Origin of the sequence: Streptomyces spinosus (genome assembly GCF_020400655.1) — a bacterium.
GTDB lineage: Bacteria > Actinomycetota > Actinomycetes > Streptomycetales > Streptomycetaceae > Streptomyces > Streptomyces argyrophylli.
Genome location: NZ_JAINRC010000002.1, coordinates 396,566 through 511,098 on the forward strand (window position 1 = coordinate 396,566; position 114,533 = coordinate 511,098).

A 114,533-nucleotide genomic window follows, 5' to 3' on the forward strand; every position below is an offset into this window, starting at 1 on the left:
TCGGCGCCACCCAGCTGGAGTCCATCGAGGACGGCATCCTCACCGGCGACGACGACCGGCTGTTCTTCCGCAAGACACTGGACATGATCACCGGCAAGGAGCAGCAGGGCGGCAACGTCGTCACCACGCTCAACGCCGCCGCGCAGAAGGCGGCGTACGACGGTCTGAAGCAGCGCGGGGGCAAGGGCGCCGTCGTCGCCCTCGACCCCTCCACCGGCAAGATACTGGCGCTGGCCTCCTACCCGTCGTACGACCCCTCGTCGTTCGCGGGCAACACCAACGACGACGCCGCGGCCTGGAAGAAGCTCCAGAAGAAGTACAACCCCAACGACCCGATGCTGAACCGGGCGCTGCGCGAGACCTACCCGCCGGGCTCCACCTTCAAGGTGGTCACGGCCGCCGCGGCCCTGGAGAACGGCAAGTACACCTCGGCCGACGAGAAGACCGACTCGCCGCTGCCGTGGACCATGCCGGGCACCACGACCCAGCTGAAGAACGAGGGCAACATCCCGTGCGAGAACGCGACCATGCGGGTCGCGCTCCAGTACTCCTGCAACACCGTCTTCGGCAAGATCGGTGCCGACCTCGGCAACGACAAGATGCTCGCGGAAGCGAAGAAGTTCGGTTTTGACGCCGAGCAGTTCACCCCGGTCCGCTCCAGCGCCTCGGTGTTCTCGGACGACATGAACCAGTCGCAGACCGCGCTGTCCTCCATCGGCCAGTACAACACCGCCGCGACCCCGCTCCAGATGGCCATGGTCGCCTCCGCGGTCGCCAACGACGGCAAGCTGATGAAGCCGTACATGGTCGACTCGCTCCAGTCCTCCAACCTGGACCCGGTCGCCACGACCAAGCCGGAGGAGCTGAGCCGGCCGCTGTCGCCGAAGAACGCGCAGATCCTCCAGGACATGATGCAGACGGTCGTCGAGAAGGGCACCGGTACCCGGGCGAAGATCGACGGCGTCACGGTCGGCGGCAAGACCGGTACCGCCCAGCACGGCGTCGAGAACAGCGAGAACCCGTACGCCTGGTTCATCTCCTACGCCAAGCTCAGCGACGGCAGCTCGCCGGTCGCCGTGGCCGTCGTGATCGAGGACGAGAGCGCCAACCGCGACGACATCTCCGGTGGCGGCCTGGCCGCGCCGATCGCGAAGAACGTCATGGAGGCGGTCATCGACTCCAAGAAGTGACCGCCGTCGGCCACCGGGAGTGAGGCCGCTCACAGCTCCTTCACATCGCCGCACGTTGCGATACCGGTCCTGTATCGGGTTACGGGCTTGGCCAGGTCACACGGAACGAGCCGGGTACGGTAGGCCCGGACGGCAGCCTCCGGCCGCGCACAGGAGTGTGCGGCCGAGACCGACGGAGAGGGCTGGTAGGTAGCTATGGAAGAGCCGCGTCGCCTCGGCGGCCGGTACGAGCTGGGCCAGGTGCTCGGCCGCGGTGGCATGGCGGAGGTCTACCTCGCGCATGACACCCGGCTCGGCCGCACCGTGGCGGTGAAGACGCTGCGCGCGGACCTCGCGCGCGATCCGTCCTTCCAGGCCCGGTTCCGCCGGGAGGCCCAGTCGGCCGCCTCGCTCAACCATCCCGCGATCGTCGCGGTCTACGACACGGGCGAGGACTACATCGACGGGGTCTCCATCCCGTACATCGTGATGGAGTACGTCGACGGTTCCACGCTCCGTGAGCTGCTGCACTCCGGTCGCAAGCTGCTGCCCGAGCGCGCCATGGAGATGACCATCGGCATCCTCCAGGGCCTGGAGTACGCGCACCGCAGCGGCATCGTCCACCGCGACATCAAGCCGGCCAACGTCATGCTGACCCGCAACGGCCAGGTCAAGGTGATGGACTTCGGCATCGCCCGCGCCATGGGCGACGCCGGCATGACCATGACCCAGACCGCGGCGGTCATCGGCACCGCCCAGTACCTCTCGCCGGAGCAGGCCAAGGGCGAACAGGTCGACGCCCGGTCCGACCTCTACTCGACCGGCTGCCTCCTCTACGAGCTGCTGACGGTACGGCCGCCCTTCGTGGGCGACTCCCCGGTCGCCGTGGCCTACCAGCACGTCCGGGAGGAACCCCAGCCCCCGTCGGTCTTCGACCCCGAGATCACCCCCGAGATGGACGCGATCGTCCTGAAGGCGCTGGTCAAGGACCCCAACTACCGCTACCAGTCGGCCGACGAGATGCGCGCCGACATCGAGGCGTGCCTGGACGGCCAGCCGGTCGCCGCCACGGCCGCGATGGGCGCGGTCGGCTACGGCGGCTACCCCGACGACCAGGCGACGACCGCCCTGCGCTCGGAGCCGGCGGGAGCGACCACCATGCTCCCGCCGATGAACCCCGACGACGGCGGCTACGGCTACGACGAGCGCCCGGACCGCCGCCGCCAGCAGAAGAAGTCCAACAGCTCCACGATCCTGCTGGTGGTCGCGGGCCTGCTGGTCCTGGTCGGCGCGATCCTCATCGGCATGTACGCGTTCGGCGACAAGGGCGGGGGCGACGGCAAGGTGCCCGTGCCCTCGTTCGTGGGCCAGCCCGAGAAGACGGCCCGCAAGATGGCCGAGAACGTCGACCTCAAGGTGACCGTCACCAAGGAGGCCTGCGAGGACCAGGCCACGGGCAACGTGTGCACCCAGAAGCCGGGCGAGGGCACGAAGGTCGAGAAGAACAGCACCGTCACCCTGGTGGTGTCCACGGGCGCGCCCAAGGTCACCGTGCCGAGCGTCATCGGCCTCAGCCTCGACGACGCCAAGGCGAAGCTGGAGGGGGACGACTACAAGTTCACGGTGAAGACGGAGGCCCGCGTCTCCACGGAGAGCCCGAACACCGTGCTCGACCAGAACCCGATCGGCGGCAAGCAGCGGCAGAAGGGGTCCGAGATCACCCTCGTCATCGCCAAGGCCGAGGAGAAGGTCACCGTCCCCGACGTCACCGGCAAGTCCTGCGACGAGGCGAAGGCCGAACTCCAGGCCAAGGGCCTCGCCCCGACCTGCAACGACACCCCGGTCACCGACCCGGCCCAGGACGGCAAGGTCCAGAACACCAACCCGCCGGCGGGCCAGCAGGTCTCCAAGAACACCCCGGTCGCGATCAACGTGGGCAAGGCGCAGCAGCCGCAACAGAAGCCGGTGCCCGACGTGACGAGGAAGACCGTGAAGGAGGCCCAGCAGATCCTGCAACAGCAGGGCTTCACCCAGATCCAGGTCAACGGACCCACTGACGACAAAGCGCGGGTCGTCCTTCAAACCCCGCAGCAGGGCACCCAGGCCGACCCCGGCAGCACCCAGATCGTCCTGACGACGGCGGACTTCGGCGGCGGCAACAACGGCGGCGGCGACAACGGCGGCGGCTTCTTCGGCGGCATCGGCTGACGCACCCCGCACACACGTGGGCCCCTGCCGGGACATCCCGGCAGGGGCCCACGCGCACGCTCAGCGCAGTTCCCTCGGCAGAGTGCGGTCGGCGTCCACCTTCTCCACGCGGACCAGTTCGCCCCAGACGACGTACCGGTAGCGGGAGGTGTAGACGGGGGTGCAGGTCGTCAGGGTGATGTAGTGGCCCGGCTTCTTCCTGCCGGACTCCCGGGGGACGGCGGAGAGGACCTTGACGTTGTACTTCGAGGTCTCGGGCAGGACCGAGTAGACCTTGTAGACGTACCAGTCGTCCCGCGTCTCGAAGACGATCGGGTCGCCCTTGCGCACCTTGTCGATGTTGTGGAACTTCGCGCCGTGGCCGTCCCGGTGGGCGGCGACGGCGAAGTTGCCCGCCTTGCCGGTGGTGGGCAGCGTGGCCTTGACCGGGTCCGTGTAGTAGCCGGCCACGCCGTCGTCGAGGACGTCCGTGCCCGTGCCCTTCTCGACCAGCACCTCGCCGTTGCGCATCGCCGGCACGTGCAGGAACCCGATGCCGTCCTTGGTGTCGAGCGCGCCGGGACCGGTCCGCTGCTGCTCGGCCCAGTGCTCGCGCACCTTGTCGGCCTGCCGGTCCGCCTTGCGGTCCGCTATCACGTTCGTCCACCACAGGGAGTAGACGACGAACAGGCCGAGCAGCACGCCCGCCGTGATGAGCAGTTCCCCGAAGACGCTGACCGCCAGGGCGATCCGGCCGGGGCCCCGGCGCGGAGCCGGACGCGGAACCGGTTCGGACGCGTCCGTGGTCTCTTCGGTCTCGTCGGCGGTCGCTGCCACTGTGTCCTCTGCCCTTGGTCGATGAGCGCCCTTGGTCGGTGAGCCCTACTCGATGAGCGCGTCCGGCTTGCCCTTGCTGCGCGGGCGTTCCTGGACCATCTTGCCCCAGACGATCAACCGGTACTTGCTGGTGAACTCCGGTGTGCAGGTGGTGAGGGTGATGTAGCGGCCGGGCCGGGTGAAGCCGGAGCCCGGCGGGACCGGGTTCAGCACACTGGTGTTGGACGGCGGCGTCACCGGAAGCATCGAGGTCACCTTGTACACGAAGTAGGTGTCCTGCGTCTCGACCACGACCGCGTCCCCGGCCTTGAGCCTGTTGATGTACCGGAACGGCTCCCCGTGCGTGTTGCGGTGCGCGGCGAGGCCGAAGTTGCCGGTCCTGGCATCGGGCATCGCCGTCTTCAGCGGGGCCTCGCCGTAGTGCCCCACCATGCCCTTGTCGAGGACCTTCTTGTTGCTGACGCCCTCCGCGATGGGCGCGACCACGTCCAGCTTCGGGATGTGCAGGATGGCGAAGCCCTGCCCCGGCTCGAAGACGCCCGGATTGCGCTTGCCGTTGGCCCAGTCGTCCTGGAGCTGGTGCGCCTCGCTGCCGGCCTGCGCGTGCGCGCGGACGTTGGTCCACCACAGCTGGTAGGTGACGAACAGCAGCATCAGGACGCCGGTGGTGATGAACACCTCGCCGATCGCCCGGCTCGCGACGGTCGCCGGGCTCGGCTTGCGCAGCCGGGCCTGCCGCCGGGCCTCCACCCGGCTCAGGGGCCGCTGCGGGTCCCGGCCCGTCGCGGGGGCCGCCGGCTCGCGGGTGTCCCTGGGCCCGCCGTGCCGCCCTCCACGCCGCTTGGCGGCCTTTCTCCGGGCCGCACGGCCGCCCGGCGCGGCCGAGGAGGCCGGGGCGGCCGACAGGGCTCCAGAGGCCCCTGTTCCCGCCCCTGGGGCGCCGCCGTCCGCGCCGTGCCCCGCGGGCCTTGGAATCCGCAGCGCCATCGTCTCCTCGTCGACGCGCGGCGGGGGCGCCGTGAGGTCCTGCTCCGTCAGCCGGGGCATCGGAGCCGTCGGCGGGTCCTGCCGCCGCCCGGCGTACGGCCGCGCGCCACGGGAGGACTCGTACGGCCGCGCACCGCCGGAGGACCCGTACGGTCTGTCGCCGTCGTACAAGTCCTCGCGCTCGGGGCGCAGCGCGGTCACGCCGTGGCCCTGCCCACCACCGGGGCGAGCCCCGCCGATCTCGCCACGGCACCCTGGTCGCCGCACTCCGCCAGCCAGTTGGCCAGCATCCGGTGCCCGTGCTCGGTCAGCACCGACTCGGGGTGGAACTGCACACCCTCCACCGGCAGTTCCCGGTGGCGCAGGCCCATGATGATGCCGTCGTGCGTGCGGGCGGTCACCTCCAGCTCGGCCGGGACCGTGGCCGGTTCGGCGGCCAGGGAGTGGTAGCGGGTCGCCGTGAAGGGGGAGGGCAGGCCCGCGAAGACGCCCTTGCCCTCGTGCTCGACCGGCGAGGTCTTGCCGTGCAGCAGCTCGGGCGCCCGGTCGACCACACCGCCGTACGCCACCTGCATCGACTGCATGCCGAGGCACACGCCGAAGACCGGCACCCCGGTGGCCGCGCAGTGCCGGACCATGTCCACGCACACGCCCGCCTCCTCCGGGGTCCCGGGACCGGGCGAGAGGAGCACGCCGTCGAAGCCGTCCTGCGCGTGCGAGGTCGTCACCTCGTCGTTGCGCAGGACCTCACACTCCGCGCCCAGCTGGTACAGGTACTGGACGAGGTTGAAGACGAAGCTGTCGTAGTTGTCGACGACGAGAATCCGCGCACTCACTGGTTGTCCACCGTCACATCGTTGAAGGGCAGCAGCGGCTCGGCCCACGGGAAGACGTACTGGAACAGGACGTAGACCACGGCCAGGATCAGTACGAGCGAGATCAGGGCCCTCACCCACGCGTTGCCCGGCAGATGCCGCCAGATCCAGCCGTACATGCCGTCCCCTGCCGTCCCTTCCGTATCCGCTACGGCACCAGACACACGCCGTACGTCACCAGACTAACGGCGCGGAGCCCCCGGTTCGCCTTCCTCCACAGGCTATGCGGAGTCCGGGCGTGTACCCGGATGTACGGGGACCAGCGTCGATCACCTCGACCTCGGGCGGCACTGTTTTGCAGGGGCCTTTGTCGATCCGATACGCGAACCAGATGTTTCACCCGATCGGCGCACACCCGGCGGCTCCGGGAGGGACGTCTACCCCACCGGCTTCGCGTAGTGCAGATCCACCGTGCCGGAGTAGCCGGGAAGCGTCACCGTCCCGTCGTCGGTGACCTTCCAGCCGAGGCCGTAGACGTTGACGTAGACCATGTAGGTCTGGATCGCCTTGCTCGCGGCGAGCGCCTGCTTCAGCCGGTCGGGGTCCCCGACCGCGGTGATCTTGTACGGCGGTGAGTAGACACGGCCCTGGAGGATCAGGGTGTTGCCGACGCAGCGCACCGCGCTGGTCGAGATCAGCCGCTGGTCCATGACCTTGATGCCCCGGGCTCCGCCCTGCCACAGCGCGTTCACCACGGCCTGGAGATCCTGCTGGTGGATGACCAGGTAGTCGGGCTGCGGCTCGGGATAGCCGGGGAGCTTGGCGGTGGCGCCCGGCGGGGCGTCGTTCAGGGTGACGGTGACGGCCGTGCCGGTCAGTTTCCGGGTGCCCGCGCTCTTCTCCAGCCGGCCCAGGTTCTCGTCCTCGGCCTTGGTGCTGCCGTCGTCGTTCTCGGCCAGCGACTCCACGCTGTCGCGCAGGGTCGCGTTGGACTCGTCCAGCTCCTTGTTCTTGCGGCTGCGCTGCTGGATCAGGTCGGACAGCTTCAGCAGGGAGCCGTCCTGGCGGATGTCGGTGCCCTTGGCCGTGTCGAAGCTGGTGAAGAAGATGAGCCCGGCGAGCGCGAAGACGGCGGCCGTGAGGATCCGCACGGGCCGCACACGCGGCCGGCGGACGGGGCCCTGACCCGTTGATCCCGTCCCCGGGGAGTCGGCAGAATTGCTCAACGTACCCTTATCTCCTTCGGCGCCACGGAAGCACTACGCTAACGGACGCCCGGGGGAGAACACAGAGTCGTCATGTTGGCCCCTTGTACGCTGCCCCGAGCCCGACCCAGTTACCTGCGCGGCCACGCAGCGCATCGACAGGAGAGACCCTCGTGCCGAAGTCACGTATCCGCAAGAAGGCCGACTACACGCCGCCGGCGGCGAAGCAGGCGCAGGCCATCAAGCTCACCAACCGCGCGTGGGTCGCGCCCGTGATGCTGGCCATGTTCCTGATCGGCCTGGCCTGGATCGTCGTCTTCTACGTGACCGACGGCTCGCTGCCGGTCGACAGCCTGGACAACTGGAACATCGTCGTCGGCTTCGGCTTCATCGCCGCCGGCTTCGGTGTCTCCACGCAGTGGAAATAGCTCTGCCCAGGGCTATCCGCCGAGTTATCCACAGGCCAGGGGTGCTGTCCACAATCCCCTGGGGAAAAGAAACTACGATCTGTGGATAACTCATCGGGCGTTGACGCCGGTGTGACTGGCCAACCGATCCCCATACATCTGTTCGCCCCCTGTCCGACCTGCGGAAACACATCCGAGCGACAGGGGGCGCAGCTGTGTCGGCACACGGTGCACAAGATCCGCCACAGCCTGTGGACAACGGTTCGGTATCAGGTGAGCTGAGCGGTCCTGACCAGGGCCAGCGCCACCGTCAGCACCAGGACGACGGCACACGTGCCGTACTGCACCAGCGCCCGCTTCTCGCGGGGGGCGTGGACCATCGCGTACCCGGTCACGACACCGGCGACCAGCCCGCCGATGTGCGCCTGCCAGGCGATGTTCATGCTCGGGTTGAAGGTGAAGATCAGGTTGATCGCCAGCAGCGCGATGACCGGACGCATGTCGTAGTTCAGGCGGCGCATCAGCACGGCGGTCGCGCCGAAGAGCCCGAAGATCGCGCCCGAGGCGCCGAGCGAGGCGGTCTGCGGGGAGGCGAACAGATAGGTCAGCGCGCCGCCGGCCAGCCCGGAGACGAAGTAGACCGCCAGATAGCGGGCCCGGCCTAGGGCCGCTTCCAGCGGGCCGCCGATCCACCACAGGCTCAGCATGTTGAAGCCGATGTGCCAGTACTCCTCGTGCGTGAACATCGACGTCACGAAGCGGTACCACTCGCCTCCGGCGACACCCGAGGTCGGCGCGAACGGCTTCGGCGGCCAGGCGCCGTAGAGCACCAGGTGGTCCAGGAGTGACCTGTCGGCCTGGACGGCGATGAACACCGCGAGGTTGATCCCGATCAGGATCTTGGTGAGCAGGCGGGGGTCGGCCGTGACCGTGCCCCCGGCGACCGTGCGCGGCCGGGACGCCGCCGGCGCGTGCCCCGTGCCCGAGCCCTGGCGGACGCAGTCCGGACACTGGAAGCCGACCGAGGCGCTGATCATGCACTCCGGGCAGATGGGCCGGTCACAGCGGGTGCAGCGCACGCCGGTCTCGCGGTCCGGGTGCCGGTAGCACACGGGCGCGCTCCGGGCGGCGTCCTGCGCGCTCCCTGCGGCCTGGTCCATCAGATCCCCTTGGTTCGTCGTGTCCGTCCTGACGGTACGGTCCTGCTCCGCCCATCCTTACGGACGAGCGGCGCGTTTGGTTCCCTCAGTCCGCACGCGTCTGCACCACCACCGTCTCGAGGACGACATCGGTCAGCGGGCGGTCGTTGCGGCCGGTCGGCACGTTCGCGATGGCGTCGACCACCTTCTGCGAGGCCGGGTCCGTGACCTCGCCGAAGATGGTGCGCTTGCCGTTCAGCCAGGTGCTCGGGGTGACGGTGATGAAGAACTGCGAGCCGTTGGTGCCCGGCCCGGCGTTGGCCATGGCCATCAGGTACGGGGTGTCGAACGCCAGGTCCGGCCGGCACTCGTCCTCGAAGCCGTAACCGGGCCCGCCGAGGCCGTTGCCCAGGGGATCACCGCCCTGGATCATGAACCCGCTGATGACGGAGTGGAAGACCGTGCCGTCGTAGAGCGGCTTCCTGCTCCTTACGCCGGTGCCCGGGTGTGTCCACTCGCGTTCGCCGCGGGCGAGCTCGACGAAGTTCCTGACCGTGACGGGGGCGTGGAGGGGGAAGAGCCGCACCTCGATGTCGCCGAGGGTGGTCCTCAGGGTGGCATACAGCTGCTCGGCCACGATCCGCCTTCCGTCGTCGTCCGCCGCACACCTCCGATCCTTCCACGGTCCCGTCCGCGCGTCGCCGGGCGGCCGTGACTTCCGCCGCGCGGGCGGCGCGCGCCGGTGATTCGTGGCAGTGTCGACCACGAGCCCCCCGGTGCCCCGGCTCGTCGCCTCGACCCGGGCCGGAGGGGGCCCACCGGCACCCGTATGCGCGCCCGCACGTGCCCCAGTGGCCGCGGGCAGGCATGATCCGTAAAAGGGTGGAAAGTCGAAATACCGTACGCCACCGAGGAGGAGGAACCCGTGACCCGCATCGACAGCGTGCGCGCCGCGACCGGCTCGGCGAAGGACAGCGTGCTGCACGCCGCGGAAGTGGTGGCGCCCTACGCCGACACGGCCAAGGAGCGTGCCGCGTACTACGCGCAGGAGGCACGCGTACGGCTGGCGCCCGTGGTCTCGCAGGCCGCCGAACAGGCCCGCGTGCAGTACGACGCCCGGCTCGCCCCGCGCCTGGAGCAGGCCCGCACGCATGTGCCGCCGAAGGTGGACCTGGCCGCGCAGGAAGCCGCCGAACGCACCCGTAAGGCGGCCCGGCAGGCCGCCGCCTACTCACGTCCCAAGATCGAGCAGGCCGTGGCCGCGACCGCTCCGGTCCGCGACGAGGCGGCCGCGCGCGGTGCCGCCGCGCTGGCCGCGCTGCGCGGCCAGGTCTCGGCCCGGGACATCCAGAAGCTGGCCCGGCGCAACGCGCGCCGGTCCCGCACCGGCCGGGCCCTGAAGGCCGTCGTGGTGCTGACCGCCCTGGCGGGCGGCGCCTTCGCCGCCTGGAAGTGGTGGGACAAGCAGGCCAACCCGGACTGGCTGGTCGAGCCGCCCGCGGCGACGGAGGTCCCCGACGAGGGACGCATCACCTCCGTGGACGGCAGCGACGCCCAGGCCCTGGACCCCGAGGTCCAGGCGAAGCAGGCGGAGGACGACGCCGCGGGCCGCGACGACGAGATCTGAGCGGCCTGCCCGCACATCAACGGATACACCAGCGCACACCAGGGGACCCTCCGGCCGTGATCGATCGGGCCGGAGGGTCCCCCGGTGTGCGCGCGAAAATGCCCCCTGACGCTGCGTTCGAGCAGATCAGGGGGCATTTCTCGGGGTGGAGCCTAGGGGAGTCGAACCCCTGACATCCGCCATGCAAAGACGGCGCTCTACCAACTGAGCTAAGGCCCCGGGAAGGAGCGGCCTGCCGGACGGATCACGTTCCGGCGGGCGCCGCAGACCAGAGTACCGGGTCACCCCCCGTATCCCGCAAAAAGATTGGGGGTCCCCGCGGATGACCACTCTCCGTAAGATGCTCGACGTGGTTCGCTACAGCGAACCGCGGTTTTCAGGGGAAGCGATGGGGAGACGCAATGGACGCCGCACAGCAGGAAGCCACCGCCAGAGCGCGGGAGCTGCAGCGGAACTGGTACGGGGAGCCGTTGGGGGCGCTCTTCCGTAAGCTCATCGACGATCTCGGGCTGAACCAGGCCCGGCTCGCGGCGGTCCTGGGCCTGTCCGCGCCGATGCTCTCGCAGCTGATGAGCGGCCAGCGCGCGAAGATCGGCAACCCGGCGGTGGTCCAGCGGGTGCAGCTGCTGCAGGAACTGGCGTCCCAGGTCGCGGACGGCAGCGTCAGCGCCGCCGAGGCGACCGAGCGGATGGACGAGATCAAGAAGTCGCAGGGGGGCTCCGTGCTCAGCAACACCACGCACACCACGAACAGTTCGGGTGCGCCCACGGTCAAGCGGGTGGTGCGCGAGATCCAGTCGCTGCTCCGCTCGGTGGCCGCCGCGGGTGACATCATCGACGCCGCGGACAGCCTCGCCCCGAGCCATCCCGAACTCGCGGAGTTCCTCCGCGTCTACGGCGCCGGACGCACCTCCGACGCCGTCGCGCACTACCAGTCCCACCAGAACTGACCGCGCGGCCGGTCCGGGACGGGGGGTCCGGGCCGGCCGGGCGCGGGGCACGTACGGCAGGGGCGCGGTGGCGCGGGGCTTCGTCGGACCAGGGGAGGAGCGGCGGCTGCCATGGGTGAGGTCTTCGCCGGCCGGTACGAGCTGGCCGATCCGATCGGGCGCGGTGGTGTGGGCGCCGTGTGGCGTGCCTGGGACCACCGCCGCCGGCGGTACGTGGCCGCCAAGGTCCTCCAGCAGCGCGACGCCCACTCCCTGCTCCGCTTCGTCCGCGAACAGGCGCTGCGCATCGACCACCCGCACGTCCTCGCCCCGGCGAGCTGGGCCGCCGACGACGACAAGGTGCTGTTCACCATGGACCTGGTCGGCGGTGGCTCCCTGGTCCACCTGGTCGGCGACTACGGCCCCCTGCCGCCCGCGTTCGTGTGCACGCTGCTGGACCAGTTGCTGTCCGGGCTCGCGGCCGTGCACGCCGAGGGCGTGGTCCACCGGGACGTCAAGCCCGCCAACGTGCTCCTGGAGGCCACCGGCACCGGCCGGCCCCGGCTGCGGCTGTCCGACTTCGGCATCGCGATGCGGCTCGGCGAACCCCGGCTGACGGAGACCAACCTGGTGGTGGGGACGCCCGGTTACCTCGCCCCCGAGCAGATGCTGGGCGCCGAACCCGACTTCCCGGCCGACCTGTTCGCCGTCGGCCTGGTCGCCCTGTACCTCCTGGAAGGCGCCAAGCCCGACGCCAAGGCGCTGGTGCGGTACTTCCTGGAACACGGAACGCCCGGCCCGCCCAAGGGAGTTCCGGAGCCGCTCTGGCAGGTCGTCGCCTCCCTGCTCCAGCCCGATCCCGCGAACCGTTTCCGCACCGCCACGGGGGCCCGCAAGGCGCTCGCCGCCGCCGCCGAACTCCTGCCGGAGCCGGGCCCCGACGACGAACTCGTCGAGGTCTTCGACCAACTCGGCCCGCTTCCGCCCGGGTTCGGTCCCGACGGCCCGCTCCGGCGGGCCTCCGGTGTGGCGCCGGAGGCGGTGCCGAGCGGGGTGGACGAGTCGGGCGCGACACCCGGTCCCCCCGGAGGCGGCGCAGCCGGGCGTGCCGACGGCGGGCCGGCCGGCCGCGGCCCAGGAGCGGCGGTGCGGGAGCCTTCGACGCCCGCCTCCACCGGTTCCCTCTCGGACACGGGCAGCTTCCGCCTGCCGCCGCCCCGGCAGACGCCGGCCCGCCCGTTCCCGCCCCCGGTCCCCGTGCCGGCCCCGGTTCCGGACCCGCGTATCGACACCGCCACCGCCGCCTACACCACCCGCGACCCGCAGACCCCGCCGCCGTCACCGCCGGCCCCCCGAACCGCCACCCGCGGGCGCCGGGCCCGGCGTGCCGCCCGGCGGCCCGGTCCCCCGGCCGGGGCCGCGATCCCGCTCCTGCTGCTGGCGCTCGCCTGCTACGCCGTGGGCTTCTGGGCGCTGGCCCGGGTGTGAGCCCGCCGGGCCGCCACCGTCCACCCGCCCAGGACCAGCAGCAGCGCGGTGCCCGTGCCGATCCCACCGACGGCGACCAGCCGCATCACCCGCTCGTCGGCCCCGTCCCCGGTGCCCCCGGACAGCGCGGCCCGCCGGTCCCCGTCGGTGACCGTGAGGACACCGGCCGGCTCGGGCCGGCCGGCGTACCCGGGCCCCGCCTGCTGCTGCCCGTCCACCCGGACCCGCAGGGTCACCTCGAACGGACCCTGCCCGAAGGTGCCGGCCAGGTGCGCGCTGAGGTGCAGGACCAGGTAGTACGCGCCGGCGAAGCGGACGGAGGTCACCCCGGCCGGAATGGCGTACCGGTTGGTGTACTCCACCGGCGGGAGCGGTGCGAGCGCGGCGGACCTCGGCGCGCCGGTGTAGCCGAGGGAGACGTCGTCGACGTAGCCGCGGACGGGGTTGTAGAGGGAGAGGTTCAGGGCGCCGCCGACATAGCCGTGCCCTGGTGCGCCGTCCAGGCCGGCGGAGGCGTGCAGTTGCCGGCCCCAGTCCAGCGGCACCTTGTAGAACCGGGTCTCGCCGGGGACGAGACGGGTGCGCCAGACCCCTTGGCCCACCGGGCGGGCCGTGGCGAAACCGGTGCCGCCGGAGCGGTCCCGGGGCGTGCCGGTGACGGGTTCCGGCGTGGCGGAGTCCCAGGTCCGCGGCCCGGTGGTGGGTCCCGCCGCCGCGAGACGGGGTTCCGTGGCGGGCGTGATCTCCAGGTCCCACGGCCCGGACCCGGCCGCGCCGGAGCCCTCGGCGTCGAGACGTTCGACGAGCAGGTAGTACGTCCCGGCGCCCTGGCACAGCGCCTTGCCTGCCTCGCGCTGGGCCAGGGCCGTGACCGGGCGCGGGCTGAGCCCGGCGCCGATCCGGGCGGAGGCGTAGGAGCAGGAGGAACCGTTCGCGTCCCGCAGCGAGACGCGGATGCCGTCGGTGGCGGAGACCGTGGCGTCCGCCGGTGGTACGGCGGTGACGGCGGCGTACGCCGTGTCCGTGGCGGCCAGGCGGAGGCGGTAGTAGAGCCTGCCGTCGCGGGGCAGGGAGCTGCGGTAGGTGTGGCGCGGGTCGAGCAGTCCGGCGTCCGCGGTGCCCTTCGTGCCCGTGACGGTCGGGGCGCCGGGGGCGAAGGTGTACGGCCCCGGGCGCGGGCCGGCGGCGGCCGGCAGGGCGAGGACGGGTGCCGGCGGTGCGAGAGCCGCGGACAGGGCCAGCAGCAGACTGGTCACGGCACCCCGGGCGACGGCGATCCGCCGCCGTACCCGCACCCGCGCCGGACCCCCGGCCCCCACCGCCGTACCGCCCCCTCGGCCCCGCACGCGCCACACCCCCAGTCGTCGGACGGCCGCACCGCACCGGTGGACCGCGAGGCCCATCCTGCCCCGGCCGCCGCTGCGCCATCCGGGCAACGCGTACGCCCGTCCGAAACGCCCGGCACCGTCCGGCCCCGCCGTCCCGCCCGCCTAGCGCACCGGCCGGGACCCCGCAACACGGAGCAGGGGCCCGCGCGACACGGCCGGGGAACGCGAAACCCCGACCGCGCAGGCGGCCGGGGTCGGTACAGATCGGGTATCGGGACTCACGAACCCGTGGGCACGGAGTCAGTCGCCTCCGTCCACAGATCCTGCTCGGCGCGATCCGCCTGGATCTGGCGGTACACGAGGAGCCCGCCGATGGCGGCCAGTGCGACCAGGAGCAGCTTCTTCACCGCGCGACCTCGTCTTTCCTTGACGTAGGGGACCTCTGGCGCCCGACTATACACACCGACCGATATCGATCGGTGACCTGCGTCGGGGCCCGGCTCCCGCCTCGGCCACGGCAGGAATTCCCCGCCCCCGTGCACCCGTCCGAGTGGTGTTGATCTGAACATCGACGCGCCACGGGCGTCGGTCCACCACTTCCCGGCCCACATACACATCATGAGCAAAGTACGCAAATCGCCCAACCCGAAAGTGAGGGGCCATGACCGCCCAGAACAAGGTCATGAAGCTGTGGACCGCCATCGTCACCGCCTTCCTCGCGCTGTGCACGGCGCTCGGACTCGTCTCCGCCACCACCACGACCGCCGCCGCGGCCGCACCCCGGACAGAGACCCCGAGCACCGACACCGGCACCGCGCACCGCACCACCCCGACGATCCCGGCGATGCGCCAGCGGGCCTGGTCCCATGCCAGGGCCCTGCCCCCCACGATGAAGCAGCGGATCCGGGCGGAGGCCCACGGCAAGACGCCGGGCTGCCGGCACCGCCCCCTCGACGAGACGCAGACCGAATCGCAGCCGTGGGTACCGGAGCAGACGGACGCCGGCTCCCACGACCGGCACCTCTCGGACTCCCTCGACTGCTGATCCCTCCCCCCACCGCAGTACCGCAACGTCTCGACCGCACGGCGACTTGCGTACGCACCAGTCGACACGAACAGACCCCCGGCCGGGTTCGGCCGGGGGTCTCGCGCTTTTCCCGGTGGGTCATCCTCGTACGGCAACGACCAGTACCCGACGGAAAGGTGGTGAGCGCTGCCGTGAACCGGCGCGTCACCGTAGTCACCGCTGTCCACGGCCCGTCCGCCCGGTTCCTGGCGGACGCGTACGCGTCGCTGTGCGCGCAGCGGCTGCCCGCCGGCTGGGAGTGGGAATGGGTGGTCCAGGAGGACGGCACGACGGACGCGGTCCGCCCGTACGTCCCCGACGACGCCCGCGTGAGCTTCCGCCAGGGCCGGCCCGGCGGCCCCGGGGTCGCCCGGACGATCGCGCTGGCGCGCGCCGGGGGCGCCTACGTCAAGGTCCTGGACGCCGACGACCAGCTCACGCCGGGCGCGCTCGCCCGCGACCTGGCCGTGCTGGAGGCCGACCACACCATCGGCTGGACGACGTGCCGCGTCCTGGACCTGCTGCCCGACGGCTCCACGGCCGCCTTCCCCGGCGATCCCGACGAGGGCCCGATCGAGCGCGGCACCGTCCTCGACCACTGGAAGCGGAACGACTTCCTGGCCCCGGTCCACCCGGCGGGCCTGTGCGTACGGCGGGAGCTGCTCACCGCGCTGGGCGGCTGGATGGCGCTGCCGGCCTCGGAGGACACCGGTCTGCTGCTGGCGCTGGACGCGGTGAGCCGCGGCTGGTTCTGCACGGAGCCCGGCCTGCTGTACCGCAAGTGGGAGGGGCAGGTCACGGGGCATGCCGCCCACGTCGACCCCGCCGAGCGGGCGGCCCGCACGGCCGTGGCGGAGGCCCGGGCGCGCGCCCTCGCCGCCTTCGGCTGGAGCCACCCACCGGCTCCTCCCGCCGGTCGGTGAGGGCGTCGTCCGTGCCGCCCGGTGACTACTCGGTGAGGACGATCGCCTGCGAGGGGCACTTCTCGGCGGCCTCCAGGACCGCCTCCCGCACCCGCGCGTCCTCGGCCGCGTCCGCACCGCCGGGCCGTACGACGCCGTAGCCGTCCTCGAACGCGAACACGGCCGGCGCCCGGTGCGCGCACTCGGCGGAGCCGTAGCACAGGGAGCGTTCGACGGAGACCTTCATCTGTCCTCCAGTCGGGGGCGGTGACCTCCAGGCGGTCCTCAGGACGTCACTGCCCGGCCGCGCGCCTCCTGAACCGGCCCGGCGGACCGGATCGCGGCCACCGCTGCCCGCACGCCGCCGCCGGCCGGCGGGCCGCCCGGCGAACCCTGTGCCGGCGGTTCGTCAGCAGGCCGGGTTCCCGCCCGCCCGGCACCGGTCCCTCCCCTCGTGGGGACCGGTGCCGAACGGTGCGGGGCCGTCGACCCGCGCCAAGTCGGCGGGGCGGCGCGGGTCGAAGAACGGGGACGGTTCGTCGGAGAACGGGGACGGTTTCCGGGACAGCGCGCGGACCGGCGCGGGTCGGCGCGGCGCGATGGGACGTGGCCGACTTTGACCGAGAACGTTCGGTGCCATGGGCTGTCTCTCCGAGCGCTGGGCCGGTGGCCTGTCCGGACGGTGTGTGACGGGTCCGCTACCGGGTTCGGATCCTGCCACCTGTCGCCCCCGCGGAGGAGGCACCGGTCTCCGGTCCGGCCCTTAACCGCAGGTCAGGCGTATAAGGTGAGTTTTCCGGTCCGGACGTCACTCGCGAGGGAGAGTAAGGGGTGGGACCTTGAGTTCCGACTCAGGGGCACGCACAGCCTTCGCCGAGCGCCTCGCGCTGCTGTACAAGGAGGCCGGAAACCCTCCCCTCAAGAGCGTCTCGGAAGCGGTCGTACGGCTCCAGCGGATCGACGAACGCGGCCGGCCGGTCCGGGTGTCCGCGCAGCGGATCAGCGACTGGCGCCGGGCCAGGAACGTACCGGCCCAGTTCGCCGCCCTCGCTGCGGTCCTGCAGATCCTGATCCCGGAGGCGCGGCGGCTGCGTCCCGCCCCGGTCTCGGCCGGCCTGTACGACCTCGCCCACTGGCAGCGGCTGTGGGAGCTGGCGGTGGCCGGACCGGCCGGCGACCGGCCCGCGCCGCCCTCGGAGGAGAACCGGCGGCCACCGGCCCAGGCCCCGCCCGTCGCCGGCGGCGTGTGTCCGTACCGGGGGCTGGCCCCGTACCGGCGGGAGGACGCCCGGTGGTTCTTCGGCCGGGAACGGAGCACGAAGGCCCTCGTCGCCCAGCTCCGCGCGGCCGAGCGGTCCGGCGGGCTGGTCATGCTGGTCGGTGCCTCGGGCGCCGGGAAGTCGTCCCTGCTGAACGCCGGCCTGGTGCCGGCGATCCGCGGCGGGGCCCTGGACACGGGGACGCCCGGCGGGGCGGGGAGCGCGGGTGCAGGGGTGCGGGGCGGGGCCGGGGACGCCGGTGCGGACGAGGACGCGACCGGCAGGGGGCCGGGAGCCGACGGGGCGGCCGTCCCTTCCCGGCGAGAGACGGCCCCTGTCCGGCAGGAGACGGTCGCTTCCCGGCACGAGACGGTCGCTTCCCGGCACGAGCAGGCGCCCCCCGGGGAGGCCCCCGCCCAGCCCCCCGCACCTCCGCACCCGGCCGACCGCCCCACGGGCCACCCCTTCGACCGCCCGGCCGACCACCCCACAGGCGGCGACCCCGCCGACGGCTCCGCCACCCCCGCCGCCGACCACCCCGACCATCCGGCCGACCCGCCCGGCCCCGTCCTCCAGTTCGTCCCGGGTGCCGATCCGCTGGGTGAGCTGGTCCGCCGTGTCCCCTTGCTCGCCGCCGTCGCCGACGACGCCCGCAGGGCCGAGCGGGAAGCCGCGCGGAACCCGGCGCTGCCGGGCTGCGACACCCCGCACATCGCCCGGGCCGTGCGCGAGGCGGTCGCGGCCTGGGCGGACCGCGCGACGGGCCCGGACGGCCGGCCGGTCGTCATCGTGGACCAGTTCGAGGAGGCGTTCACCCTCTGCGCCGACGAGGCCGACCGGCGCGTCTTCATCCACTTCCTGCACACCGCCTGCACCCCGCCCGCCGGCGCCGCGGGCCCCGCACCCGTCCGGGTCGTCCTCGGCGTCCGCGCCGACTTCTACGAGCAGTGCCTCGACCACCCGGAACTCGCCGACGCGCTCCAGCACCGGCACATGGTGCTCGGCCCGCTGACCGGCACCGAACTGCGCGAGGCGGTGACCGGTCCGGCCAAGGCGGTGGGGCTGGAACTTGAGCCGGGCCTCGCCGAGCTGATCGTGCGCGAGGTGAGCGCCGACGGCCCGCGCGGCGCGCACGACGCGGGCGTGCTCCCGCTGCTCTCCCACGCCCTGCTGGCCACCTGGCAGCGCCGCAAGGCCGGCCGGCTGACCCTGGCCGGCTACCGCGCGGCGGGCGGCATCCAGGGCGCGGTCGCGGCGACCGCCGAGCGCGCCTGGTCCGGTCTGGACCCGGCCGCCCGTGCCGCCGCCCGGCTGCTCCTGCTGCGGCTGGTCCGGCTCGGCGAGGACACCCAGGCCACGCGCCGGCGCGGCACCCGGCGGCAGCTGGCGGAGGAGTCGTCGGACCCCGGCAAGACGGAGGAGTCGCTGGAGGCCCTGGTGCGGGCCCGGCTGGTGACGCTGGACGCGGACACCGTGGAGATCACCCACGAGGCGCTGCTGCACGCCTGGCCCCGGCTGCGGCACTGGATCGACGAGGGCCGGGGCGACCACCTGCTGCGCCAGCGGCTGGAGGAGGACGGCCGGGCCTGGGAGGACTCGGGCCGCGACAGCTCGCTGCTGTACCGGGGGTCACGGCTGGAACAGGCCCGCGGCTGGGCCCGATCGGCCGGGGACACCTATCTGACCCGCAGCGCGGTGGAGTTCCTGGCCGCCTCGGTGCGGCTGCGCAAGCGCTCGGTGTGGCTGAGCCGGGCCGCGGTGGCGGCGCTGGTGGCGCTGGCCGTGCTCGCGGCCGGCACGGCGGTGATCGCCTGGAAGCAGCGCGACGACGCCGTGTTCGAGCAGGTGCTCGCCGAGGCCGACCGGGTCCAGCACACCGATCCGTCCCTGGCCGCCCAGCTCGACCTGGTCGCGCACCAGCTGCGTCCCGGCGACGAGGGCACGTACAGCCGCCTGATCTCGATCGTGAACGCGCCGCTGGCCACCCCGCTGTCCGGCCACACCGGCGCGGTCTACCTCACCTCCTTCAGCCCGGACGGCGACACGCTGGCGACGGCCAGCTACGACCACACGGTCCGGCTGTGGGACGTGACCGACCCGAACCGCCCCGCCCCGCTCGGCACACCCCTGACCGGCCACACCAGCTGGGTCAGCAGTGCCGTCTTCAGCCCGGACGGCCGCACCCTGGCCAGCGCCGGCGACGACGGCACGATCCGGCTGTGGGACGTCTCCGACCCCGCGCACGCCCGCCCGCTGGGCGAACCGCTCACCGGTCACCAGGGCACGGTCTACCTCGTCGCCTTCAGTCCCGACGGGCGCACCCTGGCCACGGCCGGCGAGGACCGCACCGTACGGCTGTGGGACGTCACCGACCCGCGCAGGCCCGGCGCCCTCGCCACCCTGCGCGGGCACAGCGCCGCGGTGCGCTGCGTGGCGTTCGGCCCGGACGGACGGACGCTCGCGACGGGCGGCGACGACGACACGATCCGGCTGTGGGACGTCTCCTCGCCCCGCCGGCCCGAGCCGGTCCGGACGCTGCGGGGGCACACGGACCTCGTGCACTCGGTGGCCTTCAGCCCCGACGGGCGCACCCTGGCCAGCGGCAGCGCGGACGACACCATCCGGCTGTGGAACGTCACCGACCCCGCCCGCGCCACGGCGCTCGGTGCGCCGCTGACCGGCCACACCGGCCCGGTCTGGTCGGTGGCCTTCAGCCCGGACGGCGGCCGGCTCGCCGCCGCGAGCGCGGACAGCACGGCGAGCCTGTGGAACGTCAGCGATCCCGACTCGCCGTCCCAGGTCGGCGAGCCGCTCGCGGGCAGCAGCGGCGAGATGTACGCCCTGGGTTTCCGCCCGGACGGCCGGACCCTCGCCACCGGCAGCGGGGACGGCAAGGTGCGCCTGTGGTCGGTCCCGACCTCGGACATGGTCGGCCGGAGCGGAGCGTTCCGCCCGGACGGCCGGGTGCTGGCCACGGCCGCCCGGGACGGCAGGCTGCGGCTGTGGAACGTGACGCGGCCCGGCCGGCCCGTCCTGCTCGGCGAGCCGTTCATGCGGGCCGACGGCGACCAGCGCTCCCTGGTGTTCTCCCCCGACGGCCGCACCCTCGCCGTCCTCACCGGCGTCCGGACCGTCCACCTGTGGAACGTCACCGACCCCGCCCACCCGGTCGCCGCCGGCCCGCCGCTGCACCTGCGCACCCGCTTCATGGGCCCCGACGCGCTGGCCTACAGTCCGGACGGCCGCACCCTGGCCACCGCCTACGACGACCGCACCCTCCAGCTGTGGGACGTGACCGACCCGGGCCGGCCGGCCCCGCTCGGCAGGCCGCTCACCGGCCACCGGGGCTACATCGACAGCCTCGCCTTCAGCCCGGACGGCCACACCCTGGCCAGCGGCAGCGCGGACAGCACGATCCGGCTGTGGGACGTGTCCGACCCCGCGCGCACCCGCCCCCTGGGCACGCCCCTCACCCAGCACTCCGGCCCGGTCAACGCGCTCGCCTTCGCCCCGCACGGCCACACCCTGGCCAGCGGCAGCGACGACGACACGGTCCGCCTGTGGAACACCGCCGAGCCCGCGCACGCCGCACCCCTGGGCAAGCCGCTCACCGGCCACACCGAGGCCGTCACGTCCCTGACCTTCAGCGCCGGCGGCGGCACCCTGGCCAGCGGCGGCAACGACAACACGGTCCGCCTGTGGAACGTCACCGACCCCGCCTCCGCGGCTCCCATCGGCCAGTCGATGAGCCCCAACGCCAAGACCGGCAACTTCCTCATCTTCAGCCCCGAGAGTCACGTCCTCGGCGTCTCCAGCGGCACCGACACGGTCCGGCTGTGGAGCCTGGACGCCGGCACGGCGATCCGGCACATCTGCTCGGTCACCCGGGGCGTTCTGACCCCCCGGCGCTGGCACGAGTACCTGCCGCGCCTGGGCTACGACCCCCCGTGCGGTCGATGATCGGCCAACCTGCCTGTTTCGCCGCGGACTTGGCCCCACACAACCGACAACCTTGTTACCCTTGGCCATAGCCCGATCGCTGGTGCATCCCCCGTCGCCAGCGGTCGGGCCTTTTCCTGTGCCGGCGCCCGTACCCGCCCGCCCGTGAGCCCGCCGCAGCGTGACCCCCGCTCTGCGGGGCACTCGTGCGGCACCGGAGGAGGCGGTACACATGACCGACAGTATGAGCGGCTGATACGTCCCCCGACCCGGACACCCCCCAGAACAAAAGACCCCCGATCCTGCCGGACCGGGGGTCTTCGTACTGGTGGGGCTAACAGGATTTGAACCTGTGGCCTCATCCTTATCAGGTCGATCGAGGTGGTCTCTCGACCCTGATGAACGTCCGCTGAACCCTGGTCCGGCTGTCGCTGAGGTTCGGCCTTGATCGGCGCCGTACGCCGTTGTTGGTGTCAGCCGCTGGTGTCAGACGGTCCAGGCGCCCTTGACAGTTCGGCTTTCTCAGCCCGCCAGTTCCCCGCCCGATGGGGCACGGGATGGGCAAGGTTATTCCGAACATGGACAGGCGAGGGGTCGCATACTGACGCCATGCTCTCGCCGCAGCGGTTCCGGGATGCTCGACACACGAAGTACCACTTCATTGACCATGTGCTCGTGCGCTGTCCGAAGTGCGCCGGGATTGCACACGTTGCCCCGGTGGCGGCCGATGACTCGGCCCCCTCGGTGTTCGCGCGCCGCCGCATTGTCTGTAGGGCGTGCGGTCTGTCGCGAGATGCGGCCGGGGGAGGGTTTCGACTCTTCCGGGGGCGTGGTGAAGCCAAAGATCCTTACTTCGGGCTGCCGTTGTGGTTGCAGGCGGAGACGCGGCACGGCTGGTTGTGGGCCTACAACCCGGAGCACCTGGAGCTGCTCCGCCAGTTCGTACAGGCGCCGCTGCGTGAAAGAGCCCCATGGGATGCGCAGGTCAAGAAGATGACGGTTGTCGCGCGGCTACCAAGCTGGATCAAGAGCGCAAAGAACAGAGGTGAAGTCCTGCGTGCCATCGACCGAATCCGGTCGACGCTCGCCTGACCACCTCAACCACACACCTACCCCAGCTCCCATCCCGTCCGCCGTCGACCCACACGCATGTGGAGCGGGCGTGGTTCATGGCGTCCAGGTGGAGCGCGCCACTGTACGAACGACCTGGACGCCATGGGCCGCGTCTGCTCGGCTCTGCCTGGGTCGACGGTGTACGGGATGGGAGCTCCCCGCGCACGCCACTACGGACCCGCGGTCGGCTACGGAGCCCCTCCATCCCGGTGCCGGCCGATCCCCCGCCGGAGGCATTGCCTTGACCGTTGGCCGCTCTATGCGGTGATCGACTCATGGCCTCCGGCCCTATCCATAGTGGGCGCGCGTCGGCGCAGCGCGGGCGGAGCGGGCCGAAGGCAGGAGCGTCGCCCGCAGCGGAGCCGGGAAGCGCGCCCGGCGGAGCGGAGCGCAGCCGGGGCTTGATGAGGTAGAGAAACCTGTAACAGCTCTCGTTCCGCTGGTCAGGTCGAAGATGTCGCGGCGGTTGCAAGTCGGCTCGTGTACCCGGCTTGGCGCAGGCGCTCGTACGCCTCGGCCACGTCGCTGGGTACTGGCTGGCGGATCATGAATCCCTGATCCGGGTAGATCATCAGCCGTTGCAGGGCGCCGATCAGCATGTCGATCACCAAACGGGCGTCACCGATGGATTCGACGTACTCGTCGAAGGTCATGGGCGTGGAAGCGCTGACGACATCGACCTCGGGCCAGAGCTTGCGTGCCGTGGCGTACGCGCGCCGCTCCTCGTACGGCTTGCTGATCAGCAGCACCGAGGAGACCTCCACCCCGCTCTCCTCCAACAGCTTCCGGGAGAAGCGGATGTTCTCCCCCGTGTTCCGGGCGTGCGGCTCCACCAGGATGGCCTCGCTGGGAACCCCCAGCTCCAATGCCCGCTCGCGGTAGTGGACGGCTTCGCCGCGGGGCATGCGCTCCCGGGTCGTCGGGCTGGTGGCTCCGGTGAACACGAGTAGAGGGGCCAGGCCGCGCTTGTACAGGCCCACGGCGGTGTCGGCCACTCCCAGGTCATGACTTCCGAGTCCGATGGCCACAGAGCACAGCCGGGGGGCATGGCCCATCTGGTGGTAGTCCCATACGCGCCGGGCGTCAGCCCAATCCTGCATCGAGATCACTGCTGTCCTTCTCCGTTCCTCGCCGAGTCGGGCACCTTGAAGTCGTACTCCCACGCGAAGCGTGATGCCGCGTGTACCCCGATAGCGAACTCCACGACGGTGCCGTCCGCCGTGTACGTCGTCCGGTGCAGCTCCACCACCGGTTCGCCCGGCGGCAACTGAAGCTGCTTCACCTCGTCCGGTGTGGCGGCGCGAGCGAACAGCTGCTCCTTCATGTGGTCGATCTCGTATCCCGCGTCGTACAGCACGCGGAATCCGCCGCCTCGGCCGGCGGGACCCGGAGTGGGGTCGACCAGTCGCGTCCCTTCCACGTGCTCGGGCCGGTAGTAGCTGGTCAGCGTGTGCGTCGGTCGGTCGCCCTCCTTGACCAGGCGGGCGCGTGCGTAGACCTCTGCGCCTTCCGGCAGCCCGTGTGCGGCTGCGACCTCCGGCGGAGCCACGACGCGGCTCACCGTTTGGGTCTGCTCGTTCCGGCGGTAGCTGCGGCCCGATGCCACGCGGTCAGCGATGAACGCGACCTCGTCGCCGTCTCGCCACTTGGCCTTGTCGTAGCGGGCGATGCCCAAGCGCTTGAGAGGGACTTGCTGGCGCACGACCGTGCCGTGGCCGCGCGATGAGGTGACCAGGCCCTCGGCTTCCAGGGCCTTATAGGCCGCGTGCACGGTGGCCTTGGAGCCTTCGCCCGCCTCGACAAGCGTCCTGATGTGCGGAAGCTGCTGGCCCGGGGCGTAGTCACCCCTTCTGATCTGCTCGGCCAGCTTGTCCGCCAGCTCCCGCCACTTGGGCGCCATCTCGAACCCCTCTCGACGAGGTCTAGTGAAACATAGTCCTAGGACTGTTGACAGTCCTGAGACTGCGATGCACTATCTCTCTCAGCGGCTCGCAGTCCTAGGACAGCGAGCGTCATGCAGTCCGGTTTGGGCTGCCTCGTCTTCAACACTGGGAGAACTGATGCCGTCCTTCAAGATCGACACGTCGACCGCTGTGGTGTTCGTGGCGACCGCGCCGGCGCCGAAGCTGGCCAACGCCAAGACGGGTGAGCGCGCGATGGACCGGGAGACCGGTGCTCCGCTGTCGACCGTGGGCCTGCTGGTCTCCGACGAGGGCGAGGGGAACCTGTACCAGGTGACCATCCCGGAGACGGGCTACCAGGGGGACCTGGTGCCGGGCATGCCGGTGAAGGTGATCGGGCTGAAGGCCCGTGACTGGGAGAACGAGTTCAACGGGCAGAAGCGGCACGGGATCTCGTTCCGCGCGGTCGCGATCACCCCGGTGGCCTGACCATGACCGACGTGACGATGTGGCTGGAGGCCACGGCCGGCTTAACCGCCGCCGGTGGTGTCGGCTTCGCGAAGGTGCGGGCGCCGCGCGCGTACTGGGCGCTGCTGGGCCTGCCGGCGACGCTGACCCGGTTCGGGTTCACGTACCGGTCCACGATGGACGTGTGCGGGCTGACGGTGCAGCCGTCGGGTCTGCGGGCGTTCATGACCCGCAACCTGGCTCGCCGGGAGGTGCAGCCGGTGCCGCCGAAGATTCGCTGGGTGTGGGGCACGTCGACCGGGCTGCGGGTGACCTTGCGGCTTCCGGCCGGGCTGGAGCCCGCCGACGTGGCCGCCGCCTCGGAACGGCTGCGGCATGCCTGGGGCGTGCACTCGGTGACCGTGGTGGAGACCAAGCCGGGTTTCGTTGAGCTGCGGATGACCGGGTACGACGTGCTGCGCCGGGTCCGGATGCCGCGTAAGGCCGTGCCGCACGACATGATCGTGCCGGTCGCGTTGCGGGAGGACGGGACCGCCTTCGAGCGGGACTACCGCAAGGCCCCGATGGCGCTGACCCTGGGCGCGAACCTGTCGGGGAAGTCCATGTTCCAGCGCAACCTGATCAAGGGCCTCGCTCAGCTCCCGGTCGCGCTGGTCGGGGTGGACTGCAAGCGAGGTGTCGAGCAGTCCCGCTACGCCCCGCGCCTGTCGGCCCTGGTCACCACCCCGGATGATGCCGCGTCCCTGTTCGGCATCCTGGTGGCGGAGATGGAAGACCGCTTCGACCTGCTCAGCAAGCACGGCGTTGCCGACCTCTGGGAACTGCCCGAAGAGCTGCGGCCCGTGCCCGTGGTGGTCCTGGTGGACGAGGTCGCGGAACTGTTCCTGATCTCCTCGAAGAAGGATGAGGAGCGGCGGGAGCGGATCGTCACCGGCTTGATCCGGCTGGCGCAGATGGCTCGCGCGGTCGGGATCTACCTGGAAATCTGCGGGCAGCGGTTCGGCTCCGACCTGGGCAAGGGCGCCACCATGCTCCGCGCCCAGCTCACCGGCCGTGTCGTGCACCGGGTCAACGACAAGCAGACCGCCGAAATGGGCCTGGCCGATGTCGCCCCGGACGCGGTGCCGGCCGCAAGCCTGATCCAGATGGACCGGCCCGGTACCGCCGTCGCGGCGGACACCTCCGGTGGCTGGTCCAAGATCCGCACCCCCGCCGTCACGCAGGACGAAGTGGTGGCGGTCTGCCGGGCCTACGCCCACCTGGTCCCGGACCTGCCGTTCCTCGACCCGTTCCGCCCCTACGTGCCCGCCACGGCACCGGCGGAGGGCCCGTCGCTGGTCAAACCGCGACCGGTCACCGAGTAACCCCCTCCCTGTTCCACGGTCGGCGCGACCGCTCCCGCGCCAGGTCCCTACCCCATCCATGCCCGATATCCGGGCTCAACTCCTGTGAAGGGAGGTGCCTTACATGCCTCGCTCGTCCCTCCGCCCGGACGCCGTGCTCGTACAGGCCGTGATTGCCGGTGCGCTGTCCTTCGCTCACCTGCACGACCTGGCCCAAGCGGCCGGTCAGTCCGGGTGGAAAGCGTGGGCCTATCCGGTCTCCGTCGACCTGTTGCTGGTTGCCGCGTGGCGTCGGCTGCGCAACGCCCGGCGTGACCGCTCGGCCTGGACCTGGTTCGTCATCGCCCTGGGCGCCTCGCTCGGCGCGAACATCGCCACCGCCGGACTCCTTGACCTCGGCAACGTTCCGGCCTGGCTGCGCATCCTCGTGGCCGGCTGGCCCGCCCTGGCCTTCCTCGGCGGAACCTTGCTCGTCCACTCACCCACCACCCCGGCACCGGCCCCTGCCGAGCCGGAAACCGAGGAACAGGTCGTGCCGGAAGTCGCCGTCCACCGTGCCGACGAACCGGCACCCGCGTCCGCTCCCGAACTGGTTCCCGCGCCTGCGCCGGAACCGGCCCCGGTGACGCCCGCGGCTTCCGCTCCGGTGGTCCCTGCGGCGCTGCTGGATCACGCCCGCAAGCTCGCCGAATCCCACCGGGCCTCCACCGGGTCCCCGATGCCCGCCGGCGTGCTCGCCGCCCGTCTCGGCCTGCCCGAGGACATGACCCGCACCATCGCCGATCAACTCCAACTCGCCTGACATCAAGGGGGAATCACCCGTGGCCGTTCACCGCCGCTTCCGTGACGTGGTCCGCATCGGCCCCGTCCAGGTCGCCACCTCCTACGACGGCCGTGGCCGCGACAAGCACACCGCCGCCTGCACCGCCCCGCGCTGCGGCTTCTCCGCCGACTACGACAGCCGCGCCGCCGCCGAACTCGCCGCCCGCACCCACCGCTGCAAGGCCTGAAAAGGGGAGATCCCGCCATGGACGTTCCGCTCTGGCTCGCCGTCGCCGCGATCGGCTACCTCGGCGTCAAGCACGTCCGCCCGCCGTGGTGGCTCGTGGCCCTGCTCCTCCTCGGCGGCTACCTCGTCGCCCACAGCGTCCTCGGCCCCGTCGTCGGCTCCCTCGTCAACTAACCCAACCGGAAGGAAGAACCCGCCGTGTTCACTCCGAAGTACCCGCCCCAGGACTCCGCACCGCCCCCGGCCACCGTCCAGCCGCAGACCGTCACCCCGGTCCCGGTCGCGCAGCCCCCGGCCCCGCTCGCCCCGCCGGCCCCGGTCTCGAACCGGCCCACTGTCCAGCTCACCCCCGGCAGCGCGCTCGCCCTCGCCGCCGGCGGAGGCGCCGTGGTCCTCGTCGTCGGCGCGGTCCTGGTCTCGCTGCTGCTCGCGGTCGCCATCACCGGCGTCTCGGTCGCCGTGGTCGCCGTCGTCCTGCGGCTGCTCATCAAGGACATGCACAACCACCGCTGAACGGCCCCCGGAGCGGCCTCGGTCGCCAAACTTCCGCCGCTCCGGGCGCCTGGACCTCTTCCAGATCCAACGGACCCGAAAGGGAACCCTCATCATGCCCCAGCGCGCCCAGAACACGCGCATCTGCCGCGACTGCGACGGCTTCGCCACCGCCGCCATCACCACCGGCACCCGCCACGCGGACGGCACCCGCGCCACCCTCACCATCACCTGCCCGACCTGCAAGGGCACCGGCCACGCCATCCCCGCCGCCGCGCTCACCCGGACGAGGTGAACGCTGTGGCGTTCCTCGACTGGCGCTCGCCCGAGCACTTCGACCACAGCGGCGACAAGCCCTGCGTGATCTGCACCAAGCCCACCCCGCTCCGCTCCGACACGGGCAAGCCCGTCCACAAGGTGTGCGCCGAGGAGTGGATCGACACCCACCCGCCGAAGGAGGACCAGAAGTGACCGCCGCGCACCGGCTTCGCGTCCTGGACCTCTTCTCGTGCGCCGGCGGGGCGGCCATGGGCTACCACCTCGCCGGATTCGAGGTCGACGGCTGCGACATCGCCGACCGGCCCCGCTACCCCTTCGCCTACCACCGGGGTGACGCGCTCGAATACCTCACCCACCTGATCATCACTGGAGGCATCCAGCGGTACACCCTCGTGCATGCCTCCCCGCCTTGTCAGAGCAAGTGCGGGCTGACCGTGGGCACCAACGCCTCACGGGGCTGGGGTGGCTCGCACGTGGACCTGGTGGCCCCGACGCGGGATCTGCTGGAGACCTGCGGGTTGCCGTACGTGATCGAGCAGCCCAACGGCCGTGCCGAGATCCGCAAGGACTTGTCCCTGTGCGGGGAGATGTTCGGCCTCGGCGTGCTGCGGCATCGCAACTTCGAGCTGGGCCGTTGGGGCGTCATGCGGCCGGCCCATCCCACGCACCGGGGTTACGTGCGTGGCCACCGTCACGGTGTCCGCCGCGACGGGCCCTATGTGGCCGCCTACGGCAAGGGCGGCGGCAAGGCCACCGTTCCGGAGATGCAGCACGCAATGGGCATCACCTGGACCGACGTTCACGAGGAACTGACCGAGGCCATCCCGCCCGCCTACACCCGCTGGATCGGCCGCGCCTTCCTGACCGCACGGCAGGAGGTGTTCGTGTGACCGACACCGCCACCATGGCGGGCCTGGACCCGGCCACCCTCAACGACCTGCTGAGGCTGGCCGGGTCAGACGGCTTCGACCGCATCCAAGACCAGATCCGCCGCACCGGCGGCTGCACCGACCCCATCCGCCTGCAAGGCTCCACCGTCACCCGCGACCGCGAGACCGGCCACGTCCTGCACTCCTACTCCACCGACACGGAGCCGGGCGGCGTCCTCCGTGTGGCCTGCGGCAACCGCCGGGCCTCCCGCTGCCCCGCCTGCGCCTGGACCTACGCCGGCGACACCTACCACCTCATCCGCGCCGGCCTCGTCGGCGACCCCGCCAAAGGCACCCCCGAGACCATCCGAGACCACCCCCGCGTCTTCGCCACCCTCACCGCCCCTTCCTTCGGGCCGGTCCACAACCGGCCCGGCAACCGGCCCTGCCGCTGCGGCACCCGTCACGCCGAGGACGCACCCGAACTCGGCACCCCCCTGGACCCCGACTCGTACGACTACGCGGGCGCGGTGCTGTGGAACAACCACGCCTCCGAGCTGTGGCGGTACTTCACGATCTACCTCCGCCGTGAGATCGCCCGCCGGGCCGGGCTCACCCAGAAGGCCGCCCGGGAACAGTCCCGCGTGGCGTTCGGCAAGGTCGCCGAGTACCAGAAGCGCGGAGCCGTTCACTTCCACGCTGTGATCCGCTTCGACGGCCCCGAGGGGCCCGACAGCCCGCCGCCGGCCTGGGCGACCCTCGACCTGCTCAGCGACGCCATCCGTGCCGCAGCCGCCCGCGTGGCCGTGGACGTCGATCCAGCCGGTGACCAGCCTGCCCGCACCCTCACGTGGGGCACACAGCTCGACGTACGGCCGATCCGGGCCTTCGGTGACGGTGAGGAGATCACGGAACAGGCCGTGGCCTCCTACGTGGCCAAGTACGCCACCAAGGCCGCCGAGACCACCGGCACGGTAGACCGCCGCGTCGGCAACAAAGAGGCCCTGACCCTGCTCGGCGTCCCCGACCACCCGCGTCGGCTGATCGAGGCGTGCCTCGACCTGCACGCGCTGTACCCGGACCGCAAGCTGCGCGACTGGGCCCACATGCTCGGCTTCCGCGGCCACTTCTCCACCAAGTCCCGCCGCTACTCCACCACCCTCGGCGCACTGCGCCAGACCCGCGCCGACTACCGCGCCGCCCAGCAACGCGCCGCCCTCGGCCTGCCCGACCCCGACGACGAGGAAGCCACCACGCTCACCCTCGCCCACTGGACCTACGCCGGCCACGGCCACACCCCCGGCGAATCCTGGCTCGCCGCCAACATCCGCCGCGACATCCAGCACAACCGTGAGATCGCCCGTGAAGAACTACCCGCCCTGCTTGACCTGGAAGGAGCCGCTACATGACCACCGCCGTCCCCGAGCTGCTGACCGTGCCCGAGGTCATGGCGCGGCTGAAGGTGGGCCGAACCAAGGTGTACGACCTGATCCGCACCCACCGCCTCGCGTCCATCAAGGTCGACGGATGCCGCCGCATCCCCGACCAGGCGGTGCGCGACTTCATCGCCGGCCAGATCGGGGAGGCTGCCTGATGGCGAAGCGTCGGCCCAACGGCGGCGGCACGATCACCAAGCGGTCAGATGGTCGGTACCAGGGCGCGGCCTATGTGACCGACACGGACGGCAACCGGGTACGCAAGTACGTCTACGGCCGGACGTGGGATGAAGCGAACGAGAAGCTTGGCAAGCTCCAGGATCAGGAACGCAACGGCATCCCGGTGCCGTCCCGGTCCTGGACGCTCGGAGAGTGGCTGGGCTACTGGCTAGAGCACATCGTCGCTCCGGAGCGCGAGCACAACACATACGTGAAGTACGAGTCCAAGGTGCGCCTGTACCTGCTGCCGCATCTCGGTAAGAAGCCGCTGGTCAAGCTCACTCCTGCACAGATCCGTGCCTTCATGGCCACACTGACACGGGAAAAGGTCGGGGCCTCCGCCCGCTTCGAGGTTCTGCGTGTCCTCCGCAACGCTCTCAACCGGGCCATGCGCGAGGAGCTGGTCACGCGGAATGTCGCTCTCCTGGTCGACATGCCCAAGGTGAGCAAGGACAGGGGCACAGCGTGGAACGCTCGGGAGGCGATCGCCTTCCTGCGCTCGGTGCGCGCCCACCGGCTCTACGCGGCCTGCGTCCTCGTCCTGGTCCTCGGCCTCCGTCGCAGCGAGGTACTCGGGCTGCGCTGGCAAGACATCGACTTCGAGGCCGGCCACTTCACCCCGGTCAAGCAGGTGCAGCGGGTCAAGGGCGTGGGCCTGGTCCTCAAGGACCTCAAGACGGAGTCCTCACAGGCCGTGCTGCCGCTCCCGGAGTTCTGCGCTCGCGTCCTGGAGGATCGCCGAGAGCTTCAGGAACTGGAACGGAAGATCGCCGGTGAGCACTGGTCGCAAGAGCCGGACCATGACCTGATCTTCTCCTCCGAGCACGGCGGCATGATCGACCCTGTGGGCTTCTCCCGTACCTTCGATCGGCTCGTCAAGCGGGCCGGCGTCCGCCGGATCACAGTCCGCCTCGCTCGGCACACCTGCGGGACCCTGCTCGCCTTCCTGAAGGTGCACCCCAAGGTGGCTCAGGCGATCCTCCGGCACAGCCAGATCAGCATGACCATGGACGTCTACACGCACGTGGTCGGCGACAGCGAGCGGGAAGCGGTCGGCATGCTCGCCGAGCTTCTGGAAGATCCACTCATCGGCTGATGTCAGCCATGGATGTCAAAGACCCCCAGCCGGTATCGACTGGGGGTCTTCGTGCTGGTGGGGCTAACAGGATTTGAACCTGTGGCCTCATCCTTATCAGGGATGCGCTCTAACCAACTGAGCTATAGCCCCGCCGCGCTCTGCGGTGTGTGTCCCGCGCGCTGACTCCTGAAGATTAGCGCACGACCGCGTCAGTCCCAAAATCGGTTGTCGGGGAACCGTCGGAACGCCGCTGGTCCGCGGGTCACTCGTCCTCCGCCAGCGTCAGCTCGATACCGCCCACGAAGCCGGCGGAGAGGTTGTAGATGAACGCACCGAGCGTCGCGAGCGCCGTGGCCAGGACCACGTCGATGACCGCGATGATCGCCGCGAACGTCAGGACGTGAGGGAGCGACAGGAACGCCTGGAGATCGAAGCCGTTGGCCTCGCTCGAGCCGGTGGCCTCCGAGATCGTGCCGCCGACCGTCGAGAACACGCCCATCGCGTCCATGACCATCCACAGCACCGCCGAGGCGACCACCGTGCAGATGCCGAGCGCGATGGAGAGCAGGAAGCTGACCTTCATCACCGACCACGGGTCGGCCTTGGCCACCCGCAGCCGCGCCTTGCGGGTCCTCGGGGCGGTCCGCACACCCGTACGCGGCTTGCGCGTCGCACCGGCGGGCGCCTGCGCCGGATAGGCCTGCGGCGGGTGGTAGGGCCCGTCGGCCTGCTCCTGGCGCCGCTCCCCGGGCAGCGGCGACGCCGGCCGCGCCTCACCGGACGCGGCCGGGCCTCGGGTGTCCGTCACAGTTCCCCCCTGGGATCCAGACGTACGGGAAGAGTCCGTCTCGGACACCTTCACCGGCTTCAGGTTCGTCGTCTGCGGGTCGTGCGCGCCACCGGCGGACGCACTCCCCGCCGGCAGCCCTTTCGCGGCGGAGCCACGGCCGCCGCCGTCCGTTTCCGTACCCGTGGAGGTACCGGCCGATCCGGCGCCCGTGGCTCCGCTCACGCTGACTCACTCCTCGTGCTACTCGGCCGAGGGTGCCTCACCCTCGTCCGTGCCGGTGGTCGCGGCACCCTCGGCGGTCTCGTCCACGGCCACGTCGCCGTCGACTTCCTCCGCCTCGCGCCCCGCTTCGGCGTTACGTGCGATACCGACGACGGCATCGCGCTTGCCCAGATTGATCAGTTGGACGCCCATGGTGTCACGGCCCGTCTCCCTGACCTCGCTGACTCGCGTGCGAATCACACCGCCGGACAGGGTGATCGCGAGGATCTCGTCGTGCTCCTCGACGACCAGCGCGCCGACGAGGGAACCACGGTCCTCCACGATCTTGGCGGCCTTGATGCCGAGGCCGCCGCGCCCCTGGACGCGGTACTCGTCGACGGCGGTCCGCTTCGCGTACCCACCGTCAGTGGCAGTGAACACGAACGTACCGGGTCGCACCACATTCATCGAGAGAAGCTCGTCGCCCTCCCGGAAACTCATTCCCTTGACGCCCGAGGTCGCGCGGCCCATCGGACGCAGCGACTCGTCCGAGGCCGTGAACCGGATCGACTGCGCCTTCTTGCTGATCAGCAGCAGGTCGTCGTCCGCCGAGACCAGCTCGGCGCCGATCAGCTCGTCGTCCGAACCGTCCTCGCGTTCCCGCAGGTTGATGGCGATGACACCACCGGAGCGAGGCGAATCGTAATCCTTCAGTGGCGTCTTCTTGACCAAACCGGACTTGGTGGCCAGCACCAGGTACGGCGCCGCCTCGTAGTCACGGATGGCCAGGATCTCCGCGATCGCCTCGTCCGGCTGGAAGGCGAGCAGGTTCGCCACGTGCTGGCCGCGCGCGTCCCGGCCGGCCTCGGGCAGCTCGTACGCCTTCGCCCGGTAGACCCGGCCCTTGTTGGTGAAGAACAGCAGCCAGTGGTGCGTGGTGGAGACGAAGAAGTGGTCGACGATGTCGTCTTCCTTCAGCTTCGTGCCGCGCACGCCCTTGCCGCCGCGCTTCTGCGCCCGGTAGTCGTCCGTCTTCGTCCGCTTGACGTAGCCGCCGCGCGTGACGGTGACGACGATGTCCTCCTCGGCGATCAGGTCCTCGATGGACATGTCGCCCTCGTACGGGATCAGCTTGGTCTGCCGGTCGTCGCCGTACTTCTCGACGATCGCGGCCAGCTCCTCGCTGACGATCCCGCGCTGGCGCACCGGCGAGGCGAGGATCTGGTTGTACTCGTTGATCTTCGCCTGGAGTTCGTCGTGCTCCTGGACGATCTTCTGCCGCTCCAGGGCCGCCAGCCGGCGCAGCTGCATCTCCAGGATCGCGTTCGCCTGGATCTCGTCGATCTCCAGCAGGCCCATCAGGCCGCTGCGCGCGATCTCGACGGTCTCACTGCGCCGGATCAGCGCGATGACCTCGTCGATGGCGTCCAGGGCCTTCAGCAGACCGCGCAGGATGTGCGCGCGCTCCTCGGCCTTGCGCAGCCGGAACCGGGTGCGGCGGACGATGACCTCGATCTGGTGCGTCACCCAGTGGCGGATGAACGCGTCCAGCGACAGGGTGCGCGGCACGCCGTCGACCAGCGCCAGCATGTTGGCGCCGAAGTTCGTCTGCAGGTCGGTGTGCTTGTACAGGTTGTTCAGCACGACCTTGGCGACCGCGTCCCGCTTCAGGACGATCACCAGGCGCTGGCCCGTACGGGACGACGTCTCGTCGCGGACGTCCGCGATGCCGCCGATCTTGCCGTCCTTCACCAGGTCGGCGATCTTCTGCGCCAGGTTGTCCGGGTTCACCTGGTACGGCAGCTCGGTGACCACCAGGCACTGCCGGCCCTGGATCTCCTCGACCTCGACCACGGCGCGCATCGTGATGGAGCCACGGCCGGTGCGGTACGCCTCCTCGATGCCCTTGCGGCCCACCACCAGGGCGCCGGTCGGGAAGTCGGGGCCCTTGATGCGCTCCATGAGCGCGTCCAGCAGCTCCTCGTGCGAGACGTCCGGGTTCTCCAGATACCACTGGGCGCCGGCCGCGACCTCGCGCAGGTTGTGCGGCGGGATGTTGGTCGCCATGCCGACCGCGATACCGGCCGAGCCGTTGATCAGCAGGTTCGGGAAGCGGGCCGGCAGGACGGTCGGCTCCTGGGAGCGGCCGTCGTAGTTGTCCGTGAAGTCGACGGTCTCCTCGTCGATGTCCCGGACCATCTCCATCGACAGCGGCGCCATCTTGCACTCGGTGTAGCGCATGGCCGCCGCCGGGTCGTTGCCCGGCGAGCCGAAGTTGCCGTTGGAGTCCACCAGCGGCATCCGCATCGACCACGGCTGGGCGAGGCGCACCAGGGCGTCGTAGATGGAGGAGTCGCCGTGCGGGTGGTAGTTGCCCATGACGTCGCCGACGACACGGGCGCACTTGTAGAAGCCGCGCTCGGGGCGGTAGCCGCCGTCGTACATCGCGTACAGCACACGGCGGTGGACGGGCTTGAGGCCGTCCCGGACGTCGGGCAGCGCACGGGACACGATGACGGACATCGCGTAGTCCAGGTACGAGCGCTGCATCTCCGTCTCGAGCCCGACGGGCTCGACACGCATCACGAGTTCGCCGCCCTCTTCGGGGGTGACGGGGGTGTTCTCGTCGGCCATTGCTGGTGGGGATCCTTCCTGGTGCGGTCAGCTGAGACCGACTCAGATGTCGAGGAAGCGGACGTCCTTGGCGTTGCGCTGGATGAACTGGCGGCGGGCCTCGACGTCCTCGCCCATGAGGACCGAGAACAGGTCGTCGGCCTGGGCGGCGTCGTCCAGGGTGACCTGGCCGAGGACCCGGTGCTCCTGGTCCATGGTGGTCACGCGCAGCTCCTCGGCGTTCATCTCGCCGAGGCCCTTGAAGCGCTGGATCGAGTCCTCGCGGACCCGCTTGCCACGCTGGCGGCCCATCTCGATCAGCGCGTCGCGCTCGCGGTCCGAGTAGGCGTACTCCACGTCGTCCCGGCCCCACTTGATCTTGTACAGCGGGGGGCGGGACAGGTACACGTGCCCGGCCTCGACCAGCGGCCGCATGAAGCGGAACAGGAAGGTCAGCAGCAGGGTGCTGATGTGCTGGCCGTCGACGTCGGCGTCCGCCATCAGGATGATCTTGTGGTAGCGCAGCTTCTCGATGTCGAAGTCCTCGTGCACACCCGTGCCGAAGGCCGAGATCAGCGCCTGGATCTCCTGGTTCTGCAGGATCTTGTCGATCCGCGCCTTCTCCACGTTCAGGATCTTGCCGCGGATCGGGAGGATCGCCTGGTACTGCGGGTTCCGGCCGGACTTGGCCGAGCCGCCGGCGGAGTCACCCTCGACGATGAAGATCTCGCACTTGGCCGGGTCGTTGGACTGGCAGTCGGCCAGCTTGCCCGGCAGCGACGCCGACTCCAGCAGCCCCTTGCGGCGGGTCAGGTCGCGAGCCTTGCGGGCCGCCACGCGCGCGGTGGCCGCCTGGATGCCCTTGCGGATGATGTCCGCCGCCTCGACCGGGTTGCGGTCCAGCCAGTCGTTGAGGTGCTCGTAGACCGCCTTCTGCACGAAGGTCTTCGCCTCCGTGTTGCCCAGCTTGGTCTTCGTCTGGCCCTCGAACTGCGGCTCGCTCAGCTTGACCGAGATGATCGCGGTCAGACCCTCACGGATGTCGTCACCGGTGAGGTTGTCGTCCTTCTCGCGCAGCAGTTTCTTGTCGCGCGCGTACTTGTTGATCAGGCTGGTGAGGGCCGCGCGGAAGCCCTCCTCGTGCGTGCCGCCCTCGTGGGTGTGGATGATGTTCGCGAAGGAGTACACACCCTCGGTGTAGCCGCTGTTCCACTGCATGGCGACCTCGAGGGACAGGCTCTTGTCCCTGTCCTCGGCCTCCAGCGAGACGACCGTCGGGTGCACCGCGTCGCCCTTGCGGGAGTTGAGGTACTTCACGAAGTCGACGATGCCGCCCTCGTAGTGGTACGTGACGGTCTTGACCTCGGCCTTCTCGTCCGCGCCCGCCTCGTCCGCGCCGCTCGTGGCCTTCGCCGACTCGCGCTCGTCGGTGAGCCGGATCGTCAGGCCCTTGTTGAGGAACGCCATCTCCTGGAAACGCCGGGACAGCGTCTCGAAGGAGTACTCGGTGGTCTCGAAGATCTCCGGGTCGGCCCAGAAGGTGACCGACGTACCGGTCTCCTGCGTCGCCTCGTGCTTGGCCAGCGGCGCCGTCGGGACGCCCATCTTGTAGTCCTGTGTCCAGCGGTGGCCGTCGGTCCTGACCTCGACGGCGACCTTGGTGGACAGCGCGTTCACGACGGACACACCGACACCGTGCAGACCACCGGAGACGGCGTACCCGCCGCCGCCGAACTTGCCGCCCGCGTGCAGCACGGTCAGCACGACCTCGACGGCCGGCTTGCCCTCGGAGGGCACGATGCCCACCGGAATGCCACGGCCGTTGTCGACGACGCGCACGCCGCCGTCGGCGAGGATCGTCACGTCGATGGTGTCCGCGTAACCGGCCAGCGCCTCGTCGACCGAGTTGTCGACGACCTCGTACACGAGGTGGTGCAGTCCGCGCTCGCCCGTGGAGCCGATGTACATGCCGGGCCGCTTGCGGACCGCGTCCAGCCCTTCGAGCACGGTGATGGCGCTGGCGTCGTAGGACGCGGAGGCCGCGGTGGACTCCGTGGCCTCGGCGTTCACGCCGGCGTCGGTGGACGGGATGTTCTCGTTGGGGTTGCCGGAATCGGCCACGAAGCGCCCTTTCTGGCACAGCACGAGCCGGGCTCGTCGGCAGGTTGCCGGAGCGGCTGCGGCATGTTGCGTTGGTAAGCCTTGATCAGCGTTGCTCAGCTTTTCCCGGGCGGTCCCCACGTTGGGGCGGGATTGTCTTCCAGTCTACCGGTAGCACTGACATCGATGGGGGTTTGCGGGCACCTGAGCTCCCATGTGCCGCCCTCAACCGGTCTCCGCCGGGTACCGATATACGGAAGGGGGCTCCAAGGGGCTCACGGCGGCGCTCAGCGCTTCGGGCCGTCAACCCATGGCTACTGGCGGGTCAGATGGCACTCCGAGGCCCGCCGACGGGAGTTCCCGGGCGCCCCACAGCGGTGATCCACACCTGTGGACGGGGTACGACGGCACGCCGGACCAGGCGTCCGACGTGAGGTACATCACCCGTAGGTGTCACCGGGTCCGGTGCTCCCCGGAGCCCGCAGCGGGCCGTAGCGGCGAGCCTGGCCGCCCGGATTGAGCACCTTGATCATCCGTACGCTGCCGTGCCCGAGGTCCTCGTTGATCCGCGCCACCAGCGCCGGGGCGAGTACCCGCAGCTGGGTCGCCCAGGCCGTCGAGTCGCACTGGACGGTCAGCACCCGCTCGTCCTCGTCGTACCGCTGCGGCACACAGTGCCTGGCCAGGTCCTCCCCGACGATCTGCGGCCAGCGGCCCATCACCCCGCCCACCGCGGCCGGCTTCTCCCAGCCGCGCTCGGTGATCAGCCGGTTGATCGCCGCGCCCAGCGCCATGGGGTCGCGTCCGTCGGCACGCGCGCCGGAGCGCAGCCCGCCGCCCCGCCGCGCCTGCTTCTTCTGCCGCGCCGCGTCCCCCCGCGCGCGTGCCTGCTCCTTCGCCGCGCGCAACGCCACGCGCGCGAGGTCGACGCCGGACGGCTCGTCACCGCCCCGGGCGGCCTTCTTCCGGGGATCGGGGGTGTCCGGCCCGTCGGCGCTCATACGCGCTCCACCGTCCCGCCGGCCACCGTGTACCGCGCACCGGCCAGCACATGGGGTACGTCGTCGTCCACGGCGGCGGTGACCAGCACCTGCTCGCCCGGCGCGACCAGCTCCGCCAGCCGCTCCCGGCGGCGGGCGTCCAGCTCCGCGAAGACGTCGTCCAGGATCAGCACCGGCTCGTTGCCCTCGGCGCGCAGCAGGTCGTAGGAGGCCAGCCGCAGCGCGAGGGCGTAGGACCAGGACTCGCCGTGCGAGGCGTAGCCCTTGGCCGGCAGCTGGCCGAGCTTGAGGAGCAGGTCGTCGCGGTGCGGCCCCACCAGGGTCACGCCCCGCTCGATCTCCTGCTTGCGCGCCTCCGCGAGGGCCGCCGTCAGCTGGGCGTAGAGGTCCTCGCGCGTGTGCGCCTCGCCGGGCGCCGACGGCTTGTACTCCAGCGTGACCGGACCGCCCCCGGGAGCCAGCTGCTCGTACGCCTTGTCCGCGAGCGGCCGCAGCGAGGCGATGAGGTCCAGCCGCTGGGCCAGCAACTCGGCGCCCGCGCGCGCGAGGTGCTGGTCCCACACGTCGAGCGTGGACAGGTCCGCCCCCCTCTGCCCACCGTGCCGACGGGCCAGCGCGGCCGACTTCAACAGCGTGTTGCGCTGCTTGAGCACCCGCTCGTAGTCCGAGCGCACACCCGCCATCCGCGGGGACCGCGCGGTGATCAGCTCGTCGAGGAACCGCCGCCGCTCACCCGGGTCACCCTTGACGAGCGCGAGGTCCTCGGGCGCGAACAGCACGGTCCGTACGATCCCCAGCACGTCCCGCGGCCTGACCTGCGAGGAGCGGTTGATACGGGCACGGTTGGCCCTGCCCGGGTTCAGCTCCAGCTCGATGAGCTGCTGCCGGTCGCCCTGCCGGACCTGCGCCCGCACGACCGCCCGCTCGGCGCCCATGCGGACCAGGGGGGCGTCGGAGGCCACCCGGTGGCTGCCGAGGGTCGCCAGATAGCCGACCGCCTCCACGAGGTTGGTCTTGCCCTGCCCGTTGGGGCCGACGAAGGCGGTGACGCCCGGGTCGAGCGGGACCTCGGCCCGGGCGTACGAGCGGAAGTCGGCGAGCGACAGATGCGTGACGTGCATGGCGGGACCGCCGGCCTCCCTCGTGCTTGTGGATCGCGGAGCGACCCTGTGGATTACTTCTTCTCCACCGCGTGACCGCCGAACTGGTTGCGCAGCGCGGCGATCATCTTCATCTGCGGCGAGTCCTCCTGGCGGGAGGCGAACCGTGCGAACAGCGACGCGGTGATCGCCGGCAGCGGCACCGCGTTGTCGATCGCGGCCTCCACCGTCCAGCGTCCCTCGCCCGAGTCCTGCGCGTACCCGCGCAGACCCTCCAGGTGCTCGTCCTCGTCGAGGGCGTTCACCGCGAGGTCCAGCAGCCAGGAGCGGATGACCGTGCCCTCCTGCCAGGAGCGGAAGACCTCACGGACGTCCGTGACGGAGTCGACCTTCTCCAGCAGCTCCCAGCCCTCGGCGTAGGCCTGCATCATGGCGTACTCGATGCCGTTGTGGACCATCTTCGCGAAGTGGCCCGCGCCGACCTTGCCCGCGTGCACCGAACCGAAGTCGCCCTCCGGCTTCAGCGCGTCGAAGACCGGCTGCACCTTGGCGACGTTCTCGGCGTCGCCGCCGTACATCAGCGCGTACCCGTTCTCCAGGCCCCAGACGCCACCGGAGACACCGCAGTCGACGAAGCCTATGCCCTTGGCGGCCAGCTCCTCGGCGTGCCTCTCGTCGTCCGTCCAGCGGGAGTTGCCGCCGTCCACGACCACGTCACCGGGCTCCAGCAGCTCCGCCAGCTGGTCGATGGTCGACTGGGTGGGCTCACCGGCCGGGACCATCACCCAGACCACGCGCGGGCCCTTGAGCTTGCCCACAAGCTCTTCCAGGCTGTGGACATCCGCGAGGTCCGCGTTGCGGTCGTATCCGAGGACGGTGTGGCCCGCGCGGCGGATCCGCTCGCGCATGTTGCCGCCCATCTTGCCGAGGCCGACGAGACCGAGCTCCATCAGTTGTGTCCTTAGGTCGCTGTGTGGCGTAGGAGGCACCGAAGTGCCGTGCCGAGCCTAAACCCGGACGCTCATGCACAGCTGTGGGCATAGCCGCTCACCTGCGGGAACGACCCCGCCCACGGACTCGTGCCGCCCTGGCCGCGCGGCCGGCGCCCCCGCCCCGGCCGATCACGGTGCCGGGCGCCCCTGCGGCACCCGGCACCGTGCACAGCTGTGGACGACGATCAGCCGCTGAGCCGCACCGGCATGATCAGGTACTTGTACGCCTCGTCGGCCTCCGCGTCCACCGCCGGCTTGCCGCTCAGCAGCGCCGGCTTCGTGGACGTCGTGAACGACAACTGCGCCACCGGCGAGTCGATCGCGCTCAGACCGTCCAGCAGGAACGTCGGGTTGAACGCGATGGAGATGTCATCGCCGTCCAGCTGGGCGTCCACCCTTTCCACAGCCTGTGCGTCGTCGCTCGACCCCGCCTCCAGGATCAGCACGCCCTGCTCGAAGCTCAGCCGCACCGGGGTGTTCCGCTCGGCGACCAGCGCCACACGCTTGACGGCCTCCACGAAGGGCGCGGTCTCGATCACGGCGATGGAGTTGAACTCGGTCGGGAACAGCGTGCGGTACTTCGGCAGGTCGCCCTCGAGCAGGCGCGTGGTCGTACGCCGCCCGGCGCCCTCGAAACCGATCAGGCCCTCACCGGCACCGGACCCGGACAGCGCCAGCGTGACGCTGTCGCCGGCGCCCAGCGACTTCGCGGTGTCCAGCAGCGTCTTGGCCGGGACCAGGGCGACCGCGGACGCGTCCGGGTTCTCCGGCTTCCACAGGAACTCGCGGACCGCGAAGCGGTAGCGGTCGGTGGAGGCCAGGGTGACCGTGTCGCCCTCGATCTCGATGCGCACACCGGTGAGCACCGGGAGCGTGTCGTCCCGGCCGGCCGCGATGGCCACCTGGGAGACGGCCGCGGCGAAGACCTCGCCGGGGACGGTGCCGGTCGCGTTCGGCATCTGCGGCAGCGCCGGGTACTCCTCCACAGGCAGGGTGTGGAGGGTGAACCGGGAGGAGCCGCACGTCACCGTGGCTCGTACACCGTCTGTGGAAATCTCCACCGGCCGGTTGGGCAGGGCGCGGGAGATGTCGGCGAGCAGCCGGCCGGAGACGAGGACCGTGCCCTCCTCCTCGACCTCCGCCTCGACGTTCACCCGCGCGGAGACCTCGTAGTCGAAGCTGGACAGGCTGAGCTGGCCGTCCTCCGCCTTCAGCAGCAGGCCGGCGAGGACAGGCGCCGGCGGACGGGCCGGGAGGCTGCGTGCGGCCCACGCCACTGCCTCCGCGAGTACGTCGCGTTCCACCCGGATCTTCACCGTAAGCCGCCTCCTGATGCTGCCGTTGCTGCTGAGTCCTCCGACTCGGTGTCACCGCCCTCTGCGACGGGAAGGACACCGGAACCAGTCTGACGCACGGCACTGACAGTAGGTGCCCGTTGGGGTCAAGTCCGCCCGAGGGGCAGCCGGGCGCGAGACAGCGAGTTGTGCACAGGCCCCGCTTCGAAACGATTGCCGAGCTCTCTCTAGTCGGGAGTAGTAGTAGGGCCTGTGGATACCGTGGATAACCACGTTTGCCCAGCTCAGCGCGGGAATTTTGTCCACCGGGCCTGTGGGTGGAGGCAGTGGACAACCGGGGCTGTCTGTGGAGAACGGAAAGTTCTGCACACACCGCCCACAGGCTGAGGGCAGTTCTCCCCAGCTGTGTCCCCAGGAATACCCAGGTTTCCCACACCCCAATCCGGCAGCTTCCTGTGACGGCTTTCACTCGACGCGGTGAGCGGGCCCGCCGGGTTGCCGAACAGTGGACAGCACTGTGGAGAAGCTGGGGATCGCTGGGGACAACCGCCCCCAGCCTGTGGGTCGTCGGTGGACAACTCCGTGCACAGGCTGTGGATCCCGGTGTTGTCCACAGTCTGTGGAGATCGTTCGTCCACGATTCCACAGGCCTCTGAGCTGGGCGGAAGCCGGGGACAAGGTTTCCCTGTGGACACGGTTCGGGACAACTCCACAGTCCCCAGGATGTGGACGGAAGAAAGTCACCGAATCTGTGGAGAGTGGCCGTAACCAGGCAAGTAATCGAACACCGGGTGGCGTGCGGGGTCGTCACGGGAGCGGTGCCGCCGGCGTCTGACGGGGCGTCCCGGCTCCACTCGGCCCCTCATCCCGGCTCGCTCGGCCCTGATCCCGCCTCGCTCGGCCCGGTCCGGTTCCGCTCAGCCTGTGTGCGGGCAGGAGGCGGCCGGCGGGCATGCGAAAGGCGCCCCCGGGATCTCCTCCCCGAAGGCGCCTCGGTGCGGCCGCAGGACCGTCGCCGGCCGCGGGTCAGCCGTTCTTGATGCGGTTGGTCAGCTCGGTCACCTGGTTGTAGATCGACCGCCGCTCGGCCATCAGCGCCCGGATCTTGCGATCGGCGTGCATGACGGTCGTGTGGTCCCGCCCGCCGAACTGCGCCCCGATCTTCGGCAACGACAGGTCCGTCAGCTCCCGGCACAGGTACATCGCGATCTGCCGTGCGGTGACCAGCTGACGGCCGCGCGAGCTGCCGCACAGGTCCTCGACCGTGAGCCCGAAGTAGTCCGCGGTCGCCGCCATGATGGCCGTCGCGGTGATCTCCGGTGTCGAGTCCTCGCCCCCGGGGATCAGGTCCTTCAGGACGATCTCCGTCAGGCCCAGGTCCACCGGCTGCCGGTTGAGCGAGGCGAACGCCGTCACCCGGATCAGCGCGCCCTCCAGCTCACGGATGTTCCGCGAGATCCGGGAGGCGATGAACTCCAGCACCTCCGGCGGTGCGTTGAGCTGCTCCTGCACCGCCTTCTTCCGCAGGATCGCGATGCGCGTCTCCAGCTCGGGCGGCTGGACGTCGGTGATCAGGCCCCACTCGAAGCGGTTGCGCAGCCGGTCCTCCAGCGTGACCAGCTGCTTGGGCGGCCGGTCGCTGGAGAGCACGATCTGCTTGTTCGCGTTGTGGAGCGTGTTGAAGGTGTGGAAGAACTCCTCCTGCGTCGACTCCTTGTCCGCGAGGAACTGGATGTCGTCGACGAGCAGGATGTCCATCTCCCGGTAGCGCTTGCGGAAGCTGTCGCCCTTGCCGTCGCGGATGGAGTTGATGAACTCGTTGGTGAACTCCTCCGAGCTGACGTACCGCACCCGCGTGCCCGGGTACAGGCTGCGCGCGTAGTGCCCGATCGCGTGCAGCAGGTGCGTCTTGCCGAGCCCCGACTCCCCGTAGATGAACAGGGGGTTGTAGGCCTTCGCCGGAGCCTCGGCGACCGCGACCGCCGCGGCGTGCGCGAACCGGTTGGAGGCGCCGATGACGAACGTGTCGAACAGGTACTTCGGGTTCAGCCGCGCGGTCGGCTCACCGGGGCCGCTCGCCGGCACCGGCTGCGCGGCCGACGGCCCGGAGGCGCCCGCCGGGGGCATGTCCGGGCGGCCGGGACCACCGCGGTGCACCGGCGGCTCGGGCAGCTCACGGCGGACCGGTTCGCGCTGGTCGTACTCGGTCCGCGACGGGTCGTAGTCCCCGCGCGGGGCGTCGTAGTCCGGGCGGGACGGCTCGTACTCCGCGCGCGGGCCGTCGTAGTCGCCGCGCTGCTGCTCGTACGGCGACCGGTCCCTGCCCTGCGGGCGGTAGTCCTGGGACGGCGAGCCGTACGCGTCCCCGGAGCCGTAGCCGTCCTGGGACGACGGCGAGGCGTACGGATCGCGCTCGGGGAAGCCGAGCCGGGGCTGCTGCCAGCCGTACTCGTCCTGCCCGGGGCGCGGCCAGGCGCCGGGCTCGGGGCGCTGGTACTCCGACGGGTAGGCCGGGCGGGCGGTGGGGAGCTGGTCCGGGCGGGCGGGCGGCAGCTGCTCGGCGCGCGGGTCGCCGGCCGGACGGTCGCCGCGGTGACGGCCGTAGCCCTCGTAGGGCCCCGCGGGGAGTTCCGGCTCCTCGTAGCGCTGCTTCGGCGTCTGCGGCGCGGGGGGTGCCGCGGGCGCGGGCGGCTCGCCCGCCGAGTCGTCCACGGTGATCGCGATCCGGATGGGGCGGCCGCACTCCCGGCTCAGCGTCTCGCTGACGATCGGTGCCAGGCGGCCTTCCAGCACACCCTTCGCGAATTCGTTCGGTACGGCCAGCAGGGCCGTGTCCGCGACCAGCGCGAGCGGCTGGCAGCGCCGGATCCAGTGCTCGTCCTTCGCCTCCACACCCTGTCCGCGGCCCTCTCCGAGGAGCTGCTCCAGTACTCGTGGCCACACTGCGGCAAGATCGGCAGGTACGTCAGCCACAGGGCACGCTCTCTCACAGGTCCCACGAACGTGTGGTTCGCGGACGGGTCGGGATGGGATCCGGGTGGTGGGCGGGGGCAATCCCGCTCGGGTGGGGACAAGGGAACGAATCGGAGTCCAGCCACGGTAGTCAGCGCGGCGGGTACGGTTCAAGTTGTTGTCCCCAGCCTGTGGACAGTGTCCCCCGGCGCCCCTCGGTTTGACCGGATGGCGCAGCCCCGCGTACCGTAACCAGGTCGAGTTGTCGATGGCTGCTGCCGCCTGCCTCCGATGGGCACAGATCACGTCAGGTGATCGGGAAGCGGTGCACTCGGGCGTGACGCGAGCTACTCGTGGGCGCACGGTGACAGCCAGGACGGCACCCCGCCACTACCGATTCTTTTCTGGAGCCCCCGAGTGAGCAAGCGCACCTTCCAGCCGAACAACCGTCGTCGCGCGAAGACCCACGGCTTCCGGCTGCGTATGCGCACCCGTGCCGGCCGCGCGATCCTCGCGTCCCGCCGTAGCAAGGGTCGCGCCCGCCTGTCCGCCTGATCCCGATCAGGTCATGACGTCGTGCTGCCCACCGAGAACCGGCTGAGGCGGCGCGAGGACTTCGCGACCGCGGTACGACGAGGTCGTCGGGCCGGACGCCCGACCCTCGTCGTCCACCTTCGAAGCGGTGCCACGGACCCGCACGCGCCTGGGGAGAGCGCTCCCCCGACGCGTGCGGGTTTCGTCGTGAGCAAGGCCGTGGGTGGCGCGGTCGTGCGCAACACAGTGAAGCGCAGACTGCGTCATCTGATGCGTGACCGAGTCGCCCTGTTCCCCCCCGGTAGCCTGGTAGTCGTACGAGCGCTGCCCGGAGCGGGCGACGCAGACCACGCACAGCTGGCCCGAGACCTGGATGCCGCCCTACAGCGGCTGCTGGGAGGGGGCGCGCGATGAAGTACCCGCTGCTGGCTCTGATCAAGCTGTACCAGTGGACGATCAGTCCATTGCTGGGGCCGGTGTGCAAGTACTACCCGTCGTGCTCCCACTACGGCTACACGGCCATCGACCGGCACGGTGCGATCAAGGGAACGGCACTCACCGCCTGGCGCATCCTCCGGTGCAATCCGTGGTCGCTGGGCGGTGTGGACCATGTTCCGCCGCGTAAGCGCCCGCGGTGGCACGAAATGCTGCGCAATGCGTGGCGCGCACGCAGGGGCGGACCCTCCGCCGCCGAACCGGCCACCGAAGCGAAGCCCGAGAAGCCTGCTTCCGAGCTTCCTCCGAGCCCGGCCGCAGAGACCTCGTCCCATGCCCAAGGAGCATGATTAGTGGACACGATTGCCAGCCTCTTCAGTTTCATCACCTGGCCCGTCTCCTGGGTCATCGTCCAGTTCCACAAGGTGTACGGGGCGCTCTTCGGCCCTGACACCGGATGGGCCTGGGGCCTGTCCATCGTGTCCCTGGTGATCCTGATCCGCATCTGCCTGATCCCGCTCTTCGTGAAGCAGATCAAGTCGACGCGCGCGATGCAGACGCTCCAGCCGGAGATGAAGAAGATCCAGGAGCGCTACAAGAACGACCGGCAGCGTCAGTCCGAAGAGATGATGAAGCTGTACAAGGAGACGGGCACCAACCCGCTCTCCTCGTGCCTTCCCATCCTGGCGCAGTCCCCCTTCTTCTTCGCCCTGTACCACGTGCTCAACGGCATCGCGACGGGCAAGACCATCGGTGTCATCAACGAGCCGCTGCTCGCCAGCGCCCGTCACGCGCACATCTTCGGCGCTCCGCTGGCCGCCAAGTTCTTCAGCAGCGAGAGCCAGATCACCGCTCTCGGCGCCTCGCTGACCGACGTCCGTGTCGTCACCGCGATCATGATCGTGCTGATGTCGGCGTCGCAGTTCTACACGCAGCGCCAGCTGATGACGAAGAACGTCGACACCACGGTGAAGACGCCGTTCATGCAGCAGCAGAAGATGCTGATGTACGTCTTCCCGGTCATGTTCGCCGTCTTCGGTGTGAACTTCCCGGTCGGTGTCCTCGTCTACTGGCTGACCACCAACGTGTGGACCATGGGCCAGCAGATGTACGTCATCCACAACAACCCGACCCCGGGTTCCAAGGCCCAGGCCGCCTACCTGGAGCGCCTGACCAAGCACGTCACGGAGCACGGCAAGATCCGCCGGCGCAGCGAGAAGGTCATCATCAAGGCGATCGTCGCCAAGGGCCGCGACCGGAACGAGTTCGAGCGCAAGTTCATCAACGCGCTGAACAAGGCGGGTCTCGCCGCCCAGGCCGACGGCACCGTGACGAAGAGCACGGTCCAGGCCGCGGCGCAGACCGAGGAAGGCGCGGTCACCGGCACCGGCACCGGCACCACCACGGCCGCCGCCGCCCGGCGCCAGCAGCCCAAGCGTCAGACCAAGGCCCAGCGCCAGTCCGCGCCCAAGCAGGCGGGTGAGCCCACCTCGCTGGAGAAGTCCGACGAGCCGCAGGACGCCAAGCCCGCTGCTGCCAAGCAGCCCCAGAAGCCCGGCTCCGGCACCCGCAGCAAGGCCCAGTCCGGCCAGCGCAAGGGTGGCCCGCAGCGGCCCAAGTCCCCGTCCAAGAAGTAAGAAGGAGCCCATCCCGTGACGGAAGGCACCACCTCCGCCGCTGCCGAGGGTGCAGACACCCTCACCCGCCTGGAGCAGGAGGGTGAGATCGCGGCGGACTACCTGGAGGGTCTGCTGGACATCGCCGACCTCGACGGCGACATCGACATGGACGTCGAGGCCGACCGCGCCTCCGTGTCGATCATCAGCGACACCGGCAGCCGCGACCTGCAGAAGCTGGTCGGCCGGGACGGCGAGGTGCTGGAGGCGCTGCAGGAGCTGACGCGCCTGGCGGTGCACCGGGAGACCGGCGACCGCAGCCGGCTGATGCTGGACATCGCGGGGTACCGGGCCAAGAAGCGGTCCGAGCTGTCCGAGCTGGGTGCCAAGGCCGCCGCCGAGGTCAAGAGCAGCGGTGAGCCCGTGCAGCTCAAGCCGATGACCCCGTTCGAGCGCAAGGTCGTGCACGACGCGGTCAAGGCCGCGGGGCTGCGCAGCGAGTCCGAGGGCGAGGAGCCGCAGCGGTTCGTCGTCGTGCTGCCCGCCTGATCGGCTCTCCCGTTCCACCGGCCCCGTCTGTTGAGCAGGCGGGGCCGAACTTTGTCAGCCTGGTAGTTCTGGTGGCCGGTGCGCGAAGCGCCGGCGCTGTACGGAAGGACGGTCCCCGTGACGGAGGCAGCGGAGCTTCCCCCCGCGCCCGAGCAGGCGCGCGAAGTGTTCGGTGACCGCTTCGCCGATGCGGTCCGCTATGCGGAACTGCTCGCCGAGGCGGGTGTCCAGCGCGGCCTGATCGGCCCGCGGGAAGTGCCCCGTCTGTGGGAGCGGCACATCCTGAACTGCGCGGTGCTCTCCGAGGCCGTCCCCGAAGGAGTGACGGTCTGCGATGTCGGTTCCGGCGCCGGGTTGCCGGGCATTCCGCTGGCCCTGGTCCGCGACGACCTGAACATCACGCTGCTGGAGCCCCTGCTGCGGCGGACCAACTTCCTCACGGAGGTCGTCGAGCTCCTCGGCCTGGACCACGTCACCGTGGTGCGCGGCCGTGCCGAGGAGGTCCTGGGCAAGCTCCCTCCGGTCCATGTGGTGACCGCGCGGGCCGTGGCCCCGCTCGACCGCCTGGCCACCTGGGGCATCCCGCTGCTGCGGCCGTACGGCGAGATGCTCGCACTCAAGGGTGACACCGCCGAGGAGGAGCTGAAGGCCTCCGCTGCCGCGCTCAGCAAGCTGGGTGCGGTGGAGACGTCGATCCTCCACGTGGGTGAGGGCATTGTGGATCCGCTGTCGACGGTGGTGCGGGTCGAGGTCGGTGAGAGCCCTGGCGGCGTGCGCTTCGCCGCCAAGCGGGCGAAGGCGGCCCGGACGGGACGGACTCGCCGACGCCGCTGATCCGTCCTGACGACGGGACGTACTCCACACAAGCTGCCAAACTTGCGCAAGCCGGAGTGTCGCAACGGTCCGGTCGCTGCCGCTGTGCATCGTGTTTCACGTGAAACGTCGCTCACTGCTGCACGGCATCATCAGTCGTGGCCGCGCCGCGGCCGAACCTCGCGACCGGAAGCCTCTCGGTTCCCTGGGAGAGGTCGCCGCCCCGGACACTCCGGCCCCTTACCCGGCACCTCCGTCCCCCTCCAGGGGCTCGGAGTTGTCCACCGAGGTGGATTTCTCCACAGAAGACCAGGCCTCACTGGTTCACGACCCCGAAGACATGGGAGGCTCTGTTCATTGCGAGCCTGAAGTCGAGGAGAGTGAATCCTTGCGGTCCGACGCCAACATCGCGGGACCGATGACCGATCCGGTCCCCGGTCCCCGTACCGAGTCGATGGGGGCGGATGTTTCACGTGAAACACCGCCTCCGATGGACGACACTCCCATCGGTCGTGCGGCCCAACTGGCGGTGGAGGCTCTCGGCCGCGCCGGCGAAGGCCTGCCTCGACCGGAGCAGACCAGAGTCATCGTGGTCGCCAACCAGAAGGGGGGCGTGGGCAAGACGACGACGACCGTCAACCTTGCCGCTTCGCTGGCTCTGCACGGTGCCCGTGTCCTGGTGATCGACCTCGACCCCCAGGGCAACGCGTCCACGGCTCTCGGGATCGACCACCACGCCGACGTTCCGTCCATCTACGACGTGTTGGTTGAAAGCAAGCCCCTCGCCGAGGTCGTCCAGCCGGTCGTCGATGTCGAAGGCCTCTTCTGCGCCCCCGCCACCATCGATCTCGCCGGTGCGGAGATCGAGCTGGTGTCCCTGGTAGCCCGCGAGAGCCGGCTCCAGCGGGCCATCCAGGCGTATGAGCAGCCGTTGGACTACATCCTCATCGACTGCCCGCCCTCGCTCGGCCTGTTGACGGTCAACGCGCTTGTCGCGGGCGCCGAGGTGCTCATTCCGATCCAGTGCGAGTACTACGCCCTGGAAGGCCTCGGCCAACTCCTGCGCAACGTCGACCTGGTGCGGGGGCACCTCAACCCCGCCCTGCATGTGTCGACCATCCTGCTCACCATGTACGACGGCCGGACGCGCCTTGCCTCCCAGGTCGCGGAAGAGGTGCGCAACCACTTCGGTGACGAGGTACTGCGGACGAGCATTCCCCGCTCCGTCCGTATCTCCGAGGCACCGAGTTACGGGCAGACGGTGCTGACTTACGATCCAGGATCGAGCGGCGCCCTCTCGTACCTTGAGGCGGCCCGAGAAATCGCGCTGAAGGGCATCGGCGTCAGCTACGACGCGAGCCAGGCCCATATCGGCGCCCAGAAAGACCAGAGCATGGTGGAGGGGATCCAGTGAGCGAGCGACGGAGGGGTCTGGGCCGTGGCCTCGGCGCATTGATCCCTGCTGCCCCGGCGGAGAAGGCGCCGGCTCCGACGGCGATGGGGGGCGGAGGCTCCAGCACCTCCGGAACCGCTCCGGTGCTGACGACCGACCGCGGGGTGGCCGCGGCGAAGGTGGCCACACTGCCGCCGGTTGCACAGGAGACAGAGGTGCCCCCGGCCGGCCCGGCCGTGGAGGTGCCCGCATCGCCGATGGGCGCCCACTTCGCCGAGATCCCCCTGGACGCCATCACCCCGAACCCGCGCCAGCCGCGTGAGATCTTCGACGAGGACGCGCTCCAGGAACTGATCACCTCCATCAAGGAGGTCGGTCTCCTGCAGCCCGTCGTGGTGCGGCAGCTGGGTCCCGGCCGCTATGAGCTGATCATGGGTGAGCGGCGCTGGCGTGCGTGCCGCGAGGCCGGCCTGGAAGCCATCCCGGCCATCGTCCGGGCCACGGACGACGAGAAGCTCCTCCTGGACGCGCTGCTGGAGAACCTGCACCGTGCGCAGCTGAACCCGATCGAAGAGGCCGCCGCCTACGACCAGCTGCTCAAGGACTTCAACTGCACGCACGACCAGCTGGCCGACCGGATCGGCCGGTCCCGTCCGCAGGTCTCCAACACACTGCGTCTGCTGAAGCTGTCGCCGACCGTGCAGAAGCGGGTGGCGGCCGGAGTCCTGTCGGCCGGCCACGCCCGGGCGTTGCTGGCCGTCGAGGACTCCGAGGAGCAGGACCGGCTGGCGCACCGGATCGTGGCCGAGGGGCTGTCGGTGCGCTCCGTGGAAGAGATCGTGACGCTGATGGGCTCGCGGCCTCAGAAGGCGTCGCGCTCCCGGGGCCCCCGGGCCGGGTCGCTGCCCTCGCCGGCGCTGAGCGAGCTGGCCACCCGGCTCTCGGACCGCTTCGAGACACGGGTGAAGGTGGAGCTGGGCCAGAAGAAGGGCAAGATCACCGTCGAGTTCGCCTCCGCGGACGATCTGGAGAGGATTCTCAGCACGCTCGCCCCCGGTGAGAAGCTGGCCCTTCAGAAGAGCCTTCAGGAGAGCGACGGCGAGGAGACGCACGACTGATCCTCGGGCGGCACCGCCCCGTGAGCAGGGGAGCGGACCGTGTCCGGTGTGTACCGGAACACGGTCCGCTCTTTGCTTTGAGGCGGTATCGAGTGAATCCGATCGTGGATACGATGCGATCAGATAGGGCACATCCACCGGACAGCGTCTGCATCTGTGAGTGGAAAGACGGGGGCAGCCGCTCGCGATGCGGCGGGCGAAGGAAGCGAGGATCAGCCTTCATGGGGCGTCGGCTCGTGCCGCTCACACTGGACAACCTTCAGGACGTTCCCCACCGTTGTCGTTCGTGTGTCTTCTGGGAGCTCGACCCTGTCAGCGGTGAAGCGGCGGTGAAGGGGGGCACGGCCGCGCTGGAGAAGGAATCCTGGATCTCCGCCGTTCTGCTGGACTGGGGGTCGTGCGGCCGGGTGGTGTACGTCGACGACGTACCGGCGGGCTTCGTCCTCTACGCCCCGCCGGCCTATGTCCCTCGCTCGACGGCCTTCCCCACGAGTCCGGTGTCGCCGGACGCCGTTCAGCTGATGACCGGCTTCGTCATGCCGGGATACCAGGGACAGGGTTTGGGCCGGGTGCTGGTGCAGACGGTCGCCAAGGATCTGCTGCGCCGGGGCTTCAGGGCGATCGAGGCCTTCGGTGACTCCCACTGGAAGGAGCCCGCCTGTCTGCTGCCCGCCGAGCATCTGCTGGCCGTGGGCTTCAAGACGGTGCGACAGCACCCTACGCATCCCCGGCTGCGGCTGGAGTTGCGATCCACGCTCTCCTGGAAGGAAGACGTGGAGATGGCGCTCGACCGGCTCCTGGGAGCGGTCCAGAAGGAGCCCGCGCTGAGGCCGCTGTAGCGGAGAAGGCTCAATACGAAGGGGCCGACCCTTGCGGGTCGGCCCCTTCATGTTTCACGTGAAACGTCACTTGGTGATGAACTCTTCGAGGTCACGGAGAAGCGCGGCCTTGGGCTTGGCGCCGACGATGGTCTTGGCAACCTCGCCGCCCTGGTAGACGTTCAGGGTCGGGATGGACATGACGCCATACTTGGCGGCCGTGCCCGGGTTCTCGTCGATGTTGAGCTTGACGATCTCGATCTTGTCGCCGTGCTCGGCGGCGATCGCCTCCAGGGACGGGGCGATCTGACGGCACGGGCCGCACCACGCCGCCCAGAAGTCCACGAGGACAGGCTTGTCGCTCTTGAGGACCTCCTGATCGAAGGAGTCGTCGGTCACAGTCTTCAGGTTGCCGGCCACGGTGGGCTCCTTACCTTGGTCGTGCGGTGGGGTGAGGGAGAGGGAAGGTCAGACGGCGGTCTTCTCGGGCTCCGCCTTCTCCTCGTCCGCGAGGGCGGCGAGGAAGCGCTCGGCGTCCAGGGCGGCGGAGCAGCCGGTGCCGGCCGCAGTGATCGCCTGGCGGTAGGTGTGGTCCACCACGTCACCGGCGGCGAAGACACCGGACAGGTTGGTGCGGGTGGACGGGGAGTCGACCTTCAGGTAGCCCTCCTCGTCCAGGTCCAGCTGGCCCTTGAACAGCTCGGTGCGCGGGTCGTGGCCGATCGCGATGAACAGGCCCGTCGCGGGCAGCTCGGACAGCTCGCCGGTCTTGACGTTGCGCAGCGTAAGACTGGAGAGCTTCTGGTCTCCGTGGATCTCGGCGACCTCGCTGTCCCAGACGAACTTGATCTTCGGGTCACCGAAAGCACGCTCCTGCATCGCCTTGGAGGCGCGCAGGGTGTCCCGGCGGTGGACGATCGTCACGGACTTGGCGAACCGCGAGAGGAAGGTGGCCTCCTCCATCGCGGTGTCGCCGCCACCGATCACGGCGATGTCGTGGTCCTTGAAGAAGAACCCGTCACAGGTGGCGCACCAGGAGACGCCACGGCCGGAGAGCGCGTCCTCGTTCGGCAGGCCCAGCTTGCGGTGCTGGGAGCCGGTGGTGACGATGACGGCCTTCGCCCGGTGGACCGTGCCCGCGGTGTCGGTGACGGTCTTGATCTCACCGGTGAGGTCGACGGAGACGACGTCGTCCGGGATCAGCTCGGCGCCGAATCGTTCGGCCTGGGCGCGCATGTTGTCCATGAGCTCGGGGCCCATGATGCCGTCGCGGAAGCCCGGGAAGTTCTCCACCTCGGTGGTGTTCATCAGCGCACCACCCGAGGTGACAGCTCCTTCGAACACCAGGGGCTTCAGCGACGCACGGGCGGTGTAGAGCGCCGCCGTGTAGCCTGCGGGCCCGGAGCCGATGATGATCACGTTACGGACGTCGCTCACGGCTTGATTCCTCGTCTCTGGTCTGCGTCAGTCGACCGGTGGGAGCTCCTTTCGGAGCTCTCACCCCACCCAACGGATCCTACGGGCCCTGCATTCCCGGTGTGCCCCGGCACACGCGCGCTCAGGAACGACCGAAGGAGTGTTCCAGCCGGCTCAGTGACGAGCGACGGACTGTTTCAGCAGAACCGTGCCGGCAGAAGCCGTCTGCTGGTGCACACAGACGGCGTCGACCACATAGGCGGTGACCCGCTTGCTGTCGTGTGCGTCGGCCAGGACGACGAGGTAGGCGGCCTTCCCCGCGTACGTTCCCGTCTTGGCGGCCAGGACGTCAGTGCTCGCGTTGAGCGCTCGCCGGACGCAGTCGGGGACCGGAACCGTGGTCTGAAGCAGGGTGTTGGGGCCCTGGGTGGACCCGGGTGTGTCCGACCCGTCGTGACCGCCCAGCCGAGGCTTCACGCTGTCCGGCGGCAGACCCTCCTTGGTGCTGAGGAGGGTCTGCACCTGGTTCTGCACGCTGTCACCGGAGAAGGTGTCAGTGGAGACGGTCGGTGTCCCGTGGGCGGTCGTGTGGTCGGTCGTGTCCCCGAGCGACTTCACGACCAGCCCTCCGGCACCCAGTACCGCAGCGGTGAGAACCGCGCCCAGGACGAGCCGCCCACGGCGCCGCCCGCGCTGCGGGCCTTCACGTCCGGGGCCGATCCCCGCACGTGGGCGTCCGGCGGGGCGGTCGACGGGGTGACCAGCGGCAGGAGCAGTGGAGTGGACGCCGGGGTGGGTCGTGGGGTGCGCGGTGGTGGGTGATGTTTCACGTGAAACATCGCCTGCGGTGTCCTCGCCACCCGCGTTCCGTGGTGCCTCGGCTGCGAGGGCGGCGCCGATGCGCTCGACCACATCGTCCGGCATACGCTCCGGCGCGGGCACGGACCCCAGCAGGCCCCGGATCTCCTCCAGCGAGGTGTAGATGTCCGCGCACGCCTCGCACGCGTCCAGATGGCGCCGTACGTCGGTGCTGCGGTCCGGGTGGAGGAGGCCCTCGGTGAGGTCGGAGATCTCCGCGACGTCCGGGTGCCCGGCCGCGTCTGTCGTGGAAGTCACGCTCGCCCACCTCCGCCCTTCACTACGGCTGAATCGCTCGGACCCACGTCCCGGGGATGTCCGCTCGGTGACCCCGTTGCCGGTGGGACGGATGACCCCTGCCCCCGGTTCCGTTCCGGGCCGGCTTCTTTCCCGCCCCCGGCACCGGTCGATCGCACCCCCGGGGTGCCTTCGGGCCGTAGATGGGTGAGCAGCGGCAGCAGCCTGGCCCGGCCCCGGGCGCACCGGCTCTTCACCGTGCCCGTCGGGACATCGAGGATTCGTGCGGCTTCCGCCACGGGGTAGCCCTGCATGTCCACCAGGACCAGAGCGGCCCGCTGCTCCGGCGGAAGGGTGCCGAGCGCCTCGAGGAGCTGGCGATGCACGTCCTTCCGCTCGGCCGGCGCCGAGGCGGACTCGTACGGCTCCAGCAGCTGCTCCAGCCGCTCGGTGTCGTCGACCGGGGCCGTCTTCCGCGAGGCCGCCTTACGAGCCCGGTCCAGGCAGGCGTTCACCGTGATCCGGTGCAGCCACGTCGTGACGGCCGACTGGCCCCGGAACGTGTGGGCGGCCCGGTACGCCGACACCAGGGCGTCCTGGACCGCGTCAGCGGCCTCCTCGCGGTCCCCCAGGGTCCGCAGGGCGACCGCCCACAGCCGGTCCCGGTGGCGCCGTACGATCTCACCGAAGGCCTCGGGGTCGCCTTCCACGTGGCGGGCGAACAGGTCGCTGTCGCCCACCCCGTCGTATCCGGCGCCGTCCGCCATCTGCCCCTCCGGTCCGGGTGAGACGTCAGCCCGTGAACTTCACTTCGCCGATGGCCTGCTTGTAGCCGGCACTGGCGTACAGCGTGGAGTCGTACCCCGAGTTGGGCACAGCCGTCAGCCAGACGAGCACGTACTGCGTCTTGACCGGCTTGGTGGCCTTCACCGTGGCCGTGGTGCCCGTCGTCGTCGCGCTGCCGATCTTCGTCATGGAATCCAGCGAGGCCGGGGACAGCGAACCCGCGGCATAGAGCTCGACCGTCGTGTGGTCGCCGGCGTAACGGAGGTCGATGGTGGCCGTGCTGAGCTGCTTGGCCGAGCCGAGGTCGTACACGATGCCGACGCCCGGCTTGAACGGCGCGATCGTCGGACCTTCGTTGAAGCTCTTGGTCTTCCAGTACGTCGAGGCGTCGCCGTCGTACGTCTTGGGGACGTTGCCCGGACTCTGGGCGTCACCCTTGGCGACGAACTCCTGGCCGTTCTGGATCTTTATGGGAGTCGGCTTCGGCTTCAGGACGTTCTTGTCGCCGCCGTCCGTCGTCTGGCTCTTGTTGGTGTCGTCCGACTTCCCGCCCTGGTCCATCAGAGCGTCCGCCAGCTGCCAGCTGCCCAGACCCAGGGCGGCGATGAGTAGGGCCGACACCGCCCACTTCAGGGCCTTGCCGGTACGGCTCTGCAACGGTGGTGGCGGGGGAGCCATCGCCTGGGTGACCCCCGGGTGCGGGGCCGGGCGGCCGTAGGTGCCCTGCTGGTAGGTCGTGCGCTGGTACTCCGGAGGGGCCGTGAACGCCGGCTCGGGCGGGCGGATGCGCGGCATCTCACCGATCGCCTTAACCAGCTCCTCCGGGGTGGTGCACGGAGCCTCGTGGCGGGACGCCGTGGCACCGTCGTTGACGAGGGCGCGCATGGCGAGTTCGGACAGGCCGCGATGCACTCCGGCCCGCACCTGGTCCGGAGGGATGAGGCCGATGTCCTTGGGGAGACCGGACAGACCGTAGGCGTCGCTCTCGTAGGGCCAGCGCTGGGTCAGCGCCGCGTACAGCAGGGCGCCGATCGCCTCGGTGTCGGTGCGCTGCGGGGTGTCGGAGCTGATGCCCCGCAAGGCGGCGTTCACGGCCAGGCCCCGGATACGCCACTGGCCGGTGGAGGCGCGCAGCACGGCGTTCGGGTTCAGCCGCAGATGGGCCAGACCCTCCCGGTGCGCGGCGGCCATGGCGGAGGCGACCTGACTGACCATCTGGTAGGCGTCGTGCGGCTCCAGCGGGCCGCCGGCGAGCAGGGTGGACAGTTCGGTGGCGTCGGGCAGCCACTCGTGGACGACGTAGACGAGGTCGTTGTCCTCGACGGCGTCGAGGACCTGGACGAAGCGCGGGTCGCCGAGGAGTGCCGAGGAACGGGCGGCCGCGAGGACGGCGCGGGCCCGGGTGTGGTCCGCAGGAAGTACGTGGACACCGACGGCACGACGGAGTTTCTCGTCGACCGCACGCCAACTGCTGAATCCGTCCAGACGGGTGACGCACTCCTCCAGCCGGTAGCGTCTGGCGAGCTTGTGACCGCTGTGCAACTCCGGAGACGAAGTCTTCCGTCCGGGACCTTCGGTTCCGCCGCTCCCCTGTGCCTCCACGCTGTCCGTGTCCCGCTCCGGGTTCTTGGCCACCCCGTCGGCCGTGGACTGGTCCGCCTTGGCGGTCAGCGGTTGCTCACCGCTGTTGTCTGCCACGTCGACGGCAGCCGTGCTCCGTTCCGCCACCGTCGTCCCTGCCTCCCCATCCGTTGCACGCTGTCCGACGCCGAAACCAATTGTGCCCACAGTCCGCCGCTATGCACGACACACAGCGGCGGACGATGGTTGTGCGCCTACCCCCGCCTCAACGCCCCAGACGCCCGCGCACCATACCGACGAGCGAGTTGAGTTCCTCGATGCGCATTCGCCGGGCGGCGACGAAGAAGACGCCGAACAGAACGACACCACCGGCGAGCAGCGCGGCGAAGGAGCCGACGACGCCCAGTCCGAGGGTGTGTCCGATGCCGTAGCAGGCCGCGCCGCTGAGGAGCGCCGCCGGGAGAGAGGCGATACCCAGCCGCGCGTAGGTGCGCAGCACCCGCGAGCCGTCCAGGTCCCCGCCCAGCCGCTGGCGCAGCCGGCGCCAGGCGACGCCCACCCCGATGGCGTAGGCGAGCCCGTAGGCGGCGGCCATGCCGGCGACGGCCCAGCGGGCCGGCAGCAGGAAGTAGCACAGGGCCGAGGCGCCGGCGTTGACCGCGGCCACGATGACCGTGTTGTAGAAGGGGGTGCGGGTGTCCTCGTACGCGTAGAAGGCGCGCAGGACGACGTACTGCACGGAGTAGGGGATCAGGCCGAGGGCGAAAGCCATCAGCATGTACCCCATGTTGGTGGCCGGGCCGGTGCCGGCGGAGCCGAAGATCAGCGTGCACATCGGGATGCCGAGCGAGACGAACCCGAAGGCGATCGGCACGATGGCGACCGCGGTGGTGCGCAGACCCTGGGAGATGTCGTCGCGGACGGCGCCCGCGTCGCCCTCGGCGGCCGAGCGCGAGATGCGCGGCAGCAGGGCGGCCATCAGGGAGACGGTGATGATGGCCTGCGGCAGGCCCCAGATCAGCTGGGCGTTGGCGTAGGCGGCGAAGCCGGCGCCCTTGACCCCGGAATCCTTGCCGGCGGCGGTGGACAGCTGGGTCACGACCATGGCGCCCGCTTGGTTGGCGAGGACGAACAGGACCGTCCACTTGGCGAGCATCGCGGCCTTGCCCAGGCCGTGGCCCTTCCAGTCGAAGCGCAGCCGGATCCGGAAACCGGTCTCGCGCAGGTAGGGGATCATCGCCAGGGCCTGGACGACCAGGCCGAGCAGCACCCCGGCGCCCAGCAGGCGCTGGCCCTCCGGCGGGATGGTGTCGACGTCCATGTGGGAGTTGGCGGCGGTGCCGTAGACCCAGATGAACATGCCGAGCGTCACGATGATGACGATGTTGTTCAGGACCGGGGTCCACATCATCGCGCCGAACTTCCCGCGCGCGTTGAGGATCTGACCCATCACCACATGGATGCCCATGAAGAAGATCGAGGGCAGGAAGTAACGGGTGAAGGTGACCGCGACCTCGTTCGCCTCCGGGTTGCTGGCCACCGGGTTGGCGAGCAACCGCACCAGGAGGGGCGCGGCGAGCATCGCGAGTCCGGTCAGGGCGGCCAGGGCCACCATCACGAGGGTCAGCAGCCGGTTGGCGAAGGCTTCGCCGCCGTCCTCGTCCTCCTTCATCGAGCGCACCAGCTGGGGCACGAACACGGAGTTCAGCCCGCCGCCGACGGTGAGGATGTAGATCATCGTCGGCAGCTGGTAGGCCACCTGGAAGGAGTCGGCGAGGAAGCCGAGGCCCAGCGCGGCGGCGATCAGCGCGGACCGGATGAAGCCGGTGAGGCGGGAGACCATCGTGCCCGCCGCCATGACCGCGCTGGACTTCAGCAGCCCGGTGGCCCGTCCGCCCTTCTTGGCGGGAGCGGCCGTGTCACCGGCCGTGGTGGCCTCCGCCTCGATGAGCCCGGGCGGGCCCGCGCGATCCGCGGTAGCGGCCGGAGCGGGCACCTGGGACTGCGCCGCGTAGCCGGTGGCGGGACCGGCCGGGTACCCGGCGCCTGCGTACGGGTGGCCCTGCTGCGGGTGGTGACCGTGCTGCGGCGGGTACTGGCCGGCCGGGCCGTACCCACCGCCCGGTGCCGCGGCGGGACCCGGAACGGCCGGGGGATCCATGGGCGCCTGGGCACCGCCGTGCTGCTGGTCCTTGAAGAGGTGCGCGAAGGCGTCCGGCTCGTGGTACTCCTCGCCGGAGTGGGTGACCAGGTCGTCCACGCCCACGAACTGGGTCGTGCGCGGGTCCTCGCCGTAGGGCAGGTACGGGGTCGTGCTCCCCGGCTCCGGCGCCGGGGTCTGCGCCCACACGTTCGGGTCGGGTGCGTAGGGCGACTGGGCGGGCGGGGCGTACAGCGGCTGCTGCTGGTCGTGGGTGCCCGGGGGCGGCGGGTGCGCGGCACGGTCGTACAGCGCCTCGGCGACCGGGTCCTGGGCGGCCAGGTCGTGCGACCGGTAGGGGTCCTGCTCGTAGGCGTCCTGGAGGTACATGTCCGCCGCGTGCTGCGGCGGCACCTGGCCGGGCTCGGGCGGCGGCTCGGGGTAGCCCGAGCCGGCCGCGCCCTGACCGCGGTCACCGTCGTACGGCGCGTTCATGCTTACCCCACCTCATCGTCCCGGGCCCACCGGCCACGACATCGCTCAACGGTCCACTCTCTCACCCGTCCCGGACGGGTCGGCGCTTTCCGGTGCGGTGTCCGGTGCATGGTCACTCGGCTGCTCCGGGTCGTCGGCCCCGGAGGCGGAGTCGGACTCCTCCGGGAGACGGTCGCCGGGCCCCTCCGGGTTCCCGGGCCGGCCCGTGTCCTCCCCCGCCGTGCCGGGGCCGTCCTCGTCGGCCTGCCGGGCGGCCGCGCGCTTGCGCTGGGTGTACATGCGGAATCCGGCGAGCACGAGGAGCAGGACGCCGCCGCCGATGACCAGCATCACGGTGGGCGTGACCTCGGTGACCTTCACGTCGAAGCTGACGGCGTCGCCGTAGGGCCGGCCGTCCTCGGTGTACAGCTGGGCGAGGACCGTCACCCGGCCGTTGGCGTTGGCCGAGGTGGTGAACTTCACCGACTGGCTGTGCCCACCGGAGACCTCGACGCGCTGATCGAAGTACGCCTTGCCGCCGATCTTCAGGCGGGTCGGCATGGTGGAGGTGAGCCGCAGCACCAGATGGCCGACGGGCTGGACGAGGTTGTTCTGGACGGTCACCGGGATGGTGGCGCTCCGGCCCGAGAGCTTGGTCTCGGACTTGTCGATCAGCTTGACCTGCTTGGACAGGTCGTCCATCCAGGCCTCCACACCGTCGCGATAGCCGACCGCCTCGCCCTTGCGCCCCCGCCAGGACGTGGACATCTCACGGTTTATGGCCCGCCCGAAGGGCGTGACGACGCGGGACTGGTCGGAGAGGATCACGCGGAAGTTGTCGAGTTTGTCCTGGGTGCGGGCGATCTGGTCGAAGACCGCCCTCGGCAGTTCCTGCCGACGCAGCGAGGAGGGGTAGGCGGGCCGCGGGGGGATGCGCGTGGTGGCACTCGGGTCCGGCTTGTCCTTGGCCGCCGCGGAGAGGTCCTGCGACTGCGACCAGGTGCCGCCCTGGAGCGCCTTCAGCGCCGTCGCCATCGCCTGCGCCTGCGTCGCCGTGGGCATGCGCTGCGGGGCGACGACGATGCTGCGCTGCTTGTCCGTCTGTGCGTTCAGCGCCAGGCTCTGGGCCAGGAACCGCTGGACGGCCAGGGTGGCCGAGCCCGCCTTCGTGAGGTCGCCCTCGAACGCCGTGGACAGCCGGGCGTCGGCGACGACCGCCGTCGTGCCTCCGCCGACCGGACGGGCGGCGGACGGCGTGTACGGCAGTCCGCCGGTCTCCTGGAGACTGTCGCTGCGGGCGATCACCCGGTCGGCGCCGGCCGAGGTCGCCACCTTCATGATCGACGGGTCCACGGCGCCGTTCACCGGCCAGGCGAAGTCGGTGCTCGGTGTGACATGGAGCACGGTCTTCACGGTGATCGCGGCGACGTCGGTGGCGTCCTTGAGGTGGCTGAGCGAGCCGGTGACGCTGGTGCCGTTGTGCGCCAGGGAGGCCAGATCCGGGTCGGCGAACGGCAGGGCGACGACCTCCTTGCCGGCCACCGCCTTCTGCAGGGCCGCCAGCCACTGCTTGGCGGCCGCCTGGTGGTCGCGCGGGCCGGGCGTGCTGGTGCCGTCGGCACCCTGGAGCCGGTAGTTGCCCGCGGCCATCGCGTCGACCGAGGCGAGCAGGTCGGGGTCGATCACCCAGGTGACGTCGAGGTCCTTGCCCAGGTCCACCATCTGGGCCAGCCGGCCGCCGGGGGCCAGCTCCTTGGCGAGGTCGTCGTCGAGGAACTCCGGCGTCTGCAGCTCGCCCGCGCCGGTCTTCGCCGTCAGGTGGGCCGTGGAGATCAGCGGCCACAGGAACGACGTCTTGGTCTTGGTGTCGGCTTCCGACGACTGCCACGGCAGGAAGGTCCGCTGGATGCCGAGCACCTGGTCCCAGGACTGGGCGGACGTCCGGCCGGACAGGGTGACGTCGAACTCGTAGACCCCGTCGTCGCCGAGGTCGAGCTTGTCCACGGGCACGGCGATCGTGAAGTGCTCGGCGATCCCGGGGGCCAGCTTGTCGAACTTTTCCTCGTACTTGTCGCCGACCTCCGTGCCGGTGCCGCTCCGCGGCTCGTCGGAGTGCCGGGCGACGGAATCGATCTCCGAGCGGCTCGTGAGCTCGGGGCCGACCCGCAGCCCCACATGGGCGTCGGTGACGGCCCGCTTGCCGTTGTTCGTCACCGTGCCCGAGACGGTGACCGTGTCGCCGTCCGTGGGGGCACTGGGGCTGAGCGAGTCCAGGGAGACGGACACCGTGCCGGACGCGTCGGCCTGCGCGGGCCCGGCGGCGGGCAGCTGGAGCAGACCGGCCAGCAGTGGTGCCCCGGTGATCAGTGCTCCGGCGCGCCGCAGCCACCGGCGGGCAGGTGAGGCACTGGTCCCCTGGAAGTCAGCCGCCTCGGCCACGCGCTCGCCCGTCCCTCGTCGTCGTCAGTGGTCGTCGGAATGTGCGTCCACGCATGGTAACGATGCGCGCTGAACGGAAGTGCCGCGGTCTCCTCCACAAGATCGAAGGAGAACCGTGACCCGTCCCCTATATCCAGTATCGGGGGGAGAGCGGCCGTACGCCGCAAGAGCAGCGCTTGCACGGGTATGCCAGGGGTTGCCCCCACCGCGTGATCGGGGCGCCCCCGGACGCGCGGGGCACGTACCCTCTTCTGTTGTGCCGAACCCGAACGAAGACACTCCCTCCGCCCTGAGCCAGGCGCAGCAGCGCGCGGTCGCCGAACTGCTACGGGTGGCCCCCGTCGCCGACGATCTCGCCCGTCGATTCCAGGAGGCGGGTTTCTCGCTCGCCCTGGTCGGCGGATCGGTCCGCGACGCGTTGCTCGGCCGGCTCGGCAACGACCTGGACTTCACCACCGACGCCCGCCCCGAGGACGTACTGAAGATCGTCCGGCCCTGGGCGGACGCCGTATGGGAGGTGGGCATCGCCTTCGGCACGGTCGGCGCGCACAAGGGCGGCTACCAGATCGAGATCACCACCTACCGGTCCGAGGCGTACGACCGCACCTCGCGCAAACCGGAGGTGTCGTACGGCGACTCCATCGAAGAGGATCTGGTCCGCCGCGACTTCACGGTCAACGCGATGGCCGTGGCGCTCCCGGCGAAGGAGTTCATCGATCCGCACGGTGGGCTGGAGGATCTCGCGGCGCATGTCCTGCGGACACCGGGCACACCCGAGGAGTCGTTCTCGGACGATCCCCTGCGCATGATGCGGGCCGCCCGGTTCGCCGCCCAGCTGGACTTCGAGGTCGCCCCCGAGGTCGTCGCCGCCATGACGGAGATGGCCGGGCGGATCGAGATCGTCTCCGCCGAGCGGGTCAGGGACGAGCTGAACAAGCTCATCCTCTCCGCGCACCCGCGCAAGGGTCTGAGCCTGCTCGTCGACACCGGACTCGCCGGGCATGTCCTGCCCGAGCTGCCGGCGCTGCGACTGGAGAGGGACGAGCACCACCGGCACAAGGACGTCTACGAGCACACGCTGATCGTTCTTGAGCAGGCGATCGCGCTGGAGGAGGACGGCCCGGACCTCACCCTCCGGCTGGCCGCGCTGCTGCACGACATCGGCAAGCCGCGCACCCGGCGCTTCGAGCCGGACGGCCGGGTCTCCTTCCACCACCACGAGGTGGTCGGCGCCAAGATGACCAAGAAGCGCATGACCGCTTTGAAGTACTCCAACGAGCTGGTGAAGGACGTCTCACGGCTGGTCGAACTTCACCTGCGCTTCCACGGCTACGGAACCGGTGAGTGGACCGACTCGGCGGTCCGCCGGTACGTGCGTGACGCGGGCCCGCTGCTGAACCGACTGCACAAGCTGACCCGCTCCGACTGCACCACGCGCAACAAACGCAAGGCGGTCGCCCTGTCCCGGGCCTACGACGGCCTGGAGGAGCGCATCGCCCAGCTGCAGGAGCAGGAGGAGCTCGACGCGATCCGCCCTGACCTCGACGGCAACCAGATCATGGAGATCCTGGGGATCGGTCCCGGCCCGGCCGTCGGCAAGGCGTACAAGCACATGCTGGAGCTGCGCCTGGAGAACGGGCCGATGGAGCGCGACACCGCGGTGACGGCTCTCAAGGAGTGGTGGGCCGAGCAGAGCTGAGTCGGTCCCGGGCGATGTTTCACGTGAAACAGTCGCCGGGGTGAAGGCACCGAGGGGCGATGTTTCACGTGAAACATCGCCCCTTGCTTGGTCTACCGGCGCACGAAGCGGACCAGTCCGGCGGCGATCACGCCATAGATGACGGCGACAAGAGTCACCAGTACGGTCGAGCGGCCGTCCGGCGGGAGCATCAGCGCCGCCACCCCCGCGGCGCCGACGAAAGCAACGTTGAAAAGCACGTCGTACACGGAGAAGACGCGGCCGCGGAATCCGTCGTCGACGCAGGACTGGACGATCGTGTCCGTGGCGATCTTGGCGCCCTGAGTGATCAGGCCCAGGACGAAGGCCGCGACCATGAGGGGCCCGGCCGCGAAGGGCAGACCCAGAGCGGGTTCCAGCACCGTGGCCGTGCCGGAGCACACGATGATCCAGCGGATGGGGCCGAGCCGGCCCGCCGCCCACGGCGTCACCACGGCCGCCGCGAAGAATCCCGCGCCGGACAACGCCAGCGCTGCCCCGAGGAGTCGCAGCCCTTCCTCGGGAGTGTCGGCCAGAGCGTAGCGGCAGAGCATGAGCAGCAGGACGAGGAGGGCGCCGTAGCAGAAGCGCATCAGGGTCATCGCGCCCAGAGCCCAGGCCGCCTCTCTGCGCTTCGGCGTGGCCAGGTGCCGCATGGCCGCCAGCAGTTCGCGTGCCGTCGTGGCGAGCGCCGTGCCGAGACGGGGCCGGGCCGGTCGCCTGTCGGGGCCGAGCAGGCCGGGTGCCAGGCGGAGGGACGCGAGACTCGCGCACAGGTACAGGAGGGCGCCGAGCAGCACCACCGCCGCGTCGGAGTCCGATGCGACGATCCGGACGCCGAAGGCCAGGGCTCCGCCGACGGTCGCGGCAAGGGTGCCGGCGGTCGGGGAGAGCGAGTTGGCCAGTACCAGGCGCTCGGCGTCCACGACGCGCGGAAGGGCGGCGGACAGCCCGGCGAGGACGAAACGGTTGACGGCCGTGACGCACAGCGCGGACACGTAGAAGAGCCAGTCGGGAGCGTGGCCGAGCATCAGCGCGGCGGTGGCCGCGGCCAGCAGGGCGCGCAGCAGGTTGCCGTACACGAAGACCTGCCGGCGGCGCCAGCGGTCCAGCAGGACACCGGCGAAGGGCCCGACCAGGGAGTAGGGGAGCAGCAGGACCGCCATCGCCGAGGCGATCGCGGCGGCCGAGGTCTGCTTCTCGGGGGAGAAGACGACGTACGCGGCGAGCGCGACCTGGTAGACGCCATCGGCTCCCTGGGACAGGAGACGGACGTACAGCAGTCGCCGGAAGTTGTTCAGGCGCAGCAGGACGCGCAGGTCACGGACGACGGGCATGGGTCACACCCTCACACATGCGGAAGGTCCCCGGGTCGTGGGACCCGGGGACCTTCACAGCCCTGGCAGGAGCGTTCTCGTGCGACCGGTGCCGGGCGTCCTAGCGCTCGACCTCACCGCGGATGAACTTCTCGACGTTCTCGCGGGCCTCGTCGTCGAAGTACTGGACCGGCGGGGACTTCATGAAGTACGAGGAGGCGGAGAGGATCGGGCCACCGATGCCGCGGTCCTTGGCGATCTTCGCGGCGCGCAGCGCGTCGATGATGACACCGGCGGAGTTCGGGGAGTCCCAGACCTCCAGCTTGTACTCCAGGTTCAGCGGGACGTCACCGAAGGCGCGACCCTCCAGGCGGACGTAGGCCCACTTGCGGTCGTCCAGCCAGGCCACGTAGTCGGACGGGCCGATGTGGACGTTCTTCTCGCCGAGGTCCCGGTCGGGGATCTGGGAGGTGACGGCCTGGGTCTTGGAGATCTTCTTGGACTCCAGGCGCTCGCGCTCGAGCATGTTCTTGAAGTCCATGTTGCCGCCGACGTTCAGCTGCATCGTGCGGTCGAGGATGACACCGCGGTCCTCGAACAGCTTCGCCATGACGCGGTGCGTGATGGTGGCGCCGACCTGGGACTTGATGTCGTCACCGACGATCGGCACACCGGCCTCGGTGAACTTGTCCGCCCACTCCTTGGTGCCGGCGATGAACACCGGGAGGGCGTTGACGAAGGCGACCTTGGCGTCGATGGCGCACTGGGCGTAGAACTTCGCCGCGTCCTCGGAGCCGACGGGCAGGTAGCAGACCAGGACGTCGACCTGCTTGTCCTTCAGGACCTGGACGACGTCGACCGGCTCCGCGTCCGACTCCTCGATGGTGGCGCGGTAGTACTTGCCGAGGCCGTCGAGGGTGTGGCCGCGCTGGACCGTGACACCGGTGGTGGGAACGTCGCAGATCTTGATGGTGTTGTTCTCGGAGGCGCCGATGGCGTCCGCGAGGTCAAGGCCGACCTTCTTGGCGTCGACGTCGAACGCGGCGACGAACTCGACGTCGCGGACGTGGTAGTCACCGAACTGCACGTGCATCAGGCCGGGGACCTTGGACGCCGGGTCGGCGTCCTTGTAGTACTCGACTCCCTGCACCAGCGACGCGGCGCAGTTGCCCACGCCGACGATGGCTACGCGAACCGAACCCATTCCGGTTGCTCCCTGTGTGTACGAGTGAGGCCCTGACTGGGACTCACGTGGCGGTGTCGTCGGGCGTATCCGTCCGCGGGGTGTCCCCGGGACGGGGCAGGCCGCCCGTCGATCCAGTGGTGGTGTCCTGCTGAGCGGGCCCCCCGGACGCGGAACCCCTCAGGTCCCGCCCGGCCCGCTCGCTCTCGATGAGCTCGTTCAGCCAGCGCACTTCGCGCTCCACGGACTCCATCCCGTGGCGCTGGAGCTCAAGTGTGTAGTCGTCGAGGCGCTCCCGGGTGCGCGCCAGGGAGGCGCGCATCTTCTCCAGGCGCTCCTCCAGACGGCTGCGCCGGCCCTCCAGGACACGCATGCGCACATCGCGCGAGGTCTGCCCGAAGAAGGCGAACCGTGCGGCGAAGTGCTCGTCCTCGTACGCGTCGGGACCGGTCTGCGAGAGCAGTTCCTCGAAGTGCTCCTTGCCTTCCGCGGTCAGCCGATAAACGATCTTGGCGCGGCGTCCGGCGAGGGGAGCGGCGAGGGCGTCGTCGTGGGTGTTCCCGGGTTCCTCGATCAGCCAGCCGTTGGTGACCAGCGTCTTGAGGCAGGGGTACAGCGTCCCGTAACTGAAGGCGCGGAACACACCCAGTGACGTGTTGAGTCGTTTGCGCAGCTCGTAGCCGTGCATCGGGGACTCCCGGAGCAGGCCGAGCACGGCGAACTCAAGGATGCCGGAACGCCGGCTCATCGTCGCCTCCTCTCGTCCCGCAGGTCCGTCCCACAGGTCTCGCACCGCCTGGCAGCGTCTTTATCTCGTGCTGATGTATCGACTCGATACATCAGCACGATAGAACGGCCTCCCGCACGCGACAAGAGGGACGGTGGTGAACGGGATCACATCACCGTTTCGTTGGAGGCAACTTGCCTGTTTTGGGGTGAACTTCGGAGCTCGGCGCGTTTTGGTGGTGCGTAGTCTGTGCGGCATGCACACCACCGGGAACCGCGTGAGGCCTGGGGAGCGTCGTCGTCCCCGGTGCAGTACGGGTGAATGCAGGACCGACCACATCCGTACTTCGGGGGGACCGGAAATCAGCCGCCGTTCCAGGCGCGCACGGGTGCGCCTGCCCGAGGAGTAATCGTTCGATGAGCGAGCACCGTCGCAAACCGCCGCAGCCGCAGGGAGGCGGACGTGCCGCGGCCCGACGCGGCCAGTCCGGTCCGTCCTCCGGCCGCCGTGCGGCACCGCGAGGCGCCACCGGGTCCCCTGCCGACTCCTATGGGTCCGGTTCCCCGGGGCCGGAGTCCGTAGACCCGGGAAGTGAGGAGCGCGCCTACGGCGGCCGGGCCGAGGCCCGCCGTGCCGCGCAGAGAGGTGGCCGCCGCAGAGCGGCCGACAACGCCGGCGGCCGGCGCGGCGGGCCGGGCGGGCCGACGGGGCCCGGGCGCGGCAACGGCCGCGCGACGACCGCACCCGGCAAGAAGCGGTTCATCGACTACCCGAGGGCCGGCAAGTACGGCTGGCGACGCTGGGTGCCGTCCTGGAAGCTGGTCAGCGGGCTGTTCATCGGCTTCGTCGGCAGCCTGGTGGTGATGGTCGGCGTCGGCTACGCGATGGTCTCCATCCCGAACGAGAACGACGCGGCCAAGTCGCAGAACAACGTCTACTACTGGGCCGACGGCAGTCAGATGGTGGCGACGGGCACCGGGGTGAACCGGCAGAACGTCACCATCGACAAGATCCCCGAGGCCATGCAGTGGGCCGTGATCTCGGCGGAGAACAAGAGCTTCTACGACGATTCGGGCGTCGACCCGATGGGTATCGCCCGAGCCCTGGCGAACATGGCCCGGGGCGGTCAGACGCAGGGTGGCTCGACGATCACCCAGCAGTTCGTGAAGAACACCTACCTCAGCCAGGAACAGACGGTCACCCGCAAGTTCAAGGAGATGTTCATCTCCATCAAGGTGGGCACGAGGCTCGACAAGAAGCAGATCCTGCAGGGCTACCTGAACACCTCGTACTACGGTCGCGGCGCCTACGGCATCCAGGCCGCCGCGCAGACCTACTACGGCGTGAACGCGGTAGACCTCACGCCGAGCCAGTGCGCCTTCCTCGCGGCCCTGCTGAAGGGTCCGACGTACTACGACCCGGCCGGCAACGCGGACCTCGACCCGTCGGCGAACGCGAAGGACAACCTGCGGCGTTCCCAGGAGCGCTGGTCCTGGATCCTCAGCGAGATGCACAAGGACAAGCACCTCACGGACGAGCAGTACCAGGTGGCCCACAGCAAGTACCCCAAGCCCCAGGGCCGCAAGGCGACCAAGAACATGACCGGCCAGATCAGCTACCTCGTCGACACGGCCAAGAAGTACGTCCTGAACCACTCCAAGATCACCGAGGCGCAGTTCGACCAGGGCGGTTACCAGATCTACACGACCTTCGACAAGAAGAGCGTGGACGCCCTGAGCGCGGCTGTGAAGAAGGTCCAGAAGGAGCGGCTCGATCCGAAGCATCGCGATCTGGACAAGTACGTCCAGTTCGGTGCGGCATCGGTGGTGCCGAAGGATGGCGCGATCGTCGCGCTCTACGGCGGTGACGGTTACGAGAACGGTCACTTCACCAACAACGCCGACACGTCCGGTGTCCCCGTCGGTTCGACGTGGAAGCCGTTCGTCCTGGCCGCGGCGATGGAGTACGGCACCTACAAGTCCGATGGTGAGGGCATCTCGCCGCTGAGCAAGTACAACGGCAACGACAAGCTCAAGGTGAGGAACCAGGACGGCAGCTACGTCCTGAAGAAGGACGGCTCGGTCTTCTACCAGCGCAACGAGGGCCCCAAGCCCTGGGGCTACATCACGCTGCGCAAGGCCATGGAGCAGTCCATCAACACCCCGTTCGTGCAGCTCGGCATGGACGTGGGGATGTCGAAGGTCCGAGACGTCGCCAAGGCCTCCGGCATCCTGGACGCGAGCTTCGCCGACCTCAACCCGTCCTTCGCCATCGGCACCTCGACGCCGAGCGCGATCCGTATGGCCGACGCGTACGCGACGTTCGCCGCCTCCGGCCAGCACACGGATCCGTACTCGGTGACGAGCGTCAAGAAGGAAGGCGTGGAACAGCCGGGCTTCACCAAGCCCACGCGGAAGCAGGCGATGCCGGAGAACGTGGCCAACAACGTCACGGACACGCTGGAGAACGTGATCCAGAACGGTACTGGCCAGAACGCCAAGGCCCTGGGACGTACCGCGGCCGGCAAGACCGGTACCACCGACAGCAACAAGTCGGCCTGGTTCGTCGGCTACACCCGGCAGCTGTCGACCTCGGTCGCGATGTTCCGCGAGAACCCCAAGGACCACGAACTGCTGTCGATGAACGGCACGGCGGGTGTGGACTCCATTCACGGTGGTGACATCCCGACGCAGGTGTGGACCGAGTACATGAAATCCGCACTCAAGGGCAAGAGCGACCCCGGCTTCCCGGACCCCACCGAGATCGGCAAGGTCCAGGACGAGGTCGGTGCTCCCTCCCCGACCCCGAGCGTCACCGTCACGCCGAGCCCGACGCCGAGCGACACGCCGAGCCCGACGCCGAGCGTGACGACGACCTCACCGTCACCGACGCCGAGCGAGTCCTGCCAGTTCGGCTGGGACCCCAACTGCAACGGCAACGGCACCGGCGGGGGCAACGGCAACGGCGGGGGCAACGGGAACGGCACCGGAGGTGTGGACACGGGTGGTGTCGACGGAGGCGGGGGCGAGTCGCCGTCACCGTCGGTCACGGACACGACCGGCACCGGTACCACCCGAGGCAACGGCAACGGGGGCTTCTTCGGGGGGCAGAACGGCTGACCCGGCGATCTGTCCGGTTGGCGGCCATATCGCCCACCGAGGGTGTTTCACGTGAAACATGGGCCGCCGCACCCGCCAGGTGCGGCGGCCCTCGGTGTTTTCCCAGCCGGGTACGGCAGGATGTGACCCATGCCCAGTGCAGAGATGACGCCCGCGAGCATGCACGAGCCCGAGCCCGTGCGGTCCGCCGTGGCGGAGCCGGTGCAGCCGACCAGGGAGGACGAGGTCGCCGCCGCCGGCAGTGAGCTGATCGGCGGTCCCCTGGGGCGGCACGCCCTGCTGGGAACGTCCTGGTGGACTCCCGTGCGGGTCGTGGCGCTCGTGGCGATCGGCATGTTCGCCCTCGGCCTGGTCCAGAAGGCGCCCTGCTACCACAGTGGCTGGTTCTTCGGAGCGAGCAGTCAGTACACGCACGCCTGCTACTCGGACATCCCGCACCTCTACCAGGGCCGTGGGTTCGCCGACCATCTCGTGCCGTACTTCGACAAGCTCCCCGGCGACATGGACTACCTCGAATACCCGGTGCTCACCGGCCTGTTCATGGAGGTGGCCTCCTGGCTGACCCCGCACAGCGGCACCATCCAGCACCAGGAGCAGTGGTACTGGTTCGTGAACGCCGGGATGCTGATGGTGTGCGCCGCCATCATCGCCGTGTGCGTGGCCCGTACCCACCGCCGGCGTCCCTGGGACGGTCTGCTGGTCGCCCTCGCGCCCGCCCTCGCGCTGACCGCGACCATCAACTGGGACCTGCTGGCCGTGGCGCTGACGGCCGCCGCGATGCTGATGTGGTCCCGGGGTCGCGCCCTCGCCTTCGGTGTCCTCCTGGGGCTCGCTACGGCCGCCAAGCTGTATCCCGCGCTGCTGCTGGGGCCGCTGCTGGTGCTGTGCTGGCGGGCGGGCAAGTGGCGCGCGTTCTTCCAGGCCGCGTCCGGCGCGGTGGTGGCCTGGCTCGTGGTCAACCTGCCCGTGATGATCACGCATGACGCGACGGGCTTCCACATCCGTGAGGGCTGGGCGAAGTTCTACACCTTCAGCAAGGAGCGCGGCGTCGACTTCGGCTCCTTCTGGCTGATCTGGGCCCAGAACTCCAGCAGCCCGCCCACCACCGAGTTCGTCAACACAGCCGCCACGGTGCTCGTGGTGCTGTGCTTCCTCGGTATCGCCGCGCTGACGTTCACCGCCCCGCGCCGGCCCCGCTTCGCCCAGCTGGCCTTCCTGATCGTGGCCGCCTTCGTCCTCACCAACAAGGTCTACTCCCCGCAGTACGTCCTGTGGCTGGTGCCGCTGGTGGTCCTCGCCCGGCCCAAGTGGCGGGACTTCCTGGTCTGGCAGGCCTGCGAGGTGGCGTACTTCCTGGGTATCTGGCTGTACCTCGCCTACACGACCAGCGGGGACGCCCACAAGGGCCTGCCGACGCAGGGCTACCACTGGGCGATCATCGTGCACCTGGTGGGCACGCTGTATCTGTGCGCTGTCGTCGTACGGGACATCCTCATGCCGGAGCGGGATGTGGTGCGCCGGTCCGGTGACGACGATCCGTCGGGCGGAGTGCTCGACGGCGCCGAGGACGTGTTCGCGCTCGGCGCGGGAGTCCATCCCCCGCGCCACGCCGACTACTTCGAGGGGCCTCAGGTGGACTGGGGCCGGCCGGAGACGCTGGCCCCCGAAGACCGCCGTTCGCTGTGAGCGAACACTCGCGCAACGCCTGATCATCACGCGGCGCGCGGAACGGTGAACCGGCCGTCGCGCGGGGGAAGCGGCGGACACAGAAGGCCGTATCCGGGAGCACCGGATACGGCCTTCTCGTCGTTCTTGAGGGGGCTCAGCGGTCCACGAGACGGTCGAACTGGGTCGTGGTGTGCCGCAGATGCGCCACCAGCTCGTCGCCGACCTTCGGCTCGGGGGCGTCCGAGGGCACGAACAGGATCGACACCTGCATGTGCGGAGGCTCGGCGAACCAGCGCTGCTTGCCGCCCCAGACGAACGGGGAGAGGTTCCGGTTGACCGTGGCGAGCCCGGCCCGGGCGACACCCTTGGCGCGCGGCATGACGCCGTGCAGGGCCTTCGGGGCCTCCAGACCCACCCCGTGCGACGTTCCGCCCGCCACGACCACCAGGAAGCCGTCAGAGGCCGCCTTCTGCTGCCGGTAGCCGAACCGGTCGCCCTTCGTCACGCGCGTGACGTCCAGGACGGCACCGCGGTACTCGGTGGCGTCGTGGTCCCCCAGCCACAGCCGCGTGCCGATGCGGGCGCGGAACCGGGTCTGCGGGAACTGCTGCTGGAGCCGGGCCAGGTCGTCCGCCTTGAGGTGGCTGACGAACATCGTGTGCAGCGGCAGCCGTGCCGCGCGCAGCCGGTCCATCCAGCCGATGACCTCCTCGACGGCGTCCGAACCGTCGGTGCGGTCCAGCGGCAGGTGGATGGCGAAGCCCTCCAGCCGGACGTTCTCTATGGCCTGGTGCAGCTGGGGCAGGTCGTGCTCGCTGATGCCGTGCCGCTTCATCGAGGACATCACCTCGATGACGACACGGGCACCCACGAGGCCGTACACGCCGTCGATCGACGACACCGAGCGGACGACCCGGTCGGGCAGCGGCACGGGCTCCTCGCCACGCCGGTACGGCGTGAGCACGAGCAGGTCGCCGCTGAAGAAGTCCTTGATGCGCGCGGCCTCGTAGGTCGTGCCGACGGCGAGCAGGTCGGCACCGAGCCGGGTGGCCTCCTCCGACAGCCGTTCGTGCCCGAAGCCGTAGCCGTTGCCCTTGCAGACCGGGACGAGTCCCGGGAACTGCTCCTGCACGTGCTTGTGGTGCGCCCGCCAGCGCGCGGTGTCGACGTAGAGCGTGAGCGCCATGGCCGGACCCGGAACCTTTCTCGTGGCTGCGGTGGATCAGAGGTGTGAGAGCTGTGAGGGCTATGGAACCAAACGCCCGCGCGGCTCAGCGCCGCGACATGTAGATGTCGAGCGCCTTGTGGAGCAGCTTGTTCAGCGGGAAGTCCCACTCGCCGAGGTACTCGGCGGCCTGGCCGCCGGTGCCGACCTTGAACTGGATGAGACCGAAGAGGTGGTCGGTCTCGTCCAGCGAGTCGGAGATGCCGCGCAGGTCGTAGACGGTGGCGCCGAGCGCGTAGGCGTCGCGCAGCATCCGCCACTGCATGGCGTTGGACGGCCGGACCTCGCGGCCGATGTTGTCGGAGGCTCCGTAGGAGTACCAGACGTGCCCGCCGACGATCAGCATGGTCGCCGCCGAGAGGTTCACCCCGTTGTGGCGGGCGAAGTACAGCCGCATGCGGTTGGGGTCCTCGGTGTTGAGGGCCGTCCACATGCGCTGGAAGTAGGACAGCGGGCGGGGCCGGAAGTGGTCGCGGACGGCCGTGATCTCGTACAGCCGCTGCCACTCGGGTAGGTCCTGGTAACCGCCCTGGACGACCTCGACGCCTGCCTTCTCGGCCTTCTTGATGTTGCGGCGCCACAGCTGGTTGAAGTTCTTGTGGACCTCTTCCAGGGAGCGGTTGGCCAGCGGCACCTGGTAGACGTACCGGGGCTGCACGTCACCGAAGCCGGCGCCGCCGTCCTCACCCTGCTGCCAGCCCATGCGGCGCAGCTTGTCGGCCACCTCGAAGGCGCGCGGCTCGATGTAGTCGGCCTCCAGGTCGCGCAGCCGCTTGACGTCCGGGTCCTGGATGCCCCTCTTGATCGTGTCGGCGTTCCAGCGACGGATGATCACCGGCGGGCCCATCTTCACGGAGAAGGCACCCTGCTGCTTCAGGTGCGCCAGCATCGGCTGGATCCAGTCGTCCAGGTTGGGCGCGTACCAGTTGATGACCGGGCCCTCGGGCAGATAGGCGAGGTAGCGCTTGATCTTGGGCAGCTGGCGGTACAGGACCAGGCCCACGCCGACCAGCTGGCCGCTCCGGTCGAACCAGCCGAGGTTCTCCGAGCGCCACTCCGCCTTCACATCTGCCCAGGCCGGGACCTGCATGTGGCTCGCCGCCGGCAGGCTCTGGATGAAGGCCAGATGCTGCTCGCGACTGATGGTCCTCAGGGTCAGGCTCATTCGGGGCGCTCCTCGGGCTGGTGTGTCCCCATGGGTACAGGGGCTCCGGCTCTCGCGCCGAAGCCTACTGCGCCTCGCGAGCGCCCCGACTGGGCGTACGGGGCTTTGAGCCCGGTGGGGTCAGCTGATGACCCCGCCGAACAGGCCGCCGTGGGCCATGCCGATCAGAAAACCGACTCCGGCGGCGCCGAGACCCAGGATCAACCCGAACCGCTGCCGCGTGGTCACCGAGATCCACTGTCCGTACACGCCCGTGGCCAGTGCCACCAGGCCCGCCCACGAGGTCAGCAGGTGAAGGCTGTGGAAGAAGGACGTGATGAAGGACAGGAAGCCGAGGACGAACGTCACCGCCATCAGGGTGTCCTGAAGCGGATGGGGCTTGCCGTCCGTGGCGAAGAGGGAACCGGCGGTGTTGGGTCGCAATGCCTGTGCCATGGGCACCTCCTGCGGAAGGCGGCGCATCGTAGCGCCGTACACACCCGATGTGTACAGATTGTCGGGGACGACGGCCGGATTTCAACCGGAAGCGTGGGTGCGGGTAGTCTGTACCCTCTGCACTGGTGTCTGCCCAGACCTGCCCAGGTCACACTGCCGGCTTCCCCCAAGGAACCCCGATTGTCAGTGGCGGCCGATACCGTTGCGTACGCATCACAACCCTCCTGCCACGGAACGACCGTGGCCGCTGAGTCCAAAGGAGGTGGGTTCCACATGCGTCACTACGAGGTGATGGTCATCCTCGACCCCGATCTCGAGGAGCGCGCTGTCTCCCCGCTGATCGAGAACTTCCTGTCCGTCGTCCGTGACGGCGGCGGCAAGGTTGAGAAGGTCGACACCTGGGGCCGTCGTCGTCTCGCCTACGAGATCAAGAAGAAGCCCGAGGGCATCTACTCGGTCATCGACCTGCAGGCCGAGCCTGCGGTCGTCAAGGAGCTCGACCGCCAGATGAACCTGAACGAGTCGGTCCTCCGGACCAAGGTCCTCCGCCCCGAGACCCACTGAGCTCTCCCGCTCAGCTGATCCCGGGATTCGAGTAGCAGCAACAAGCAGCCAGAGCAGCAAACCCGCCGAGAGGTTCCCCCATGGCAGGCGAGACCGTCATCACGGTCATCGGCAATCTTGTCGACGACCCCGAGCTGCGCTTCACCCCGTCCGGTGCGGCGGTCGCGAAGTTCCGCGTCGCGTCCACTCCCCGCACCTTCGACCGCCAGACGAACGAGTGGAAGGACGGCGAGAGCCTCTTCCTGACCTGCTCGGTCTGGCGCCAGGCGGCGGAGAACGTCGCCGAGTCGCTCCAGCGAGGCATGCGCGTCATCGTGCAGGGCCGGCTGAAGCAGCGGTCCTACGAGGACCGTGAGGGCGTCAAGCGCACGGTCTACGAGCTGGACGTCGAGGAAGTCGGCCCCAGCCTGCGCAACGCCACGGCCAAGGTCACCAAGACCGCCGGTGGCGCTCGCGGTGGCCAGGGCGGTTACGGCGGCGGTGGCGGCCAGGGCCAGGGTGGCGGCGGCTGGGGCGGTGGCCCCGGTGGCGGCCAGCAGGGCGGCGGCGCTCCGGCCGACGACCCGTGGGCGACCGGCGCTCCCGCCGGTGGCAACCAGGGTGGCGGCGGCTGGGGCGGTGGCTCCGGCGGCGGTGGCGGCTACTCGGACGAGCCCCCCTTCTAAGCCTTCGGGCCTGGCCTTCAGGGCCGGTCCGGGTCGAGGGCGGGTCGTATCCCAACTTCTTGATCACACAGGAGAAACACCATGGCGAAGCCGCCTGTGCGCAAGCCGAAGAAGAAGGTCTGCGCTTTCTGCAAGGACAAGGTCACGTACGTGGACTACAAGGACACGAACATGCTGCGGAAGTTCATTTCCGACCGCGGCAAGATCCGTGCCCGCCGCGTGACCGGCAACTGCACGCAGCACCAGCGTGACGTCGCCACGGCCGTCAAGAACAGCCGTGAGATGGCGCTGCTGCCCTACACGTCCACCGCGCGCTAAGGGAAGGGTGACCGACTCATGAAGATCATCCTCACCCACGAGGTCTCCGGCCTCGGTGCCGCGGGCGACGTCGTCGACGTCAAGGACGGCTACGCTCGCAACTACCTGATCCCGCGGAAGTTCGCTATCCGCTGGACCAAGGGTGGCGAGAAGGACGTCGAGCAGATCCGTCGTGCTCGCAAGATCCACGAGATCCAGACCATCGAGCAGGCCAACCAGGTCAAGGCCCAGCTCGAGGGCGTGAAGGTCCGTCTGGCCGTCCGCTCTGGCGACGCCGGTCGTCTCTTCGGTTCCGTCACCCCGGCCGACATCGCGTCCGCGATCAAGGCTTCCGGTGGCCCCGAGGTCGACAAGCGCCGCATCGAGCTGTCCGCTCCGATCAAGACCCTGGGCGCCCACGAGACGTCCGTGCGTCTGCACCCCGAGGTTGCCGCCAAGGTCAACGTCGAGGTCGTCGCGGCCTGATCGCCGCGTGACCGCCGCGCTCGCTTGAGCCGGTGAAAGGGGCCGCACCCTTCGGGGGGTGCGGCCCCTTTCCCATGGCCGCCGGGCTCTCATGACCGCCGCCACGCGACAGGGCCGCGCTTGGAGGGGAGTTCATCCGGACCGGACCGCATCAGGACGCCATGTTTCACGTGAAACGGTCAGCGGGTCGCGCCCGTCACGATCCAGCGGCCCGAACGGGTCCGAAGCCACAGGGTCAGCATCCGGATCGCCATCATCAACGTCATCGCGCCCCAGAGGGCGGTGAGGCCGCCGCCGAGTGAGGGAACGAGCAGAGCCGCCGGAGCGAATACCACCAGGGTGACGACCATGGCCCAGGCCAGATACGGGCCGTCCCCCGCGCCCATGAGGACGCCGTCGAGGACGAAGACGATCCCGCACATGGGCTGCGACAGCGCCACGAGGAGCAGGGCCGGCAGAGCGGCGTCCTTCACCAGCGAGTCGCCGGTGAACAACGGCAGGAAGAGCGGTCGTGCGGCCACGACGAGAAGGCCCAGGACGACACCGGTCGCGACGCCCCACTGAACCATGCGACGGCAGGCGTCTCGCGCCCCCTGCATGTCGCCCGCTCCGAGGTAGCGGCCGATGATGGCCTGTCCCGCGATCGCTATCGCGTCGAGCGCGAAGGACAAGAGGTTCCACAGGGACAGGACGATCTGGTGGGCGGCGATGTCGGCGTCACCGAGACGGGCCGCGACCGCTGTGGCGATCATGATGATGGCCCGCAGGGACAACGTGCGGACCAGCAGAGGGACACCGGCCTGAGCCGAGGCCCGGATGCCGGCGGCGTCCGGCCGGAGAGAGGCGCCGTGTCGACGGGCTCCGCGGACGACGACGGTCAGATAGACGGCCGCCATGCCGCACTGTGCGATGACCGTGCCCCAGGCCGAACCGGCGATGCCGAGCCCGGCGCCGTAGATGAGCCCCGCGTTCAGCGCCGCGTTCGCGAGGAATCCCGCGACGGCGACATAGAGCGGGGTCCTGGTGTCATGCAGGCCGCGCAGCACTCCGGTCGCGGCCAGGACGATGAGCATGGCCGGGATGCCCAGCGCGGAGATGCGCAAATAGGTGGTGGCGTAAGGGGCGGCGGTCGTCGAGGCACCGAGGAGATCCACGATGCCGGGTGCGAGGGGCAGGACGACGGCGATGACGGCGATGCCGAGCAGCAGCGCCAGCCAGATGCCGTCCATGCCCTGGCGGATGGCTGCCGGGAGATCACCGGCGCCGACGCGGCGGGCCACGCCGGCCGTGGTGGCGTAAGCGAGGAAGACGAAGACACTCACGGCGGTGGTGAGGAGCGCCGAAGCGACGGCGAGACCGGCGAGCTGTGCGGTCCCGAGATGGCCGACGATCGCGCTGTCCGCCATGACGAAGAGAGGCTCGGCAACGAGGGCGCCGAAGGCCGGGACGGCCAGCGCGACGATTTCTCGGTCGTGCCGGCGCAGGGTGGCCTTCGGGATCTCTGGAGCCTGTGTCATGAGCATCAATGTAATCGTCCACAGGTAAGAGATGCAACCGGCCACTGATCCTTACTTTTGATGATGGCTCGTGTCCTTTCGGGTGTCGTTCGACGCGATCTTGGCCCGACTGGGAAAGTTTTTTCTCTGCACAGCCGGTGGATCGCGAAAGTGCAGGTCACGGGCTTGGTCTCGGTGGGACCGAGGGCTTGTTCACAGGGCTTTCCACCGGGTCGTGCACAGGTTTCGGCGAGTTCTCCACAGCATCCGGGCCGTCGTCCACATGGCCTGTGGATAACCAGATTGGCTGACGGTGCCGACAGGCCTACGGTGGTCCGGCGCCCGCTCCCTCACCGGGCTCCGGAAACGTCCCGCTCCGGGCCGGGGAACCGTCACAAACCCGACGCGCCAGAACCGGAGTTGGGCGTCTTATTTGTCAGTGTCGTGCCGTAGAACAGAGGACACGGCGAGGTCCGCCGTGCGGACGGGAGGAGGTGGCTCGGTGAGCATTTCCGAGCCCTTGGACGATCCGTGGGCCGACAGCGGGCCCAGTGATCGTCTGCCGGCCTCCCGTCGGCGCGGTGACATCGGCCGGGGTCGTGACGAGCAGCACGACCGGGGCCGGGAGAACGGCACCTGGGACGGCGGGGGTCCGTCCTTCGAGCGGGTCCCGCCGCAGGACCTGGACGCCGAGCAGTCCGTGCTGGGCGGCATGCTGCTGTCCAAGGACGCCATCGCCGACGTCGTCGAGATCCTCAAGGGCCACGACTTCTACAAGCCCGCGCACGAGACGATCTACCAGGCCATCCTGGACGTCTACGCCAAGGGCGAGCCGGCCGACCCGATCACCATCGCCGCCGAACTCACCAAGCGTGGAGAGATCAACAAGGTCGGCGGTGCCGCGTACCTGCACAGCCTCGTCCAGACCGTGCCGACGGCGGCCAACGCCGAGTACTACGCGGAGATCGTCCATGAGCGGGCCGTCCTGCGCCGCCTGGTCGAGGCCGGCACGCGCATCACACAGATGGGATACGCGGCCGACGGTGACGTGGACGAGATCGTCAATCGCGCCCAGGCCGAGATCTACGCCGTCACCGAGCAGCGCACCAGCGAGGACTACCTCCCGCTCGGCGACATCATGGAAGGCGCCCTCGACGAGATCGAGGCGATCGGCTCGCGCAGCGGCGAGATGACGGGTGTGCCCACCGGGTTCACGGACTTCGACTCGCTGACGAACGGCCTCCATCCCGGCCAGATGATCGTCATCGCGGCCCGTCCCGCCATGGGTAAGTCGACCCTCGCCCTGGACTTCGCGCGGGCCGCCTCCATCAAGCACAACCTCCCGAGCGTCATCTTCTCGCTCGAAATGGGCCGCAACGAGATCGCGATGCGTCTGCTGTCCGCCGAGGCCCGGGTCGCCCTGCACCACATGCGGTCCGGCACGATGACCGACGAGGACTGGACGCGGCTCGCCCGCCGCATGCCGGACGTGTCGGCCGCGCCGCTGTACATCGACGACTCGCCGAACCTGTCGATGATGGAGATCCGTGCCAAGTGCCGGCGCCTGAAGCAGCGCAACGACCTGAAGCTGGTCGTCATCGACTACCTCCAGCTGATGCAGTCCGGTGGCTCCAAACGGGCCGAGAGCCGTCAGCAGGAGGTCTCGGACATGTCCCGTAACCTCAAGCTGCTCGCGAAGGAGCTGGAGATCCCGGTCATCGCGCTCTCGCAGCTCAACCGTGGTCCCGAGCAGCGCACCGACAAGAAGCCGATGGTCTCCGACCTGCGTGAGTCCGGCTCCATCGAGCAGGACGCCGACATGGTCATCCTGCTGCACCGCGAGGACGCCTACGAGAAGGAGTCCCCGCGCGCGGGCGAGGCGGACCTGATCGTCGCCAAGCACCGAAACGGTCCGACGGCGACCATCACGGTCGCCTTCCAGGGCCACTACTCGCGTTTCGTGGACATGGCCCAGACCTGATCCACCGGGTACGCCCGCCGTCACGGACGGGCGTGCGGGCGGGGACGGCCGGGGGCGCACGGCAAATGCATTCGACGCCCGCCTCCGCACCAGGTGGACTGGGCGCATGACGACAACTCAGGAAGCGCTGCTCCCCGCCACCCGCCGGGCCCTTTTGCACCGGATCGCCGTCGCGCAGGCCGAAGGACGGGCTCCGTCACTGGTCGCCGCGGTGGTCCGGGACGGCCAAGCCGTGTGGCACGGGGCGCGGAGCTCAGTGGACGGGCACGGACCGGACGAGACCGTGCAGTACCGGATCGGGTCCATCACCAAGACCTTCACCGCGGTACTGGTGATGCGGCTGCGGGACGAGGGCGTCCTCGACCTCGGTGACCCGCTGGAGAAACATCTGCCGGGCACCGGCGCGGGGGAGTCGACGATCGCGGAACTGCTCGCCCACACCGCGGGGTTGGCGGCCGAATCGCCCGCACCCTGGTGGGAACGGACACCCGGCGCCCTGCGGCCCGAACTGAGTGATGTGCTCGGGGAACAGCCCCTCCTGCATCCCGTCGGTCGCCGGCACCACTACTCCAATCCCGGCTACACGGTTCTCGGCGCCCTGGTGGAAGAGCTGCGCGGCGCCCCCTGGGAGGAGGTGCTGCGCGCGGAGATCCTGGAGCCGCTGGGCCTGCACCGGACGAGCCCGCAGCCGGAGCCCCCGCACGCGGGTGGATGGGCGGTGCACCCGTGGGCCGACGCGGTGCTCCCCGAGCCGATGGAGGACCTGGGCCGTATGGCGCCGGCCGGTCAGCTCTGGTCGACGACCGGGGACCTGGCGAGGTTCGCCGCGTTCCTGGCCCGGGGTGACGAGCGGGTCCTGAGTGCGGAGTCCGTCCGGGAGATGCGTACTCCGGCGGCGCCCGCCGAGGCCGCGGATGTGGTGGACGGGGTGACGTACGGACTGGGCATGCAGATCCAGTGCCGTGACGGCCGGCTGCTCGTCGGCCACTCCGGTTCCCTGCCGGGGTTCCTGGCGAACCTCACGATCAGCGTGGAGGACGACGTGGCCGCGGTGGTGCTCGCCAACTGCACCAGCGGTCCGCTGCTGGGCGCCGTGGGAGCGGACCTCGTCCGGATCGTCGCGGAGGCGGAGCCACGCATCCCCGAGCCCTGGCGGCCGCTGCGTAAGGCGGATTCCGCGGTGCTGGAGCTGGTGGGGCAGTGGTACTGGGGCACTCATGCCTTCGGCCTGCGCGCGACCGCCGATGGCCTGCTCGCGCTGGCGCCTCTCACGGGTGGCGGACGGAAGGCCCGCTTCCGTCCGAACGGCGACGGCACCTGGACCGGGCTGGAGGGCTACTACGCCGGTGAGCTGCTGCGGCCCGAACGGCGCCCGGACGGGTCGGTGAGTCACCTGGATCTCGGCTCGTTCGTGTTCACCCGGCAGCCGTACGACCCCGAGGCCCCGGTGCCCGGTGGCGTGGACCCGGAGGGATGGCGGGGCATCGGCTAGTCCGGATACGGACACGGGGTGTGTTTCACGTGGAACACACCCCCGCCCCGCTCTCCGGGTCGCCGTCAAAGACGGAGCTTGAAGCCCTCGTGTGAGGCGGTGAAGCCCAGCCGCTCGTAGAAACGGTGCGCGTCGGTCCGCGTCTTGTCGGACGTGAGCTGGACCATGTGGCAGCCGAGCTGCCGGGAGGTGTCGATCGCCCACTCGATCAGCCGGCTCCCCAGCCCGCTGCCCCGCTCGTCGGCATGGATGCGCACAGCCTCGATCAGCGCACGAGTGGCCCCTTTGTGGGAGAGCCCGGGGATGATCGTCAGTTGGAGAGTGCCGATCACACGGCCTTCGCGTACGGCGACGACGACATGCTGATGGGGGTCGGCGGCAAGGCGTTCCAGCGCGTTCCGGTACGGAGTGAGATCGCCGGGCGACTCGCGCTGGACCCCGAGCGGGTCGTCGGCGAGCATCGCCACGATCGCCGGGAGGTCGTCAGCGGTCGCGGCGCGTATCTCAAGATCGTCCATAGGCGCACCCTATGCGGGCACGTTCAGGGACTCCACCACGCGCACCAGCGGTGCGAGCTCCGGATTCCGGGCGGCGCTGTCGAGAGCCTCGCGCAGAGCGGCGTCGTTGGTGGGCCGCGCCTCCTCCAGCAGCCGCAGGCCCGCCGGGGTGACGTTGGTGTAGATGCCGCGCCGGTCGGTGGGGCACAGGTAGCGCTCCAGCAGGCCACGGTCCTCCAGCCGGGTCACCAGGCGGGTGGTGGCGCTCTGGCTGAGCACGACCGCGTCGGCGACCTGCTTCATCTGCAGATGCCCGCCCTCGCCTTCGTGCTGTCTGCTGAGGACATCCAGCAGTGAGTACTCGCGGACGCTCAGGTCGTGTGCGGCCTGCAGGGCGCGCTCTACGTGCGCCTCGATCCGTCCGTGCAGCGCAGAAAGGGCGCACCAGCCCTGTGCGAGGGCTGTGAGCGCGGGGTCCGTCGCTGTCATTGGCGTTTTCCTCCGTCCCGGAGTTGCTGCACCCACCAGGGTAGACCACCAGCGCAATAGTCGTCGGTTGCAATTAGCCCGCGTCTGCAACTATTGTGGTCGAACGCAAAGCGCTCCTGCAATCTTCTGGGAAGGTGTACCCCTTCATGCCTCTCGCGCTTCTGGCCCTCGCGATCGGGGCCTTCGGAATCGGAACGACCGAGTTCGTGATCATGGGTCTGCTGCCCGAGGTCGCGGCCGACTTCGGGGTCTCCATCCCCACGGCGGGCCTGCTCGTCACCGGCTACGCGCTCGGCGTGGTCATCGGCGCGCCGCTGATGACCGTTCTGGGCACCAAGGTCCCGCGCAAGCGGATGCTGATGCTGCTGATGGGCCTGTTCATCGCCGGGAACCTGCTCTCGGCCCTCGCCCCGGCCTTCGCGGTCATGCTGATCGGACGAGTGGTCGCCTCGCTCGCCCACGGTGCCTTCTTCGGCATCGGCTCGGTCGTCGCCGCCGAGCTGGTCGCGCCGCACAAGAAGGCCGGCGCCATCGCCATGATGTTCACCGGACTGACCATCGCCAACGTCGTCGGCGTCCCGCTGGGCACGTTCATAGGACAGAGCGCGGGCTGGCGCGTCACCTTCGCCGTCGTCGCCACCCTCGGTGTCGTCGGCCTCGCCGGTATCGCCAAGCTCGTCCCCGAGCTGCCGCGGCCGGAGGGCGTACACCTGCGCCACGAGCTGGCCGCCTTCAAGAACGCCCAGGTCCTGCTGGCCATGGCGATGACCGTGCTCGGCTTCGGCGGTGTCTTCGCGGCCATCACCTACATCGCCCCGATGATGACCCACATCGCCGGCTTCGCCGACGGCTCCGTCACCTGGCTGCTGGTCCTGTTCGGCCTCGGTATGGTCGGCGGCAACCTCATCGGCGGCAAGTTCGCGGACCGCGCCCTGATGCCGATGCTGTACGTCTCCCTGGGCGCGCTGGCCGTCGTCCTGGCGCTCTTCACTCTCACCGCCCACAACAAGATCGCGGCCGCGGTGACCATCGCTCTGATCGGTGCCCTCGGCTTCGCCACCGTGCCCCCGCTGCAGAAGCGCGTCCTCGACCAGGCGCACGGCGCTCCGACGCTCGCCTCGGCCGTCAACATCGGCGCCTTCAACCTGGGCAACGCCCTGTCCGCCTGGCTCGGCGGCATCGTGATCGCGGCCGGCTTCGGCTACACGTCCCCCAACTGGGTCGGCGCCGCCCTCGCCGCTGCCGCCCTGGTCCTCGCCTTCGTCTCGGCGGCCCTGGAACGCCGTGACGGCACCCGGGGGAGCGTGACCGCCTCCGGTACGGCGGCGGAGCAGCGGACGCCCGTCCACCACTGAGCGCTGGCACCCCGGCCGCTCACACCCACAGACCTCCGTACCGAGCCCCCGGTACGGCACGCACCCACCACAGCACGACCCGAGGAGACATCTCCATGACCACCACCGCCGTCGCCCCGCTCACCATTGAGGACGCCGAGCTGCTGGTCGCCACCGCCCGCCGGGCGGCCGAGGACGCCGGAGTCGCCGTCAGCGTCACCGTCCTGGACGCCGGTGGCCACCTGCTCGCCTTCCGCCGGGACGACCGCGCCGTGCTGATCTCCGGCGAGACCAGCACCCGCAAGGCCTACACGGCCCTCCAGCTGAACGCGCCCACCGCCGACCTCGTCGACGCCGTTCAGCCCGGCGGCCTCTTCCACACCCTGCCCACGGCACTCGACCGTCCTCTGCTGTTCATCGCGGGCGGTATCCCCGTCCACCGTGACGGCCGGCTGGTCGGCGCGATCGGTGTCGGCGGCGGTGCTCCGGACCAGGACCACGGCTTCGCCACCGCGGCCGTGCGGGCCCTGGTCTGAGCCACGTCGACAGCCCGGACCTCATGACACCGGCCCCGCCGCTCGAAGCGGCGGGGCCGGTGCGCGCCGTATGCCGGCTCAGCCCGCGGCGACCGTCAGCGGTGCGAACCGCCGGGTCCAGTCCCCTGGCAGGTCCGTGATGCCATAGGTCATCACGGCGTTGAAGGCCACGGAGGCCAGGCCACGCTCCTTCGCCCAGGCCAGCAACTCTTCATGGCGTACGTCGATGTCGGTCCGCAGTGGCCGGTCGGTGTGGGCCGCCAGCGAGGCGATCAGGGCCTTGGCGGTCCGAGTGTCCCGGGCGATCAGCGGACCGACGACATGGGTGTCCATGTTGGGCCACGCGGCGGTGTAACCGATGAGACGGCCGTCCTCCTCGGCGACACGGAGTTGATCGGCGAAGGCGGGCAGGCGGGTGATGAGAGAGGTGCGGTCGGTACCGAACACCTCCTCGTCGAGGCGCAGGATCGCCGGGAGGTCCTCGGCGGTGGCCGCGCGCGTGGAGATCCCGGAATCCCGGCCGCCGGGAACGAAGCGGCCTGTCAGCATCTCCGCCCGGCCCGTCACCTTGAAGCCCAGCTCCTCGTACAGAGGACGGCCGTACGGGGTGGCGTGCAGGGTCAGCGGAGTCGTCCCCATGCTGGACAGCACATGCCGCATCAGCCTGCGCCCGACACCCTGGCGGGCGTGACGGCGGGCCACCAGCACCATGCCGATGGCACCGAGATCCGGCTGCCCCCATGTGCCGTACTCCGTGACCACGCACGCGGCGACCAGGCCGCCCTCAGGGTCGTCTATGCCGAGGCCCTTGCCGGCCGTGAGGAGGAACCCCCACTTGTGTTCCTCGCGTGGCCATCCGCGGTCTTCGGACAGGTCGGCGCAGGCAGTGAGATCGCGAGGCGTCAGGCGACGGATGGGCAGAGCGGTGAGGGAAGGAGTTGGCACGCAGGTCAGGCTGTCCGACGGGCACCCTTGCCGTCCACCCGTTTCGATGCGGACGCACGTGCTTTTGGCCATCTCGGGCCCTGCGCAGCCCGTGGACGGCTCTGCGTGTTTCACGTGAAACACCCACTAGCCGAGATCGGGTGCGTGCATGGCCCGTACCCCTTCGATGTTCCCGTCCAGGTAGTGGCGCAGGGACAGGGGGACGAGGTGGACGGAAGCGATGCCGACGCGGGTGAACGGAACGCGGACGATCTCGTACTCACCGGCGGGCTCGTCCACTTCGGGGCCGTGACGCAGGGAGGGGTCCATGGACTCCAGCCGACAGACGAAGAAGTGCTGCACCTTCACCCCGGTCGCGCCGCCGTCCTCACCGATGTGCTCCACCGTGTCCACGAAACACGGCACGACGTCGGTGATCTTGGCGCCGAGTTCCTCCTCCACCTCGCGGTGCAGGGCGTCCACGACGGTCGAGTCCCCGGGTTCGACTCCCCCGCCGGGAGTGACCCAGTAGGGATCGACACCCGGCTTGGTGCGCTTGATCAGGATCAGGTCGTCACCGTCCAGGAGAACGGCACGGGCGGTGCGCTTGACCACGGGTCGGACGGTCATGGGAGAAATGTGGCCCGGCGGGTTCCACGTGAAACATCGCAAAGTGCCACGACCCGACCGCAGTGCGTGCACCCGTGTGGGAGGGCGTCAGCACCAGGTCGTGGCAGCGCGCTGGAGCCACTCGTGGGCCCGCGCGATATGCGGCAGGGCGAGCGTGCCGGTCCGCACCACCAGGAAGTAGGTACGCAGGGGCGGGACCACCGGATCGTGCAGGGTGACGATCGTGCCGTCCTCCAGGGCCGGGGCGCACAGGTAGCGGGGCAGCACCGCCAGTCCGGCGCCGGCGGTGACGCAGGAGAGCACGGCCCGGAGATCCGGCGCGATGACCGTGCCCGTGGCGGCCGGGCGGGCGTCGAAGACGGAGGCCCAGTAGCGCGAGACGAACGGCAGCGACTCGTGGACCTCGACGAGCGGCAGGTGCTCCAGGGCCGGGGCGCCCTTCAGCCGCAGGGTGTCCGAGCCGATCCGCTCCGCCCAGCGCGGGGCCGCCACCAGTACATGCTCCTCGTCGCAGAGTGGAGTGGCGGTGAGCAGGGCCCCACGCGGCCATGCCGTACTGATGGCCAGGTCATGAAGGCCGCAGGCCAGCCCCTCCAGTACCTCTTCGGTCGTCCCGAAGGAGGCGCGTAACGCGAAGCTCCGGCCGTCGTCGCCGGTCAGCTCGCTGAGTGCGGGGAGGGCACGTTCGGCGGTGAACTCCGCGGGACCCGCCAAGTGCAGCGTCCGTGACGAGGACTCGTCGTCCAGGCCGCTCTCCACTATCTCCACCAGGGCGTCGAGATGCGGTGCTGCCCTGTGCGCCAGTTCGTCGCCGACGGTCGTCGGGGTCACTCCGCGCGCCTGGCGGAGGAACAGCGGTCTGCCGAGCTGACGCTCCAGCGTGCGGATCTGCGAGGTGACGGCGGGCTGGGAGAGGCCGAGCAGGGCTGCGGCGCGGGTGAAGGAGCCGGCTCTGTGCACGGCGACGAAGGTCCGCAGCAAGGCCAGGTCCATGGCACGCCCTCCCCTGTCGCTGCCTCCTCCGGCCCCCAGGCAGGCACCAACAATAAATATGTCGATAGGCTTCTGTCGTTAGCGTGATTGGACACTGACCCAGAGTCAACTAGCCTGGTTCGCACGGTTCTTCCCCCGGGAAAGCCGCAGACGGTCCGAGCCACGAGGGGGGAGGCTCGGACCGTCCCGCCGACAGCGGCGGGGGACAAGCACGCTACTCGGCGGACTCGTCCAGGGCGCGCAGCACGTCTGCCACCAGGTCCTCCGGGTCCTCCGCGCCGACGGACATGCGGATGAAGCCCTCCGGGACGGCGTCCCCGCCCCAGCGGCGGCGCCGTTCGGCCGTGGACCGCACCCCGCCGAAACTCGTCGCGTCCTCCACCAGCTGCAGAGCGGCCAGGAAACGCTCGGCACGCGCGCGCGTCGGCAGGGTGAAGGAGACGACGGAGCCGTAGCGCCGCATCTGCTGCGTGGCGATCTTGTGCGAGGGGTCGTCGGGCAGGCCCGGGTAACGCAGGCCGGATACCTCGGACCGCTGCCGCAGTGCCTGCGCGACAGCCAGGGCGGTGGCGTTCTGCCGGTCGACGCGCAGCTGGAGCGTGGCGATGGACCGGTGCGCGAGCCAGGCCTCCATGGGGCCGGAGATGGCGCCGACGATCTTGCGCCAGCGGCGCACGGCCGCCATCGCCTCGGTGTCGCGGCCGGTGACGTAACCCAACAGGACATCGCCGTGGCCGGTGAGCTGCTTGGTACCGCTCGCCACGGAGAAGTCGGCGCCCAGCTCCAGCGGACGCTGGCCGAGCGGGGTGGCGAGGGTGTTGTCGACGGCCACCAGGGCGCCCCGCGCGTGGGCTGCCTCGGCCAGGCGCCGGATGTCGCAGACATCGAGTCCGGGGTTGGACGGCGACTCGATCCACAGCAGCCGGGCCCCGTCGAGCACCTCCAGCTGGGCGTCCCCGCCGGTCGGCGCCGTGCGGACCTCCACGCCATACGCCTCCAGCTGGGCGCCGACCAGCGGCAGCACCTGGTAGCCGTCGGACGGCAGCACGACCGCGTCCCCGGCGCGCAGCTGCGAGAACAGCACGGCGGAGATCGCCGCCATGCCGGAGGCGAAGACCAGCGTCTCGGCGTCCTGCCCGGGCGCCTCCAGCTCGCTGACGGCCCGCTCCAGCAGTGTCCAGGTCGGGTTGTCGTCACGGCCGTACGCATACGGTCCCGAGACTTCGCCGGGCAGGTGGAAGTGGGCGGCGAACACCGGTCCGGGCAGGGTCGGCTCGTTCTTGGCCGGCTCCGGCAGTCCCGCCCGCACCGCGCGCGTGCCGTCGCCGACGCTGCCCTCGTTCTTCGTGGCGTCGCTCATGCGGCCCGTCCTTCCAGTTCGTCCCTCACGGCGGCGAGCAGGCCGGTGCTCGCCGCCTCCACCATCTCAAGACACTCCTCGAAGCCGTCCCGGCCCCCGTAGTAGGGGTCCGGCACGTCGAGGTCGTCGCCGGCGGCCGGGTCGTGGGAGCGCAGCAGGCGTATCTTGCGCGCGTCGTCCGCGGTGGGCGCCAGTCGGCGCAGGGCCTTGAGATGGCCGGTGTCGAGGGCGACCACGAGGTCGAGACCGGCGAACCACGACGGCAGGAACTGGCGGGCGACGTGCTCGGTGTCGTAGCCGTGCTCCTGAAGGACCGAGACGGTACGCGGGTCGGCGGGCTCACCCTCGTGCCAGCCGCCGGTGCCGGCGCTGTCGACCGCCACCAGGTCCTCCAGCCCGGCCTCCGCCACGCGCGCGCGGAAGACGGACTCGGCCATCGGGGAGCGGCAGATGTTGCCGGTGCACACGAAACAGACGCGGTAGGTCATGCGCTCAGTCCTCGTCGGGCAGGACGACGTGCAGCGCCCAGGAGACGACGGAGACGATCAGACCGCCGACGACGGCCGTCCAGAAACCGTCCACATGGAAACTCAGGTCCAGCTTGCCGCAGACCCACGAGGTCAGCAGCAGCATCAGCGCGTTCACGACCAGGGTGATCAGGCCCAGGGTCAGGATGAACAACGGGAAGGTGAGCACCTTCAGGACCGGCTTGACCAACGAGTTCACCAGGCCGAAGATCAACGCGACGACGATCAGCGTCCCGGCCTTCTTGGCGGTGCTGTCACCCGTCAGGGTGATCTTGTCCAGCAGCCACACGGCGACCGCCAGGGCGCCCGCGTTGGCGATCGTCTTGACTACGAAATTCTTCATGTGTCTGATCGTGGCAGACCGGGCGGGCCGTGGCCGGACGGACGGTGAGCGGTGCGACGGCGGGCAGCGGAACAGCGAGCAGTGAGGCGAGGGCGGCAGCGGCGATGAAGGCATTCCGGCTGGACGATCTGGAGGCGGAACGCGCCGCCAACGAAGGCGCCTACCTGCAGTTCCTGCGCGAGCGGAACATGTCGGTGGGCCTCTACGCCCTCGACGCGGGTGAGCACGACCCGCAGAATCCGCACGGCCAGGACGAGGTGTACGTCGTGGTCAGCGGCCGGGCGTCGATCACCGTCGGTCTGGAGACGACGCAGGTGGCGCGGGGCAGCGTCGTGTACGTGCCCGCCGGGGTCCCCCACAAGTTCCACCACATCAGCGAGGACCTCAGGGTGCTCGTGGTGTTCTCTCCACCCGAGGCGTGACCCCGCGGCCCCGGGTTCCCTAGGGGACGGGTCAGGGGACGACAAGGGATGCGAGGCCCCCCTGAGGGCCCTCCGCGGCCCTAGCATCGAGTGCGGAACATCGACAACGCACATGAACGCAAAGGACGAGGGCGATGCGAGAGATCTTCGCGGGGCTGCCGTGGTGGGTGAAGTGGGTCGCGGTGCCGGTCATCGCCCTGGTCGTGTTCGGCGGCCTGATAGCGACGGTGGTCGGGTTTGTGATCGGTCTGCTGTTCAAGGCGCTGGTCTTCGTCGCCCTGGTCGGCGGACTGATCTACATCGTCCGCAAGTTCACGGGGAACTCCTCGTCGCGCAGCGACTGGTGAGGCGCCCGGGAGCCGGTCACCCGTGACGGAGGGCCGGTTCCCTCGGGGGAGGGAAGTTTCCCCCGGGAGCCGTCTGCGGGCGGTGGCGGGCGGTTAAAGTCCGGAACTCCCCACGGGGTCCGGCCCCGTGGGCGGCGCAGACCCCCCTCCGTGCTCTTGCCGCACGGGCTGCCCCTCGCGCTCCGGGAGTGATCCTTGGCCACGGTTGACACCGCACCGGCAGAACCCCACGCACCCCCCACCCCACCACGTTCCTGCGCGCCCCCCGTCCAGCGGCCGGTCCCGCTGGCCGTCCCGGGCCAGCCACAGGCGACGGACATCCCCGCACCTCCACGTGCCGCGGACGCCTCGGGACCCCCGCGTGCAGCGGGCCGCCCCGGAACACCGCCCTCCGCCGGCCGGCCGGGACCGCCGGCCGCCCCCGCCGCCACGCTCATCGGGTCCGTCCAGCGCGCCATGCGCCTGCTGGAGACCGTCGCCGCGCACGCGTGCGGCGCCCCCGCCAAACAACTCGCCCGTGAGACCGGCCTCGCCCTGCCCACGGCGTACCACCTGCTGCGCACCCTGGTCCACGAGGGCTATCTGCGCCGCGAGAAGGGGCTGTTCTTCCTCGGTGACGCGGCGGAGCGACTGGGCCGCAGCGGAGCGCAGCAGAAACGTCGCAGCACGGTCGCGGACACGCTCGCGCACTGGCGCGATTCCATCGGAGCGCCGGTGTACTACGCGATGTACCGGGACGGAGAGATCGAGGTCATGTGCGTCTCCGCCTCCCGTCAGACGCCCGCGGTGGAGGAGTGGGCGGACTTCCGTGAGACCGGCCACGCGCACGCGATCGGACAGTGCCTGCTCTCCCAGTTGGACGAGGACGCGCGGCGGGACCACCTCGCCCGGTATCCCGTACGGCCCATCACGCCGTACACCGTGCGCGACAACGACGTACTGCTGCGCCGGCTCGCCCGGACACGGCGCATGGAACCGGTGGTGGAGCGCCAGGAGTACGCGGTCGGCACCGTCTGCGCGGCGGTCCCGATCACGGTCGGCACCACCGCGGCCACCGTGGCCATCTCCCTGCCCGTTCACCAGGCCGACCGGCTGATGCCCGCGGCGCACCGGCTGCAGGCCGAGATCGGGCGCCATCTGGGGTCGCTCACGCTCTCTATCAGTATCTGAAAACTCACTCCTTGTGATCTCTCGTGTACTTTCAGCAAGATTTGACCACGGTCAGAGGGATCAATCCCGGCCAGTCGATGTCATATGACGGGATAGGCAATGCGCGAGTCCGTACAGGCAGAAGTCATGATGAGCTTTCTCGTGTCGGAGGAGCTCTCCTTCCGCATCCCGGTGGAGTTGCGCTACGAGACCTGTGATCCGTATGCCGTACGCCTCACCTTCCATCTGCCGGGCGACGCGCCGGTGACCTGGGCCTTCGGACGGGAGCTGCTCATCGACGGGGTAGGCCGCCCGTGCGGGGAAGGGGACGTGCACATCGCCCCGGTCGAGTCCGAGGTGCTCGGTGAAGTGCTGATCCGGCTTCAGGTCGGCGGCGACCAGGCCCTGTTCCGGTCGTCGGCGCCTCCGCTCGTGGCCTTCCTCGACCGGACGGACAAGCTCGTGCCGCTCGGCCAGGAGGGTGCGCTCGCCGATTTCGACGCCCATCTCGACGAGGCCCTGGACCGCATCCTGGCCGAGGAACAGAGCGCCGGCTGAAACGACGGGCAAGGGGTGGTGGGCGGTCCGCCATGCCACGCGCCATTGTGCAGGAACGCTTCTGCGGCGGACGGCTACCGTTTCCCGCTCATCCCGCCTTGCGCAAGCTCCCGGCTCATCCCTCCCCGCGTCACCGCTTCCGGCGTCGGCCCCGGCCGCCGCGTGCCGGTGCGGGCTGTGCCCCGGAGCGCGCCGGGGCACCGGGACCGGTCCGGTCGGCCGACACGACGAGCGCGGCCAGCGCGGTGGTGACAGGGACCGAGGCGACCAGACCGATCGAGCCCACCAGCGTGCGCACGATCTCCTCGGCCACCAGCTCGCTGTTGGCCACCGTGCCGACGCTGCTCTGCGCGATGGAGAACAGCAGCAGCAACGGCAGTGCGGCACCGGCGTAGGCGAGCACCAGGGTGTTGACCACGGACGCGATGTGGTCGCGGCCGATGCGGATGCCCGCCCGGTACAGCCCGCGCCAGCCCATCGACGGGTTGGCCTCATGCAACTCCCAGACGGCCGAGGTCTGTGTCACCGTCACGTCGTCCAGGACGCCGAGCGAGCCGATGATGACGCCTGCCAGCAGCAGACCGCTCATGTCGATCGACGGATACAGACCGTGGATCAGCCCGGTGCTGTCGTCCGTGTTACCGGTCAGTGCGGCCCAGCCGATGAACAGTGACCCGAGCACGCCGATCAGGCAGAGCGAGATCAGCGTGCCGAGCACCGCCACCGACGTACGTGCCGACAGCCCGTGGCACATGTACAGGGCGATCAGCATGATGGCGCTCGACCCCACCACGGCCACCAGCAGCGGGTTCGCCCCTTCCAGGATCGCCGGCAGGATGAACAGGGTCAGCACGAGGAAACTCACGGCGAGTGCCACCAGCGCCATGACGCCACGCAGCCGGCCCACCACCACGACGGCCACCGCGAAGATCCCCGCGAGCAGCGCCATGGGGAACGTCCGGTTCACGTCGGTCACCGAGTACTGCAGGTCCTTGGGGGCCGAGGGCTCATAGGCGACCACGACCTTCTCGCCCTGGTGCAGTTGCCGCGACTGGTCCGGCTGCACGATCTCGGTGAAGGTACGGCCCTTGTCCTTGCCGGTGTCGACCCGGATGGTGGCCTTCTTGCAGGTTCTGTTGGCCTCCGTCTCTGCCGACGTGCCCTCGGCGTCGGAGGGGTCGCCGGCCGGAGTGCCGCCGGAGGCGTTCACCGACTTGCAGCTGACCTCGACGACCCGGCTGACCGTGGCCTCTTGGGTCTGCCGGTCGAAGCCGACGCCGGTGCGCTTGTGGGAGGGGGCATGCCCCGGCCAGAGCACCACGAGACCGACCAGGACCGCCGCGGTGAAGGGAACCAGGATCGCCGCGATGACCTTGCGCAGGTGCTGGGAGACGGGGGTGGCGGGGCCGTGGCTGTGGCTGTGGCCGTGTGAGTGACCATGGCCGCGTGGACCGTGGCTGTGTCCGTCATCTTGTTCCGGGCCGTCTCGACGGGGCGGCTCGGGCGGCTGGGAGGGGTACTGCTCGATCCTGGTCACCGCCCGATCATCGCAAGAACGGCGGGGGGCCCACTGTTCACCGCGCCACCCATGACGCTAGCGTGGAGACACCTTTGTACACGCGGGAGCTCGGAGCACCGGGCTGAGAGGGCGCTGACCTCCGTACACGCGATGTTTCACGTGGAACAAGAGGTGTTCCACAGGAAACGTCGGCAGACGGAAACCGCTGCGTCGACCGCCGAACCTGTTACCGGGTAATGCCGGCGTAGGGAGTAGGTCTCATGGCCAACAAGGACGCACGCACGCCTGTCTCCGTCCAGGACGAGAAGTCCCCGGAGGCCGGGAAGTCCATCGGCTGGCACAAGGCGTACGTCGAGGGCTCGCGCCCCGATCTGCGCGTGCCGGTCCGTCAGATGCACCTCACCAACGGGCAGTCGGTCACGCTGTACGACACATCGGGCCCGTACACCGATCCACTCGTCGACACGGACGTCCGCCGTGGCCTGCCGCCGCTGCGGGAGAACTGGATCATCGCCCGCGGCGACACCGAGGAGTACGCGGGCCGTCCGGTCCGTCCCGAGGACGACGGGATCAAGCACACCGCGCCGCGCGGCGGGCTGCGGAACCTGGACGCGGTCTTCCCCGGACGTCCGCGTCAGCCGCGGCGGGGCCGCGACGGTCAGGCGGTGACGCAGCTCGCGTACGCCCGCCGCGGCGAGATCACGCCGGAGATGGAGTTCGTGGCCCTCCGGGAGAACGTGTCCCCCGAGGTGGTGCGCGAGGAGATCGCGGCGGGCCGGGCGGTGCTGCCGGCCAACGTCAACCATCCGGAGATCGAGCCGATGATCATCGGCAAGCGGTTTCTGGTGAAGGTGAACGCCAACATCGGCAACTCCGCGGTGACGTCCTCCATCGAGGAGGAGGTCGAGAAGATGACCTGGGCGACCCGCTGGGGCGCCGACACGGTCATGGACCTGTCCACCGGCCGCAACATCCACACGACTCGCGAGTGGGTGCTGCGCAACTCCCCTGTCCCCATCGGCACGGTGCCGCTCTACCAGGCCCTGGAGAAGGTCGACGGCAAGGCCGAGGAACTGACCTGGGAGATCTACAAGGACACCGTCATCGAGCAGGCCGAGCAGGGCGTGGACTACATGACGGTCCACGCGGGCGTCCGGCTGCCGTTCGTGCCGCTCACCGCCCACCGCAAGACCGGCATCGTCTCGCGCGGCGGTTCGATCATGGCCGCGTGGTGCCTGGCGCACCACAAGGAGTCGTTCCTGTACGAGAACTTCGAGGAGCTGTGCGAGATCCTCGCCGCCTACGACGTCACGTACTCGCTGGGTGACGGCCTGCGGCCGGGGTCGATCGCGGACGCCAACGACGAGGCGCAGTTCGCGGAGTTGAGGACGCTCGGGGAACTCAACCGGATCGCCAGGCGTTTCCACGTACAGACGATGATCGAGGGCCCGGGACACGTCCCGATGCACAAGATCAAGGAGAACATCGACCTTCAGCAGGAGATCTGCGATGAAGCCCCGTTCTATACGCTCGGCCCGCTGACCACGGACGTCGCGCCGGCGTACGACCACATCACCTCCGGCATCGGCGCCGCGATGATCGCCTGGTGGGGCACGGCGATGCTCTGCTACGTCACGCCCAAGGAGCACCTCGGCCTGCCCAACCGGGACGACGTCAAGACCGGCGTCATCACCTACAAGATCGCCGCACACGCGGCGGACCTCGCCAAGGGGCATCCCGGTGCGCAGGAGTGGGACGACGCGCTGTCAGACGCCCGCTTCGAGTTCCGCTGGGAGGACCAGTTCAACCTCGCGCTGGACCCGGACACGGCTCGGGAGTTCCACGACGAGACCCTGCCGGCCGAGCCCGCCAAGACGGCGCACTTCTGCTCCATGTGCGGTCCGAAGTTCTGCAGCATGAAGATCTCGCAGGACATCCGGCGCGAGCACGGTGGCAGCAGGGCCGAGATCGAGGAGGGCATGGCCCGGAAGTCGCAGGAGTTCGCGGCCGCCGGCAACCGGGTGTACCTGCCGATCGCGGACTGAGCACGGCACGCTGAACTCGCCGCGCCGGCCGGTCTGATGACAGCCGGCTGGTGCGGCGGGGCGGCAGGGCCGACGGCCGGCCGGTGTGGTGGCGGCACACCGGTGGGCCGGCCGGGATCACTCGGGCTGGTGTTCCGGGCCTCCGAAGTCCGGGCTCGTGTAGTCGGGGCTGGTGAAGCTGGGACGGTCGGTCGCGGTGCCGTCGCCGGGACTGCTGAAGCCGGGGCGGTCGTAACCGAGGCGCGGTATGCGGCCGGTCGGTGCGGGCGGGATCGACGGATGACCGGCGGTCGTGCCGGGCTCGGCGAGTGCCTCCCGCAGGAAGGGCAGGATGCCGCGCTCCAGCAGGGCGTCCCGCCACGCCTCCCTGGCCCTGGCCAGCTCCTCGCGGGCCGCGTCCCGTGCCCGGTCGTCCGCCGGGGTGCTGTTGCGCAGAGCGGTGAGCAGCAGTCCGGCCGCGGCGACGAGGACGGTCGCCGCGGTGATGGCGCCGAACACCCACCCGGCGGTGAGCATGGTCCGGGCGAAGGTCTGGCCGGGGTCCAGCGCCTTCAGGATGTAGCCGACGAGCAGGAAGATCACCGCGGCGGTCCCGGAGAGGACGGGAGCCAGGACGGCGATGACCGCGACAGCGCCCGCGCCGGTGCTCTCGGCGGCCTCCCCGAGGGCGGTGGCGAGACCGGCGGCGGTCGAACCGGGGCTGTCCTCCTCGGAGTTGCCGACGGCCGGCGGTCGGGACAGCGCCGGGTGACGCTGTTCGTCGCGCAGCTTGACGTAGTGCTGGTACTCGGCCGCCGCCGCTTCCGTGATCAGGGCGGAGGCGGCGAGCGCCATGGTGCGCAGTTGCTCGGAGTTGAGCCGCTGTCCGACAGCGGCCAGTTCCGGTCGGTGCGGTGCGGAGCGCAGCGCCTCATCGAGGAGCCGCTCGAATTCCTGGCGGTCCTCGCTCTGCAGGTGCTGCGGAACGCTGTTCATGTGCATCCCCCGATGCTCCGTAGGGCTTGGGGCTCGCACGCCGGCGAGCCGTCGGGCAGAAACGGAGGGGAGCCTGCTACGGATAAGCCGATGGTAGAGCCGTGACGGCGCGCGGTGACAGGGGATTGCCGGAAATTGCGGTCCGGCCTGCGCGTACGCGGCCGGGCGATGCCTGCCGGCCGAACAGTCAGCCGTCCAAGGGAAGTTGCTGGACCAGCAGTTTCCCGGCCATGGTCACTCCGCCGTCCATGGCGATGGCGAGCCCGTCGGCGTAGACGTGCGGCCCCTCGACGACCGGGCGGGTGCTCTCCTCGCCGTCCTCGGAGCCGACCTGGCCGAGGAGGTAGGGGATGGGGCTGTGCCCGTGAACGACCCGGGTGCCGCCGTACGTATCGAGGAGCGAGCGTACGGCGTCGGAGCCGCCCTCGTCGCGGAAGGAGAAGCGTTTGGTGAACTTGCGGAACAGGTCCCAGACCTCGTCGGCGTCGTTGCGGGTCAGAGCCTCGCGGACGGTGTCGTTGACCGCTTCGATGGAGTCGCCGTAGTCGAGGTAGGCGGTGGTGTCCGAGTGGAGGAGCAGATAACCGTCGACCTCCTCGACGGCGTCGAGGCGGGCCATCCACTGCAGATGGTGGTCCTGGAGGCGGTCCATGTCGGTCTTCTGGCCGCCGTTGAGCAGCCAGGCCGCCTGGAAGGTGGCGGTGCCCGCGCCGGAGGTGACGGGCGTGTCGCCGAACCGCTTGGCACCGAGGAGCAGCAGCTCGTGGTTGCCCATGAGGGCCTTGCAGTAACCCCCGGCCGCCGCTGCCTCGGCGGACAGCCGCATGACCAGGTCGATGACGCCGATGCCGTCCGGGCCGCGGTCGGTGAAGTCGCCGAGGAACCACAGCCGGGCGGTGCCGGCGCACCACTGGCCCGAGGCGTCGATCAGGCCCTGTTCCTGCAGGGCCGCCACCAGCTCGTCCAGGTAGCCGTGGACGTCACCGACGACATAGAGCGGGCCGGGCCCGGCCGCGGGCTGCGGGGCCGGGGCGGCGGGGGCGGGGTCGACGGGGAGCTGGAGGGTGTCGCCGCGGTTGATGACGGGCAGGTCGCGCTGGGTCGGGGTGTAGCCCTCGGGGTACGCCTCGTCGGCGGGCGGTACGACGTCGCCGGGGTGGACGTGCTGGACGTAGGGACCGGTCTCGTGGACGTACGCGGGTACCCGGAAATCGCGCAGCGTCGCCGTCCGCTCCGCCTCGGGTCCCTGACCGGCCCCCTGAGTCATCAGACCCCTCCACCATCGCGCCGCATCTGCACCGCTTCGGACTGCCTGGTCGCAGCGGTCCGCGGTGTCGTGGGCCCATCATAGGAACGCGCGTCGCGCCGTGTGATGACCCAGGGGTGGTGAATCGGAACAAGACGCCAGTTCACCGTGGCATTCGCCCCGTTTGGGCAGATGTTCGACCGGCTGTTCGCCGGCCGGGCCCTCGGCCCACCGGGTCCGCCCCGCCCGCGGTGCGCCGAAGGGTCACCCTGAGCCGCACCGGCCTGGTCCCCGCGGAGGGTCGGTGCGGCGGGCGGTGCTACGTGTCGTCCGGTGTACGTGGCGGGCTGACGGTCGTGCGCGGGGACCGCCGCTGGGACGAGGTGCGCACGATCAGTTCCGTCGGTATGACCTGCTCGACCGGCTGGTCCGACTCGACGCCCTCGATGGCGTCGATGAGGAGCTGGACGACGGCGGTGCCGATGCGGCGCGGCTTCAGGGACAGGGTGGTGATGGGCGGTTCGGTGCTGGCGTACACGGTGGACTCGCTGCAGCACACGAGCAGCAGGTCGTCGGGGACGCGCAGGCCGTAGCGTCGGGCGGCGGCGAGCAGGTCGGTGCCGTTGGGGTCGAACAGCCCGTAGACCGCGTCGGGCCGGTCGGGGCGGGCGAGCAGCCGGTCGGCGGCGACGGCGCCCGCGCACGGGTCGTGGGCCGGGTAGGCCTCGTAGACGGGGTCCTGGCCGACCCGCTCGCACCAGCGTAGGTACGCGGTGGTCGACAGGTGGGTGTACGTGTCCGTCGTGGTGCCCGTGAGCAGGCCGATGCGGCGGGCCCCGGCGGCGGCGAGGTGGTCGAGGATGCCGAGTACGGCGGCCTCGTGGTCGTTGTCCACCCAGGCGGTCACGGGGAGCGCGCCGGCCGGGCGGCCGTCCGAGACGACCGGCAGTCCCTGCCGGACCAGCTCGCTGACCACCGGGTCCTGGTCGGAGGGATCGATGACGACCGTGCCGTCCAGGGCGACGTTGGACCAGACGTCGTGGCGCGAGGTCGCGGGCAGGATGACCAGGGCGTAACCGCGGGCGAGCGCGGCCGAGGTCGCGGCCCGGGCCATCTCGGCGAAGTAGGCGAACTCCGTGAAGGTGAAAGGTTCATCCCCGTACGTGGTCACGGTCAGGCCGATCAGACCCGACTTGCCGGTACGGAGGGTGCGGGCGGCCGCCGACGGCCGGTACCCGAGCCGGTCGGCGACCTCGCGGACATGGCGCCGGGTGGCATCCGGGAGCCGGCCCTTGCCGTTGAGGGCGTCGGACACGGTCGTGATGGAGACCCCGGCGGCGGCGGCGACGTCCCTGATGCCCGCCCGACCCGGCCGGCTGCCTCGACGTGAGGTTTCCGCGCGGCTCACCTGGTGCTTCCCTGCTGCTGTCATGGCGAGCCGATAGTAGGGCTCATGCGGTGGGGTAGTGCGGACGCATATGCACGCGTTGACAGGCACGTTTCTGCATGGTCATTGGGTGTCAACTTCCTTGGAAACCAAGGTTGTTGAGCGATCCAATAGTAAGACGTGACTTGTCGACGCGGATGGACCTACCAAGTCCCCGATGTCTCGAAGAGGTCTCAACTCACCTGCACGGGGGACGCGCGCCACGGCGCAAGCTACCGGCGCATAGATATATGTACGGCGCGCCCCCCGAAACGTACGCCTTCGTACGAGGATGCCCTTGATGTCGGCCGATGACGTGAGCTTCGCCTCTTACCGCCGGGGCGGTCGCATTTCTCGGGGTTCCGAACCTGTTCGCAGCGGCGCTGAATCCTCTTAAGGTGTGGAGTATTGGAGTCGGCGGTGTCGACGGGCCGCCGGTGGTCGCGAGGAGGACTGCGGTGAGCGAGACGAGCCCCAAGCTGCGCGCCGAGCTGGAGGGTATCCCCACCTACAAGCCGGGCAAGCCGGCCGCGGCCGGCGGGCAGGCCGCCTACAAGCTGTCCTCCAACGAGAACCCGTACCCGCCGCTGCCCGGTGTGCTGGAGAGCGTGAGCGCGGCGGCCTGCGACTTCAACCGTTACCCGGACATGGCCTGCACCGGACTGATGAACGAGCTGTCCGACCGTTTCGGTGTGCCGCTCTCCGACCTGGCCACCGGCACCGGCTCGGTGGGTGTCGCCCAGCAGCTGATCCAGGCCACCAGCGGCCCCGGCGACGAGGTGATCTACGCCTGGCGGTCGTTCGAGGCGTATCCGATCATCACGCAGATCAGCGGCGCCCGCTCGGTGCAGGTGCCGCTGACGCCGGGCGATGTGCACGACCTGGACGCGATGGCGGACGCGATCACCGACCGGACCCGGCTGGTCTTCGTCTGCAACCCCAACAACCCGACCGGCACGGTGGTGCGACGGGCCGAGCTGGAACGGTTCCTCGACCGGGTGCCCACCGATGTGCTGGTGGTGCTGGACGAGGCCTACCGGGAGTTCATCCGCGACCCCGAGGTGCCCGACGGTGTCGAGCTGTACCGGAAGCGGCCCAACGTCTGTGTCCTGCGGACCTTCTCCAAGGCGTACGGGCTGGCCGGGCTGCGCGTCGGTTTCGCGATCGCCCATGAGTCGGTGGCGGCGGCGCTGCGCAAGACGGCGGTGCCGTTCGGAGTGAGCCAGCTGGCCCAGGAGGCCGCGATCGCTTCGCTGCGGGCCGAGGACGAGCTGCTGGGCCGGGTGGGCTCGCTGGTGTGCGAGCGCACGCGCGTGGTCGACGCGCTCCGGGCCCAGGGCTGGACGGTGCCGGAGACGCAGGCGAACTTCGTGTGGCTGCGGCTGGGGGAGAGCACCGTCCCGTTCGCGCAGGCCTGCGAGGAGCACGGCGTGGTGATCCGGCCGTTCCCGGGTGAGGGTGTGCGGGTGACCGTCGGGGAGGCCGAGGCCAACGACATCTTCCTGAAGGTGGCGGAGGCGTTCCGCAAGAGCCTGTAGTCCCGGGGCGGCTCCCGCATCTGGTGCGGACTCGCGAGGCGGCATTTCTTCGTCGCGCGAATCCGCACCCGGCTCCATGATCTGACGGGCGTCCGTTCCACGTGCAACCGAGACGCTCGTGCCCGAAACGCGCACTCCCTGGCTGTCATGCCCTTGACACGGCGGCTCTGGAGGGTACCCCCCTGCACAGTCCGAAAATCAGTGCGTCATAATGGCTTGTGAATGTGAACGCTTTCACAAGCGCGTCCCGTTTGCTCCGTATGTGTGCAACAAAAGGGGCAAACCGCCGCTGCACCACGCCGTAGTAAGGAGAGTGACGACGTGGACCTGGCTCTGGCGCCGGAGACCCTGGCGCGCTGGCAGTTCGGTATCACCACCGTCTACCACTTCCTGTTCGTTCCGCTGACGATCTCCTTGGCCGCGCTCACGGCCGGGCTGCAGACGGCCTGGGTGCGCACGGAGAAGGAGAAGTACCTCAGGGCGACGAAGTTCTGGGGCAAGCTCTTCCTGATCAACATCGCGATGGGCGTGGTCACCGGCATCGTGCAGGAGTTCCAGTTCGGCATGAACTGGTCCGACTACTCGCGTTTCGTCGGTGACATCTTCGGCGCCCCGCTCGCCTTCGAGGCGCTGATCGCCTTCTTCTTCGAGTCCACCTTCATCGGGCTGTGGATCTTCGGCTGGGACAAGCTGCCCAAGAAGATCCATCTGGCCTGCATCTGGATGGTCTCGATGGGCACCGTCCTGTCGGCATACTTCATCCTCGCGGCGAACTCCTGGATGCAGCACCCGGTCGGCTACAAGATCGACAAGGCCAGGGGGCGGGCCGAGCTGACCGACTTCTGGGCCGTGCTGACCCAGAACACCGCCCTCAGCCAGGCCTTCCACACCCTGTCCGCGGCGTTCCTGACCGGTGGCGCCTTCATGGTGGGCATCTCCGCCTACCACCTGGCCCGCAAGAAGCACATCCGCGAGATGAAGACCTCGCTGCGGCTCGGCCTGGTCACCGTGGTCATCGCCGGTCTGCTCACCGCGGTCAGCGGCGACACCCTCGGCAAGGTGATGTTCAAGCAGCAGCCGATGAAGATGGCCGCCGCCGAGGCGCTGTGGGACGGCCAGAAGCCGGCGCCGTTCTCGATCTTTGCCTATGGCGACGTGGACAAGGGCCACAACTCCGTGGCCATCGAGATCCCGGGTCTGCTGTCCTTCCTCGCGGACGACAGCTTCAGCTCGTACGTGCCCGGCATCAACGACGTGAACAAGGCCGAGCAGCAGAAGTTCGGGCCCGGTGACTACCGGCCCAACATCCCGGTCGCCTTCTGGGGCTTCCGGTGGATGATCGGCTTCGGCATGGCCTCCTTCGCCATCGGCCTCGCCGGGCTCTGGCTGACCCGGAAGAAGTTCATGCTGCCGCAGGCGCTCAGGGTCGGCGAGGACGAGGTGCCGCACCTGGTGCTGTTCAAGAACAAGGCGCTCGGCCCGCAGCTCACGCCCTGGTACTGGCGCATCGCGACCTGGACGCTTGCCTTCCCGCTGATCGCCAACTCCTGGGGCTGGATCTTCACCGAGATGGGCCGCCAGCCGTGGGTCGTCTACGGCGTCCTCCAGACCCGGGACGCGGTCTCCCCCGGTGTCTCCCAGGGCGAGGTCCTCACCTCGATGACCGTCTTCACCGCGTTGTACGCCATCCTCGCCGTGGTCGAGGTCAAGCTGCTCGCGAAGTACGTCAAGGCCGGCCCGCCCGAGCTGACCGAGGCCGACCTCAACCCGCCCACGAAGATCGGCGGCGACACCCGTGACGCCGACAAGCCGATGGCCTTCTCGTACTAGGCCGAGGGAACAGTCATGGAACTACACGACGTCTGGTTCGTCCTGATCGCCGTCCTGTGGACCGGCTACTTCTTCCTGGAGGGATTCGACTTCGGGGTCGGCATCCTCACCAGGCTGCTGGCCCGCAACCGGCCGGAGCGCCGGGTGCTGATCAACACCATCGGCCCGGTCTGGGACGGCAACGAGGTGTGGCTGCTCACCGCGGGCGGCGCGACCTTCGCCGCGTTCCCCGAGTGGTACGCCACCCTCTTCTCCGGTTTCTACCTGCCCCTGCTGCTCATCCTGGTCTGCCTGATCGTCCGGGGCGTCGCCTTCGAGTACCGGGCCAAGCGGCCGGAGGAGAACTGGCAGCGCAACTGGGAGACCGCGATCTTCTGGACCTCGCTGCTCCCGGCGTTCCTGTGGGGCGTGGCCTTCGGGAACATCGTGCGGGGAGTGAAGCTCGACCGGAACTTCGAGTACGTCGGCAACGTCTGGGACCTGCTCAACCCCTACGCCCTGCTCGGTGGTCTGGTGACGCTCACGCTGTTCACCTTCCACGGAGCGGTGTTCACCGCGCTCAAGACGCTCGGGGAGATCCGGGTGCGGGCCCGGAAACTGGCCCTGTGGGTCGGTCTGGTCGCGACCGTCGTGGCGCTCGCCTTCCTGCTGTGGACGCAGGCCGACAGCGGTGACGGCAAGAGCCTGGTGGCCCTGATCGTGGCCGTCGTCGCCCTGGTGACGGCACTCGTGGCCAACCAGACCGGGCGGGAGGGCTGGGCGTTCGCGCTGTCCGGCGTCACCATCGTGGCGGTCGTGGCGATGTTCTTCCTGTCGCTCTTCCCGAACGTCATGCCGTCCACCCTGAACGGGGACTGGAGCCTGACGGTCACCAACGCCTCGTCGAGCCCGTACACCCTGAAGATCATGACGTGGTGCGCGGCGATCGCCACGCCGCTCGTTCTGCTCTACCAGAGCTGGACCTACTGGGTCTTCCGTAAGCGGATCGGTACGCAGCACATCGCTCCTGACGCTGCGGCCGGCGCCGCGCACTGAGTCCGCCGAGGGTGCGGTTTCACGTGAAACCGCACCCTCGGTACCGAAGGGCATGTTTCACGTGAAACCAATCGATCCCCGCCTTCTGCGGTACGCCCGCGCCACCCGCCTCTTCCTCGTCGCGGTCATCGGCCTGGGGGCCGTCGGCGCCGGACTGGTCATCGCTCAGGCCATGCTCGTCGCCGAGATCGTGGTCGGGGCGTTCCAGCACGGGCAGTCGGTCGCTGAGCTGCGTACTCCCCTGCTGCTGTTGGCCGGCGTGGCCGTCGGGCGATCGTTGGTCGCGTGGCTCACCGAACTCGCGGCGCATCGCGCGAGCGCGGCCGTGAAGTCGGAGCTGCGCGGGCGGCTGCTCGACCGGGCGGCGGCGCTCGGTCCGGGCTGGCTGAGCGGTCAGCGGACCGGTTCGCTGGTCACCCTGGCGACGCGCGGTGTCGACGCCTTGGACGACTACTTCTCCCGCTACCTGCCGCAGTTGGGGCTCGCCGTCGTCGTGCCGGTGGCGGTACTGGCCCGGATCGTCACCGAGGACTGGGTCTCGGCGGCGATCATCGTCTGCACCCTGCCGTTGATTCCGCTCTTCATGATGCTGATCGGCTGGGCGACCCAGTCCCGGATGGAGCGGCAGTGGAGGTTGCTGTCCCGGCTGTCCGGCCACTTCCTGGACGTGGTCGCGGGGCTGCCGACGCTGAAGGTGTTCGGCCGGGCCAAGGCGCAGGCGCAGTCCATCCGGCGGATCACCGGCGAGTACCGGCAGGCCACCCTGCGGACGCTGCGGATCGCCTTCCTCTCCTCGTTCGCGCTGGAGTTGCTGGCCACGCTGTCGGTCGCGCTGGTCGCCGTGACGATCGGGATGCGGCTCGTCCACGGAGACATGGATCTGTACATCGGTCTGGTGATCCTCGTGCTGGCGCCCGAGGCGTATCTGCCGCTGCGGCAGGTGGGTGCGCAGTACCACGCGGCGGCGGAGGGACTTGCCGCCGCGGAGGAGATCTTCACCGTGCTGGAGACGGCGGTGCCGGAGTCGGGTACCGATGCGGTGCCGGCGGGTGGGGTGGCGTTCGAGGGGGTCACCGTCCGGTATCCGGGGCGTTCCTCGGACGCGGTGACCGGGGTGTCGTTCACCGTCGAGCCCGGTGAGACCGTCGCGCTGGTCGGGCCGAGCGGGGTGGGCAAGTCGACGCTGCTGAGCGTGGTGCTGGGGTTCGTGCGGCCCACCGCGGGGCGGGTGCGGATCGGGGGCGCGGATCTCGCCGGGCTGGACCTGGAGGAATGGCGGTCGCGGGTCGCCTGGGTGCCGCAGCGGCCGCATCTGTACGCCGGGACGATCGCGGAGAACGTGCGGCTGCCCCGGCCCGACGCTGACGACGATGCCGTGCGCAGGGCGTTGCGGGACGCGGGGGCGTGGGAGTTCGTGGCGGCGCTGCCGGAGGGGGTCGACACCGTGCTCGGGGAGGACGGGGCGGGATTGTCGGCGGGGCAGCGGCAGCGGTTGGCGCTGGCCCGGGCGTTCCTCGCCGACCGGCCTGTGCTGTTGCTGGACGAGCCGACGGCCGCGCTGGACGGGAGGACCGAGGGGGAGGTGGTGGCCGCGGTGCGGAGGCTCGCCGCCGGGCGGACCGTGCTGCTCGTCGTGCATCGGCCGGCGTTGTTGGGGGTGGCTGACCGGGTGGTACGGCTGGGGGATGCCGCCGCCGTGCCGTCTCCGGGGGGCGCCGGGCCCACCAGGGGCCTCCGTCCTCTCGGCCCCCGCCCCACCGCCACCGGACCCGGTCGGCTGGAAGGCGAGCCCACGGGGTTCCGGCTCGGTGGGCTGGACGGTGAGCCGGTGGCGGCTGGGCGGCTGGATGAAAGGCCGGTGGAGGGCCGGCCCGGGGGGCTGGACCGCGGGTCGGCGGGAGGCGGGCTCGGTCGGCTGGACCACGGGGCAGAGCAGCGGGTCGGAAAGGGCGTGTTGCGGCGGGTCCGGGGGATCGGTGGGCGGTGGCGGGGGCGGTTGGCCGGTGCCCTGGGGCTCGGGAGTCTCGCCCTGGGCAGTGCGGTGGGGCTCATGGCCACCTCCGGCTGGCTCATCTCGCGTGCCTCACAGCAGCCGCCGGTGCTGTACCTGATGGTGGCCGTGACCTCGACCCGGGCGTTCGGCATCGGACGGGCCGTCTTCCGGTACGCCGAGCGGCTGGTGTCGCACGACGCCGTTCTGCGGATGCTGGCCGACACCCGGGTCGCGGTGTACCGGAGGCTGGAGCGCCTGGCCCCCGCCGGGCTGCGCGGCGCCCGGCGCGGTGACCTGCTCACCCGGCTGGTGGCGGACGTGGACGCGTTCCAGGACTACTGGCTGCGCTGGCTGCTGCCCGCCGGAGTGGCTCTCACCGTGTCCGCCGCCTCCGTCGGCTTCACTGCCTGGCTGCTACCGGAGGCCGGTGCCGTCCTCGCGGCGGGCCTGCTGGCCGCCGGTGCCGGTGTCCCCCTGCTGACCGCGACCGCGGCCCGGCGGACCGAGCGGCGACTGGCGCCCGCCCGGGGAGTCCTCGCCACCCGAGTGACCGATCTGCTCACCGGCACGGCCGAGCTGACCGTCGCCGGTGCGCTGCCGGCCCGTAAGGACGCGGCCCGGCGGGCCGACGGCACCCTCACCCGGATCGCCGCGCGCGCCGCCGCCGTCACCGGGCTCGGGGACGGGCTCACCGCGCTCGTGTCCGGGCTGACCGTCACGGCCACCGCGGCGTTCGGCGCCCAGGCGGTCGCGGACGGCCGGCTGAGCGGCGTGGCGATGGCCGTGGTCGTCCTGACCCCCCTGGCCGCCTTCGAGGCCGTACTGGGGCTGCCGCTCGCCGCGCGGTACCGGCAGCGGGTGCGGCGCAGCGCGGAGCGGGTGTACGAGGTCCTGGACGCGCCCGAGCCCGTGCGTGAACCCGTCTCGCCCCGGCAGGCGCCCGCCTCGCCGTTCCCGGTGGTCGTCGAGGGCCTGGTGGCCCGGTACGCGGGTCAGCGGCGGGAGGCGCTCGCCGGGCTGGACCTGACCCTGGAGGAGGGGCGCCGGGTCGCGGTGGTGGGGGCCTCCGGCTCCGGCAAGACGACCCTCGCCCAGGTGCTGTTGCGGTTCCTCGATCCGGAGGCGGGCTCGTACACGCTCGCCGGTGTGGACGCGTGCGCGCTGGACGGGGACGACGTACGGCGGTTCGTCGGGCTGTGCGCGCAGGACGCGCATCTCTTCGACAGCTCCTTGCGCGAGAACCTGCTCCTCGCGAGGAAGGACGCCACCGAGGCCGACCTGCGCGGAGCACTGGCCCGGGCCCGGCTGCTGGACTGGGTGGACGCGCTGCCGGACGGCCTGGACACGCTCGTCGGCGAGCATGGGGCGCGGCTGTCCGGTGGGCAGCGGCAGCGGCTGGCGCTGGCCCGCGCGCTGCTGGCCGGTTTCCCCGTGCTGGTGCTGGACGAGCCCGCCGAGCACCTGGATCTGCCGACGGCGGACGCCCTGACCGCCGATCTGCTGGCCGCCACGGAGGGTCGTACGACGCTGCTGATCACCCACCGGCTCGCCGGACTCGACGCGGTGGACGAGGTGATCGTGCTCGAAGCGGGGCGGGTGGTGCAGCGAGGCCCGTACGAGCGGCTGATCACCGAGGACGGACCGCTGCGGGAGATGGCACGCCGGGAGGCCGAGGCGGAGTCGCTGGTGGGGGTGGGCTGAGGGCTCGCAGGCGGGCCCGGAGGGCCTGAGCAGGACTGGTCGGCGGGGCCTCGGCCACTGGGAGCCTGATGGCCCCCCGCACCGGTGGGCCCGGCCGCACCGACGGGCCCGGCCGGACCGCTGAACCCGACCTGACGGGCCCCGGTCGTCCCGGCAGGGGCCGTGCGGCGCGTCGTCGGAAGCCGCGCGGAGCGCTACCGCACCCGGTCGGCGAGCAGGTGCTCGATCACCACCGCCACGCCGTCGTCGTTGTTGGCGACCGTGCGGCCCGACGCGGCGGCGACGACGTCGGGGTGGGCGTTGCCCATCGCGTAGGACTGGCCGGCCCAGGTCAGCATCTCGACGTCGTTGGGCATGTCCCCGAACGCCACGACCTCCTCGTGCGAGATGCCGCGCTCGGCGCAGCACAGCGCGAGGGTGCTGGCCTTGGAGACGCCGGGGCCGCTGAGCTCCAGCAGGGCGCTGGGACTGGAACGCGTGACGTTGGCGTGCTCGCCGACGGCCAGCCGGGCGAGGGTGAGGAAGGCGTCGGGGTCGAGGGACGGGTGGTAGGCGAGGATCTTGAGCACGGGCTGGTCGGCTTCGGGACCGTCGGGCGCGAGCAGCTTCTCGGCGGGCAGGAGGTGGTCGGGAGTCTCCAGGTGGAGCTTGGGGTAGTCCGGCTCCTGGTGGAAGCCGTACGTCTGCTCGACCGCGAACACCGTGCCGGGCGCCGCCTCGCGCAGCAGCCGTACCGCGCTCAGGGCGTTGTCCCGCGCCAGCTCGCGGACCTTCACGAACCGGTGGGCGCCGGGGCCGCCGTGCAGGTCGACCACGGCGGCGCCGTTGCCGCAGATCGCCAGGCCGTGGCCGTGGACGTGGTCGCTGACCACGTCCATCCAGCGGGCCGGCCGGCCGGTGACGAAGAAGACCTCGATCCCGGCCTCCTCGGCGGCGGCCAGCGCGGCGACGGTCCGTGGGGAGACCGACTTGTCGTCGCGCAGCAGGGTGCCGTCCAGGTCGGTGGCGATCAGCCGCGGTGGCAGGGCGGCGGCAGGGGTCCCGGTCTGTCTGGTCGCTGAGGTCACCCGGCCATTCTCACCCAGGCCCTCGCACGGCCGTGCGGGAGTCCGCACAGATGAGACGCAGGCGACGCCCGGGGCGAGCCGCGCGGACGCCGGTCCGGGGTCAGTCCAGCTGGGCGAGGGCCTCCATGGCGATCCGCTCGAAGACCTTCTCGTCGGCGGCGAAGTCGGAGTCCGGGATGGGCCAGTGGATCACGATCTCGGTGAAGCCCAGCTCCCGGTGGCGGCCGGCGAAGTCGACGAAGGCATCCAGGGACGCGAGCGGCCGGCCGCGGTCCGGGGTGAAGCCGGTGAGCAGCACCTTGTCCAGCTCGGCGGTGTCCCGACCGGCGGCCTCGCAGGCCTCGGTCAGCTTGCCGATCTGGCCGCGCAGGGCCGTGACGGACTGCTCGGGCGTGCCGGTCTCGTACAGCTTCGGGTCGCCGGTGGTCACCCACGCCTGGCCGTACCGCGCGGCGAGCCGCAGACCGCGCGGGCCGGTGGCCGCCACCGCGAAGGGCAGCCGGGGCCGCTGCACGCAGCCCGGGATGTTCCGGGCCTCGTGCGCCGAGTAGAAACGGCCCTCGGACGACACCGCGTCCTCGGTGAGGAGCCGGTCGAGCAGGGGCATGAACTCGGCGAACCGGTCGGCGCGCTCGCGCGGGCTCCAGGGCTCCTGGCCGAGGGCGGTGGCGTCGAAACCGGTGCCGCCCGCGCCGATGCCGAGGGTGACCCGGCCGCCGGAGATGTCGTCCAGCGAGATCAGTTCCTTGGCGAGGGTCACCGGGTGGCGGAAGTTGGGCGAGGTGACCAGCGTGCCGAGGCGCAGCCGGTCGGTGGCCGCCGCGGCCGCCGTCAGCGTCGGGACCGCGCCGAACCAGGGGCCGTCACGGAAGCTGCGCCAGGACAGGTGGTCGTAGGTGTACGCCGTGTGGAAACCCAGCTGCTCGGCGCGCACCCAGGCCGATCGGCCACCTTCGTGCCAGCGGCGGTACGGCAGGATCACGGTGCTCAGACGCAGACTCATGCGTCCGAGCGTAAGCGGCTGCGGCGGCGGCGGACGAAACGGTCACCGTGCGCGGTCCGGCGGCCACGGTGGGCTGGTGAAGGCCGGTGGCCACGGCGGGTTCGGTGAAGACCGGTGGCCGGGGCGTGCTCAGTGCCGGTCGGGCAGGCGCAGGTAGCGCGCGGGTACGGTCGCGGTCAGCCAGACGCCGTTGGCGCTGATGTGGAAGACGTGGCCGTCGCGGTGCATCGCGCCGGAGTCAACGGACAGCACCACGGGCCTGCCCCGGCGGGCGCCGACACGGGTGGCGGTCTCCCGGTCGGCGGACAGGTGCACGGCGTGCCGGTTCATCGGACGCAGGCCCTGCGCGCGGATCGCCTCCAGGTGACGGGCGACCGTGCCGTGGTACAGGTACGGCGGCGGGACCACCGGGGGCAGGCCGAGGTCGACCTCGATGCTGTGGCCCTGGCTGGCGCGGATCCTGCCGTCCTCGACGGCGAAACGCCGCTTGTCGTTCGCGGCGACCACGTGGTCCAGTTCCTCGCGGGTGAACGGGAACCCGTGGGCGGCGGCCGCGTCGATCAGCGTGGCGATCTCCACCCAGCCGCCCGGGTCCGGCGTGAGTCCGATCCTCTCGGGCTGGTGCCGCAGGTGTCTGGAGAGGTACTTCGACACCTTCACGGTGCGGCGTGCGTCCATGGGGCCAGCGTGCGGGAGAGACACGGATCACGCAGCTCGTTTTCGCCGCGATGTTTGATCCACAGCCAAGTACGGTTATCCACAGGCGGATGGGCGTAGTTGTGGACAACTACCGTTGGCACAAGGCGTTTCGGGTCACAGCCTCGGTTCCGCGCGCGCGATCCTCCGCAGCAGCCCCGGCGCGAAGCGGTACAGCAGACGGGCGCCCCGGGCCTCCGGGGTCACCGGCGCCACCGCCCTGTTGCCCGCCACCGCGTCCAGGATCGCGCCGGCCACCTTCTCCGGCGGGTAGTTGCGCAGACCGTACAGGCGGGCCGTCTTCCGCCGGCGGCGGCGCTGTTCCTCCTCGTCGACCCCGGCGAAGCGGGCCGTGGAGGTGATGGCGGTGTTGACGAAGCCCGGGCAGACCGCCGTGACGCCGATGCCCTGGCCGGTCAGCTCGGCGCGCAGGCACTCGGAGAGCATCAGGACCGCCGCTTTGGAGGTGCTGTAGGCGGGCAGCGCGCGCGAGGGCTGGTAGGCGGCGGCCGACGCCACGTTGACGATGTGGCCGCCCTGGCCGCGCTCGGCCATCCGCGCGCCGAACAGCCGGCAGCCGTGGATCACCCCCCACAGGTTCACGTCCAGCACCTTGCGCCAGTCGTCGGTCGTCGTGGCGAAGAAGGAGCCCGCCAGACCGATGCCCGCGTTGTTGACCAGCACGTCCAGCACCCCGTACTCGTGGTGGACCTTCTCCGCGAGCTTCTCCATCGCCTGCTCGTCGGAGACGTCGGCCGGCTCCGCCCAGGCCTCGGGCGCGCCGGCCCGCCGGGACAGTCCGGCGGTGCGGGCGGCGGCCTCGGCGTCGCGGTCGACCGCGATCACGCGCGCACCGGCCTCGGCGAAGGCGCACGCCGTGGCCCGGCCGATCCCGCTGCCCGCGCCGGTGACCAGCACCAGCTGCCCGGCGAACCGGTCGGCGTGGCGCCCGGTGGCCGCCGGGGCGGGACGGCCATCCTCGGCGGAGGTCGCGAACTGCTCGATCCAGGCGGCCACCTGGTCGGGACGCGTGCGCGTGACCCAGTGCCCGGCCGGGATGGTGCGGCGGGTCAGCCGGGGCACCCACCGGTCCAGGTCGTCGTAGAGCCGCTCGGAGAGGAACGGGTCGTCCTCGGGGACGATGAGCTGCACGGGCGCGTGTGCGTACGCGTCCGGACGCGGCCTGCGCAGCCGGGCGCGGACGTTGTCCCGGTACAGCCAGGCGCCGTGCGCGGCGTCGGTGAGGAGTGAGGCGGTCGGGTAGTCGCCGCCCGGGACCCGCTCGACCCGCTTTAGGATCTTCGGCCAGAGCGTGCCGAGCGGCCCGCGCCAGGCAAGCTCCGGCAGGGCCGGCGTGTGCAGCGCGTAGACGTACCAGGACCTGGCGCCCTGGCCGAGGAGCTGGCTGACGCGGCGGGGCGTGGGGCGCTTCACGCGCGCGTTGAACCAGTGCCCGAGGTGGTCGAGGGACGGCCCGGAGATCGAGGTGAAGGAGGCGATACGGCCCTTCGTCCGGCTCGTGGTGACGAACTCCCAGGACTGCGTCGAGCCCCAGTCGTGCCCGACGAGGTGCACCGGCCGGTCCGGGCTGACCGCGTCCGCGACGGCCAGGAAGTCGTCGGTGAGCTTGGCGAGGGTGAAGCCCCCGTGCAGCGGCCGGGGCGCGGTGGAGCGGCCGTGGCCCCGGACGTCGTAGAGGACGACGTGAAAGCGGCCGGCGAGCCGGACGGCGACCTCGGACCACACCTCCTTGTTGTCCGGGTAGCCGTGCACCAGCACCACCGTCGGCCGGCCGGGGTCGCCCAGTTCGGCGACGCACAGCTCGACGCCGCCCGTGCGCACCCAGCGTTCGCGTGCACCCTTCAAGGTCACTCCTCCTCCGCCCAGCGCCGCGTGTGCGGCAGATCGTCGTCCAGCCGGAACGCGCTCTGTCCGGGGTCCCGGGAGTCGGTGACCACCAGGATCTCCTCGGTATCCGCCCCCGTCACCCCGAAGCCGGGGCGGGGGTCGCCCTCCGGACGCCCTTCAGGGACGGCGTGCCGGACCCGGACGGGCGGGGTGGCCCGTGGCGCCGCTCCACCCGGTCCACCCCGTGGGTGATCACCCCGACGGGACGGGCGAGGTGCCGGTTGCCGTAGTGCCTCGCACGCGCGCAGGGATCCCCGCGGTTCCACCGGGCGCCGCCTGGCCGGCCCCGTCGCCATGCTCCCGCCTCCATCGCCGTACGCGTCCGTAAGGTGACACCGGAGAATCTCGCACTTGTTAGACCGAGCGTCAACAGGGGTGCCCGTACCTCTCAAGGAGGGGGTCCCTTACGGGCCCCCTACACCTGGAGGCTGACGCGAAGACTGCTCTGCGGTCTGACGACGGACGTGGTCCGCGTCACTACCGTCGACGACGTGACTGTGATCGCGACCGAAAGCCTGAGCAAACGGTTCCCCCGGGTGACCGCGCTCGACCGGCTGTCCGTGGACATCGGACCCGGTGTGACCGGACTCGTCGGGGCCAACGGCGCCGGCAAGTCCACCCTGATCAAGATCCTGCTGGGTCTGTCCCCCGCCACGGAGGGCCGCGCCGAGGTGCTCGGCCTCGACGTCGCCGCCAAGGGCGCCGCCATCCGCGAACGCGTCGGGTACATGCCGGAGCACGACTGCCTGCCGCCGGACGTCTCGGCCACCGAGTTCGTCGTCCACATGGCGCGCATGTCCGGCCTGCCGCCCGCCGCCGCCCGCGAGCGCACCGCCGACACCCTGCGCCACGTCGGGCTGTACGAGGAGCGGTACCGCCCCATCGGCGGCTACTCGACCGGCATGAAGCAGCGGGTGAAGCTCGCGCAGGCGCTGGTGCACGACCCCCAGCTGGTCTTCCTGGACGAGCCGACCAACGGCCTCGACCCGGTCGGCCGCGACGACATGCTCGGCCTGATCCGCCGCATCCACACCGACTTCGGCATCTCGGTCCTCGTCACCTCCCACCTGCTCGGCGAGCTGGAACGCACCTGCGACCACGTCGTCGTCATCGACGGCGGCAAGCTGCTGCGCTCCAGCTCCACCACCGACTTCACCCAGACCACGACCACCCTCGCCGTCGAGGTCACCGACACCGACGAGCACCCCGACGGCACGCGTGCGCTGCGCGAGGCGCTGCACGCGCGCGGGATGAGCGTTGAGGCCGGCAGCGGCCTGCCGGGCGCCGGCCACATCCTGCTCCTGACGGCGCAGGGCGAGGAGACGTACGACCTGGTCCGTGACGTCGTCGCCGACCTGGGCCTCGGGCTGGTGCGCATGGAGCAGCGCCGGCACCACATCTCGGAGGTCTTCACCGAGGACGAGCAGCGGAAGGAGGCGGCCGTCCATGGCAGTTGAGCAGCCCCTGCCGGCATCCGCCGCGACCCCGGGCGACCAGACCCGCATCCACAACATCGGCTACCGCAACTACGACGGCCCCCGCCTCGGCCGCTCCTACGCCACCCGCTCCCTGTACTCGCAGTCCCTGCGCGGCGCCTACGGCCTCGGCCGCTCCGTGAAGTCCAAGGTGCTGCCGATGCTGCTGTTCGTGGTGATGTGCGTGCCCGCGGCCATCATGGTCGCCGTCGCGGTGGCCACCAAGGCCAGGGAACTGCCCGTCGACTACACGCGCTACGCGATCATCATGCAGGCCGTCATCAGCCTGTACGTCGCCTCGCAGGCGCCCCAGTCGGTCTCGCGGGACCTGCGTTTCAAGACCGTCCCGCTGTACTTCTCGCGGCCGATCGAGACCGCCGACTACGTCCGGGCGAAGTACGCGGCGCTGGCCTCCGCGATGTTCGTCCTCACGGCGGCCCCGCTGCTCGTCCTCTACGTGGGCGCGCTGCTGGCCAAGCTGGACTTCGCCGACCAGACCAAGGGATTCGCGCAGGGACTCGTCTCCGTGGCACTGCTCTCACTGCTCTTCGCCGGTATCGGCCTGGTCATCGCCTCGGTCACCCCGCGGCGCGGCTTCGGCATCGCGGCCGTCATCGCCGTACTGACCATCTCCTACGGCGCCGTCTCCACGCTTCAGGCCATCGCCGACGCCCAGAACAGCACCGGCGCCATCCCCTGGATCGGCCTCTTCTCGCCCGTCACCCTCATCGACGGCGTCCAGTCGGCCTTCCTCGGCGCGAGCTCGGCGTTCCCCGGCGCGGCCGGCCCCGGCAGCGGCGAGGGCGTGGTGTACGTCCTGGTCGTCCTGGGCCTGATCGCCGCCAGCTACGGCCTCCTGATGCGCCGCTACCAGAAGGCGGGACTGTGACCACGCCCACCCGTCCGGCCACCACCACCCTTCCAAGGAACGGGTCGCGCCCATGAGCACTCTCGTCATCGACCACGTCTCCCGCTGGTTCGGCAACGTGGTCGCCGTCAACGACATCACCATGACCATCGGTCCCGGCGTCACGGGCCTGCTCGGCCCCAACGGCGCCGGCAAGTCCACCCTCATCAACATGATGGGCGGCTTCCTCGCCCCCTCCACCGGCACCGTCACCCTCGACGGGCAGCAGGTCTGGCGCAACGAGGCGATCTACCGGCACATCGGGATCGTCCCCGAGCGCGAGGCGATGTACGACTTCCTCACCGGCCGTGAATTCGTCGTGGCCAACGCCGAACTGCACGGCCTCGGTGAGAAGGCCGCCCAGCGCGCCCTGGCGACGGTGGAGATGGAGTACGCGCAGGACCGCAGGATCGCGACGTACTCCAAGGGCATGCGCCAGCGCGTGAAGATGGCGTCCGCCCTGGTCCACGACCCCTCGCTGCTCCTGCTGGACGAGCCCTTCAACGGCATGGACCCGCGCCAGCGCATGCAGCTCATGGACCTGCTGCGGCGCATGGGCGACGAGGGCCGCACCGTGCTGTTCTCGTCCCACATCCTCGAAGAGGTCGAGCAGCTCGCCTGGCACATCGAGGTCGTGGTCGCCGGACGGCACGCGGCCAGCGGTGACTTCCGCAGGATCCGCCGCCTGATGACCGACCGCCCGCACCGCTACCTGGTCCGCTCCAGCGACGACCGGGCCCTCGCGGCCGCGCTGATCGCCGACCCCTCGACGGCCGGCATCG

Annotated in this window: 104 protein-coding genes, 2 tRNA genes and 2 pseudogenes (2 of these 108 running past the window's edge); 54 read left to right on the forward strand and 54 right to left on the reverse strand. The window is 70.3% G+C overall.

Going from position 1 to position 114,533, the window contains the following annotated elements:
• A protein-coding gene (locus tag LG395_RS05695; RefSeq protein ID WP_171154655.1) for a peptidoglycan D,D-transpeptidase FtsI family protein crosses the window boundary here: on the forward strand, window positions 1–1,190 show its 3' portion. It extends 298 nt beyond the left edge of the window; only the last 1,190 of its 1,488 coding nucleotides appear in the window; its start codon lies off the left edge, out of view; it ends in the stop codon at window positions 1,188–1,190.
• Window positions 1,191–1,385: 195 nt separating this feature from the next.
• The gene (gene pknB, locus LG395_RS05700) at window positions 1,386–3,377 is read left to right on the forward strand and encodes a Stk1 family PASTA domain-containing Ser/Thr kinase (protein WP_171154657.1); all 1,992 of its coding nucleotides are present in this window, start codon (window positions 1,386–1,388) and stop codon (window positions 3,375–3,377) included.
• A 60-nt stretch (window positions 3,378–3,437) separates the two neighbouring features.
• Here pknB and LG395_RS05705 read toward each other — a convergent pair whose 3' ends face one another.
• The 6 genes and pseudogenes from LG395_RS05705 to LG395_RS05725 form a co-directional block, all read right to left on the reverse strand.
• Window positions 3,438–4,193, reverse strand: a complete 756-nt coding sequence (locus LG395_RS05705; RefSeq protein ID WP_225808663.1) for a class E sortase — start codon at window positions 4,191–4,193, stop codon at window positions 3,438–3,440.
• Window positions 4,194–4,238: 45 nt separating this feature from the next.
• Window positions 4,239–5,381 (reverse strand): class E sortase, encoded by a 1,143-nt coding sequence (locus LG395_RS05710; RefSeq protein WP_225808664.1) that lies wholly within the window; start codon window positions 5,379–5,381, stop codon window positions 4,239–4,241.
• Window positions 5,378–6,016 carry an aminodeoxychorismate/anthranilate synthase component II gene (locus LG395_RS05715; RefSeq protein WP_225808665.1) on the reverse strand — a complete coding sequence of 213 codons (639 nt, stop codon included), beginning with the start codon at window positions 6,014–6,016 and terminating at the stop codon, window positions 5,378–5,380. The genes LG395_RS05710 and LG395_RS05715 overlap by 4 nt, the downstream gene beginning before the upstream one ends.
• Window positions 6,013–6,174: a hypothetical protein gene (locus LG395_RS05720; protein WP_103813562.1), complete on the reverse strand. Its 162-nt coding sequence runs from the start codon at window positions 6,172–6,174 to the stop codon at window positions 6,013–6,015. Before LG395_RS05720 ends, LG395_RS05715 begins: the two co-directional genes overlap by 4 nt.
• A gap of 118 nt (window positions 6,175–6,292) precedes the next feature.
• Window positions 6,293–6,385: pseudogene (locus LG395_RS41620) on the reverse strand (class E sortase); the annotation flags it as partial.
• A 47-nt stretch (window positions 6,386–6,432) separates the two neighbouring features.
• Window positions 6,433–7,221 carry a DUF881 domain-containing protein gene (locus LG395_RS05725; RefSeq protein WP_225808666.1) on the reverse strand — a complete coding sequence of 263 codons (789 nt, stop codon included), beginning with the start codon at window positions 7,219–7,221 and terminating at the stop codon, window positions 6,433–6,435.
• 152 nt (window positions 7,222–7,373) lie between these two features.
• Here LG395_RS05725 and crgA point away from each other — a divergent pair, with 152 nt between their 5' ends.
• Window positions 7,374–7,628: a cell division protein CrgA gene (gene crgA / locus LG395_RS05730; RefSeq protein ID WP_014673794.1), complete on the forward strand. Its 255-nt coding sequence runs from the start codon at window positions 7,374–7,376 to the stop codon at window positions 7,626–7,628.
• A 248-nt stretch (window positions 7,629–7,876) separates the two neighbouring features.
• Here the strand turns inward: crgA and LG395_RS05735 are convergent, their stop codons facing one another.
• The gene (locus LG395_RS05735) at window positions 7,877–8,767 is read right to left on the reverse strand and encodes a rhomboid family intramembrane serine protease (protein WP_225808667.1); all 891 of its coding nucleotides are present in this window, start codon (window positions 8,765–8,767) and stop codon (window positions 7,877–7,879) included.
• 85 nt (window positions 8,768–8,852) lie between these two features.
• Complete coding sequence (locus tag LG395_RS05740; RefSeq protein WP_171154669.1) at window positions 8,853–9,383, reverse strand: peptidylprolyl isomerase; 531 nt, start codon at window positions 9,381–9,383, stop codon at window positions 8,853–8,855.
• Between the two features lie 288 nt (window positions 9,384–9,671).
• On the opposite strand from LG395_RS05740, the gene LG395_RS05745 reads away from it, so the two are divergent.
• Complete coding sequence (locus LG395_RS05745) at window positions 9,672–10,373, forward strand: DUF5324 family protein (RefSeq protein ID WP_171154670.1); 702 nt, start codon at window positions 9,672–9,674, stop codon at window positions 10,371–10,373.
• Between the two features lie 146 nt (window positions 10,374–10,519).
• On the opposite strand, the gene LG395_RS05750 is transcribed toward LG395_RS05745, so the two are convergent.
• Window positions 10,520–10,592: transfer RNA gene (locus LG395_RS05750), tRNA-Ala, on the reverse strand.
• A 182-nt stretch (window positions 10,593–10,774) separates the two neighbouring features.
• On the opposite strand from LG395_RS05750, the gene LG395_RS05755 reads away from it, so the two are divergent.
• Window positions 10,775–11,323, forward strand: coding sequence for a helix-turn-helix domain-containing protein (locus LG395_RS05755; protein ID WP_171154673.1), 549 nt, complete (start codon window positions 10,775–10,777; stop codon window positions 11,321–11,323).
• A gap of 111 nt (window positions 11,324–11,434) precedes the next feature.
• Window positions 11,435–12,790, forward strand: coding sequence for a serine/threonine-protein kinase (locus LG395_RS05760; protein ID WP_225808668.1), 1,356 nt, complete (start codon window positions 11,435–11,437; stop codon window positions 12,788–12,790).
• On the opposite strand, the gene LG395_RS05765 is transcribed toward LG395_RS05760, so the two are convergent.
• Window positions 12,754–14,046, reverse strand: coding sequence for a hypothetical protein (locus LG395_RS05765; RefSeq protein ID WP_225808669.1), 1,293 nt, complete (start codon window positions 14,044–14,046; stop codon window positions 12,754–12,756). The two genes, LG395_RS05760 and LG395_RS05765, sit on opposite strands and share 37 nt — an antisense overlap.
• Before the next feature lie 350 nt (window positions 14,047–14,396).
• Window positions 14,397–14,525 carry a DLW-39 family protein gene (locus tag LG395_RS05770; protein WP_003999697.1) on the reverse strand — a complete coding sequence of 43 codons (129 nt, stop codon included), beginning with the start codon at window positions 14,523–14,525 and terminating at the stop codon, window positions 14,397–14,399.
• 254 nt (window positions 14,526–14,779) lie between these two features.
• Between LG395_RS05770 and LG395_RS05775 the strand changes: the two genes are divergently transcribed.
• Window positions 14,780–15,163 carry a DUF6344 domain-containing protein gene (locus LG395_RS05775; RefSeq protein WP_171154676.1) on the forward strand — a complete coding sequence of 128 codons (384 nt, stop codon included), beginning with the start codon at window positions 14,780–14,782 and terminating at the stop codon, window positions 15,161–15,163.
• A gap of 161 nt (window positions 15,164–15,324) precedes the next feature.
• Window positions 15,325–16,107: a glycosyltransferase family 2 protein gene (locus LG395_RS05780; protein WP_225808670.1), complete on the forward strand. Its 783-nt coding sequence runs from the start codon at window positions 15,325–15,327 to the stop codon at window positions 16,105–16,107.
• A gap of 25 nt (window positions 16,108–16,132) precedes the next feature.
• Here the strand turns inward: LG395_RS05780 and LG395_RS05785 are convergent, their stop codons facing one another.
• Window positions 16,133–16,333, reverse strand: a complete 201-nt coding sequence (locus LG395_RS05785; RefSeq protein WP_225808671.1) for a ferredoxin — start codon at window positions 16,331–16,333, stop codon at window positions 16,133–16,135.
• A 592-nt stretch (window positions 16,334–16,925) separates the two neighbouring features.
• Here LG395_RS05785 and LG395_RS05790 point away from each other — a divergent pair.
• Together LG395_RS05790 and LG395_RS05795 are read left to right on the forward strand one after the other, a co-directional pair.
• Window positions 16,926–21,305 carry a WD40 repeat domain-containing protein gene (locus LG395_RS05790; RefSeq protein WP_225808672.1) on the forward strand — a complete coding sequence of 1,460 codons (4,380 nt, stop codon included), beginning with the start codon at window positions 16,926–16,928 and terminating at the stop codon, window positions 21,303–21,305.
• Between the two features lie 588 nt (window positions 21,306–21,893).
• On the forward strand, window positions 21,894–22,376 hold the full coding sequence (locus LG395_RS05795; RefSeq protein WP_225808673.1) for a hypothetical protein: 483 nt from the start codon (window positions 21,894–21,896) through the stop codon (window positions 22,374–22,376).
• 464 nt (window positions 22,377–22,840) lie between these two features.
• Here the strand turns inward: LG395_RS05795 and LG395_RS05800 are convergent, their stop codons facing one another.
• Together LG395_RS05800 and LG395_RS05805 are read right to left on the reverse strand one after the other, a co-directional pair.
• The gene (locus LG395_RS05800) at window positions 22,841–23,506 is read right to left on the reverse strand and encodes a YdcF family protein (RefSeq protein WP_225808674.1); all 666 of its coding nucleotides are present in this window, start codon (window positions 23,504–23,506) and stop codon (window positions 22,841–22,843) included.
• Window positions 23,503–24,297 (reverse strand): GntR family transcriptional regulator, encoded by a 795-nt coding sequence (locus tag LG395_RS05805; protein ID WP_225808675.1) that lies wholly within the window; start codon window positions 24,295–24,297, stop codon window positions 23,503–23,505. The genes LG395_RS05800 and LG395_RS05805 overlap by 4 nt, the downstream gene beginning before the upstream one ends.
• Window positions 24,298–24,457: 160 nt before the next feature.
• Between LG395_RS05805 and LG395_RS05810 the strand changes: the two genes are divergently transcribed.
• From LG395_RS05810 to LG395_RS05865, 12 genes are all read left to right on the forward strand, one after another.
• Window positions 24,458–24,787: an SCO3933 family regulatory protein gene (locus LG395_RS05810; protein ID WP_225808676.1), complete on the forward strand. Its 330-nt coding sequence runs from the start codon at window positions 24,458–24,460 to the stop codon at window positions 24,785–24,787.
• A 2-nt stretch (window positions 24,788–24,789) separates the two neighbouring features.
• A complete protein-coding gene (locus LG395_RS05815) occupies window positions 24,790–26,130 on the forward strand; it encodes an FtsK/SpoIIIE domain-containing protein (RefSeq protein ID WP_225808677.1) in 1,341 nt (446 codons plus the stop codon).
• 103 nt (window positions 26,131–26,233) lie between these two features.
• Window positions 26,234–26,911 (forward strand): DUF2637 domain-containing protein, encoded by a 678-nt coding sequence (locus LG395_RS05820; protein ID WP_225808678.1) that lies wholly within the window; start codon window positions 26,234–26,236, stop codon window positions 26,909–26,911.
• A gap of 19 nt (window positions 26,912–26,930) precedes the next feature.
• A complete protein-coding gene (locus tag LG395_RS05825) occupies window positions 26,931–27,119 on the forward strand; it encodes a mobile element transfer protein (protein WP_225808679.1) in 189 nt (62 codons plus the stop codon).
• 17 nt (window positions 27,120–27,136) lie between these two features.
• Window positions 27,137–27,292, forward strand: coding sequence for a hypothetical protein (locus LG395_RS05830; RefSeq protein ID WP_225808680.1), 156 nt, complete (start codon window positions 27,137–27,139; stop codon window positions 27,290–27,292).
• Window positions 27,293–27,316: 24 nt separating this feature from the next.
• Entirely contained in the window at window positions 27,317–27,631 is a 315-nt protein-coding gene (locus LG395_RS05835) for a SpdD protein (RefSeq protein ID WP_225808681.1), read from the forward strand.
• 94 nt (window positions 27,632–27,725) lie between these two features.
• Window positions 27,726–27,905 (forward strand): hypothetical protein, encoded by a 180-nt coding sequence (locus tag LG395_RS05840; protein WP_225808682.1) that lies wholly within the window; start codon window positions 27,726–27,728, stop codon window positions 27,903–27,905.
• Window positions 27,902–28,081 (forward strand): hypothetical protein, encoded by a 180-nt coding sequence (locus LG395_RS05845; RefSeq protein ID WP_225808804.1) that lies wholly within the window; start codon window positions 27,902–27,904, stop codon window positions 28,079–28,081. Before LG395_RS05840 ends, LG395_RS05845 begins: the two co-directional genes overlap by 4 nt.
• A gap of 56 nt (window positions 28,082–28,137) precedes the next feature.
• The gene (locus LG395_RS05850) at window positions 28,138–28,779 is read left to right on the forward strand and encodes a DNA methylase (RefSeq protein ID WP_225808794.1); all 642 of its coding nucleotides are present in this window, start codon (window positions 28,138–28,140) and stop codon (window positions 28,777–28,779) included.
• A complete protein-coding gene (repSA, locus tag LG395_RS05855; RefSeq protein ID WP_308071215.1) occupies window positions 28,776–30,167 on the forward strand; it encodes a replication initiator protein RepSA in 1,392 nt (463 codons plus the stop codon). The genes LG395_RS05850 and repSA overlap by 4 nt, the downstream gene beginning before the upstream one ends.
• The gene (locus tag LG395_RS05860; protein WP_225808683.1) at window positions 30,164–30,352 is read left to right on the forward strand and encodes a helix-turn-helix domain-containing protein; all 189 of its coding nucleotides are present in this window, start codon (window positions 30,164–30,166) and stop codon (window positions 30,350–30,352) included. Before repSA ends, LG395_RS05860 begins: the two co-directional genes overlap by 4 nt.
• Window positions 30,352–31,509, forward strand: a complete 1,158-nt coding sequence (locus tag LG395_RS05865) for a tyrosine-type recombinase/integrase (RefSeq protein ID WP_225808684.1) — start codon at window positions 30,352–30,354, stop codon at window positions 31,507–31,509. The genes LG395_RS05860 and LG395_RS05865 overlap by 1 nt, the downstream gene beginning before the upstream one ends.
• A 55-nt stretch (window positions 31,510–31,564) precedes the next feature.
• Here the strand turns inward: LG395_RS05865 and LG395_RS05870 are convergent.
• From LG395_RS05870 to dnaA, 9 genes are all read right to left on the reverse strand, one after another.
• A tRNA-Ile gene (locus tag LG395_RS05870) sits at window positions 31,565–31,641 on the reverse strand.
• Window positions 31,642–31,753: 112 nt separating this feature from the next.
• Window positions 31,754–32,503: a DUF3566 domain-containing protein gene (locus tag LG395_RS05875; RefSeq protein WP_225808685.1), complete on the reverse strand. Its 750-nt coding sequence runs from the start codon at window positions 32,501–32,503 to the stop codon at window positions 31,754–31,756.
• A gap of 18 nt (window positions 32,504–32,521) precedes the next feature.
• Entirely contained in the window at window positions 32,522–35,116 is a 2,595-nt protein-coding gene (gyrA, locus tag LG395_RS05880; RefSeq protein ID WP_171154683.1) for a DNA gyrase subunit A, read from the reverse strand.
• A 42-nt stretch (window positions 35,117–35,158) separates the two neighbouring features.
• On the reverse strand, window positions 35,159–37,240 hold the full coding sequence (gene gyrB, locus LG395_RS05885) for a DNA topoisomerase (ATP-hydrolyzing) subunit B (protein WP_171154685.1): 2,082 nt from the start codon (window positions 37,238–37,240) through the stop codon (window positions 35,159–35,161).
• A gap of 395 nt (window positions 37,241–37,635) precedes the next feature.
• The gene (locus tag LG395_RS05890) at window positions 37,636–38,196 is read right to left on the reverse strand and encodes a DciA family protein (protein WP_171154687.1); all 561 of its coding nucleotides are present in this window, start codon (window positions 38,194–38,196) and stop codon (window positions 37,636–37,638) included.
• Window positions 38,193–39,317, reverse strand: coding sequence for a DNA replication/repair protein RecF (recF, locus tag LG395_RS05895; protein WP_225808686.1), 1,125 nt, complete (start codon window positions 39,315–39,317; stop codon window positions 38,193–38,195). Before recF ends, LG395_RS05890 begins: the two co-directional genes overlap by 4 nt.
• A gap of 53 nt (window positions 39,318–39,370) precedes the next feature.
• A complete protein-coding gene (gene gnd, locus LG395_RS05900) occupies window positions 39,371–40,246 on the reverse strand; it encodes a phosphogluconate dehydrogenase (NAD(+)-dependent, decarboxylating) (RefSeq protein WP_225808687.1) in 876 nt (291 codons plus the stop codon).
• 227 nt (window positions 40,247–40,473) lie between these two features.
• The gene (gene dnaN / locus LG395_RS05905) at window positions 40,474–41,604 is read right to left on the reverse strand and encodes a DNA polymerase III subunit beta (protein WP_171154693.1); all 1,131 of its coding nucleotides are present in this window, start codon (window positions 41,602–41,604) and stop codon (window positions 40,474–40,476) included.
• Between the two features lie 1,005 nt (window positions 41,605–42,609).
• Window positions 42,610–44,556, reverse strand: a complete 1,947-nt coding sequence (gene dnaA / locus LG395_RS05910) for a chromosomal replication initiator protein DnaA (RefSeq protein ID WP_225808688.1) — start codon at window positions 44,554–44,556, stop codon at window positions 42,610–42,612.
• 396 nt (window positions 44,557–44,952) lie between these two features.
• Between dnaA and rpmH the strand changes: the two genes are divergently transcribed.
• From rpmH to LG395_RS05955, 9 genes are all read left to right on the forward strand, one after another.
• On the forward strand, window positions 44,953–45,090 hold the full coding sequence (rpmH, locus tag LG395_RS05915) for a 50S ribosomal protein L34 (protein WP_003956500.1): 138 nt from the start codon (window positions 44,953–44,955) through the stop codon (window positions 45,088–45,090).
• Between the two features lie 21 nt (window positions 45,091–45,111).
• Window positions 45,112–45,483: a ribonuclease P protein component gene (gene rnpA, locus LG395_RS05920; protein ID WP_078611778.1), complete on the forward strand. Its 372-nt coding sequence runs from the start codon at window positions 45,112–45,114 to the stop codon at window positions 45,481–45,483.
• A complete protein-coding gene (yidD, locus tag LG395_RS05925) occupies window positions 45,480–45,854 on the forward strand; it encodes a membrane protein insertion efficiency factor YidD (protein ID WP_030640154.1) in 375 nt (124 codons plus the stop codon). The genes rnpA and yidD overlap by 4 nt, the downstream gene beginning before the upstream one ends.
• 3 nt (window positions 45,855–45,857) lie before the next feature.
• Complete coding sequence (gene yidC / locus LG395_RS05930; protein ID WP_171154695.1) at window positions 45,858–47,141, forward strand: membrane protein insertase YidC; 1,284 nt, start codon at window positions 45,858–45,860, stop codon at window positions 47,139–47,141.
• 15 nt (window positions 47,142–47,156) lie between these two features.
• Window positions 47,157–47,669 (forward strand): Jag family protein, encoded by a 513-nt coding sequence (locus LG395_RS05935; protein WP_171154696.1) that lies wholly within the window; start codon window positions 47,157–47,159, stop codon window positions 47,667–47,669.
• A 117-nt stretch (window positions 47,670–47,786) separates the two neighbouring features.
• On the forward strand, window positions 47,787–48,503 hold the full coding sequence (rsmG, locus tag LG395_RS05940; protein ID WP_030640149.1) for a 16S rRNA (guanine(527)-N(7))-methyltransferase RsmG: 717 nt from the start codon (window positions 47,787–47,789) through the stop codon (window positions 48,501–48,503).
• Between the two features lie 319 nt (window positions 48,504–48,822).
• A complete protein-coding gene (locus LG395_RS05945; RefSeq protein ID WP_171159892.1) occupies window positions 48,823–49,896 on the forward strand; it encodes a ParA family protein in 1,074 nt (357 codons plus the stop codon).
• Window positions 49,893–50,993, forward strand: a complete 1,101-nt coding sequence (locus LG395_RS05950) for a ParB/RepB/Spo0J family partition protein (protein ID WP_171154697.1) — start codon at window positions 49,893–49,895, stop codon at window positions 50,991–50,993. Before LG395_RS05945 ends, LG395_RS05950 begins: the two co-directional genes overlap by 4 nt.
• Before the next feature lie 221 nt (window positions 50,994–51,214).
• Window positions 51,215–51,832 carry a GNAT family N-acetyltransferase gene (locus LG395_RS05955; protein ID WP_225808689.1) on the forward strand — a complete coding sequence of 206 codons (618 nt, stop codon included), beginning with the start codon at window positions 51,215–51,217 and terminating at the stop codon, window positions 51,830–51,832.
• 66 nt (window positions 51,833–51,898) lie between these two features.
• On the opposite strand, the gene trxA is transcribed toward LG395_RS05955, so the two are convergent.
• The 7 genes from trxA to LG395_RS05990 form a co-directional block, all read right to left on the reverse strand.
• Window positions 51,899–52,231 carry a thioredoxin gene (gene trxA / locus LG395_RS05960; RefSeq protein ID WP_014673766.1) on the reverse strand — a complete coding sequence of 111 codons (333 nt, stop codon included), beginning with the start codon at window positions 52,229–52,231 and terminating at the stop codon, window positions 51,899–51,901.
• 48 nt (window positions 52,232–52,279) lie between these two features.
• Entirely contained in the window at window positions 52,280–53,248 is a 969-nt protein-coding gene (trxB, locus tag LG395_RS05965) for a thioredoxin-disulfide reductase (protein WP_171154699.1), read from the reverse strand.
• 153 nt (window positions 53,249–53,401) lie between these two features.
• Window positions 53,402–54,343 carry an anti-sigma factor family protein gene (locus LG395_RS05970; protein WP_225808690.1) on the reverse strand — a complete coding sequence of 314 codons (942 nt, stop codon included), beginning with the start codon at window positions 54,341–54,343 and terminating at the stop codon, window positions 53,402–53,404.
• Window positions 54,340–55,089: an RNA polymerase sigma factor SigM gene (gene sigM, locus LG395_RS05975; RefSeq protein WP_225808691.1), complete on the reverse strand. Its 750-nt coding sequence runs from the start codon at window positions 55,087–55,089 to the stop codon at window positions 54,340–54,342. The genes LG395_RS05970 and sigM overlap by 4 nt, the downstream gene beginning before the upstream one ends.
• A gap of 25 nt (window positions 55,090–55,114) precedes the next feature.
• Window positions 55,115–56,836, reverse strand: coding sequence for a protein kinase family protein (locus LG395_RS05980; RefSeq protein ID WP_171154701.1), 1,722 nt, complete (start codon window positions 56,834–56,836; stop codon window positions 55,115–55,117).
• A gap of 118 nt (window positions 56,837–56,954) precedes the next feature.
• Complete coding sequence (gene murJ / locus LG395_RS05985; protein ID WP_225808692.1) at window positions 56,955–59,324, reverse strand: murein biosynthesis integral membrane protein MurJ; 2,370 nt, start codon at window positions 59,322–59,324, stop codon at window positions 56,955–56,957.
• Window positions 59,325–59,369: 45 nt separating this feature from the next.
• The gene (locus tag LG395_RS05990; protein ID WP_225808693.1) at window positions 59,370–61,742 is read right to left on the reverse strand and encodes a DUF6049 family protein; all 2,373 of its coding nucleotides are present in this window, start codon (window positions 61,740–61,742) and stop codon (window positions 59,370–59,372) included.
• A gap of 256 nt (window positions 61,743–61,998) precedes the next feature.
• Here LG395_RS05990 and LG395_RS05995 point away from each other — a divergent pair, with 256 nt between their 5' ends.
• On the forward strand, window positions 61,999–63,441 hold the full coding sequence (locus tag LG395_RS05995; RefSeq protein ID WP_225808694.1) for a CCA tRNA nucleotidyltransferase: 1,443 nt from the start codon (window positions 61,999–62,001) through the stop codon (window positions 63,439–63,441).
• A 92-nt stretch (window positions 63,442–63,533) separates the two neighbouring features.
• Here LG395_RS05995 and LG395_RS06000 read toward each other — a convergent pair whose 3' ends face one another.
• From LG395_RS06000 to LG395_RS06010, 3 genes are all read right to left on the reverse strand, one after another.
• On the reverse strand, window positions 63,534–64,796 hold the full coding sequence (locus tag LG395_RS06000) for an MFS transporter (RefSeq protein WP_171154707.1): 1,263 nt from the start codon (window positions 64,794–64,796) through the stop codon (window positions 63,534–63,536).
• 100 nt (window positions 64,797–64,896) lie between these two features.
• On the reverse strand, window positions 64,897–65,979 hold the full coding sequence (locus LG395_RS06005) for an inositol-3-phosphate synthase (RefSeq protein ID WP_014673757.1): 1,083 nt from the start codon (window positions 65,977–65,979) through the stop codon (window positions 64,897–64,899).
• A gap of 43 nt (window positions 65,980–66,022) precedes the next feature.
• On the reverse strand, window positions 66,023–66,706 hold the full coding sequence (locus LG395_RS06010; protein ID WP_171154709.1) for a PadR family transcriptional regulator: 684 nt from the start codon (window positions 66,704–66,706) through the stop codon (window positions 66,023–66,025).
• Window positions 66,707–67,101: 395 nt separating this feature from the next.
• On the opposite strand from LG395_RS06010, the gene LG395_RS06015 reads away from it, so the two are divergent.
• Together LG395_RS06015 and LG395_RS06020 are read left to right on the forward strand one after the other, a co-directional pair.
• Entirely contained in the window at window positions 67,102–69,804 is a 2,703-nt protein-coding gene (locus LG395_RS06015) for a transglycosylase domain-containing protein (RefSeq protein ID WP_263982140.1), read from the forward strand.
• 129 nt (window positions 69,805–69,933) lie between these two features.
• Window positions 69,934–71,490, forward strand: a complete 1,557-nt coding sequence (locus tag LG395_RS06020; protein ID WP_225808695.1) for a glycosyltransferase family 87 protein — start codon at window positions 69,934–69,936, stop codon at window positions 71,488–71,490.
• Window positions 71,491–71,626: 136 nt separating this feature from the next.
• Here LG395_RS06020 and LG395_RS06025 read toward each other — a convergent pair whose 3' ends face one another.
• From LG395_RS06025 to LG395_RS06035, 3 genes are all read right to left on the reverse strand, one after another.
• Window positions 71,627–72,658 (reverse strand): alanine racemase, encoded by a 1,032-nt coding sequence (locus tag LG395_RS06025; RefSeq protein ID WP_171154712.1) that lies wholly within the window; start codon window positions 72,656–72,658, stop codon window positions 71,627–71,629.
• A gap of 85 nt (window positions 72,659–72,743) precedes the next feature.
• Window positions 72,744–73,862: a lipid II:glycine glycyltransferase FemX gene (locus LG395_RS06030; RefSeq protein WP_030640113.1), complete on the reverse strand. Its 1,119-nt coding sequence runs from the start codon at window positions 73,860–73,862 to the stop codon at window positions 72,744–72,746.
• A 120-nt stretch (window positions 73,863–73,982) separates the two neighbouring features.
• Window positions 73,983–74,297 carry a hypothetical protein gene (locus tag LG395_RS06035; RefSeq protein WP_171159897.1) on the reverse strand — a complete coding sequence of 105 codons (315 nt, stop codon included), beginning with the start codon at window positions 74,295–74,297 and terminating at the stop codon, window positions 73,983–73,985.
• Between the two features lie 273 nt (window positions 74,298–74,570).
• Between LG395_RS06035 and rpsF the strand changes: the two genes are divergently transcribed.
• The 4 genes from rpsF (at window position 74,571) to rplI (ending at window position 76,309) form a co-directional block, all read left to right on the forward strand.
• The gene (gene rpsF / locus LG395_RS06040; RefSeq protein ID WP_014673750.1) at window positions 74,571–74,861 is read left to right on the forward strand and encodes a 30S ribosomal protein S6; all 291 of its coding nucleotides are present in this window, start codon (window positions 74,571–74,573) and stop codon (window positions 74,859–74,861) included.
• An 80-nt stretch (window positions 74,862–74,941) separates the two neighbouring features.
• Window positions 74,942–75,526, forward strand: coding sequence for a single-stranded DNA-binding protein (locus LG395_RS06045; RefSeq protein ID WP_171154714.1), 585 nt, complete (start codon window positions 74,942–74,944; stop codon window positions 75,524–75,526).
• Between the two features lie 81 nt (window positions 75,527–75,607).
• Window positions 75,608–75,844, forward strand: coding sequence for a 30S ribosomal protein S18 (rpsR, locus tag LG395_RS06050; protein ID WP_003949403.1), 237 nt, complete (start codon window positions 75,608–75,610; stop codon window positions 75,842–75,844).
• An 18-nt stretch (window positions 75,845–75,862) separates the two neighbouring features.
• Complete coding sequence (gene rplI, locus LG395_RS06055) at window positions 75,863–76,309, forward strand: 50S ribosomal protein L9 (RefSeq protein ID WP_030640106.1); 447 nt, start codon at window positions 75,863–75,865, stop codon at window positions 76,307–76,309.
• A gap of 179 nt (window positions 76,310–76,488) precedes the next feature.
• Here rplI and LG395_RS06060 read toward each other — a convergent pair whose 3' ends face one another.
• Window positions 76,489–77,826 (reverse strand): MATE family efflux transporter, encoded by a 1,338-nt coding sequence (locus LG395_RS06060; RefSeq protein WP_225808696.1) that lies wholly within the window; start codon window positions 77,824–77,826, stop codon window positions 76,489–76,491.
• A 481-nt stretch (window positions 77,827–78,307) separates the two neighbouring features.
• On the opposite strand from LG395_RS06060, the gene dnaB reads away from it, so the two are divergent.
• Complete coding sequence (gene dnaB / locus LG395_RS06065) at window positions 78,308–79,786, forward strand: replicative DNA helicase (protein WP_171154717.1); 1,479 nt, start codon at window positions 78,308–78,310, stop codon at window positions 79,784–79,786.
• A 106-nt stretch (window positions 79,787–79,892) separates the two neighbouring features.
• Window positions 79,893–81,278: a serine hydrolase domain-containing protein gene (locus LG395_RS06070; RefSeq protein WP_225808697.1), complete on the forward strand. Its 1,386-nt coding sequence runs from the start codon at window positions 79,893–79,895 to the stop codon at window positions 81,276–81,278.
• Between the two features lie 65 nt (window positions 81,279–81,343).
• Here LG395_RS06070 and LG395_RS06075 read toward each other — a convergent pair whose 3' ends face one another.
• Together LG395_RS06075 and LG395_RS06080 are read right to left on the reverse strand one after the other, a co-directional pair.
• Window positions 81,344–81,796, reverse strand: a complete 453-nt coding sequence (locus LG395_RS06075; RefSeq protein ID WP_225808698.1) for a GNAT family N-acetyltransferase — start codon at window positions 81,794–81,796, stop codon at window positions 81,344–81,346.
• Window positions 81,797–81,805: 9 nt separating this feature from the next.
• On the reverse strand, window positions 81,806–82,264 hold the full coding sequence (locus LG395_RS06080) for a MarR family winged helix-turn-helix transcriptional regulator (RefSeq protein WP_225808699.1): 459 nt from the start codon (window positions 82,262–82,264) through the stop codon (window positions 81,806–81,808).
• A gap of 146 nt (window positions 82,265–82,410) precedes the next feature.
• Between LG395_RS06080 and LG395_RS06085 the strand changes: the two genes are divergently transcribed.
• On the forward strand, window positions 82,411–83,619 hold the full coding sequence (locus LG395_RS06085) for an MFS transporter (RefSeq protein WP_225808700.1): 1,209 nt from the start codon (window positions 82,411–82,413) through the stop codon (window positions 83,617–83,619).
• A 95-nt stretch (window positions 83,620–83,714) separates the two neighbouring features.
• Entirely contained in the window at window positions 83,715–84,134 is a 420-nt protein-coding gene (locus LG395_RS06090) for a GlcG/HbpS family heme-binding protein (RefSeq protein ID WP_171154724.1), read from the forward strand.
• 78 nt (window positions 84,135–84,212) lie between these two features.
• Here the strand turns inward: LG395_RS06090 and LG395_RS06095 are convergent, their stop codons facing one another.
• The 6 genes from LG395_RS06095 to LG395_RS06120 form a co-directional block, all read right to left on the reverse strand.
• Window positions 84,213–85,079, reverse strand: coding sequence for a GNAT family N-acetyltransferase (locus LG395_RS06095; protein WP_225808701.1), 867 nt, complete (start codon window positions 85,077–85,079; stop codon window positions 84,213–84,215).
• Window positions 85,080–85,205: 126 nt separating this feature from the next.
• The gene (locus tag LG395_RS06100) at window positions 85,206–85,688 is read right to left on the reverse strand and encodes an NUDIX hydrolase (RefSeq protein ID WP_171154728.1); all 483 of its coding nucleotides are present in this window, start codon (window positions 85,686–85,688) and stop codon (window positions 85,206–85,208) included.
• Between the two features lie 87 nt (window positions 85,689–85,775).
• Window positions 85,776–86,681, reverse strand: a complete 906-nt coding sequence (locus LG395_RS06105) for a LysR family transcriptional regulator (protein ID WP_225808702.1) — start codon at window positions 86,679–86,681, stop codon at window positions 85,776–85,778.
• Between the two features lie 214 nt (window positions 86,682–86,895).
• Window positions 86,896–88,041, reverse strand: coding sequence for a cystathionine gamma-lyase (locus LG395_RS06110; protein ID WP_225808703.1), 1,146 nt, complete (start codon window positions 88,039–88,041; stop codon window positions 86,896–86,898).
• Entirely contained in the window at window positions 88,038–88,529 is a 492-nt protein-coding gene (locus LG395_RS06115) for a low molecular weight protein-tyrosine-phosphatase (RefSeq protein ID WP_225808704.1), read from the reverse strand. Before LG395_RS06115 ends, LG395_RS06110 begins: the two co-directional genes overlap by 4 nt.
• A 4-nt stretch (window positions 88,530–88,533) precedes the next feature.
• Window positions 88,534–88,911 (reverse strand): phage holin family protein, encoded by a 378-nt coding sequence (locus LG395_RS06120; protein ID WP_225808705.1) that lies wholly within the window; start codon window positions 88,909–88,911, stop codon window positions 88,534–88,536.
• Window positions 88,912–89,015: 104 nt separating this feature from the next.
• On the opposite strand from LG395_RS06120, the gene LG395_RS06125 reads away from it, so the two are divergent.
• The 4 genes from LG395_RS06125 to LG395_RS06140 all read left to right on the forward strand — a co-directional run bounded on the left by LG395_RS06125 (window position 89,016) and on the right by LG395_RS06140 (window position 91,387).
• Entirely contained in the window at window positions 89,016–89,333 is a 318-nt protein-coding gene (locus LG395_RS06125) for a cupin domain-containing protein (RefSeq protein WP_171154736.1), read from the forward strand.
• Window positions 89,334–89,467: 134 nt separating this feature from the next.
• The gene (locus tag LG395_RS06130; RefSeq protein ID WP_171154737.1) at window positions 89,468–89,680 is read left to right on the forward strand and encodes a DUF5326 family protein; all 213 of its coding nucleotides are present in this window, start codon (window positions 89,468–89,470) and stop codon (window positions 89,678–89,680) included.
• Between the two features lie 435 nt (window positions 89,681–90,115).
• Window positions 90,116–90,850, forward strand: coding sequence for an IclR family transcriptional regulator (locus tag LG395_RS06135; RefSeq protein ID WP_308071217.1), 735 nt, complete (start codon window positions 90,116–90,118; stop codon window positions 90,848–90,850).
• Between the two features lie 99 nt (window positions 90,851–90,949).
• The gene (locus LG395_RS06140; protein ID WP_030640078.1) at window positions 90,950–91,387 is read left to right on the forward strand and encodes an SsgA family sporulation/cell division regulator; all 438 of its coding nucleotides are present in this window, start codon (window positions 90,950–90,952) and stop codon (window positions 91,385–91,387) included.
• Between the two features lie 130 nt (window positions 91,388–91,517).
• Here the strand turns inward: LG395_RS06140 and LG395_RS06145 are convergent, their stop codons facing one another.
• The gene (locus tag LG395_RS06145; RefSeq protein WP_225808707.1) at window positions 91,518–92,924 is read right to left on the reverse strand and encodes a YibE/F family protein; all 1,407 of its coding nucleotides are present in this window, start codon (window positions 92,922–92,924) and stop codon (window positions 91,518–91,520) included.
• Window positions 92,925–93,166: 242 nt separating this feature from the next.
• On the opposite strand from LG395_RS06145, the gene thiC reads away from it, so the two are divergent.
• Window positions 93,167–94,951 (forward strand): phosphomethylpyrimidine synthase ThiC, encoded by a 1,785-nt coding sequence (thiC, locus tag LG395_RS06150; RefSeq protein ID WP_225808708.1) that lies wholly within the window; start codon window positions 93,167–93,169, stop codon window positions 94,949–94,951.
• A 117-nt stretch (window positions 94,952–95,068) separates the two neighbouring features.
• Here the strand turns inward: thiC and LG395_RS06155 are convergent, their stop codons facing one another.
• The 3 genes from LG395_RS06155 to LG395_RS06165 all read right to left on the reverse strand — a co-directional run bounded on the left by LG395_RS06155 (window position 95,069) and on the right by LG395_RS06165 (window position 98,604).
• Window positions 95,069–95,932, reverse strand: coding sequence for a hypothetical protein (locus tag LG395_RS06155; RefSeq protein WP_225808709.1), 864 nt, complete (start codon window positions 95,930–95,932; stop codon window positions 95,069–95,071).
• Window positions 95,933–96,113: 181 nt separating this feature from the next.
• On the reverse strand, window positions 96,114–97,193 hold the full coding sequence (locus tag LG395_RS06160; RefSeq protein WP_171154745.1) for a metallophosphoesterase: 1,080 nt from the start codon (window positions 97,191–97,193) through the stop codon (window positions 96,114–96,116).
• Window positions 97,194–97,491: 298 nt separating this feature from the next.
• Complete coding sequence (locus LG395_RS06165) at window positions 97,492–98,604, reverse strand: LacI family DNA-binding transcriptional regulator (protein ID WP_171154747.1); 1,113 nt, start codon at window positions 98,602–98,604, stop codon at window positions 97,492–97,494.
• Window positions 98,605–99,056: 452 nt separating this feature from the next.
• Here LG395_RS06165 and hisC point away from each other — a divergent pair, with 452 nt between their 5' ends.
• The 4 genes from hisC to cydD all read left to right on the forward strand — a co-directional run bounded on the left by hisC (window position 99,057) and on the right by cydD (window position 106,695).
• On the forward strand, window positions 99,057–100,136 hold the full coding sequence (gene hisC, locus LG395_RS06170) for a histidinol-phosphate transaminase (protein ID WP_171154749.1): 1,080 nt from the start codon (window positions 99,057–99,059) through the stop codon (window positions 100,134–100,136).
• A 321-nt stretch (window positions 100,137–100,457) separates the two neighbouring features.
• Complete coding sequence (locus tag LG395_RS06175) at window positions 100,458–101,966, forward strand: cytochrome ubiquinol oxidase subunit I (RefSeq protein WP_225808710.1); 1,509 nt, start codon at window positions 100,458–100,460, stop codon at window positions 101,964–101,966.
• Between the two features lie 15 nt (window positions 101,967–101,981).
• Window positions 101,982–103,001, forward strand: a complete 1,020-nt coding sequence (cydB, locus tag LG395_RS06180) for a cytochrome d ubiquinol oxidase subunit II (RefSeq protein ID WP_225808711.1) — start codon at window positions 101,982–101,984, stop codon at window positions 102,999–103,001.
• A gap of 61 nt (window positions 103,002–103,062) precedes the next feature.
• Complete coding sequence (gene cydD, locus LG395_RS06185) at window positions 103,063–106,695, forward strand: thiol reductant ABC exporter subunit CydD (protein ID WP_225808712.1); 3,633 nt, start codon at window positions 103,063–103,065, stop codon at window positions 106,693–106,695.
• 194 nt (window positions 106,696–106,889) lie between these two features.
• Here the strand turns inward: cydD and LG395_RS06190 are convergent, their stop codons facing one another.
• From LG395_RS06190 to LG395_RS06210, 5 genes and pseudogenes are all read right to left on the reverse strand, one after another.
• A complete protein-coding gene (locus LG395_RS06190) occupies window positions 106,890–107,762 on the reverse strand; it encodes a Cof-type HAD-IIB family hydrolase (RefSeq protein ID WP_225808713.1) in 873 nt (290 codons plus the stop codon).
• A 100-nt stretch (window positions 107,763–107,862) separates the two neighbouring features.
• Window positions 107,863–108,765: an LLM class flavin-dependent oxidoreductase gene (locus tag LG395_RS06195; protein WP_225808714.1), complete on the reverse strand. Its 903-nt coding sequence runs from the start codon at window positions 108,763–108,765 to the stop codon at window positions 107,863–107,865.
• A gap of 129 nt (window positions 108,766–108,894) precedes the next feature.
• Window positions 108,895–109,443 (reverse strand): RNA 2'-phosphotransferase, encoded by a 549-nt coding sequence (locus tag LG395_RS06200; protein ID WP_225808715.1) that lies wholly within the window; start codon window positions 109,441–109,443, stop codon window positions 108,895–108,897.
• Window positions 109,444–109,578: 135 nt separating this feature from the next.
• A complete protein-coding gene (locus tag LG395_RS06205) occupies window positions 109,579–111,327 on the reverse strand; it encodes an SDR family oxidoreductase (protein ID WP_225808716.1) in 1,749 nt (582 codons plus the stop codon).
• Window positions 111,328–111,329: 2 nt separating this feature from the next.
• Window positions 111,330–111,598, reverse strand: a pseudogene (locus LG395_RS06210) (M24 family metallopeptidase); the annotation flags it as partial.
• 268 nt (window positions 111,599–111,866) lie between these two features.
• Here LG395_RS06210 and LG395_RS06215 point away from each other — a divergent pair.
• The 3 genes in view from LG395_RS06215 to LG395_RS06225 are tightly spaced (at most 52 nt apart) and all read left to right on the forward strand, a layout consistent with a single transcriptional unit that may run on beyond the window.
• Window positions 111,867–112,826 (forward strand): ABC transporter ATP-binding protein, encoded by a 960-nt coding sequence (locus LG395_RS06215; RefSeq protein ID WP_225808798.1) that lies wholly within the window; start codon window positions 111,867–111,869, stop codon window positions 112,824–112,826.
• Window positions 112,816–113,733: an ABC transporter permease gene (locus tag LG395_RS06220; protein WP_225808717.1), complete on the forward strand. Its 918-nt coding sequence runs from the start codon at window positions 112,816–112,818 to the stop codon at window positions 113,731–113,733. The genes LG395_RS06215 and LG395_RS06220 overlap by 11 nt, the downstream gene beginning before the upstream one ends.
• 52 nt (window positions 113,734–113,785) lie before the next feature.
• Window positions 113,786–114,533 carry the 5' portion of an ABC transporter ATP-binding protein gene (locus LG395_RS06225; protein ID WP_171154768.1) on the forward strand. Its footprint extends 164 nt past the window's final position, so 748 of the gene's 912 nt are visible here — the first part of the coding sequence; its start codon is at window positions 113,786–113,788; its stop codon lies beyond the right edge, outside the window.

What these genes read in the sequence shown, in the direction of transcription:
- pknB (WP_171154657.1), top strand. Translation starts at nt 1,386, where the DNA reads ATGGAAGAGCCGCGTCGCCTCGGCGGCCGGTACGAGCTGGGCCAGGTG.
- LG395_RS05720 (WP_103813562.1), bottom strand. Translation starts at nt 6,174, where the DNA reads ATGTACGGCTGGATCTGGCGGCATCTGCCGGGCAACGCGTGGGTGAGG.
- LG395_RS05735 (WP_225808667.1), bottom strand. Translation starts at nt 8,767, where the DNA reads ATGGACCAGGCCGCAGGGAGCGCGCAGGACGCCGCCCGGAGCGCGCCC.
- LG395_RS05755 (WP_171154673.1), top strand. Translation starts at nt 10,775, where the DNA reads ATGGACGCCGCACAGCAGGAAGCCACCGCCAGAGCGCGGGAGCTGCAG.
- LG395_RS05760 (WP_225808668.1), top strand. Translation starts at nt 11,435, where the DNA reads ATGGGTGAGGTCTTCGCCGGCCGGTACGAGCTGGCCGATCCGATCGGG.
- LG395_RS05775 (WP_171154676.1), top strand. Translation starts at nt 14,780, where the DNA reads ATGACCGCCCAGAACAAGGTCATGAAGCTGTGGACCGCCATCGTCACC.
- LG395_RS05785 (WP_225808671.1), bottom strand. Translation starts at nt 16,333, where the DNA reads ATGAAGGTCTCCGTCGAACGCTCCCTGTGCTACGGCTCCGCCGAGTGC.
- LG395_RS05795 (WP_225808673.1), top strand. Translation starts at nt 21,894, where the DNA reads ATGCTCTCGCCGCAGCGGTTCCGGGATGCTCGACACACGAAGTACCAC.
- LG395_RS05805 (WP_225808675.1), bottom strand. Translation starts at nt 24,297, where the DNA reads ATGGCGCCCAAGTGGCGGGAGCTGGCGGACAAGCTGGCCGAGCAGATC.
- LG395_RS05810 (WP_225808676.1), top strand. Translation starts at nt 24,458, where the DNA reads ATGCCGTCCTTCAAGATCGACACGTCGACCGCTGTGGTGTTCGTGGCG.
- LG395_RS05815 (WP_225808677.1), top strand. Translation starts at nt 24,790, where the DNA reads ATGACCGACGTGACGATGTGGCTGGAGGCCACGGCCGGCTTAACCGCC.
- LG395_RS05820 (WP_225808678.1), top strand. Translation starts at nt 26,234, where the DNA reads ATGCCTCGCTCGTCCCTCCGCCCGGACGCCGTGCTCGTACAGGCCGTG.
- LG395_RS05830 (WP_225808680.1), top strand. Translation starts at nt 27,137, where the DNA reads ATGGACGTTCCGCTCTGGCTCGCCGTCGCCGCGATCGGCTACCTCGGC.
- LG395_RS05840 (WP_225808682.1), top strand. Translation starts at nt 27,726, where the DNA reads ATGCCCCAGCGCGCCCAGAACACGCGCATCTGCCGCGACTGCGACGGC.
- LG395_RS05850 (WP_225808794.1), top strand. Translation starts at nt 28,138, where the DNA reads ATGGGCTACCACCTCGCCGGATTCGAGGTCGACGGCTGCGACATCGCC.
- LG395_RS05860 (WP_225808683.1), top strand. Translation starts at nt 30,164, where the DNA reads ATGACCACCGCCGTCCCCGAGCTGCTGACCGTGCCCGAGGTCATGGCG.
- LG395_RS05865 (WP_225808684.1), top strand. Translation starts at nt 30,352, where the DNA reads ATGGCGAAGCGTCGGCCCAACGGCGGCGGCACGATCACCAAGCGGTCA.
- gyrA (WP_171154683.1), bottom strand. Translation starts at nt 35,116, where the DNA reads ATGGCCGACGAGAACACCCCCGTCACCCCCGAAGAGGGCGGCGAACTC.
- LG395_RS05890 (WP_171154687.1), bottom strand. Translation starts at nt 38,196, where the DNA reads ATGAGCGCCGACGGGCCGGACACCCCCGATCCCCGGAAGAAGGCCGCC.
- recF (WP_225808686.1), bottom strand. Translation starts at nt 39,317, where the DNA reads ATGCACGTCACGCATCTGTCGCTCGCCGACTTCCGCTCGTACGCCCGG.
- gnd (WP_225808687.1), bottom strand. Translation starts at nt 40,246, where the DNA reads ATGGAGCTCGGTCTCGTCGGCCTCGGCAAGATGGGCGGCAACATGCGC.
- yidD (WP_030640154.1), top strand. Translation starts at nt 45,480, where the DNA reads ATGAAGTACCCGCTGCTGGCTCTGATCAAGCTGTACCAGTGGACGATC.
- LG395_RS05945 (WP_171159892.1), top strand. Translation starts at nt 48,823, where the DNA reads ATGGGAGGCTCTGTTCATTGCGAGCCTGAAGTCGAGGAGAGTGAATCC.
- LG395_RS05955 (WP_225808689.1), top strand. Translation starts at nt 51,215, where the DNA reads ATGGGGCGTCGGCTCGTGCCGCTCACACTGGACAACCTTCAGGACGTT.
- sigM (WP_225808691.1), bottom strand. Translation starts at nt 55,089, where the DNA reads ATGGCGGACGGCGCCGGATACGACGGGGTGGGCGACAGCGACCTGTTC.
- murJ (WP_225808692.1), bottom strand. Translation starts at nt 59,324, where the DNA reads ATGAACGCGCCGTACGACGGTGACCGCGGTCAGGGCGCGGCCGGCTCG.
- LG395_RS06000 (WP_171154707.1), bottom strand. Translation starts at nt 64,796, where the DNA reads ATGCCCGTCGTCCGTGACCTGCGCGTCCTGCTGCGCCTGAACAACTTC.
- LG395_RS06005 (WP_014673757.1), bottom strand. Translation starts at nt 65,979, where the DNA reads ATGGGTTCGGTTCGCGTAGCCATCGTCGGCGTGGGCAACTGCGCCGCG.
- LG395_RS06010 (WP_171154709.1), bottom strand. Translation starts at nt 66,706, where the DNA reads ATGAGCCGGCGTTCCGGCATCCTTGAGTTCGCCGTGCTCGGCCTGCTC.
- LG395_RS06015 (WP_263982140.1), top strand. Translation starts at nt 67,102, where the DNA reads ATGAGCGAGCACCGTCGCAAACCGCCGCAGCCGCAGGGAGGCGGACGT.
- LG395_RS06020 (WP_225808695.1), top strand. Translation starts at nt 69,934, where the DNA reads ATGCCCAGTGCAGAGATGACGCCCGCGAGCATGCACGAGCCCGAGCCC.
- LG395_RS06025 (WP_171154712.1), bottom strand. Translation starts at nt 72,658, where the DNA reads ATGGCGCTCACGCTCTACGTCGACACCGCGCGCTGGCGGGCGCACCAC.
- LG395_RS06030 (WP_030640113.1), bottom strand. Translation starts at nt 73,862, where the DNA reads ATGAGCCTGACCCTGAGGACCATCAGTCGCGAGCAGCATCTGGCCTTC.
- LG395_RS06035 (WP_171159897.1), bottom strand. Translation starts at nt 74,297, where the DNA reads ATGGCACAGGCATTGCGACCCAACACCGCCGGTTCCCTCTTCGCCACG.
- rpsF (WP_014673750.1), top strand. Translation starts at nt 74,571, where the DNA reads ATGCGTCACTACGAGGTGATGGTCATCCTCGACCCCGATCTCGAGGAG.
- LG395_RS06045 (WP_171154714.1), top strand. Translation starts at nt 74,942, where the DNA reads ATGGCAGGCGAGACCGTCATCACGGTCATCGGCAATCTTGTCGACGAC.
- rpsR (WP_003949403.1), top strand. Translation starts at nt 75,608, where the DNA reads ATGGCGAAGCCGCCTGTGCGCAAGCCGAAGAAGAAGGTCTGCGCTTTC.
- rplI (WP_030640106.1), top strand. Translation starts at nt 75,863, where the DNA reads ATGAAGATCATCCTCACCCACGAGGTCTCCGGCCTCGGTGCCGCGGGC.
- LG395_RS06060 (WP_225808696.1), bottom strand. Translation starts at nt 77,826, where the DNA reads ATGACACAGGCTCCAGAGATCCCGAAGGCCACCCTGCGCCGGCACGAC.
- LG395_RS06070 (WP_225808697.1), top strand. Translation starts at nt 79,893, where the DNA reads ATGACGACAACTCAGGAAGCGCTGCTCCCCGCCACCCGCCGGGCCCTT.
- LG395_RS06075 (WP_225808698.1), bottom strand. Translation starts at nt 81,796, where the DNA reads ATGGACGATCTTGAGATACGCGCCGCGACCGCTGACGACCTCCCGGCG.
- LG395_RS06080 (WP_225808699.1), bottom strand. Translation starts at nt 82,264, where the DNA reads ATGACAGCGACGGACCCCGCGCTCACAGCCCTCGCACAGGGCTGGTGC.
- LG395_RS06085 (WP_225808700.1), top strand. Translation starts at nt 82,411, where the DNA reads ATGCCTCTCGCGCTTCTGGCCCTCGCGATCGGGGCCTTCGGAATCGGA.
- LG395_RS06090 (WP_171154724.1), top strand. Translation starts at nt 83,715, where the DNA reads ATGACCACCACCGCCGTCGCCCCGCTCACCATTGAGGACGCCGAGCTG.
- LG395_RS06100 (WP_171154728.1), bottom strand. Translation starts at nt 85,688, where the DNA reads ATGACCGTCCGACCCGTGGTCAAGCGCACCGCCCGTGCCGTTCTCCTG.
- LG395_RS06105 (WP_225808702.1), bottom strand. Translation starts at nt 86,681, where the DNA reads ATGGACCTGGCCTTGCTGCGGACCTTCGTCGCCGTGCACAGAGCCGGC.
- LG395_RS06110 (WP_225808703.1), bottom strand. Translation starts at nt 88,041, where the DNA reads ATGAGCGACGCCACGAAGAACGAGGGCAGCGTCGGCGACGGCACGCGC.
- LG395_RS06115 (WP_225808704.1), bottom strand. Translation starts at nt 88,529, where the DNA reads ATGACCTACCGCGTCTGTTTCGTGTGCACCGGCAACATCTGCCGCTCC.
- LG395_RS06120 (WP_225808705.1), bottom strand. Translation starts at nt 88,911, where the DNA reads ATGAAGAATTTCGTAGTCAAGACGATCGCCAACGCGGGCGCCCTGGCG.
- LG395_RS06125 (WP_171154736.1), top strand. Translation starts at nt 89,016, where the DNA reads ATGAAGGCATTCCGGCTGGACGATCTGGAGGCGGAACGCGCCGCCAAC.
- LG395_RS06130 (WP_171154737.1), top strand. Translation starts at nt 89,468, where the DNA reads ATGCGAGAGATCTTCGCGGGGCTGCCGTGGTGGGTGAAGTGGGTCGCG.
- LG395_RS06140 (WP_030640078.1), top strand. Translation starts at nt 90,950, where the DNA reads ATGCGCGAGTCCGTACAGGCAGAAGTCATGATGAGCTTTCTCGTGTCG.
- thiC (WP_225808708.1), top strand. Translation starts at nt 93,167, where the DNA reads ATGGCCAACAAGGACGCACGCACGCCTGTCTCCGTCCAGGACGAGAAG.
- LG395_RS06155 (WP_225808709.1), bottom strand. Translation starts at nt 95,932, where the DNA reads ATGCACATGAACAGCGTTCCGCAGCACCTGCAGAGCGAGGACCGCCAG.
- LG395_RS06160 (WP_171154745.1), bottom strand. Translation starts at nt 97,193, where the DNA reads ATGACTCAGGGGGCCGGTCAGGGACCCGAGGCGGAGCGGACGGCGACG.
- LG395_RS06165 (WP_171154747.1), bottom strand. Translation starts at nt 98,604, where the DNA reads ATGACAGCAGCAGGGAAGCACCAGGTGAGCCGCGCGGAAACCTCACGT.
- cydB (WP_225808711.1), top strand. Translation starts at nt 101,982, where the DNA reads ATGGAACTACACGACGTCTGGTTCGTCCTGATCGCCGTCCTGTGGACC.
- LG395_RS06195 (WP_225808714.1), bottom strand. Translation starts at nt 108,765, where the DNA reads ATGAGTCTGCGTCTGAGCACCGTGATCCTGCCGTACCGCCGCTGGCAC.
- LG395_RS06200 (WP_225808715.1), bottom strand. Translation starts at nt 109,443, where the DNA reads ATGGACGCACGCCGCACCGTGAAGGTGTCGAAGTACCTCTCCAGACAC.
- LG395_RS06220 (WP_225808717.1), top strand. Translation starts at nt 112,816, where the DNA reads ATGGCAGTTGAGCAGCCCCTGCCGGCATCCGCCGCGACCCCGGGCGAC.